Here is a 114,944-nt window from a genome sequence, read left to right as displayed (position 1 = left end):
ACAAAGTTGGACTGACATTCTCATCAAAACCTATTCCGCCAGCCTTAGCGCCTTGCCCACCCTTAAATGCACCGATTAAATTGGGGGCACAAACAGCATGTTGATCGGTTTTAGTTAAGCAAGGCGCGATGTTATGCATTGGCTCGGTTGCATTTCCACCATTTTCAGGCGCTCGCCCTATCCAATTACCAGGAATTCCATAAGTGATTAAATCGGTTGCATCTTTATAATCACGGCTTTTCATGGTGGATGCAGTTCCATCATCAACATACTCACCAAACGCAACCATTCGGTTTGTTGTGACTGGCAATAAATGTCCGCATGCAGCATCTTGGGCGCCAATACTCAATCCTGTTCGAGCTCCAATCGTACCTACGACTGGCTGGAAATGCCCGCACGCTGCGCCTTCCGGCCTTCCACCTGCGCCACCACTGTAAGCGCCTGATGTAATTGTGCCGGCAACTTCTTGCCCCGTTTCTCGGCTCGGCGCAATATCCCTGCGCACGCCATCGAACTCAAAAAGAATTTCTGTGCAATCAATGTCTTTTCGAGCGCTTGCGATAACGAACACACGGCGGCGACGTTGGGCCACTCCGAAATATTGGGCGTCGAGGATGCGCCAAGCGACTGTTCTTTGTGGTCCAAACACACAACCAGACTTTGACCATTTACCCCCCCTAGGAACTTCGAACGTCTCATCCTCTCCGGCAAGCGCTGCAAGAAAGCATCCGAATGCGTTATCTTTGGTGCTGAGGACGCCTGGGACGTTTTCCCAGACGATAATTGATTCTTGCTCACCGCGAAGAAGTCGAGTTGTGTCGATTGCATTTGCTAAATCCACGAAAGAGAGGGTTAATTGACCGCGCATATCATCAAGAGAGTTGCGCAAACCTGCGATTGAAAATGCCTGGCATGGAGTGCCGCCAACCAAAACATCTGGCGCCTCGACAAAGCCATCGCGCACTAAATGGGCGATTTGCGTCATATCACCAAGATTTTCAACGACTGGATAGTGATGTTTTAAAACAGAACATGGGAATGATTCGATTTCAGCTAGCCATGCCGCCGACCATCCTAGTGGGTGCCAAGCTACGCTTGCAGCCTCAATGCCAGAACATACAGATCCGTATCTCATGCGGCATCCTCATAAACAACAACACCGCGCTGCGCGGCAACCGCGTGAAGAAACTCAATCCATTCACTAAACACTTTTTTGCCGAACTTGCTGGTGCGCTGACCAAGCATGACAACGCCACCGTCTAGGCCCATTGCAAGTCGCGTAGTTTCCTGCTTGAATGCGGCAGTGAGCACATCTTTCCACTCTTCATCGGTCATCTTTGTCATTTGACCGTTAATGGGCCAATCAAGCTGCTTGCTAAACGCCGCGAGAATCGGCCACTGTGCGGCGTTCTGGTCTAATGTGCGTGAAGGTTCGGTATCGGTAGTTAAGCCGGAGCCGAGAGGTAAGGTGGAAACGTGCTGAATGGCGCTTTGGCGTATCTGTTCATTTAAAATAACGAATGGGCGCTTCATGCGGCGAACCCAATCAATGAAAATTGAACTGACACCGGCAGGCCGACCAGCCCCTGTGATTTTCGTGTTTTCGGGTCTTTTCGCTCACCACGATTTGCAAGACGGTTTTTGGTAATTAACGAATTGACGCGACCGCATACACCAGAGAGCTCCATGTCGCCCAAGGCGTCACGGATTTGCTTTCTAGTTAGTGCGATGCTGGTGTTGTTGAAAAGCGCGATAATGCGCTTTTCGGCAGGCTGCAAATACTCTGGGATGGATAGAGAGTGGAAAGATTCGGATTTGGTTTCAGAATGTAGGCTTTTCATGATCTATATTCCACCCATCCCATGCGAGAGACTTCCACAGCCCCCCCCCGTTTGCGTTTGACGATTTTAGTAATCGTGCCGCGCATCATGATTTTCATTTCGCAATCAAATTTGCACACCTTAGCGGCAGCGATATAGTCACGGCAAAATTGTGGTGCGCTGAGAGGCGCCGAAACCGGCTTGAATGCTTTTAATATGTAAATTGGCAGCTCTTCGTTAAGTAGAATGGAATATTCCTCTTCTGTTAATTCGCGCTTCATTGTTTTTTCTGTGCGTTTGACTAATCCGGAAATCGCCTTTTTAGCGCGAGCTACGGCTAAATTTTTCTGATCCTCGTTCATTCCAAAAACAATAAAGGCGCTCATGGCATCGCCTCGCTACAAGCTGCATCAACGCAAGCGCAGTATGTTTTGATCCAACCAGCCAGAAAGTTATCCAGCACTTGCATACCTTCTGCAGGAACATTGGGGCATTTATAAATGTGGTGACCTTGCGCATCGCGGATGCGCTCGGTAATCAGGCCGAGAAAGTCTGATGCATCAGCTAATGGAATGTTTTCGTTTAGCGTAGTCATGCAAATTCCTTCGCATAATCACTGTTGTTTATTGACGATTGACCGATGCTTATTATTTGATGCATAATTAAGTCCTCTTTGGTTCAACTGCGATTGACCAACACGGCCCCGAACGTTAGTGCGTTGCGGGGTTTTTCTTTATCTGCTTTCGTTTTTCAAAGAAGTCACAGCTACGCCGTGACCCGTTACCAGAGATCAGTGACCCGAATTATTGGATGGTGCAGCGGAAGCCGACGTTGCCGTACTCGCAGGCAGGACCGCCGTAGTAGAGAAGGAAGACGCCGGCATAGTCGCCCGAATCCCAGCAGCCGCCCCGAACGAGCGCACTGCCGGACCAATCATTGCCAGCATTCGGATACCAGCCGCAACCTTTATTCATAGAAGGCGCTGGCGCGGTCGTGATCGATGGTGAATCAGCGGCAAACTCTTTATTCACAATGCCGTTTTCGTCGCCTTGCACATCATCAAAAATCCATGAGTAGCAATTGCCAGCGAAATCGAATACGCGCTCACCGTTTGAAAGTTCATGCCAGCGGCGCTCAGTTTCATCTTCCGATACAAAAGTGCCAGGCTGCGCTTCGTCATAATCACCGTTACGGATGCCTTGGAAGATCGAGCCTTCACCGACTACACCACTAGTCCAGTTAATGGCCTGCTGAGCGATGTTGTGCGCAATCGCTAAATATTGCGTTTCGGTGATCAGCTTCAAGCCGGATTTTTCAGCCTCGGCTTTTGCATCGTGGAAGTTGATTTCTACCCATGGTGCTGCAACTGCATTGATCGCAAGTTGTTCATCTTCACAGCCAGTGATGTATTTGCCGACCTTAAACTCAGGAACGACTACACCGTTCGGCAGTGTGGTTTCCGGTACCGTTACATATTCATCGTGGTTAAGCGCTTTAGCTTTGGCGCGAAGATTAGTAGCCAGAATAGGAAATTCAGAGGCACAAGACTTGGCATAGGCTTTCAACGCCGGAAGCGCATGCTTATCTGTAGTTAAATTCAAGACAAAATATTCATCATGCTCATGCTTACCGCCAGGCTCGCTGCTGCCATCGGTGCGCGCAACGGTGAATTTCTTGTACAGGCCGACTTGAGCCTGATTGAGTTCGGTTTTTTCGATTACTGCATTCATGATTAATCCCTTACGGTTCAGTTGGTTTAACTACATCGCCCGATAGTTAGTGCTATGTGGGCTTTGCTACAAATTTAATTCAGGAAAGTCAGTGACCGGCGCGCCAGGCGGATTTAAATCGTCATCCACGCTTTTGCGATACTGGTCAGCCATTCCTTCGGCGTGACTAGTGAAAAACAAGGTGAAAATTAAAATAAGTAAAGCGATACCAGCCCATCCACTACAAAAATCAGCGATTAAAAAAAGTGCCAATAAAAGCGCAGCTAGGTTGAACGCCTTTAAAATTCGAAGTGATTTTTTCATTTTTTCTTGACCCTTAATTTTCAACAGCTAACGGAGTTTTTCTAAAACACATTCTGCGTGTCGCCACTCTCTGCGCTTTACATTCCAATCTTCAAGCAGTCCCTCGGTATTTTTTTTCTCTCTCTTATCTGCGATTACTTTGCTATCAACCTCATAAAACCTTGTTGATGCACGTGAAGCCAATTCCTCTGCTTGCTTTAATTCAGTCATCAAGGCTCCTCACCCTTTTTATTGTCATTAATCCGATTGATTCATTGGCGCATAACAGCCCTACTTCGAGCGCGGCCCGGAAAGTGCTGGCACTTTACTGGTGCTTTGCGCCTATCTTTCTGAATCACGATTGGGCTAACATTCATATCAAGCTGAGAACCGAAACGCTTAGCTAAATACTGAAAACCACCGCTATTAGATAAGCCCAAAGTTTTAAATTTTTGGCTGATAGCGACATAGTCATCAGGTGTTAAGTTGACTTGAACTGCAATGTTTCTGCTTTGCTTGTTTTTCATAGTGGTGCTCCTATAATTAATTTCAGGCTTTCGGTTAAAACTGGTGATGCGATGGAAGTTAAACGTTATTAGGGGTCTAAAATTTCTTGCAAACCATGTTCAGACAATAGTTTTCTAAGTCCGTCTACAACCTTGCTGGAAGGACGAACTTGACCATGTACGCCATTGGCTAGATCACTAATGTTTGGCGCACTGCAGCCAACAAACTTTGCAATTTGAGATTGCGTAAGTCCAGCCGACTTAATTAATGAAATGGTTTTCTGAATATTCATAAAACGAATATTAAGAATACTTAACATTAAAGTCAATAGGTATTCTTAAATAATTTTATGTAACAATCTGCCCATGTCAATAGGTACACGAATTAAAGAGTTAAGAACTCTTAAAAAAATATCTCAAGCAGCACTTGGAAAGCGGGTGGGCATTAGCGCGCCTGCAATTTCTGATTTGGAATCAGGTAAGTCGGTAAGCTCAACAAAGCTACCCATGATTGCGTCAGTGCTAGGCGTAAATGCGTTATGGCTGGAAACAGGCAGGGGAAAACCAAATCTTGAGCACGTTGAGCCTATCGAGGTTCGCACCAAGTTTCACCCTGACATTGAAGCGGTTATTCAGCTCATGGAATCAACGGATGGTAGGGGCCGAAACAAGATACTAAATGCAGCTCAAGACGCTCTAGAACTGCACCAGGCACACAATATTGCAATAAAGCGCAGTAATGAGCAGTTGACGGCATCGAAAGATAAAACGGATCAATTAAATAGAGAGGCTGAATTGCTAGCTAAATTTAGACAATCAACAGATGCTGGTAAGTCACTAATTTTGACGATTTCCGATGAAGCTCCAAAGGAAACAGAAGTTCCCATGGCGCCGTCTAAAAAATTAAACGCAGCCTAACCACACCCAATTAAGCAGTCATGAGCTCACCAAAACATAGGCGAGCTAATTTCCAGCTTTAGGCGATCAATCGCCACCCAAGAAATTAAACGTCGCTCGGCTAATTAACTCCGCACAACAATCATAGTCGATCTATAGCAATGCTATTGCATGTTTTATATAGCATTGCTGCTATGAAAATATGGAATCAACTTGAAGAAGCAGAGCGACTAAATAAGCGTTTTTATGGTATTAATCGTGCGGCTTTTGCGCGAGAACATAAGATTAAGGGTGGGCAAGCACTTATTTACCAACACATAAATGGATTGCGCCCTATCGGCTTAGAGGCCGCAATTGCTTACACAAAAGCATTTCAGGTACGACTAGAGGAAATTAGCCCCAGGCTGGCGTTAGTGGCTATGAGCGCACTGCAAGCCGACAGACACTTAATTCGCACCCATGATGAATGCGCAGAAGTAAGGAATGCTTCTGAATCAAGCGAGAAGCTGCACTTATTATGGATTAGTGATCAAGAAACCGAATTAATCACAAATTTCAGAAAAGCAACAAATAGTGGTAAATTATCGATAATGTCATTATCAAAAGACATGCTAGAAAAAAATAACGAAACAATATCTCGATCTTAGGCGGATTAATAAAAGTTTTAACTCATACAGGAGCTATACATGACCGATGAAATAAAACCTTTAACCACTGAAGTTGCACACCTTACGCCGCCTGAGATGCGATTAATTAAGCTTTTCCGAGAGGCTACCGCTGGCGGGAAAAGCCTTATTACTACAATGGCCGAAGAAGCCCCTAAAGAATCAACTGCCGCCAACGACGAGTCGTAATCTGCGCGGTGGGGTCACCACTTCCGCCGCGCGATCAGAAGACTCACCCACCTCTGTCGATGAATATATTTTCAATTGAGATGCGGCAGTCCGAAAAATCGAGCCCGCAATATCTTTTGGCAAAATCCTAAGCGCAATAATCAAATCCCTCTCCTCAGTATTAATTTCCATAATCCCTTGAATATTTTATCTGAATGCATCCGTGCGTTCGGGTTGCGCATGTCCAACAATTGCGCATAAGTAAATTCAGCAAAAATAATACTGCAACTAATTGCGGAATGCACTACCTGTGATTCCGGCTTTCCCGTCCTTTTTGGCGGATAATCCGGAATACTTAATATTGGATTATTGTAAAAAATCTTGCTCCATAGGAGGATTGAAATAAAGTAAAAATACCGACTTCGCAAAAAATATTTATGTACGACCTCGAAATAATTCTAGCAATAGCGAAATCTGACAGTTTTAAGACTGCGATGCTGAAATTATGCTTATCAAAATCTACATTTTCAGATCGTTTAAAAAAAATAGAAAATTCACTTGGCGTGAAAATTGTTACAAGATCGGGGCCATTTGGACTAACAAAGGCTGGGGAAATAGCCTTGAAGCATGCAAACCAGATGCTTGCTTCTGATGAGAATATGCGCAAAGAACTAGCCAGCCTGACGGATAGTCCAGCACTAAGAATTGTGTCATCCCCTGCTCTTCTGATCGCAGATGCAGTGCCAGCGATTGGGAGCCTGCTAAAAGAAAATGAAAATATGCGGGTGGCAACGGAACCAATGCGCCACACTGAAGTTTTTGGCGAGGTATTGAGTGGTGCAGCAGATATTGGGCTGATACCAACCAAGCCGCTGGTGGCGGGACTGGTTTTAATTGAATACAAAACTGAGCCGCTCGTAGTAGTAGCTAACCATAAGCACCCAATCAATCGGCGCGGACTTAAGCAAATTTCATTTATAGAGGCACTGGAATATGATTTTGTGACTGATATTACCCAGGGCGAAATTAACGGATTGATGCATGAGGCGGCACTGGCAAACGGAAAATCCGTCAACATTCGCGCAAGCACCGGCACTGCCGAAATGCAAAGTGAGCTTGTAAAGCACTCCATTGGAATTGCTGTGATGCCGATGTCAACGGCGAGACGCTATTTTCAAGCACGATATATACGACTGACAGATGCATGGACAAATCTCAGCTTTTCGATATGTTTGCGTGAGAGTGATTTTGAGAATGAAAATCACCAAAATTTTATAAAAATTATCAAAAAGAAATATGGTGAGGCAAAAAGTTATCCACAGGCTGACCTACTACAAAAACACACGTAAAGGACAACGAAATAACGAATTGTCTTGAAATAACAAGGATTAGGTTGTTATTTCTTGTACGAAATTCGCATTTTTGCTAACATATACGCATATTTCTTGGTCGATTCATCGCGAACGCCACTAAAGGAAATTTGCCTCTATGATTCAAAATTGCAAATGTCAGCTGCTGTCGCTTGTTATATTTGATCATCAAATAATAAAAGATTTACTTGAATAGTAAAATCTAAAAAATCGGGAGTTTGTATATGAAAAATAACACCATACATAAATTAAAAATTATTGCAGCTGGCGCATTAATCGGGTCGGTTTTGACCGGCACTTTTCTTGGTTGGGTTGCTTTGCCATTCGATTTGCACGTTATCGGCGCTGCCATCGGCGGTGTTGTAGGGGCAGTTCAATCACATTTGGCCTGATCGCAAGTGACAGGGTTCGCTATCCATTGGGATGGAAATTGGATTGATATATGCTCAGTCATTTCCGGACTTTTATATACGCTAGTTCAGCAATACCGACTCAGGAGTTCTCCAGCAAAAATATTTTTATGCAGAGAAACCGGAATTGATTTTGCCAACGGAGCCGCGCTATTTCCTTTGTTGATTTTGGCCTTCAGTGTTTTTTCAAGTGATCTTGTAAAAAGCCTCGTTGAGGCCAGCAGAATGAGTTTGTCAGTAGCAGGTGTATTTTCCGTCCTGGCAATACTCGAAGATCAAGATTAAGATTTTACCTATTAAACCAAACCCGCTACGGCGGGTTTTTTATTGCGTATACGGCGATTGTAATCATTTTTCAATATTTTATTTAACAGGTGAATGCACGTGGGAGTTTGGAAATTAAATTCAGGCGGAATCCCGCCAATTATTTCAAAGCTGGAAGTTGATTCTCTAGAGCGGGCTGAGTTTGAAATGAAAGTAAAAACAGCCACTGAGCTTGTAAAGGAAATAAATCTTTTACTTAGCATAGCAACTCATTCAAGCGATTTCCAGACGGTGTCAACTCGACTGGACGCGGCTAATGAAAAAACAATTGAACTACAAAAAATTGCGGCCGAAGAACCTCGCATTACATTGACTAATTTTGGTGCCGCTGAAAAATTAGCGGAAAAAGCTAGAGATATGCTTGTTAAATTGCAGTATGACAGAAAGAATGATGCTGCTTTATGGTGTTATCACGCGAGATTTTATCTAAAAACACCACGAGAACACTTGCTAAATCATGGGCTAATGATGCGCTGCTCAGAGAGCGATCTACCTATTATTGGCGACCTAGTGGGCGGCGCATGGCATCACGCTCTCCCAACTTTTAAAGAAATGGGGGTTGACATACTGGAATTTTCACGAGGTAGCGTAGCTTCTGATATGGGCTCTATTCCTGCAGATGGTGGTTTTTATATGGACTTCTTGCTTGAATTTAGAGCGATAGTCGAAAGCGGCATTGAAATTCCTGAAATGGTTATTATGGTCGATGCGCTTTGTGCTTCAAGGCCAGATTTTGGGTATGTGAAAGAGCGTCATGATAATGCATTAACTATACTCAAAAGAGCGCATGTTGATGTGTCTAATTTTATCAAAAAATCCCCTCCAAAAAAGCAGGAGAGGTTTTAAGAATCTGGGGTAGCACCCAGACTGCGGACTGCTAATCCGCTAAAGGTGATAACGCGACACCAAGATGGATTTCAAGGTATCGCGCTTGAGCTGCGACGATTGGAGTACGGATGTCTCCAATCAAGTACAGCTGAAACAAGGTGCACCTTACAACAGCAAGCGCCAAGCAACGGCGCTCTATAAATGCCGACCTTAATCAGTTGGCAGCGCTGCCAGCGTAAATAAGGCTTATTGCCATGTTGAAACTGTCATTTAAAGCAGTAAAGGTGAGCCTAAAAATAGATGTAGCGCATTGCATCACAGCCTTGGCTGTTTTGCTCTCAACACTTCATTCCATTGGTTGGTTGTGACCTAGAAACACAGGGCGGTTCGCGCCGCTCTGCTCTTCTAAATAAATCATAATCCAATTCAGTAAAGTTTACAACCAGCCAGCATATGCTGGTTTTTTTACGCCATTCCACTCCTACCGGCGCTACATATCTGCCGATTATGCAGATTCATAGCAATAAATCTGCACTCACAACATCAAAAAATCAGCGCATTACGCAAAATAACTGCACTTAAACTTCAAATTTGTTGCGGCGCAACATCGATTTATTGGAAATATTAAGAATTCTTATTGACTTGAATATTAAGAAATCTTAATATCACTCTATCGAACAAGCAAACAGAGGCAAGCAAATGAAAAAATTCACCGAGCAAGACGTCATTGAATTATTCAACGGTGACCAGGCGGATATTTTTAAAAAGGTTGCTGACCGGTTGAATAAAGGCTCACACACAAATTTGTTCATGTTGCTATCGGAAGAAATTGAAGCGATGAAATCACCAAGCGCCGAAGAAATGGCAGTTGAAGCGAGTCGCATTAATTATGACCGCGCTTTCTTTGGCAAGAATTTACAAGCTGCGTAATAGCCAGTAAGGAAATCTGGAGATATTGGGAGCCCAGAAAAAACACCCAAAGGTTAGTAGCTACCAAAAGCTGCCGTTGAGTCAGAAGCGTAAATCACGGATACAAATCAACCACTGGAGAGCTAAATGCAAGTCGAATTAATCCAAGAAGCAACGTTCACGCTGCGCGCTGGCACTAAAGCGGTTCACGGCCTCTTTCATGTTTCCGAATGGGAAGGCATGAACAAGTATCAGAACAGCGCTGGTCACATCCTGATTTTGAATAACGGCAAAGTAATCAAAGGCTCACCTGAATTGCTTGCTTCGCTTGCGGATGTTCCCGCCGGATTTGTTCAAGTTCCAGAAACTAATCTGCCATGTGGCTTGATTGTTCCTGCCTTTAAAGTTGCTCAGCACATCAGCACCAAGTCAACCAATGGCACCGTGTCATTTGATCCGACTTTGAAGCCTTGGACAAATATCAGCTTTTACGACGCGCAGAAGGCTTGTGAAGCCGCCGGTTACAACATGATCACTGAAACTCAGTGGCTTGCTATCGGGCACAACTTATCGCAACAGGATTGCAACTGGACCGGCGGCAAGGTCGGTGAAGGTGATTTGTATCAAGGAATTCGCAAAGGCGGCGGCGCTAAGCCTGGTGATTATGTTCCGACAGATGCAACAGAACGCCGTTGGATGACGCTTTCCAATGGTGCGCAAGTTTGCGACTTCAACGGCAATGTATTCCAGTGGGTATTCGATAACGTCCAGGGTAATGAGAAAGGCGTGGCTGCTAAGGCATTCGAAGCACACTCCCCATCCTTGACTACTGCTGGCTATCCGTCACAAACCAAGGGCGTTGGTTATCGACCTAATGCTGGCTGCGATTGGTCCGGCTATGCGCTCGTTCGGGGCGGCTACTGGCGTTCGGGCGACTATGCCGGCGTCTTCCGTCTCGGCTACGGCGGTCCTGTCTACGGGGTCGACGGCGTCGGCTTCCGCTGCACCATTAAATAATTCGGGTCACTGATCTCTGGTAACGGGTCACGGCGTAGCTGTGACAAGCAAAGTTTCAAAGCGAGCTGAACGCTATACAGCCGACTGAGGTGTTCGACAAATCCTCCCAGTTTCCGCGCTGGCTTCTAAGGCGGAACCAACACATAAAGCCCTTAAAAAACAGCATTAGCACCTGTTAATTTTTTTAAACCTGCTTGTTAGTTAACTTAGTAAACCCTGCTTTATGGGAATTAAGGGCTTTATGTGTTGGTGTACACGGAAGGCTGTTTATTGGTCGCTCGAAACAACCCGGCTTTGGAACCGGCACCAACCCGAATTTAACTGGAGAGCAGCATGAAAATGTTTAGAAAACTCATTGCAGATTACCTGTTGTTGATTGTGCTTCTCGTGATTGTTGCCGGTACTTTGAATTTTATTGATGACGGATACCAAGACGAGGTTTTGGATCAGCAAGTTTTGGATGAATCCATTTCTCAAGCTAAAGCTGACCACGCGCAGCGCCAGCACGAATTAAAAGCTTTACAGATTCAAGCGTCAAACATGACGGGTGTGAAATGAAGCAAGTCCGGTTAGTTGTCGGCATGTACGGCAAGTATCGCGAATCAGGCTGGAACGTTTTTAAATCAATTAAAAAATCATTACGGAGCGTATGAAATGAATGAAATTACCGAAGTTGTAAATCAAGAGTCGGATTTAAACATTGTTCCATCTAGTAGCGGCGCATTGATTTTAGACGCCGCCAGCATGGATTCAATGTATCGCATGGCTGAAATTATGGCTAAAGGTAAATCGACTATCCCAGATCATTTAAAGGGAAATGTTGGTGATTGCATGGCTATCGTTATGCAGTCCATTCAATGGAAGATGAACCCGTTCGCAGTAGCTCAAAAGACGCACACTGTTAATGGCATTCTTGGCTATGAAGGCCAGCTTGTAAATGCGGTCATTCAGTCCAGCGGCGTAACTGAGAGTCGTTTTGCATACGAATGGTTTGGCGACTGGGCAAAAATTATCGGCAAGACCAAGGTAATAGATATGCCTGCCAAGGATGGGAAAAAAGCATATCAATTTCGCGTCCCAAATTCTACGCTGGAAGATGAGCTCGGCCTTGGAATACGAGTTTCAGCAATTCTCAAGGGCGAGATTGAGCCGCGAGTTCTTGAATTATTGCTTGTTCAGGCTAGTGTCAGAAATTCCCCATTGTGGGCGTCAGACCCTAAACAGCAACTTGCCTACTTGGCTGTAAAGCGCTGGGCAAGATTGTTTTCGCCAGATGTAATTCTCGGCGTTTATACGCCTGATGAATTTGATACGTCTCCACAAAAGCCACAATCTAGAAATATGGGAACGGCAGATGTTGTTGAGCCTAACGTTGATATGCCAACTCTACTGGCATCTGCCCAGGCTACAAAAACAGATGATGAGGCGCTCAATTTCTGGAAGGCAAACAACCAATTGCTGATAAAGCACCCGACTCACCACGCAGAATTCAAAAAGGTAATTGCGGAGCATCGCACTGACTTAGCCGCAAAAGAAGCCAAGCGCACCATTGATAACACGGCAACTCAAGGCTCTGCATCGTTCGTGGATGCAATGAATAACGCAGAATCCAAGGAGGCAGCATGAAATTCTTAGAATGCATTCAGGGCAGCGAAGAATGGCTGCAAGCCCGGTCTGGCCTGATCACGGCCAGCCTGTTTTCTGAAATCTGCATTGAGGTCGGCGGGTTGGATGAAAAGCAGAAAGTCTATGTTGACGCCCTTCTTTCGGGAGTGGGGCAAAAAGAAGCCATGATCAAAGCTGGTTATGCAGCGCCACCTAAATCAAAGACGGTCGCCAGAGCACTGGAAGGTGAAATTACTACTGATTATTCAGATGGTGCCAAGCGCTACGCCTCTGATTTAGCGATTGAGCGCATCAGCGGACACATGTACGGCATACCGCCGAAAGCATGGGTATTGAATCGCGGCCACGAAATGGAGGTGCATGCGCGCCGATTATACGAAGGCCGTACTGGCGCCTTTGTAACCGAGGCCGGTATTTGCGTTGATGAAAACCGCTTTGGTTATAGCACTGATGGCTTAGTCGATAACGACGGCTTGATTGAAATCAAATCACCAATCGACAGTATCAAAATCGAGCAAATGCTAATCACTGGCGATGTATCTGAATATATCCATCAAATGCAAGGTGGAATGTGGCTGACTAATCGTAAGTGGTGCGATTTCATTATGTACGTTCCTGATCTTGAATCCGTTGAAATTGAATTGTACGTCAAGCGCATTTTGCGTGATGACGCTTTCATTGACGAAATGGTTGTAAAGCTAGGTCGCTTTTCAAATCTTGTTGCGCAAAAAGAAGCGTTTTTCCGCTCCGTAAAAAATACAGAAGCATTTAACTATTTGAAGGAAGCAGCATGAACACTCAAATTACTTTACCAGAGCGCGCCAAAGTTGCACTCAAATCAGCAGAGCATGAACTGGCCTTAATCGAGTTGGCCGCAAAGTCAGCAGATATTAAAGAGGTTCTTAATGCTGACGGCCGTGCCCAGGCTCATAGCGCCGGCATGGCATTACGAAATACTCGCACGTCAATTGCGGCGACCGGTAAGGCAGCACGCGAAGATGCAACCAAATTCAGCAAAGCCATTATTGAGGAGGAAAACCGGCTGATCGCATTAATCGAACCGGAAGAAAAACGGGTGCTTGGTCTGCGTGATGTATGGGACACCAAGATCGAAGCCGAAAAACAAGCCAAGATCGAAGCGAACCGTAAGCGTATCAGCGCCATTCAGGAGCGTATCGCAGCTGTGAAGGTTCTGCCGACGGTTCTGGCTGGCACCGTATCTTCAAAAATTTCCGAATCTATTATTTCGCTGACATTGAAAACCGACTTTGAATTTTTTGAGGAATTCGAACCTGAATACAAATTGGTTCGCAGCGATGTGATCAATAAATTAACTGCAATGGAAACCAACCAGCGCGAAATTGAGGTTGAAGAAGACTCACGTCGACAGGAAGAGGCCCGGCAAAAGCTGGCTCAGGAACAAGAATCCGCCCGCATTAAAGCTGAACAGGAGCGCATTGCAGAGCAGCAAGCCAAGGAGCGCGCAGAACTTGATCGTCAGCGCGCCGAGCAAGCAGCAATTCAGGCTGGAATCAATGCCAAACTTGAATTAGAGCACGCCGCGCTTGCCAAGCTACAGCAAGAAGCCCGTGCGGAAGCCGATAAGCTAGCTGCAGATAAGGCCGAATTCGAAGCTAAAGAACAAGCTGAAATTAATGCCACAGCATTAAAGCAAGCCGAAATGGTCGCAGCACAAGCCTTGGTCGAAGCGACTGCGCAGGCAGAAGCTGCCGCAACACAAGCAGCATGCGTAAGACTGACCGCCATTCCAGCATCATGCACTGAAAAACCAGATCAACCGAGTGACGCAGAATTGCTTGATGCAATCGCAAAACGCTTCCATGTTCCAGCCAAGACAGCACTAATCTGGCTTTCACGCATGGATTATTCAAGTCTATCAATCGCAGCGTAATCAATCAAACAGCCAAGGAAAATAACCATGTGGTTCAAAAATTTGCAGGTCTATCGCGTCGCTAAAAGTTTCAAAGCCCAGATTCCAGTACTGAATGCACAGCTCAGCACGCATCAATTCCAGCCTTGTGGCGCCAGTGAATCTGCAAGTCAAGGCTGGAGCGCACCACGCGAACACGGCGATTTAGTCCACCTGGTTAATCAGCAGGTTTTGCTGTGCTTTACGACGGAAAAGAAGGTTTTACCCTCTTCTGTTATCAACGCCGCAGTTAAAGCGCGTGCTCAGGAAGTCGAAGAGCAGCAGGGTTTCAAGCCGGGCCGCAAGCTCTTAAAGGAACTCAAAGAGCAAGTCACCGAGGAGCTATTGCCCCGTGCCTTTGCGTCGCGTACCAATACAAGCGTTTGGATTGATCCGGTAAACGGCTGGCTCGTAATCGATGCATCAAGCCCTGGTCGTTCTGATGAGGTTCTTAAATTGATGCTGAAATGCATTGATCAATTCCCTATCGAATCGTTGCGTGTGAATTTGTCGCCATTGGGTGCTATGACGGATTGGCTGTCAGGTAATGAAGCGCCAGACGGCTTCACGATTGATCAAGATGCTGAATTACGCTCAAGCGGACAATCTAAAGCGACCGTCAAATATACGCGACATAACCTTGATCCGGTCGAAATTGCCAACCACATCGCCGGCGGCAAACAATGTACAAAATTGGCGTTGACCTGGAACGACAAAGTTTCATTTGTGCTGACTGAAAACTTGGCAATTAAGCGCGTTAGAGCTCTCGATGTGCTTACCGAAAAATCTAATGCTCAGCATGAAGATGAACGTTTGGACGGTGATTTTGTGCTGATGTGCGGCGAGCTCAACGGCTTGCTGAATGATTTGGTTTTAGCTTTAGGTGGCGAAGCAGTAAATCAGTAATTTTCTTTTCAACCTTTTAACGTAGTTAATTTGGAGATAAACATGGATGCAGCATTAGAGCAAGAAGCAGAAGTAGTCAACGAATATGTAACGGTACCGGAAACCACTCTGCCAAACGGCACCGTTGTTCCAGCGTTCAAAGTCGGCAAATACATCACCGGTCGCGAAAATGATGCGCTGGCGATCACCGCGACTGCGGCACCATGGGTGGAAATCAACTTTGCCGACGCACAATCCGAAGCCGAAAAAGCCGGTTTGAAGCTGATCACTGAAACCCAATATTTAGCGATTGCGCACAACATCGCCCAGCAGGCAATTAACTGGACAAGTGGCATCGTTGGCGAAGGAAGCATTTTCCAAGGCATTCGCGATTACAGCGTTGACGAAGCGCAGCCTGGCACATACGAGTCAGAAGACGCAGACGAACGCCGCTGGCATGAACTGTCCACCGGTGAGCGCGTATTCGATTTCGCTGGCAACTGCTACACATGGATTTTTGACGATGTGCAAGGCGATGAAAACGGCATTGTGGCTAAAGCGTTTGCCGCTGATTCGCCATCGATCACGACGGCGCCAGCGCCATCCTACACAAAAGGCATGGGCTGGTATCCAAGCGCTGGCTGCGATCTGTCCAGCTATGCGCTCGTTCGGGGCGGCTGCTGGAGTTCGGGCGACTATGCCGGCGTCTTCCTTCTCAACCGCGACAGTCCTGACTACGGGAACGACGACGTCGGCTTCCGCTGCACCTTTAAATAGTTCGGGTCACTGATCTCTGGTAACGGGTCACGGCGTAGCTGTGACCTCTCTAAATAACGAATAAAGCAAATCGCATGAATACTCAAATGTATGAGGCAATGAAGAAATCAGGAGTTTTGCCGAAACGCACAGCCCCGATTACGCCAAGCAATCCGTCACGCAAGGCAACTGCGCGAGTACGTAACCCACTGCCAATTCCAACAATTTGCCCGCACTGCAAGAGTGCAGTTGAATTGGTTAATAACAGTGAAATTTACGGGCGAGAGTACGGGGAATGGCCGTGGGCGTATAGATGCGAAGGTGATGATTGCGATAGCTATGTAGGTCTTCACCCATTTACAAATATCCCACTCGGAACTCTAGCAAATGAAGATGTGCGAGACGCAAGAAAGAAGGCTAAAAACATTTTCAACCCGATTTGGCAAAGTCGCGGTATGACCAGAAGTGCGGCATATGCATGGCTTGCGGAAGCACTTGGGATACAAGATGTGAATGAATGCCACATAGGCTGGTTTGATGTTGAAACATGCGAGCGAGTTTTTGCACTCTGCAACGATAAATTACACGCAGTATAAATTAAAGAAAAAATAACATGAACACCGTACGCCCAACCAAAGACGAGCAACAACAATTTCGCATCAGTTCCTTTAAAGGTATTGATGTCGGTCTTGGTCAAGCGGATCCAGTCGCGAGCATTTCAGCAAAACTTGAAGCGCAATACCCGAATCATTTAATTTTGGTGCAAGCTGGCAAATTCCTTCACGGTTACGACAAATCAGCTCACGCACTAAGCGTGCTCAAGCAATACAAGGTGCAACTGGTCGGAACAACCGATGCGCCGCATATCCGCGTCGGCTTCCCTTCCAGTAATTTCAAAAAGCGTTTATGGTCCATTGTTAATGATTTTCAAATACCTTACGTCGTTGCTCTCGGAACTAAAGCAAGCGGCCATGACATTTTTGTTTCGGATAATTTTCAAGGGAAATCGTCCGTTTTATCTGCTATATCTAATGACGTGGTTAGCCAGGTAATTTACGACCTGCAGCAGCGCGGCGAAATTAACAAGGTCACGACCAAGCAAATTTTGTCGAATCCTGACTCGTCCGGCTTTAAATTGAAGTCGCAAGCGCAAGACCTTGACCTTCATTTGACGCAAGACATCATCAAAATGCCACGGGACATTCGCGTAACGTTTGGCGAAAATATCCGCGTCTGCATGGCCCGCATCATGCGCGGAATTTTTGCCTACGGTTTAGAGGTGCAAAAATCAGCTTTACTCAACAAAATATCGGCAGACATCGATCTACTCAAGCATTATCTTGCCCAGGCTGCACGGCTAAACAATCTTAAATTCGCATTTGAGCACCGAGTCGGTTTAGCTGTTGAGCTTGGTCGGTTACTTGGCGGCGTGATTCGCGCTGCAAAGGTACCATCATGATCAACAAGGGGGATTTTCTGGAAAGTCCAGCAATGCGCTCGTTCGGGGCGGCTACTGGAATTCGGACGACAATGCCGGCGTCTTCAATCTCAACAACGACAGTCCTGACTACGAGAACGACAACATCGGCTTCCGCTGACCCAATTATTTCACGCTTAGGCACTGAGCATGCTCATGTAAAGCCAACTATTATTGGTCGAAAATCTCCTGGGGATACCCCGAAAGCACGGCAATTTGCCAAACCGAAAACCGTTGCGGGGCTTACGAGCGCTGCAACGGAAGGCGGCAATGAATCAATTTTCCATCAATTAACAAGCCTCGACAGCCTATATCAATACTGGTTGAAGGCAAAGAAGAACAAATCAAAAAGCTTGCGCGTGCAGCGTTTTGGCGATGATCCATTGCGTTACCTGGTCATGATTCAAAATCGGCTGCGCGATCGTGAATACACGTTCGGTCCCTATAAGTCATTCACCGTGCGTGAAAAAAAGTTCCGCCATGTGGTTGATGCGCCGATGAAGGATCGTGTCGTACATTGGATGCTGTATGACTACTTACTCCCAATCTGGCAACCACGATTCATCCATGACACTTACGGTAATTTGCCCAGGCGCGGCACGCATGCTGCAGTTAACCGCCTGGCTCAGTTTTGCCGCGGCGCCGACAGCAAGTGGGTTCTGCAACTAGACATTTCCAAGTATTTTTATTCGGTCAATCATGAAATCCTGAAAGCGCGCGCGCTGCGCTTTATTGGTGACCATGACTTACGCGTGCTGATGATCGCTCTGATCGACTCTTTCGCAACCGATAGCCAGTATGACGACTTATTCCCGGCCGACGGAATGTACCGCACTACCGCGGCAAAGGGTATGCCGATCGGCAATCTCAGCAGCCAGTTGTTCGCGAATATCTTCCTGAATGACTTTGACCACTGGGTTAAGGAAGTCCTGCGTATCAAACTTTACATCAGGTATGTCGATGACATGGTGATTTTGGCTGACTCTAAAGAAGAGCTAGCGACTATCCGTGATTTGATCGTTCAAAAACTGGCTCTCGATGGTCTGACCATTCACCCGAAGAAAATCAGGCTTGCGCCGGCGACGGCCGGTATTCCATTTCTTGGCTATATCGTCTGGCCGAATCACATTTCAGCAGGGAGCTACGTGCGAGGCCGGTATTTGCACCGGGTGCGCCAGCATGAACGGGATGGCTACGATAAAACAGAAGCATTGGCGGCGTATTCGGCAATGTTTAAACATACAGGATCAACTATTTATAGGGAGGCAGCATGACTACCTGGTCAAAAAATCAGATCACATTAAAACTTGATCAGTTTCGCAACTGGCTATCTGCTAATGGTGCCGAGTTACTGCAACCAACCAATGAATATGAGCTTGTCCGGTTTCGCGCAGGTGACAAAACAGGAATTATTTATTGGAACACTAAGGGCGGCTCTTCGTTTGTGCAACCGGCGCTGGAAGCGTGGGAGGCTTTTAAGGGTGCGCATTCATGGCGCGCAGCACCGGCAACAACTCGACGCAAGAAAAGCTCAGTTACCCTTCAAGCGGTACGTGCGCGGGATGGCAGCCACTGCTTTTATTGCTTGAGTCCGGTACTTGTTGAGGATGAGTCGGAAGAGCATCTGGTTTCAATAACGCATGGTGGGCCAAACCATATTAGCAATATTTTCCTTGCGCACAAACTTTGTAATGCGCGCGCTGGAAATTTAAGCGCACCTGAAAAAATTGCTCTACATGTTGCTCAATATATGAATGTCAAATCATGACTTCATTATATTTAAATTTAAAGGGTGAGTATTTCGACCAAATTAAATCGGGTGAAAAAACACATGAATTTAGATTGGCAAGCACTTGGAAAAAGCGGCTAGAAGGTAAAGCATTTGACCTGATTGTTATTCGTCGCGGCTATCCCAAAGCAGGCGACAAATCAAAAGAGCTTATTCGGGTATGGCACGGTTATGAGTTGAAGCAAATAACGCACCCGCATTTTGGAAATGATCCTGTTTTAGTTTATGCAATTGACGTGACAGTGCCGTATTTTTTTAATTTATATGATTAAGTTTGGATAAGGGGTAGCAGAATGAGTAAATTAACCAATGTACCAACAACCTGGCATATGTGCCTTAATGTTCGCGGCTTTCTGAATAGTGCCAAGAAACGTGAATACAAAATGTTCGAGCATGATGATGGCACGAATATGACTTATGACGAAGCCAGAAATGCACTGTTTGATGAATTAGCGCAAGGTCATGAAGTAATCCCTATGGGAAAGTGCGACAACTTTGATTACAAGACCGGCTGTAAAGGTCATCCAAATGTAGAGGTGATAGCATGATAGCTCAGGCATACGCAGAAAAGAAAATTGCAACCAAATTTGAACCAATCCCAACATGCGCCCATTGCGGAAAAATATCTTCTGCGCATTTTGAGGATGGTCATTGCGAACCTGTCGCGCCAGAAGTTGTTTCTACGCTGACGGATATTGAAATTCGCAATGCTTACGAAACTACACCAAGTCACTTAAGTGGCTACCGAGGGGTGGCCAACGCAGCCGCGAAAGCCGAGCGCGCGAGAATCGCCGCGCTACCCATAAACACTAGCTTGACTGACGATAAATTACACGAAATCTACATATCCAATAGATCAACAAACGTTGACGACATGAACGAGGTTAGAGCCTGCGCTAACGCCGCAATCTCCCAATTTCAATGCGAGCTAGGCGGTGCAAAATGAGCGAGTTAAAAACAATCAGCTGGTTAGTGTGGCTTTTAGTTTCGATATGGCTTGTGTTTCATTTTATCGGATTTGGTGGATTGTGCGCCATGTTCCCAGAAGGAAAAAGAGCATGGCATTTACCAGCGCAGTTAGCTTCATTGGCAATATTTGCCGCCGCCATTTTGTGCAACCCATGGAGCTTGAAATGAGCGCAATTAATAGCTGGCCTGAACGAATTTATGCGTACTACGTGCGAAAAAGGCGTTATCCATGCAGACGTAGTTAACGAATCGGATGATGTCGAATACATCCGCGCTGACAAAGTAAAAGAGCTTCAACTTGCGGCTGCGAAGGCTGCGCTGGAAGCTGCAGCAAATGGCATGCCGTGGATATGCCATCAAGATCAAATAAAGGCTATCAACCCACAAGCAATACTTGATTCATTGGGGAAGTGATGATTTCAGTAGAAACCAGGACTGTTTATCACTCATCAATAAAAGGCCGAAGATACTTGCATAAACGGTCTGCAATTAAAGCTGAGGCATTGGCGATCATCAAGAAAAAATATCCCGATGAGCCATTTGAACATGATACGGGCTACTCCTTTAATTGGCAGGCTGAAATACCAAGATCAAATGTTTTATTTCGCAGAATGTGCCGATTAGTTTCTAAAAGTTTAAAGGACAACCAATGAATAACCAATACGGCTTAGATGTCGGATATTTCAAAACTAAGTTATCGCAAATCATTCGTGATGTTGAAAGCTATACGTCAGATGAAATGTTCCGCGACCTTACAAAATATGCGGAAGTGGTGCGGCCTGTTGAGACAGTCAAACATACTGGGCCAGTAGCATATGCGCCGTTTTGGATTAAAGAGTCGGGATTCAGGGCTACTGGTATAAGCGCAATTTCTGATACCACATTTACAGTACCACTTTATACTTGCCCAATATCAAATGAGGATGTTGTTGACGTGATTAAAAAATTCAATTCGTTTGCAAGTAGTTTTAACGATGGCGATTCAATTGCTCAACAGGTGCGGCAATTTAACGAAGTGCAAGCAGCAATCAACCTTATTGAATCGAGAATGGCATGAGTGACTTAGGATACCGCGCAATGATGTTTGCGCGCGATGCGCACAAGAACCAAGTACGGAAATATACGGGAAATCCTTACGCTGATCACTTGGCCGAAGTTGCGGGAATAGTTGCGACTGTTGCTGTGATCGTTACCATTACCCAGTCCGTCACAATAAATGAAATGATTGCTACGGCATGGCTGCATGATTGCGTTGAGGGCTGCGGTGTTGAACTCAGTGAAATAGAGCAACTGTTTGGCTTAAAGGTAGCGCTTGGCGTGTCTGGCCTGTCCGATATGGAAACGGGCAACCGCGCAGAACGCAAACAAAAATCGCGTGATAGGCTTGCTGCATGTTCAAGCTGGATTCAAACAATCAAGTGCGCCGATTTAATCAGCAACACATCTAGCATCGTTAAACACGATTCGGCTTTTGCTAAAGTTTACTTGGAAGAAAAGCGACTTTTATTGGATGTGATGACCAAAGCGGATCCGCGTTTGCTTGCTTTAGCTCGACAATTATCTGAGGTTACAGGATGAGTGCTATATTTGAAATGCAAATAGATAGCGAGACTCTGGCTGTTGATGAGTTGGCTAAAATTACTGGAAGCTCTCGCAAGGGCGATCAAATCGAGTGGCTATCGTGCAATGGCTGGACTTTTCACAAGAACAAGTCAGGCGAAGCAATTGTTGGTCGACTGTATGCTAGGTTGAAGTTAGCGGGAATATCGCCTGCATCCTTGACTACATCGGGCGGCTGGTCACCCGACTTCTCAAGTGTTAGATAATTGGAGTAGGCTAGTTAAATGCGACCTAAATCATCATCCCGAGACTTGCCGCCGCGCATGTTGCGCAGGACAAAAACCTTAGCCAGTGGCAAGGTCTGGGAGAGCTTTTATTATAACGGACGTGATGAGAGCGGGAAGCGCAAGGAAATTCCCCTGGGTAACGATATAAACGAGGCCAAGCGGAAATGGGCCGAATTTGAAAGTGTACCGGTCGCAGATGATGTAAAAATAATGCGCGTTATTTTCAATAGGTATGTAAAAGATATTTTTCCAATGAAGGCGGCACGCACACAAAAAGACAACGGACACGAAATTAAGCAACTAAGGGCTGTCTTTGATTCCGCACCGATTGATGCAATTACGCCGCAGCACATTGCGCAATACCGCGACAAGCGCACAGCTAAAGTTAGAGCAAACCGTGAACTTGCTCTTCTTTCCCACGTTTTTAATATGGCAAGGGAATGGGGATATACAGCAAAAGAAAATCCATGCCGTGGTATCCGTAAGAATAAGGAAGTACCGCGCGACTTTTACGCTGATGCGGAAGTGTGGGATGCGGTCTATGCGTGCGCAAAAGAAGAGTTGAAAGACGCGATGGATATTGCCTATTTAACCGGTCAGCGACCAGCTGATGTGCTTAAAATGCGTCTGGCCGATATTAATGCCAGTGCAATTTCAGTTAAGCAAAATAAAACGGGTAAATTCCTGCGTATTTTATTAAATGATGAGTTTGGCAATCGCTCTGCATTGGGGCAGACGATTGATGCTATCCGCAGGCGCGATAAGAAAGTATTGAGCCTTAGCCCGATTGCATTGCCAAATGGTCAGCCAATGAATGCCTATACTTTGCGCACTCGCTTTGAATCGTCGCGTGAGCAAGCAGCAAAAACCGCAAAAGAAACAAATCCCGAATTATCCGAACGCATTAAAAAATTCCAATTTAGAGATATTCGTCCAAAAGCAGCAAGCGAAATAAAAGACTTAGGCGATGCTAGTAAACTACTTGGACATACTGATAAACAGATAACGGAAACGGTGTATAGACGCGTTGGTGAATCTGTTAAGCCAACCAAATAGTTAGATTGGTTGCGGAGATGGTTGCGGAGATGCGGAGATTTTTGGATAAAAAAAGGAGCATAAAAGCTCCTTTTTAAATTTTTATTATCAACTACAAGTAATTGATTTTATTGGATATTCATACTACTGGTGCCCGAGGCCGGAATTGAACCGGCACGCCCGTTATTCACGAAAGCGGCGGATTTTAAGTCCGATGTGTCTACCAATTTCACCACTCGGGCACTTTCCACGCATTGCTGCATAGACTTTTAAGATGCGATACTAAACATCTTTTTGTTCTGGAGGCGGGGAGCGGAATCGAACCGCTCTAAACGGCTTTGCAGGCCGCTGCATAACCTCTTTGCTACCCCGCCATCGGTTGGCTATTCTACTCGATATCTACAACTTCGGTATAAAGCCATCCAACAAAAAAGGAAGCGAAACATGCTTCCTAATTTTTAACTTGGAGCGGGAGAAGAGGCTCGAACTCTCGACCTCAACCTTGGCAAGGTTGCGCTCTACCAACTGAGCTACTCCCGCGATGTTACTTGATACTATTACTTCACTTCTTATCTACTGCCAACAATTAACCTAAGTTAATCATTAAATTCTGGAGCGGGAGAAGAGGCTCGAACTCTCGACCTCAACCTTGGCAAGGTTGCGCTCTACCAACTGAGCTACTCCCGCTTATTACTTCACATGTACTACGTATTACACATTAACTACTGCCATCTTCAGTTAAAATCAACTAAAGAACAAGACCAAGATTCTAACTAAATTTGATTACTCTGTCTAGTCTTTTTTATGGAGCGGGAGAAGAGGCTCGAACTCTCGACCTCAACCTTGGCAAGGTTGCGCTCTACCAACTGAGCTACTCCCGCATTTAAGCCGTATTCAACAAATACGACAAATTCATTACATCCGACAGAACAGGCGCACATTATATACGGACGACTATTCATGTCAAGAAAATGTTGGCCCTATTCCATTAAAAATTTAATTAAGGGAGTTTTCCGGAATGTTCTTTAATCAGCGGCCAAGCTAACTTCAAATAATAAAACATCGACCATACCGTCAAAATTGCTGCGACCAGCAAAAACCACTGGCCCCAATAGGATGTATCAAACACCCCAAACAACGTGCCGTTGAATAACAGCATGGGGATAGCGGTCATTTGAGCGGTGGTTTTAATCTTACCCAGCGAGCTGACCGCCACGGATTTTGATGCGCCAATTTGCGCCATCCATTCACGTAGCGCAGAGATCGCGATTTCACGCCCAATAATGACGAAAGCGATTAAAGCGCCATAATTTATCCGGTCAAGTTGCACCAGCACTAATAACGCTCCAGCTACCATTAACTTATCGGCGACCGGGTCTAAAAAAGCACCGAAAGCAGAGGTTTGATTCCACCGCCGCGCCAAGAATCCATCAAACCAATCAGTCACCGCCGCAACAATAAAAATAATGGTTGAGGCAACGCCTTGATCAAATGGTGGCAACCAAGTTGCTGGCAAATAAAAAACGCCAACCACTAGTGGAATTAATGCGACCCGTATCCAGGTCAATAAAATAGGAATATTAAATGGCATAGTTTTATAATTGTCTCAATGTAATTGCTTATATATTTGCTCTGCCAGTTGTCGTGAAATACCATCGACAGAAGCTAAGTCCTCAATGCTAGCATCTGCCACACCTTTCAGGCCTCCAAATCGTACCAGTAATTTCTGACGGCGTTTAGCTCCAATGCCTTCTATTTCTTCCAAACGCGACGTCTGTCGTGCTTTTGCACGCTTAGCTCGCATTCCAGTGATGGCAAAACGGTGTGCCTCATCTCGAATTTGCGCAATTAACATCAGCGCAGCAGATTCCCGCCCCAACTCTTGCGCAGCACGTCCGTCAACAAAGACTAACGTTTCCAAACCGACTTTGCGGCCTTCGCCTTTTGATACGCCGACGATCAAACTAATATCCAAGCCCAGCTCAACAAACACTTGTCGGGCAATTTCTACTTGGCCTTTTCCACCATCAATCAACACAATATCGGGCATCACACCATTATTGCTAGCTACTTTCTCATAGCGACGTTGCAGCACTTGACGCATTGCCGCGTAGTCATCTCCTGGGGTTATATCGTTAATATTGTAGCGGCGATATTCCGCGTTTTGCATTGCATGGTGCAAAAACACGACGCATGATGCTTGAGTTGCCTCGCCCTGAGTATGGCTAATATCAAAACATTCGACACGCAAGGCATCCAAATCAGCTGCATCTAGGTTAAGCGCTTCCGCTAAAGCACGAGTGCGCGCTTGCTGTGATCCTTGCTCAGTAAGTAATCTGGCCAGCGCTAATTCTGCGCCTTTCTGTGCCATCTCCAACCATTGTCTACGCTGCTCTTGTGGCTGCGTCACCATATGAATTTTATGTCCGCACTGCTCCATTAAAGCAATCAATAATTCAGGAGCATCTAATACACAACTCACTACTAAAAGCGATGGAATGTATTGATCCAAATAATGCTGCGCCAGGAATGCCTGCAACACTTCCGCTTCCAATATACCTTCCGTTACAGCCTCATCAACATGTGAAGGGAAATAAGCCCTATCACCTAAATGCCGACCTCCGCGCACCATCGCCAAATTAACGCAGGCACGCCCACCCTTGATAAATACCGCGATAATATCCAGATCAACATCATTCGCACTTTCCATGCCTTGCTGATGTAATACTTTAGATAAAGCGGACATTTGGTTGCGTACCACCGCGGCTTTCTCAAACGCCAATTGCTCGGCATAACCCAACATGCGCTTTTCTAATACTTGCATTACTTCGCTTTGCCTGCCACGCAAAAATTGCGCAGCGTTGCTGACATCCTGCGCATAATCCTCTTCACTAATGATGCCTACACAAGGCGCGCTGCAACGGTGGATTTGATGCAACAAACATGGACGCGTACGATTAGCGTAAACGCTGTCTTCACAACTACGCAACTGAAAAACTTTTTGAAGAATTTGTATTGATTCTTTGACCGCCCAGGCACTTGGGAAGGGGCCGAAGTAGTGATTATTTTTATCAATCGCACCGCGGTAATACATCATGCGCGGCACTGCTTGCCCTGAGATTTTTAAATAGGGATACGATTTATCGTCACGAAATAAAATATTAAACCGCGGGTGCAAGGCTTTAATTAAATTATTTTCAAGTATCAACGCTTCAGCTTCGCTGCGCGTGACCGTTGTTTCCAATCGTGCGATCCGGTCTACCATCAGTGCAATTCGCGGGCTGGCTAAATTTTTTTGAAAATAGCTGCTGACACGCTTTTTTAAATCACGCGCCTTACCGACATAAAGCACTTTGTCATTATTATCAAAGTAACGATATACGCCGGGCAAATGAGGGAGTTTCGCTACAGTTTCAATAAGTAGCAAACGTTCTGGAGTCGCTTCAGACATAGCGGATAATAAGTTTTTTATGCGGCGTCATTATTTTTTTCGATTAACACAAAAGCCAAGGAGTAATCAACTTCATCACTCAAGGAAATTTTTGCTGTTAGCTGCATACTTTGCATATGCTCAGCCAAATCACCACTAGTTACAATATATGGCGCGCCATTACTGTCATTCAGAATTTGAATTGTGTGCCAACTCAACGGTGCCCGCATTCCCAAGCCTAGCGCTTTTGAGAATGCTTCTTTGGCAGCATAACGATTGCATAAATAATGCAGACCGTGCACTCCAACATTCGCATGGCGCTGCTGGTACTCCAAAAATTCTTCGGCGCCTAATATTTTTTCAGCAAAGCGCTCACCAGTCCGTGCCAGTGTTGCCACTATGCGGCTAATTTGAACAATATCAGTGCCGATACCGTAGACCACATTAAGCCCCTGAAAACCCTAAATTTAAACCCCCACTTAATCGCGCATTAACCATAATCGCCTTCATATCACGCACGGCTTTTTCCCATCCTACAAAAACAGCATGCGCCACAATCGCGTGACCAATATTTAATTCACTAATATCAGGAATTGCAGCAATCGCCTGAACATTGGTGTAGTGCAAACCATGCCCCGCATTAACGCGCAATCCGCGCTGCACGCCCATTAACACACCCTGCTTTACTCGCAATAACTCAGCTTGCTGCTCTACTTGATTTACTGCGTCAGCATAACGGCCCGTATGAATTTCAATCACGGTTGCACCAGCTTCAGCGGCTGCCTGAATTTGTGCATCATCAGCATCAATAAACAAGCTCACTCGAATTCCTTGCGTTTGCAGTTGTTTTATCGCTGCTTGTACTTGCGTGAAATTTTTCACGACATCCAAACCACCTTCAGTCGTCACTTCAGCACGATGTTCCGGCACCAAACAAACGTCTTGCGGATTGATTTCACAAGCAAAATCCAGCATTTCAGTGGTTACCGCTGCCTCCAGATTCATACGAGTGATTAACTGTGGGCGGATTGCGCGTACATCGGCATCTTTAATATGCCGGCGATCTTCACGCATATGCAACGTAATTACGTCGGCACCGGCATGTTCCGCCATTAAAGCAGCTTGAATTGGGTCTGGGTAGGTAGTGCCTCGCGCGTTACGCAACGTGGCTACATGGTCAATGTTAATACCGAGTTCCAGCATGTGAATGCGATCGTGAATAGTCATAGATTTTGTAGGTCCATTAAAATTTGTCGGGTATTAATCGGTGCTCCGTGCAAATGATGCGCTAATAGTGAGCGCATCAAAAACTTACTTTGTAGTTGCGTATTGATGTCTGTGTAATCTGCGGCCTGCATATCCAGCAGTGTTTTACCATGCACCTTGGTTCCACCATCACGCTCTTGCGCAGGCCTGGTTCCAGCCTCAGGATCAACTATATAAAGGATATCAGGCTCAACTCGACTACGCTGTTTTGTGCAAAAAGATAAATCGCTCACAACACCGGCAGTTTTAAGTAAATTCAATTCAAACTTACGCAACACAATTGGTGCGGGCTCAGCATGTGCCAACTGATTAATGGTCGTAACATATTCATCAAACAAAAGCGGCTGTGGATCGTCGCGCTGCATTAATTTAATGATGATTTCATTCAAATAAAAACCACACAAGAGCGCATTTTTTTCGAGCGGCAGCATGCCGCCTACCCATTCCGCCGCTGTCAGCGTTTGCAACTCTGATTTACCACTCCAAGACAGCGTTAATGGTTGAAATGTTTGCAGTGCGCCACGCAGTTGTGAATGCGGCCGTTTTGCGCCTTTGGCAAGCAAGGCAACGCGCCCATATTGACGGCTAAACACATCAACAATTAAGCTGGTTTCTTTGTAGGGGTAACTATGTAAAACAAAGCCCGGTTGCGTTAATACTCGCAACGGGCGTAATGGGATCGGGGTGCTGCGCAGCCGCGTACGCATCGGCGGTGGAGCAGACTCAAGAGTTTCAAATGAGTCTGGTAAATGCGTATCTACAGCATCCGTCATGGAGATATGGGGTTGATTTATTCGTAACCGTAAGCGCGCAAGCCCGCTTCATTATCGGCCCAGCCAGATTTGATTTTTACCCAGATTTCCAGATAAACCGGGCCGCCGAATAATTTTTCCATATCTTGGCGTGATTGGGTAGAAATCTCTTTTAAGCGTTCGCCTTTTTTGCCGATCAACATGGCTTTATGTCCATCACGATCAACTAAAATCGCGATGAAAACCCTTCGTAAATTGCCTTCTTGCTCAAACTTTTCAACCAATACGGTACTGGTATACGGCAATTCATCACCGACAAAGCGGAAAACTTTTTCACGCACAATTTCAGCAGCCAGGAATTTTTCACTTTTATCCGTAATATCATCTTCGGCAAACATCGGAGGATTAACAGGTAAAAGTTTTTTAACTTCGGCTTCCAAACTTTCAAGCTGAAAACCTTGTCGTGCTGAGACAGGAACAATCGCTGCAAAATTAAAGCGACTCGCGACTTGTGCCGCAAACGGCATCAAAACGGCTTTATCTTTAATGTGATCAGCCTTATTAATAACCAAAATACAAGGGATATTCTTAGGCAAAAGTTCGAGCACCAAAATATCGGCTTGTGAAAACATACCAGCTTCAATCACATATAAAACCACATCTACCGCAGTGAGCGTAGTAGTTACTGTGCGATTTAATGTGCGATTCAGCGCATTTGAATGCTTGGTTTGAAACCCTGGCGTATCGACATAAACAAACTGAGTTTGATCTTTGGTTTGAATGCCGGTAATACGATGACGAGTGGTTTGAGCTTTGCGTGACGTAATGCTCACCTTGGCGCCGATCAATGCGTTCATCAGCGTTGATTTACCAACGTTCGGGCGGCCAACTATGGCTATGTAACCGCATCGAAAATCGTCTGCAGATAAATCTATTTGAGGTGTATCAGTCATGCTATCTTTGGTAATGTTGTGTTATTCGAGCCAGTTGTAATGGCTACTGTTGGGCTTTTGGTTTTATCTGAAACTACTTCATCTGTCTGTACAGTGGCAATTCCAGCTAATTTTAATTGAGTGGTGCGTGGTTTTGATTTTCGTTTTGCAACAGGTGATTTAGACAACATAGCCAATGCGGCTTCTAGCGCCATTTTAGCTGCAGCTTGCTCACCAGCGCGACGACTACCGCCAGTCCCAAACACGTGAATCTCAAGTTTAGGAATGGAACATTCCACTTCAAATTCCTGGTTATGTGCAGCACCGTGAGTAGCCGCTACGGTGTACACAGGTAGTGCGATTTTTTTACTTTGAAGATATTCTTGCAATAAGGTTTTTGCATCCTTACCTAGCGTTGCAGGATCAACAGTTTCTAGTATAGGCAAATACAAGCCAAAAATAACATCTCTGGCGGCATTAAAACCTGCATCAAGGAAAATAGCGCCAAATAGCGCCTCAAGCGTATCGGCAAGAATCGATGGGCGACGAAATCCGCCCGATTTCAACTCGCCCTCACCCAAACGTAAAAATTGCGCCAGATCCAAGCGTAGGGCAATTTCATATAACGACTGTTGCTTAACCAAGTTGGCACGGACCCGGGACAAATCACCTTCATCGATCGTGCTATATTTTTGAAACAGGAGTGAGGCAACTACGCAGTTCAAAACTGAGTCACCTAAAAACTCCAAGCGCTCATTATGCAAAACACTATGGCTGCGATGGGTTAAAGCCTGCTGCAATAAGGTCATATCATTAAAGACATGGCCTAGTCGATTTTGCAATAACGTATCATTACTCATGCTGCTGACTTACTCATAAAAATACCTAGTGTTTATCCGTACTACCAGAAAATTCTAGCAGCAAACTTGCAGGGCCAAATAAAGGTAGCTTTTTCTCATAAGCAAAGCTCACCTGATATACACCATCTTCCTTAACAATGGTAAGGTCTTTTCCAGATACGGAAGTGATATAACCGGCAACCGCTATCTTATTATATGCAGCCTCAATTTCCGGCGCGGAAGTCCCTCTATCACGTGCATCTGTCGCTGCCTTTTTAATACTTTGAAATTCAACTACAGCTGGCACCACCTGCATACCAAGGACAGCAGCGATAGCGACAAGTATTAAGGCTAAAATAAGACCTGATAATGAGAGCCCACGCTGCTTATGTAGATTAGACAAACCAACCATATTTTTCTCCATCTTGTAATTTATTATTGAAAACTTCCGATACGCTTTAATTTACTAAAATCAAAATTGGTAATGACGTTTTGATTCATCCAAATTCCAAATGCTTTACCAACGATATTTTCATCGGGCACAAATCCCCAATAACGGCTGTCAGCACTATTGTCACGATTATCACCCATCATGAAATAATGGCCCTTCGGCACGGTGCAGGTAAACCCTTCAGTATCGTAACTACATAATTCACTTTGAGGAAAATAATGGTCCCCAGATACATAAGTTGGCGCACGCTCATCATTTAAAATTTGATGGTGAACCCCAGTTAAATTTTCTTCATAATGCTTGGCGTAAGTGAGACGCTCTTCATCAAGGAAATCTGGCAACTCTTTATAAGTAACTTCTTGCCCATTAACCGTTAAGCGCTTATTTTTATAGGTAATTTTATCACCAGGCACGCCAATCACACGCTTAATATAATCCAAGGACATATCTTTGGGATACTTAAAAACCATGACATCGCCACGCTGCGGCTGATTGATCTCAATAATTTTCTTATTCAATATTGGCAAACGAATACCATAAGTAAATTTATTGACCAAAATCAAATCACCGACCAACAAGGTTGGCAACATAGAACTGGATGGGATTTTAAATGGTTCGTATAAAAACGAACGCAAGCAAAATACCAACAAAATGACTGGGAAGAAACTTCCAGTATATTCCACCCAAGCTGGCTGTCTAAGTAATGTTGCTTTCAACTCTTCCCGATTGCTCGTTTCTAATTTCAAGCCTTCTGCGCTTAACTTGGCACGGCGCGAATCAAACTCTGCTAATGCAGCATCGGCGGCGGCCTTTCTTTGCTTTGCCAATACAAATACATCTAAAAACCAGATTGCACCGGTAAAGATTGTCAAAATAAATAAAATTAATGCGAAATTACCTAAAATTGATTGGAGGTTCATTTATCTTCCACTTGTAAAATTGCCAGGAATGCTTCTTGCGGTATTTCTACTGAGCCGACTTGCTTCATGCGTTTTTTACCGGCTTTTTGTTTTTCCAACAGTTTGCGCTTACGACTGATATCACCACCGTAACACTTTGCCAATACATTCTTACGTAATGCTTTTACATTCTCACGGGAAATGATATTAGCACCAATTGCTGCTTGAATAGCAACATCAAACATTTGACGCGGAATAAGTTCACGCATTTTAGCGGCAACCGCACGGCCACGATAATTACTATTGGCCCGATGCACAATAATGGCTAATGCATCCACTTTTTCGCCATTAATCAACATATCGACTTTAACTACGTCGGCGGCACGGTATTCTTTGAATTCATAATCCATCGACGCATAGCCGCGTGAAGTGGATTTGAGTCGATCGAAGAAATCCAGCACAATTTCTGCCATCGGGATTTCATAGGTCAATTTAACTTGACGACCGTGATAATTCATATCAAGCTGCACGCCACGTTTACCGGTACATAGGGTAATAACAGCACCTACATATTCTTGCGGCATGTATAAATTGACGGTAACTATCGGCTCACGCACTTCTTCAATGCGCGATGGATCTGGCATTTTTGACGGGTTATCGACCAACAAAATCGAGCCATCGCCCTGTACTACTTCATAAATAACGGTTGGCGCGGTCGTGATTAAGTCCATATCGAACTCACGCTCTAAGCGTTCTTGCACAATCTCCATGTGCAACAAGCCTAAAAAGCCGCAGCGAAAACCAAAGCCCAGAGCCTGAGAAACTTCCGGCTCATATTGCAAAGCAGCGTCATTTAATTTGAGCTTCTCTAAAGAGTCGCGCAATGCCTCGTATTGATTCGCTTCTACAGGGAATAAACCGGCAAAAACCTGTGGCTGCACCTCTTTAAAACCAGGCAACGGTTGTGCAGCTGGTTTCGATAACAAGGTAACGGTATCACCAACTTTAGCCGCTTTTAATTCTTTAATACCGGCAATAATGAAGCCTACCTGACCAGCTCTGAGTGAATCACGGTTAATAGACTTCGGTGTAAACACGCCGACGCTCTCAACTAAATGCTGCGAGCCGTTCGCCATTAACAAGATTTTATCTTTAGGGCGCAAAGTGCCGTTCATGACGCGCACCAACATCACCACACCGACGTAATTATCAAACCAGGAATCGACGATCAAGGCTTGCAATGGAGCATCTACATCGCCTTTTGGCGGTGGCACTTTAGCAATTAATGATTCAATGACATCAATTACACCTAAACCGGTTTTGGCCGAGCAATGCACTGCGTCGCTGGCATCAATCCCGATAACTTCTTCGATTTCATTGCAGGCATTCTCAGGATCAGCCGATGGCAGGTCGATTTTATTTAAAACCGGCACCACTTCCACGCCTAATTCAATCGCTGTATAGCAATTGGCAACCGTTTGCGCTTCAACACCTTGCGACGCATCGACCACCAATAAAGCGCCTTCGCAAGCAGACAGCGAGCGGCTTACTTCATAGCTAAAGTCAACGTGACCTGGAGTATCAATCAGATTCAGGTTATAAATTTGTCCGTCGCGGGCTTTGTAGTTCAATGCCGCAGTTTGCGCCTTGATGGTAATGCCGCGTTCGCGTTCAATGTCCATGGAATCAAGCACTTGCGCTTCCATCTCACGGTCGGACAAGCCGCCACAAAGTTGGATAATACGGTCAGCCAGAGTGGATTTTCCGTGGTCGATATGCGCAATAATCGAGAAATTACGAATGTTATTCATTAAGCCGGTTGAAAGAGTTGGTATCTATGGCGCGCTGGATGAACTGCATCCCATTTACGCCGCGATCAGTTGTAAAACCACTCAAGAATTATCTTAAGATAATGCCAAGTATGTATCTGACCAGAAATTGTGGATAAAATAATTTCAGCATTTTACCGGATTTCAACTAGGAAAGCCCGTTTTACTACCGTTTGCCCTGCCAAAACAAAAAACCGCACCTGTGAGATGCGGTTTTTTCAGTTTTAAAGACTAAATAAGGAGAAAAATTAACAACATACTTGTTAATTCCTCCTCAATCGCCTTAAGCTACTTTTTTGTTATCAAAAAATTGCTCATTTTCAGTCGAACCATGCAAAGCCGTGGTCGATGATACGCCTTGCTGAATAACTTGCGTTACAGCATCAAAATAACCGGTACCGACTTCACGTTGATGCTTCACTGCAGTAAAGCCTTTTTCTGCGGCTGCGAATTCAGCTTCTTGCAATTCAACAAACGCCGACATTTGACGACGTGCATAACCGTGCGCCAAATTAAACATGCCGTAGTTCAATGCATGGAAACCCGCCAAAGTGATGAATTGAAATTTATAACCCATCGCGCCCAATTCTTTTTGGAATTTAGCAATCGTGACATCGTCCAGATTTTTCTTCCAGTTAAATGATGGCGAGCAGTTATAAGACAACAATTTACCTGGGAATTTGGCATGAATCGCATCCGCAAATTCTTTTGCAAATTCCAGATCCGGCTTACCGGTTTCGCACCAGATCATATCGGCGTATTCGGCGTAAGCCAAACCGCGTGAAATTGCCTGCGCCAAACCTGGTTTGGTTTTGTAAAAGCCTTCTACAGTGCGCTCACCAGTCAAGAATGGCTTGTCGTTGTTGTCTACGTCAGAAGTAATCAAATCGGCTGCTTCGGCATCAGTACGCGCCAGCAATACCGTTGGAACGCCCATCACGTCGGCAGCTAAACGCGCCGCATTCAATTTCTCTACCGCTTCACGAGTTGGAACTAATACTTTGCCGCCCATGTGACCGCATTTTTTAACTGAAGCTAACTGATCTTCAAAATGCACACCAGCAGCGCCAGCATCAATCATGGACTTCATTAATTCGTATGCATTCAACACGCCGCCAAAACCAGCTTCTGCATCGGCAATAATCGGCGCGAAATAATCGATGTCGCCAGTGCCTTCCGACCATTGGATTTGATCAGCGCGAGTCAGCGTATTGTTAATCCGTTTTACGACCAAAGGCACCGAGTTGGCTGGGTACAAAGATTGATCCGGATACATTTCACCGGCAACGTTAGCGTCACCAGCGACTTGCCAGCCAGATAAATAAATCGCTTTCAAACCAGCTTTAACTTGTTGCATCGCCTGATTACCCGTCAACGCACCTAAAGCATTTACAAACGGTTCGTTATTAACCAGGTTCCACAGCTTCACTGCACCATTTTTAGCTAAAGTATGTTCAACCGCAATTGAACCACGCAGACGCACTACGTCAGCGGCGGTGTAGTTACGTTTAATACCGATCCAGCGTGGATTAGTATCCCAATCTTTTTGCAATTCGGCGATTTGCTGTTCACGAGTCAACATGGTGTTTCTCCTATCGATTAAAACAAAGTAAGTAAATAAAAATAACTTCAACAACGAATTTATAGAGCGAATTTATAGATTAATAGTAGGCTTTTTCTTGCGCAGCAACAATGTCTTATATAAGACATATAACTTATTTTTAATTGATTAAAATCAACTAGTTAAGCATCGTATTTCGCGATATGGAACCATTTCCCTTAGAATGAAATGCTGTTTTGATGCATGATCACACCCTCTTTTCATAATGCGGAACGGTATTTTCATACCGCGAAAAATGGCCCATAAAGTTCACTCGCTTACTTACACCCACTTATTTAATTCTCAATAATTATGGGCAAACAAACAATTTACTTGTTACTATCCCATGCTTATTAAATGGAATTAGCCAAAGCTCCATGCTCAATATTATTTTTTCTTGCCCTTTTTTAAGATCGGATCACTATGAAAAAGCTTTTCGCCTTAACACCACTCCTTCTTTCCCTGTTCGGTTGCGCTTCAACTGATTCCAACTCCGAATCAACCGCGGTCGCAGGTCCAACGACCACAACCGCCCAAGCGCGCATCGGCAAAGCCGTGGTTTCTCCGCTGACCGATCTCAATTTAATGCCGACCAATATTCCAGCAGTTATTACTCAGGCGCTCAATAATCCCTATCAACTTCCTGTCAACATCAACTGCGAAGCCTTGTCTGAACAAGTGCAAGCACTGAATGCGGCACTTGGCCCGGATCTGGATACTTTTTCAAGAGAAGATAAACGCACCAACATTGAAAAAGGCAGCGCAATGGCTAGCGATAGCGCAGTTGGTGCGATTGAAAGCACAATTTCCGGCGCGGTTCCATTTAGAAGCTGGCTTAGAAAATTAAGTGGTGCCGAGAAAAAATCAAAAGAATTGAACGAAGCGATTGCTGCCGGCATTGTTCGGCGCTCGTATTTGAAAGGAATGGGAGAAGCATTAAAATGCTTACCTCCAGCAGCACCGTTAAATCATGAAACAGTGACGGCACAAAAAAGTGAGTGATGTTTGTATAAGGCTTGAGTAAGGTTTGACTGATGTGCGGTAGAAAAATCGATGATTCAGTCGACAATCTACCGCCGGTACGAATGTTCCTTTCGAAGCCAATAAAATATAGCATCGAATAAATAATTTCTTATCGATACATCACCCATTGAATATGTTAACTATTTATTAAAATACCGGCGAACATATAAAGCTACCCCGATTTCATCATTAGCAATACACTCCAATGCACCATCAAGCCATTCGGCACTCAAACTAGCGCATCCCACAACAGTAACAGCAACCATTCACCCTCTATTTTTGCCAGTTCGTCGCAAAATTCCCCACATTAAATTCCATTTTTGCTATTGTTTGGTTTCTGCAAAACAATATTAACTAAAATAATGGAGCACACACGATGTCGAAAAAAATCTTTTGGCCAACCATACTCTTCGTCATTGCCATCTCGGCGGCGATTGGTCTATTAGCGCCCACCTCGCACAATGCTGCAGCACGTGCTATTGGAGAAATTGCTCCAGTCAGCGATGTCTGGCGTGCTGCCTTACCGCATGATCCCGCCGCTGCTACAGATGCATATATGGCACGCATCAGCCCCGCCGCAAAAGCGCGTTCCGACGCCTACTTTGAAGGCGGTTACTGGCTAACGTTATGGGACCTGGTAATGACGCTAGTCGCCTCGTGGTTATTGCTGACGAGCGGCGTGCTGGCACGTTTGCGAGACAAACTTGAACAGCGCAGCCGCTCCAAAGGCTTATTAGTGTTGGTCATGGGGTTGGGATATATACTGCTGTCCACGTTAATTTCACTGCCACTTACCGTGTATCAAGGGTTTTATCGTGAGCATGAATATGGATTAGCGAATCAAACTTTGCTTCCCTGGTTGGGCGAACAGGCAATTGCTACTGCCGTTGCCTGCATTATTGGGCCACTGTTTTTAGCCTTGATTTATTGGGTAATCCGTCGCGCTCCAAAAACTTGGCCTGTTTGGGGTGCCGTTGTTACGGTTGGCTTTATGAGCTTCATGATGTTGTTGGGGCCGGTTTATATCGACCCATTGTTTAACACCTATAAACCGATTACGGACGAAAAAATCAAACAACCGATTTTGAGTATGGCACGCGCCAATGGCGTACCGACCGACAACGTTTATGAGTTTGATGCATCAAAACAAAGTAACCGGATCAGTGCTAACGTCAGCGGTATTTTTGGATCGGCTGCCGTGCGCATGAATGACAATTTACTAAAGCGCACTACCTTGCCAGAAATAAAAGGGGTATTGGGCCATGAAATTGGTCACTACGTCCTTGATCACATCTACACCGGCATCATTGAGTTTGGCATTATTCTAGTCGTCGGTTTTGCTTTTTTACACTGGGCGCTAAGGTACTCCATTACCCGCTGGGGCCAGCAATTCGGCATACGTGACGCAAGCGACCCGCTCGGCTTGCCGCTGGTGGTGGGGATTTTTTCGATATACATGTTTGCCGCAACGCCGGTGTTGAATACCATGACCCGAGTGCAGGAAGCACAGGCCGATGCATTTGGTTTGAATGCCTCGCAGGAGCCGGACGGTTTTGCTGAAGTGGATTTAAAACTGACGGAATATCGCAAGTCGAATCCGGGTGATTTAGAAGAATTTTTCTTCTTTGATCATCCGAGTCCAAAGAAACGGATCTTTGCTTCGATGCGCTGGAAGGCAGAACATCTAAAGTTAGATTAAACAAGAAAGCTGCGACCAGTATTCCGCTGGTCGCAGCTTTTTACTTTGTTGCATTAATCATTAGCAAGTACGAACTTGCCAATGAATGTTCTTAAATCCCCATCCGCGCCAAAATATCGCCCAACTCACGCAATCCCAATTCCAAATGTGGATTTTGCGCTGCAAATTTTGCAGATAATGCCAACGTACGGTCACCTAAATTACTCAACGAGTCTTCTTCTGGGCGCTCCTTACTGAGCAGTTGATGAATATCCTGACTTAACACCGTCAACAATGCAGATAACTCTGCATCAACTTGATCTGTGCCATTTAAGTTTTCATGTAATTTCTTTAACGATTCTTTAAGTTGTTCGGTGCTCATTTTGCTACCTTTATAAGAAAAAAATGATCTGTTGATTGTGTTCGATTATGTACTATTTTGCCGCGTCTTATTTGGCGTATATCAAAACTATCGCTTCTGCTGCAATACCTTCTTCTCGCCCCAAATAGCCGAGTTTTTCATTGGTTTTAGCTTTAATATTAATCCGATCAACAGCCACCTGCAAATCCTGCGCAATGTGCTCCACCATGCTTGGAATATGCGGCGCCATTTTAGGTGCTTGGGCAATAATGGTTGCATCTAGATTACCGACCAAAAAACCGGCAACCTCAACCCGTTTAACGGCTTCACGCAACAACACACGTGAATCTGCACCGGAAAATTGCATATCGGTATCTGGAAAATGGCGGCCGATGTCGCCTAAACCTGCTGCGCCGAATAGTGCATCGGTAATTGCATGTAGCAGCACATCGGCGTCGGAATGGCCTAGCAAGCCGGTTTTATGCGGAATAGTCACGCCGCCGATGATGAGCTTACGGTTTTCCACCAAAGCGTGACAGTCATAACCTTGGCCGATGCGGAAGTTGGGAAGAGAATTTTTCATTTTATTTTAAATTGGTGCTTATTTATTAAACATGTTTCAACCAAAGCCAAATCATCAGGGCGAGTAATTTTTGTATTACACCAATGGCCTTCGACCAACTTGGGCATCAAGCCGCATGCTTCAATCGCGCTGGCTTCATCGGTAACTTCTTTACAGCTATTTAATGCCGCCAGCAACTGCGCATGCCGAAACATTTGCGGCGTTTGCGCCAGCCACAAACCGGCGCGTGGAATCGTGCTGACGATATTTTTTTCTGACTTATTTTCTAAATTCGGTGCTTGAAATTTAACCGTATCCACTACTGGCAACGCCAATAAACCGCCGACCTCATCCTGTCCAACCGTATCAATTAAGCGGCTGATTAAAGCGGAATTCAAACCCGGCCTGGCTGCATCGTGAACGAGTACCCAATCCTGTGCGTGCGAAGTATTTTTCATCGCCAACAAACCATTTGTCACCGACTCAGAACGCGTCGCACCGCCGCAAAATAGCACATTCAACCGCGGATCAGCTTGCAGCTCCTGCGCCACATAAGCGTCATCGCGACTCACCACCACAAACACATGATGAATCTGATCATGCTGTAAAAAAGCATTCACGCTATGCTGCAAAATACTTTGTCCTGCAATCTGCAGATATTGCTTAGGACAATCTGCCATCATTCTGGCACCGACTCCGGCTGCCGGTATCAAAGCGAAGTAACGAGAGGGGATAGAGGGATTCAAATTAGTAGCAATTTAATAAAAAATAAGATAAAAAACATAAGCGAAGCCGTAGTTTATAATATGCGCTCTATTGTAGATAGAGCTAATAGCATTAACTGCACAGCAAATCCAATTTACTCCAATACTCCCAAAATACCCAATCAATGTCATTTGATCTGCTCTCGCCTCCCAAACCAGGTTATCGCATTACCTTTCCAGCGTTGCACGGCTCGGCCGATTCCTATGCATTAAGCCAAACAGCGACTGAGCTTAAAGCGCAAAAGCGTATGCTGACGATATTTGTCGCCGACGCCACCGATGCGCAACGCCTGCAATCTGAAATCAGCTGGTTTGGCAATGAAGCAAAGCTGCGCTGCCATGTTTTGCCCGATTGGGAAACCTTACCTTATGACGCGTTTTCGCCGCATCAGGATTTAGTCTCGGAGCGGTTAGCTACGCTGTATGAAGTAGGGCATGGGCAATCTGACGTGCTGATCGTGCCGGTTTCCACCGCTTTGATCCGGATGGCACCGCCATCTTTTTTAGCCGCGTACACTTTCTTTTTCAAACAAGGCGCGACGCTCAATGAAGCGCAACTTAAATCGCAACTGACCTTAGCCGGTTACAGCCACGTCAGCCAAGTCATGTCACCCGGCGAATATGCTGTGCGCGGCGGTTTAATCGATTTATTCCCGATGGGTTCGCCCTTGCCGTATCGCCTGGATTTATTCGGCGAAACGATAGAAACCATTCGCACCTTTGATGCAGATACCCAGCGCACCATCTACCCGGTAGCCGAAGTGCGCTTGTTGCCTGGCCGTGAATTCCCGATGGATGACGTTGCGCGTACCGCATTCCGCAAGCGCTGGCGCGAAGAGTTTGAAGGCGATCCGTCACGTACCCGCATTTATAAAGACATCGGCAATGGAATTGCCTCAGCCGGTATTGAATATTATTTGCCGCTGTTTTTCGACAACACCGCCACCTTGTTTGATTACCTGCCTGAGACTACCTGTATTTGCATGGTGGGAGAAATTGACGCAGCTATCGCCAGTTTTTGGGCAGACACTCAATCACGCTATACGTTTTTAAAAGCCGACCGTGAACGCCCGGTGTTAGCGCCAGAAACCCTGTTTTTGCGCGATGAAGCTTTTTTCACTTTAGCCAAACCTTACGGTCGCTACATCATCAAGCCCAATGCCACGGTGCTTGACGGTGTTTCTAGCGCCTTACCTGACATTGCGGTGAACCGGCGCTTAGATGATCCGCTCACCAATCTGCGTTCTTATTTACTGCAAACAAAACAGAGGGTGTTGTTGTGCGCCGAATCGAATGGCCGGCGCGAAACCTTGCAGCAGTATTTTAATGAATACGATTTACATCCGGTTATCTGCGACAGCCTGACCGACTTCATCACTGGCGATGCACCCTTAATGCTGGGCGTTGCGCCGCTGTATGCCGGTTTTAACCTGGATAATGGTTTAAGTTTTATTACCGAAACCGAGCTGTACGCCAACGTCGTGCGCCGCCCTTCTTCAGGACGAAAAAAGCAGGAAGGTGCGACGCAAGTTGAATCCATGGTACGGGATTTGTCCGAACTCAAAATCGGCGACCCAGTCGTGCATGTGCATTACGGCATAGGCCGTTATCACGGTTTGGTCGCGATGGATTTGGGTGAAGGTGAAACCGAGTTTTTGCATCTGGAATATGCCAAAGAAACCAAGCTCTATGTACCGGTTGCGCAGTTACATGTCATTTCGCGCTACTCGGGTGCATCGCAAGAAGACGCGCCCTTGCATATGCTCGGTTCCGGTTCTTGGGAAAAAGCCAAGCGCAAAGCTGCCCAGCAATGCCGAGATACCGCTGCTGAACTATTAAATTTATACGCCCGTCGTGCCTTGCGCGAAGGCCATGCATTTGAATATTCAGCGCACGATTACCACGCGTTTGCCGAGAGTTTTGGCTTTGAAGAAACCGTTGACCAAGCTGCGGCGATTAACGCCGTGGTGAGCGATATGACTTCTGGCAAACCGATGGACCGCCTGATTTGCGGCGACGTGGGCTTCGGCAAAACCGAAGTCGCTTTACGCGCCGCATTTGTGGCCGTGATGGGTGGTAAACAAGTGGCGATTTTAGCCCCAACTACGCTGCTTGCTGAACAACACGCACAAACTTTTGCCGATCGCTTTGCCGATTGGCCGGTCAAAATCGCGGAGTTGTCCCGCTTTAGAAGCGGCAAAGAAATCACGGCGGCCATTAAAGGAATGAACGACGGCACCGTGGATATTGTGATCGGGACGCATAAATTATTATCAGATGATATTAAATTTAATCGGCTCGGTTTAGTCATCATCGATGAAGAACATCGCTTTGGGGTACGTCAAAAAGAAACTCTCAAAGCCCTGCGCGCTGAAGTGGATGTACTGACCTTAACCGCCACGCCAATCCCCCGCACCTTGGGTATGGCGCTGGAAGGTTTGCGCGACTTTTCCATTATTGCAACCGCGCCACAAAAACGTTTAGCAATTAAAACCTTTGTGCGCAGCGAAGATGACTCCGTGTTGCGCGAAGCCTGCTTACGCGAATTAAAACGCGGCGGCCAAGTGTACTTTTTGCACAATGAAGTCGACACGATACAAAACCGCAAGGCGATGCTGGAAAAGTTATTGCCTGAAGCACGCATCGCCGTTGCGCACGGCCAGATGCATGAGCGCGATCTTGAAAAAGTAATGCGTGATTTCGTCGCACAACGCTACAACATCCTGCTGTGTACCACCATTATCGAAACCGGGATTGACGTCCCAACCGCCAACACCATCATCATGCATCGCGCCGACAAATTCGGTCTGGCGCAGTTGCATCAGTTACGTGGCCGAGTCGGCCGCTCGCATCACCAGGCGTATGCTTATTTACTGGTGCATGACGTGAAAGGACTCACCAAGCTGGCGCAACGCCGGCTGGACGCCATCGTAGAAATGGAAGAACTCGGTAGCGGTTTTTATCTGGCGATGCATGATCTGGAAATTCGCGGAGCCGGTGAAGTGTTAGGTGACAATCAGTCGGGCGAAATGATCGAAATTGGATTTTCTTTGTACTCTGAGATGCTGAGCGAAGCAGTACGCTGTTTAAAAGAAGGCAAAGAGCCTGATTTAGCTGCGCCACTAGCCACCACCACAGAAATCAATTTACATACGCCCGCCCTGCTGCCGAATGAGTTTTGCGGCGATGTGCATGAACGCTTGTCGCTGTATAAACGGCTTTCCAATGCCAGCAGTTTTGAGGCGATAGATACACTGCAAGAAGAATTAATTGATCGCTTCGGTAAATTACCGGAACCGGTCAGCGCCCTAATCGAAACGCACCGTTTACGGGTGCTGGCAAAGACCGTTGGAATTTTTAAAATTGACGCCCATTCTGATGCTGCTATTATGCAGTTTATTGAAAAGCCGCCGATAGACCCGATGCGCATTATTGACCTGATTCAAAAGAATCGTCATATCAAATTACATGGCCCGGACAAATTACGGATTACCGTCAATATGCCCGATTTAGCTGCGCGGGTTGGGCAGATTAAAGCGGCAATTCGCGCGTTAAAGTAAACACCATACTAAGAAACCGATGATTCTGATCCTACAAAGTTTATCCGCTGACATCGCAACCTTGCATCGCATCGGCGCCTTAGCAGAACCGCAGCAAACTTTTGAGTTTGCGCCACATGCACTGCGCTGCGTCGGCTTAAGTTTTACCGAGCACGTATCCGTTATCCAGGAAAAAATAGCCACACTGGCTTTTCAGGAGCAGGTTGACGTACATTGGATAAACTCCAATCATCAATTAGCTGATTTTAAGTTGCTGGCGATGGACATGGATTCAACCTTGATCACCATCGAATGCATTGATGAAATCGCCGATATGCAAGGCTTAAAACCGCAAGTCGCTGCTATTACCGAAGCGGCGATGCGCGGTGAAATTGCCTTTGCTGAAAGCTTGACCCAACGCGTTGCGCTACTCAAAGGCTTGCCTGCCACAGCCTTGCAGCAAGTGTATGACGAGCGGCTTCAATTATCGCCGGGCGCAGAAAAAATGCTGCAGGCAGTACAAGCCGCCGGCCTTAAAACCTTGCTAGTTTCCGGTGGATTTACTTTTTTTACCGACCGCGTTAAATCCAAACTGAATCTGGATTACAGCCATTCCAATCAGCTCGAAATCCTGGACGGCAAGCTCACTGGACGAGTCATCGGCGGCATAGTCGATGCGGAAGAAAAACGCCGCACCGTGGAACGTATTTGTGCAGAATTACGTATTTTGCCGAGTCAGGCTATCGTCATGGGCGATGGTGCAAATGATTTAGCGATGATGGAAATTGCCGGTTTATCGGTCGCATTTCGCGCAAAACCCGTGGTGCGAGCCAAGGCTGATATAGCGTTAAATTTTGTCGGGCTTGACGGTATATTAAATTTTCTTTAAATTGTTTCAGGCTGTAGGGTGGGCACAACACCGTGCCCACCCAACCAAAATGTTATTTTGATTAACCTTCAGGAGTAACCAATGTCCCAAAACACGTCACAAGAATTGGTATTTGATAGCAAGCTCGAATCAATCAAAAACTTCGCCTGGTGGTTTTATATTTTCCACGCAGTCAGTATGTTATTTACGTTAGGTGCACTGTCATTTATCCCGGTTATTTTGAGCTACGTGAAACGCGGCGAAGCGGCCGGCACGTTTGTCTATAGTCACCACAACTGGCAAATTTCTTCATTCTGGATTTATCTGGCTTGCGTGTTTATTGGGTGGATGCTGTTCATCACCATCATCGGCATTCCCGTTGCCGTCATTCTATGGGGCTGCGCATGGCTGTGGAAAGCGTACCGCTTAATCGTCGGCATTATGGCGCTGAACGACAATCAAGCAATTGGTGAGTCTACAAAATGATAGAACTGTATTCATGGCCAACCCCGAATGGCCACAAAATTCACATCATGCTGGAAGAATGCGGCTTGCCGTATCACGTAACGCCAGTGGATATTGGCGCAGGCGATCAATTTAAGCCCGAGTTTTTACGTATTTCGCCCAACAATAAAATCCCCGCCATGCTCGATACGGACGGGCCGGACGGCCAACCGATTACGCTGTTTGAATCGGGTGCGATTTTGCTGTATCTGGCAGGTAAAACCGGTCTTTTTTTAGGCGATACAACGCATGAAAAATACAATGCGCTGCAGTGGCTGATGTTTCAGATGGGTGGCTTTGGACCGTTGTTAGGTCAAGCGCACCACTTCCGCATTTATGCACCGGAGCCAATTCCGTACGCCATTGACCGCTACACAAATGAAGCCCGTCGTCTGTATGGGGTGATTGATACGCAGCTGGCGCAAAGTACGTATTTAGCCGGAGATAACTACAGCATCGCCGACATCGCTACGTTTGCCTGGGCACGCTCATGGCAAAATCAAGGCATAGATTGGGCTGATTTTCCACATGCTAAACTCTGGTTTGATGCGATTAATGCACGCCACGCTGTACAGCGTGGCGTGCAAGTATTAGCCGATTTACGCAAACCGTTGGTGAGTAAAGAAGCTAAAGAAATGCTGTTTGGCACTACTCAGTATCAGAAAAAATAACCGCGCGGTAAGCTGGTATGCGATCCCAGCTTACGAATGGCTTCCACTATCTGCAATAGAAATTTAATTCCCCGCCACAGTCATACTTTCAATCAAAATCGAGCCAGTCTGTTTGGTACCACGCGTTAACGTATCCGCACCAACCGCCACAATTTGCTGGAACATTTCGGCCAGATTGCCTGCAATCGTAATCTCTTCCACCGGATATTGAATCACGCCGTTTTCGACCCAGAAGCCGGATGCACCGCGTGAATAATCACCGGTCATGTAATTCACGCCCTGCCCCATTAATTCCGTCACCAATAAACCAGTGCCCATTTTTTTTAACATGGCGCTGAAGTTGTCGCGTGGTTTAGTGAGGCTGGACTTAAAGGAAAGATTATGTGAACCGCCCGAATTACCGGTGGTTTTCATGCCTAATTTACGCGCTGAATACGTTGATAAAAAATAGCCCTGTAACACGCCGTTTTTAACAACATCGCGCTTCTGGGTTTTTACGCCCTCGCCATCAAATGGCGATGAACCGGTCGCGCCGAGAATATAAGGGTCTTCGCTTAATTGAATATGCTTCGGGAAAACGGTTTTGCCCATGCTATCCAGCATGAAGGTAGATTTACGATATAACGCACCGCCGGATACGGCCTGTACTAACGCGCCGACCAAACCAACTGCTAGCGGAGCTTCAAATAACACAGGGCATTTGCGGGTAGTTAGTTTGCGTGCATGCATGCGCGATAAAGCGCGCTCTGCTGCATAGTGGCCAATGGCTTCCGGTTGAGCTAATTTTTTAGCGTTACGCGCAGAGGAATACCAGTAATCACGCTGCATATTTGCACCGCGACCGGCAATCGGCGAGACGGAAATAGAGTGGCGTGATGAAGCGTAGCCGCCCATAAAGCCGATGGAGTTAGCCGCCACAAAATGTGATTGGTGCGCATACACGCCAGCGCCTTCGCTGTTTTTAATGCGTGGATCCACTTCAAAAGCGGCGGCTTCGCACCGCTTGGCTAAGGTAATAGCTTCTTCAGCGCTGATTTTCCACGGATAAAACAGTTTGAGTTCTTTCGGATGCATTTCCAGCATATCGGCGTCGGGCAAACCCGCGCAGTCGTCAGCAGCGGTGAAGCGGGCAATGTTGTAAGCAGCATCGACCGTCGCCTGCAGGGCAGCGGCAGAGAAATCGGAGGTGCTGGCATTACCGCGTTGTTGGCCGATAAATACCGTTACGCCGATGCCTTTATCCTTGTTTTGTTCGATAGTTTCAATTTTGCCACGACGCACGCCAACTGACAGGCCGGACCCCTCGCTGATCTCAACTGCCGCATCTGTTGCACCTTTATCACGAGAAAAACGTAACACATCTTGTGCTAATTGCTTTAATTGGTCTTGGCTGTAGGTAAATACGCTCATGGGTCTTTGGAGGCTGGATTAAAAAGAGTATGATAGCAGCCTTAAGTTTCAGTTACATACAAAAAGGCAGCTCCCTGTCTTAAAGTTAATAAAAATTATGCCAAATCCAAACCGAGGCTCTTGTGGGTTCCAATCCACTGAATTCGAGCAAGAATACGAACGCCCATCTAAATCAGCGTTAAAGCGTGAAATGACCGCGCTGCAAAAATTGGGACAAGAATTAATCGATCAACCGCGTGACCGGGTAAAACGGGTTCCCATGCCGGAAGATGTACGCGACGCTATTTTAGAATGCCAGCTGATTAAAGATCACGAAGGCCGTCGTCGCCAATTGCAGTTTGTCGGCAAAAAAATGCGTACCCTGGATGCCGAAGAATTGGCGACAATTCAACGCACCATCGATAGCTGGAAAGGCGCTTCCAAATCCGAAACCGCCACCATGCATTCGTTTGAGAAAAAACGCGATAAATTGCTGGCTGACGACAAAGCGTTGACCGAATTATTAGAGCAACATCCGCATCTGGAAGCGCAACATTTGCGCACCCTGATTCGCAACGCCCGTAAAGAGCAAGCAGAAAACAAGCCACCTAAAGCGTATCGGGAAATTTTCCAGATCTTGAAGCAGCTCCATGCAGACAGCAAAAAAGCGGCCAAAGAACTCGAAGACGATCATGGTGACGACGAGGACGAGGATGAGTCAGATCCATATTGATCCCACTCAAGATAGTCACCAGTTACGCGTCGGTCTGATTTCTATTTCAGACCGTGCGTCATCCGGCACCTATCAAGATCTCGGTATGCCAGCCTTACAAGACTGGCTGGCGAAGTGCTTACTAAGTCCGTACCAGGTAGTCACTCGGCTAATTCCCGACGAACGTGCCCAGATTGAACAGGCACTGGTTAATCTGGTCGACAATCACCATTGTCATTTGGTGCTGACTACCGGCGGCACCGGCCCCAGTCGGCGCGACGTAACACCCGAAGCTACCTTGGCGATTGCCAGCAAAGAAATGCCCGGTTTCGGTGAGCAAATGCGCCAGATTAGTTTGCGCTTTGTACCGACTGCACTCCTATCTCGGCAAGTTGCCGTGATACGCGAAACGACCGACCATGCCGCGTTAATCGTGAATTTACCCGGTCAGCCAAAATCAATTAAAGAAACCCTGGAAGGTTTGCGCGACGACGCTGGCAACAGCGTGGTGCCCGGCATTTTTGCCGCCATCCCCTATTGCATCGATTTAATCGGCGGCCCGTATATCGAAACCGATCCTGCCGTATGTATCGCCTTCCGCCCTAAATCTGCCATAAAACCTACCCGCTCAATAACATGACTTTAGCCACCATCCAGATTGAAACCGCTCCCAACCCAACTGTATCCGTCATCTGGATGCATGGACTAGGCGCAGACGGAAATGACTTTGTACCTATCGTGCATGAATTAGATTTACACGGCTGTCCGGCAATCCGCTTCGTGTTTCCCAATGCGCCGCATATTCCCGTCACAGTCAACGGCGGCTACGTTATGCCTGCCTGGTACGACATCCGCACCGCTGATATTGCCAACCGTGAAGATGAAACCGGCATCCGCGCATCACAAGCTGCGATTGAAGAATTGATCGAGATTGAACATACTCGTGGCGCGCAGAAAATTATTTTGGCCGGGTTTTCCCAAGGTTGTGCCATGACTTTGCAAACAGGCTTACGTCACAGTAACAAGCTGGCTGGCTTACTGTGTTTATCCGGCTATGTTCCGCTGTATCAAAACGTCGCCCGCGAACGCCATTCAGCAAATCAAGGCACGCCGATTTTTATGGCGCACGGAAATGCGGATCCAATTATTCCACTACAACGCGCCGAACAGTCGCGCGACTTATTAACCCAGCTTGGGTACGAAGTGGAATGGCATGAGTATCCGATGCAGCACTCGGTTTGTATTCCTGAGATTAGCGATATGGGCGCTTGGTTTAGACGGGTTTTAGCTTAAAGCAGATCTGGATTGGTCACGGATGTAATTTTTCGTGCCGCTCCAGCATTTGTACAAACTGTAAAATCCGCCTGGCACGTGTCTCGGCCTTTTTAGCAGTTTGTATTCGGAACAAAACCGCGTATCGATTTGTTTTATCGAGCGTTTCAAAAAAATCCCTGGCCCGCGCATTGCTATCTAGCGCGGACTGTAAATCATCCGGCACAGTCGCCGTGCTGGCTGGGTCATATGCAGATTCCCAGCGCCCGTCGCTCTTTGCACGCTCAATCTCGCTGAGCCCAGCGGCATGCATACTGCCCGCCTCAATCAACACAAGCACCTTTTCTTTATTGATCTTGGACCACATGCTTTTACTTGAACGTCGGGTAAATTTCTGGAACCAAAATTGCTCGCTATGCGCTTGCTTTTGCCCATCTATCCATCCGAAACAAAGAGCAATTTCAAGAGCTTCACCATAGGAAACTGATTTGACATCGCTTCCCTTTTTTGCCAGTTTCAACCACAAACCAGGTGAGGTACTGTGATTTTCCAGTAGCCAGGCAGCCCAGTCTTGCTGTTGCTCGAAATAATGAACCGGTAAAGTTAAAGAAGATTTGGCTTGTGATTTCACGCTCGGTTTATCCCCGTATTAAAACAGACTCGCCACTATCACTGCTTGCGGTTTACCGCCAAATTACCACCAAATACTGAGGTGGCTTTGATCGTGCAAGCAAAGAAAATTACCGCGATAACAGCTGTTAATTTGACCGATTGTGACCAGCCAGAATATTTCTGTCAATCACTACTTAGCATCACAACTTATAGTCTCAGTTTAGAGTCGTCGCTTAGATTTTTAGCCAATAAATCATTTGCCACCGCATAAATTACAGGTCGTGAAACGGCCAGACAGGCGAGTAGCACCCTATCATAGTGACGCCTCGTTAACTAATTAAGAGGATGAACAATGAACGTATTAAAAAACAAGGTTGCTATCGTTACCGGGGCGAGTTCAGGGATAGGCTATGCGACCGCAAAAATGTTTGCTAGTGAAGGAGCCAATGTCGTTGTAACAGGCCGGCGTAAAACAGAACTCGACCGCTTGGTCGCACAGATAGTAGAAGCTGGCGGAGCGGCAGTTGCCATTGTAGGTGATGTGAAGGAAGAGTCCTTGGCAAAGCGTGTGGTTGATGCGGCACTGCACCACTTTGATGGACTGGATATTGCATTCAATAATGCCGGAATAATCGGCGAAATGGGGCCGGTTCATGACTTGTCGCTGGCCGCCTGGCGCGATACGCTAGACACTAATTTGACCAGCGCTTTTTTAGGTGCAAAATATCAAATTCCCGCAATGATCAAACGTGGCGGCGGTTCACTGATTTTCACCAGCTCGTTCGTCGGTTACACCGTTGGATTGCCAGGCATGACAGCTTATGCAGCCAGCAAGGCCGGCTTGATCGGCCTGACCCAAGTCATTGCCGCCGAGTTTGGTGCACAAGGGATACGTGCCAATGCCGTTCTGCCAGGCGGTACCGATACGCCAATGAGCGTAACTAACGCGCCCGGAGCTGGACCGGAAGTGCTCGCGTCTATCGAAGCCTTGTTTGCGTTAAAGCGCATAGCGCAACCTGAAGAGATTGCAAGATCAGTGCTGCATCTAGCGTCCGACGCGTCGAGTTTTATCACCGGCACGGCATTTCTGGTTGACGGCGGGGCATCGATCACACGAACCTGATTGAAATCCGCCATTACCGACCTCAACATTACTATTGAGGTCGGTAGGTTCAAACGCCTTATCACTTCCAATCACTTCCAATCACTTCCACATTGCAAATAAAACTACGTACGTACGGCATCAAACCAAATAGAAATTACCGTTCCGGAAGGTTGATCAGCACTGTTATTTGACTCAATTTGAATCTGCCCGCCCAACGCAAATACGCGTTCGCGTATGCCTACCAAGCCTATGCCCTCAGTAATATCATTCTGCACAAAGCCTTTACCGTCATCCGTAATCCGCACATGCACGGTATTTTTATCCGCGTCCAATTGCAGCAAAACCTGCGCTTGATGCGCGTCGGCGTGCTTGATGATATTCGACAATGCTTCCTGAATGATGCGGTAAGCCGACATGGCCGAGACATTATCCAAACCAGAAAAATCCCCGTCGACTTCGCAACTAAAATGGCAGGAAGGATGCGTGCTGCTATAGCTCGCTACCATTTCCGCCACGGCTCCTTGCAGCCCCAGCATATCCAACACTTCTGGGCGCAAGCGACGTACTAATGCACGGCCGTTGTCATACAGATTGCGGGTGATTTGTTTAATAGAAAGCGCGTGTTGGGTAATTTCTTCACTCTCTGGCGTCTCCGGTATTTTAGCGGCCAGATCGGCAATTCGCTGCGCTTGCAAACGTGCAGCAATCAAGGCGGCATTCAATTCATCATGCACTTCCAAGGCGATGCTCTTGCGCTCTTCTTCCACAATATTTTGAACTTTTTGTATCAATTTACGCTTCTCATCGTTTGCTTTGAGCGCTTCATTGCGCGAATTTTCTAGTTCAATAGTACGTTGCACAACCTTGTTTTCCAGCTCATGGGTGGATTGCTGCAGGCTGAGCGCCATTTCTTTGATAGAGGCTTGCAGCTCGCCAATTTCGCCGCCGCTACTGACTTCCAGTTGCACTGGGTAATTCCCCTTGCGAATAGCTCGGCAGGCTTCTATAAATGTTTTGAACGATGCGGAAAGAGTGCGCGATAAATGAATCGCCAAACCGCCGCTAATAAGCAGACCCAAGGCGGCTACCATTAATTCCAGCGAAAAACGGTGTTTCTGCTTACGCTGTAAATCACTGGGCGACATAACGACGTGCACATAACCGGCGATTTGGGCGCTGTTCCCGGAACGCATCGTCTCATGAGGCAAACTCGGATCTACTTGCGCTGGAATTACGTTAATCCAAATCAAGCGTTTGATGATCGGCATATCAAATGCACGCAATTCAAACTGCTCTTTATCGGCGGATTGGCTATGCAGGATAATTTTTTTATCTACATTAAGAATATCAATGCTGGCAATGCTGTGTTCGGATTGCACCAAACTATCCAGCGACAAGCTAAGTTCAGATAAGCGACCAGTCGCCAGTTCGTATTCACTGCTCCTGGCTAATACCTTGGTAATGATTTTGCCGCGCTCTTCTATCTCGCTGTCCACCTCATGGGAATGCAGCCAGTACGAATGCCACACCAGCATGCAGAACAAATACGTCACCGGCAGCAAGGTAATGAGCAATAAGCGCTGACGTATGCTCCAGTTGCGCCAAAGGCTGAGTTTATATTTAACGCGACGTTTACCTATAGATTCAGGCCTCATATTAAGCTTCGCATTCAAGCTTGAATCAAGCCGTGTTTGAGCGCCAATTTGGTGAGGTCAGCCTGGCGTTGAATACCTAATTTTTCTTTAATAACCTGGCTGACATTGCTCACGGTTTTAATCGAAATATCCAATTGCTCTGCAATCTCGGCATTGGTCAACCCTTCGGCCAGCAGCGTGAAGATAGTCAACGCGCGGCTATCCAACAAGGTCTGCGGTGAAGAGTCTTTTTGCACTGATAAATTAGCCAGTCGCTCCGCAATAACCGGCAAAAAAACCAAATCGCCAGCATGTGCTTTACGCACAGCTTGCGCCAGTTCAGCCGGATCACAATCTTTGGTGACAAAGGCACGGCCACCAAGCCGATATGCTTCCTTGATAAAACTGTCCTGATCAAACTGACTGAGAAAAATGATGCGTGCCGACGGATGATTTTGCAAAATAGTTTTTGCCACATCAAAGCCGGAAAGTTGTTCGCCGAAGCGGATATCCAATATCACCACATCAGGCTGCAATGCTGTGTATTGCTGGATTGCTTCTAACGGTGTTTTTGCCTGACCAATAACTTCGATGCCTTGTCCTTGCAAGGACATGGCAAATCCGGTCATCACAATAGGGTGATCATCTGCCAGCAAAACACGGATGGCGGCGGCTTGTTCTTTCATGTTGATTCCAATGAGTGCTAGATAAGAGCGTTAATTATGCTGCGTCTGAGCATGTTAGCACGATCATCTATGGGTGCTGTTTTTTAAAATGCTGATTGAATCAAGTAAAAACTGAAAAATACCACTACTTTATTAATATAAAGAAAATAAATTACCCATACAAAGTAAATAAATTACCTTTAAACAGCATAAAATATCTCAATAAGAGTTGTATTTTATTTTTTTTGGATATATATTTACTGCGCAAGAGCAAAAATATTACTCTTGAATAGTAAATTTAATTAAATACACAAAGGGGATAATATGAACTTCACACTTGATATTCAAAAACAAGGCACTTCGATGACAGGCTTTATCCTTGTTGTAGCACTGCATCTGGCCCTACTCAGCGCTCTGATTTTCGGCTTAAAACTGGCGAACATGCCGCCGACCCATGTTGATGATGTGATCTACGTATCCCCAAAAACAGAGCCGCCAAAGCCGATAGAACCGTTAGAAAAAGTAAAATTGAGAGACCCGGTAATGCCCGTCATTACTCCGCCCAATTACCCGGTGCCTACCGATACATTCATCCCTGTTACCACCACCCCGGAACAACCAACCGGAAGTAAAGGTGGCATCGATTCAGGCTCAACGGAGCATTCAGTAGCCGACGTGAAACCGGCAGCACTATTTGTAGGTGCCGTGGTAGATGCAAAGTCTTGCGATAAGCCGGAATATCCTCGCAATGCATTACGCAATGAGTACACAGGCGTCGTTACGCTGGCATTATTGATCGGTTTGGATGGCAAGGTTATCGACGCCAAAGTTGAGCAAACCAGCGGCCATAAAGAGCTAGATCAGGCAGCGTTGGCAGGCTTAAGTTTATGCAAATTCAAACCTGCGACGCTGAATGGGCAAGCGCAAAAAAGCTGGGCTAAGTTGCAATATGCTTGGAATGTGGCTGAATAATTTTGATATGAATTGAAAAATAGCAGAGAAAACCCTCTGCTATTTTTGTTATGGCTATTTCAAAATAAATACTCGTCTAAAATTAACGCTGAAGATCGCTAAACATTCTCTTCTCCAAGTCGCTAAACGACGCAATACTATTGATCCGCGAAACATATTTTCCATCGTCAAAAACAAGGAAGGTCGGCAAGCCATTGAAACTCCCATCAGGTAGATGGAATTCATGCTCTAGCTTGGCACGCCCCGGTTGATCAAACGCCTTAAGCCACGGATACCATGCCACCAACGCGAACCGCCCGTCTTTGCTGTGCTTGTTGGCGAACTCCGCAAACAGCGGATTGATCCGCAAGCAAAAAATACAGTTGGGATCTTGCGACGACAACATCACATACAACCGGCCTTTGCTCTGCGAAACCACATTGGACAACTGTTCCGGTGCAATGTGTTCAATCGCGTCACTTTGCACGGCTTTAGGTGGCAGCGGAGCTTGAATCAATTTTTGCTCTAAGTCCTTCAACGCGGCATTTCCATCAATACTCCCGATAAACTGACCGTCTGCAAAAGCCAGATACTTCGGCAAGCCAGTGATGCTTCCATCGATCTTAAGAAGATCACGCTCAAACTGCACATGTCCGGGTTGTGCAAACGCCTGTAGCCAGGGTTCCCACGTTGTCATGATGAAACGGCCTTCTTTGCTATGTTTACCGGCAAATTGGGCAAAAGTTGGATTAGCGGATGCGCAATAGCCACATTTGGCATCTTTGGATGACAGCAGAACATACGTCCGTCCTTTGCTTTGTGCAACAACGCTGGACAGTTTTTCCGGTGAAATATTTTCAACCGCGCCACTTTGCGCCGACGAAGTTGCTGGAGCTGCTGGAGTTGCTGGAGCTGCTGGAGTTGCTGGAGCTGCTGGAGTTGCTGGAGCTGCTGGAGTTGCCGGAGCTATTGGAGCTGCTTGCCCGTCATTACCTGGTGCCGTATTCGCTCTTAATATGATCAGTCCCTTGGCATTAGCCCAAGTCCTGTTGCGTTCAGGGATGTCCATACGAATATCGAAACGGACTGCCAAATATTCCGAGTTTGCGCCGTAGAAAATAGCATAGGCATTGTAGGATTCATGCGCATTTCTAGCCACGTCATACATATCGTAATCGCAGTCCTCACTCGGCGCATTTTTGGCATGAACGCAGTCAACAATTCTGTCTCCGACCTTATGCATTGAGCCCGCTTTTAAAGCGTAAACCATCATCGCCGAGCTTGCACCAGCACCGCCTATGTCATCCTTAACATTGCGTTTCAAGGGAATTTGATAGGATCGGTTTTTGCCTTCGACCAGAAGATTAAACTGTAATGTCCCTTCAAGAATGGGCGTGGTCGAAAGTTCGAGCGTCGCCCCACTTACAATGGCTGGCGTAATGGGCGCGTTAGTTCCACCAAGCCCACCCGTGATCAAGGTCTGAACTGCCCCGTACTGGCCGTAAGATACCTTTGCTGCGGCAAAGGGAGCCATTGTTCCATGGAGAAAATTCATGAACATTTGCGGAGTCGTGTAGTAAGTTTGCGAAATATAACCGCCCAGCAAACCATACGACTCATACCCCAATGCCCACAACTGTCCGTCACTACCCCTTCCCCACCAAAGCTGGGCCGGGTCACCTACACTGCCCGTTTCCTGCCACCAACCCGGTGTGCCAAAACCAGGCCGGGTCTCGCTCGCCAGCAATCCCTTGACTCCTGCCAGTTCCCCTTTTCGGAATACCGCTTCAAAACGCCCATAATAACTACCGGGACTCGTATAGCGCAGCACAGAAAGGCCGCAACGCTGCGTGTCTGAACCATTTTGCGACCAGCTTGGCCCCGCGTTGCAAGCAGCCGCTGGTTGGATTGGAGGAATTGGTGTCAGTTTTGGTTCAGCAGTTGTCGCCGCACTGACGACAGTGGAAAACACGCAGCAGGATGCAAACAAGAATGATGTCAATGCATGTTTCATCAGAAGCTTACTTGGTTGTTCGTAAAAATTCATTTATTGTCCGTTGGTAGTCACATTAAAGGGAGTTGCAAAGGTTCATTCAACTCTAAAATTCTTAAGATAAATAATCTTACGCTTCCCACCATCACAACGCCCCACATTCATTGCCGTGCTTGAGTGCGATTTCTCAACGATATTCAGTTTGAAGTTCTTAATCCCTTTAGCCAAGAGCTTTTCTTCAATCGTGTGCTGCAGAGCTGCGCAGCTCAGTATGCTAGCTGACGCGTTTAATTCTTCAGGTATTGCTGATTTTATTACTAGGTTGGACATTAATGCTGGCGTCGCTTTTATAGACGCATCTGCTTCAGAATTAACTGCGGTCTGTAATGGATTCTGATCGTAGTCGCAATCGGGCGCTGTCCGTCCGATATCTGGGATATTACTCACACAATGCCAGTGCATCTGCCCAGTCTCTGTTACAGCCGGTACAAGATGAATCCAGGCATGGGGTATTGTCGGAAAATCCAAAAAGTTAATGGCAATAACACCTTCGCTTTCTATATTTACCGAATCAATCATATCCGACCGAAACTTCTCTGCCGCCGGCATGCCGATCTGCTTATTGGATGACGGGAATTTCGCGTTAACAAGAAAAAATTCGGTCACTGCAACCTTGTAACGCGAAAATTCCATGAGCCCATAAGAGATGCGTTTAAATTTACTTAATTGCTCTTCCATGTTAGTCGTAGGCTCAGCGTAGGCGACTGCCGACATGCCAAGCAAGGCTGCGATCCACAGCGTAAAAAACCGCGCATTCATCCAATTTGATGAAAAGCGCGGTATTGAATACGTCATGTCGCTATCGAAAAAATTTTTAGGCTTACGATTATGTGGAGTCATAGTGTGAGTAGTAGTAAATGAAATTTACCGGGTGCTGAGACAGGGAGTACATCGCTAAAAAATGTTCAGAAATGGCACGCCGGAATCCAGAAAGCGCCCCTCAATTAATTTTATTTTTGCAAGTTTATCGAATCGCTGTATTTTTAGCTATACCTTATTTAGGACATTTTGCGTTTGACTTGATGGCACTGAATAGTCACTGCACTTTGCTGGTCGCCTCCGGCAATACCATCGGCAGGCGGATATCAAAACGAGTGCCGACTCCCACGTTCGACTGGACTGCAATATCACCCCCTAATGTTTTGGTCACCAGATTTTGTACAATCGCCATACCAAGACCTGTTCCGCCATTTCCAATTTTGGTGCTGTAAAAAATCTGGAACAGCTTTTTTAAATTTTCATCCGGAATGCCAACGCCGTTGTCGGCAAAGCGCAACGTTACCCAGTCATCGACAATGTCTGCGTCTATCGTCAGCACGCAATCAGTACGGTTTTCAAATGCGTGCAGGTAGGCGTTATTAATGATGTTGATGACAATCTGCCCAAGTGGGCCCGGTTCACTGTCCATCATGATGCCGTCGGGAATATTCATCTCAATACGATGTTTTTGCCGCTTAAGGCTGGGGCTGAGCGTGTCGATGATTTCTTTAATGGTGTGCGCCAGATCAAATTTACGGCGCTGTTCGCTGGCCTGATCTGCTGCAACCTGGCGCAAACTATTTAACAGGTCTTCGGCCCGTTTCAGATTTCTTTCGATTAGTGATGTACCGGTCTCTATGTCGACCAGCATCGTGTTGAGATCAGAACGTTTAATGTTGCCATTCTCAATTGACTCTCGCATTTTTTGCGTCAGCGTACTCAACATCGTCGCTGCCAGCACACTATTACCAATGGGGCTATTGAGTTCATGCGACACGCTGGCTACCAGCATGCTTAACATCGCTTTGGTTTCGCTACGCGCCAGCTCTTGTTGCGATAGTCGCAGTGATTCTAATGTTGCCTCCAGTTCCGCCGTACGCTCTGCAACGCGCCGCTCCAGAGTGGCGTTAAGGGTATGGATGGCCATTTCGGCCTGCTTGCGTTCGGTAATGTCTTGCACAATGCCAGCCATGCGGCGCATTACCCCATCGGGGGCGCATTGATGTCCGCCTGCCGCAAAGATCCAGCGTACTACGCCGTCGGCGCGGCGTATCCTGCACTCAAAACGCCACACGGTTTGTTCTTCGATTGCCTTTTGGAACAGGCAATTAACGTCAGCGCGATCTTCAGGAAGTACATGCTCGATGAACATGTCGTAAGTCCACTCCGGCAAAAGCGCATCGTAGCCAAAGATCAGGTCATGTTCGCGTGTTCGATTTGCAGTTTTATCGACGAGGTCAATATCCCACGCGCCGGTGTGGCTCCATTCCAGAGCGCTTGCCAGCAGCTGCGTGCTCCGGCTCAAATCAGGCTCGGCATCTTTATGCACCTTCTTCATGATTCGCCCTCCTTATAAATGTTGCCTAACATCAATAAATACAAGGTATTGGTGTTTCTAACGATACTCCACTAAAAGAATTATTTGGAAAATTATCAGCCCATAGATGATCGAAATACATTGTTGCGTGCGTATCAGTTCCCTGCATCGTTTTCCTTGCCGCCAACAAACAATTCCAGTAGATTGTGTTTCTCTTACGGAAATGAATGCGGGTACGAATGCAAGTATTTAAGGCATTGTTTCATCATGATGTTGAAGATGCTTACCGCAGAAGGAGGAGCTAATCTAGCTTCTTGGTTTCCGATTAGCCACCACAATCTGGAGGAATAAAATGCGGTCATGCTTTGCTTCTCATCCTGTAATCATTTTCAGTTCAATCTTACTCAGTTCACTCCTCAGCACATCTGCAACAGCTGCCGCACTCCCGCCCGGCTTCACGCTAGGCTCGGCAAATGTAGCCATTGCCGACCCGGCCGTGCCACGTCCGTCTAGCCAACCTTGCACAGTTGTACTGTTCAGCAATCAGCAATTTGCCGACTTCAATAACCATAGCTTTAACTACGCACCGCCCGCAGCCTGCCCTGGCCCTTGGTCCAAAGTAGTGCTGGAAGTGGATTTGTCGATTAATGCCGGTAACCAGTACGACCGCACCGCCCATATCTGGCTTGGCGGCGTCAATATTTATACCGGCACGACCGAAGAACCTTCAGCCACAGTCGCCCGTAACTGGCACGTGGAACGTGACATTACCGATTACTCGGCCTTGCTCAATGCAGCGCAACAAGGCAGCGTTGATCTCGGCAATATAGTTAATTCGACCTATACCGGCATCTTGCAAGGCACCGCCACATTGCAACTTTATCCGGCGGTCCCGGGTTTTAAACCGGCACGCACACCGGATGTGGTTTATCCGATGTCGGCCTCGGCAACCGGCGGCGCGGTAGCATTAAATACGACAACCGATCAGCTAACACAAACCATCACATTCCCGCGCAATGTTGAACGGGCGTTTATTGATGTGTTGGCACAGGGCCAGTCAGGTGATGAGTTCTGGTACACCTGCGTGCCGAATGCGCTTTCCAGCCAGCTCCAGAGTTGCGGTAGCACAGCGTTCCGCGAAGCCGAAATCAGCATCGACGGACAAGCTGCCGGTGTAGCACCGGTCTACCCTTGGATATTCACCGGAGGAATCGACCCCTTGTTATGGCGGCCGACACCGGGCGTGCAAACCTTGAACCTGCTGCCGTACCGCGTTGATATTTCGCCGTTCGCTGCTCAGTTGAGCAATGGACAGTCGCATACTGTCGCGATCAGCGTCTACAACGCCAATAATTATTTCCTCGCTTCCGGCGCAGTGCTGGTTTATCGCGATCCAAAAACAGTGCAAGTCACCGGCGCACTTACCTCCAACACACTGGCGGCAATCGTTGCGCCGACCATCAACAATCAGCTCGTTACCGATAGTCAGGGCAATGTAACCGGAACACTGACCACCAGTAGTAAGCGCAATTTTAAAATTGCCGGTTACATTCAAACTTCGCATGGCCGCATCGACACAATGGTAACGCAAAATATGCATTACCAGAACAAACAGGCATTCACGATTAATAGCAGCGACTATGTGCAAAACATTAGCCAGCAAACCGAGGTTGAAACCGACACGGGTGTGTTCAGTAACGGCAGCGAGGCACATGAACACCATCATGCAAACTTCCCACTGACTATGAATATCAACTACGCCACCCCACCCGGCCAGCCGGTAACGCAAGCAACGACCGTTGTGCAAGCATTCGACAACAGCAACTGGCTGGCGCTAAACGGATGGATGATTTACCAAAGCGAAGTACACAATAAAGTAAGCCCTTCCGACACGCTGAATTTTGATGCTAGCGGCAATTTCACCGGCAACAGCGGACAGCAAAGCGTGCAGAAATACACCTTTACCGATAGCACGGGAAGTTGCTACAAACGCACAGTAACATCCAGTGCCGGTCTGCTCACCGCCGTAACTGATGGAAAAGATTGTAGAGGTAACCAAAATGCGCCGCGCTGGTTCGTTGACCCGTATGGCATTGCATTACCGGATCTGTCGACATTGAATATGTACCGATAATCAGACGATTCGTACTTCATTAGCAGGGTGAAAATCATTTTTGATTTTCACCCTGTTTTCATTTTAGAAGACTGACATTGCAAGGCAAAAAAAATAATAAATTAACTACACCACGCAGCTATCACTCAGTCCAAATTTATATTAACTCTAAGAAATACGCCCTATGTAGAACGCGTCATTCTTGGTTACAACTCTAATTTCCGTATCGCAACATATTTCGATACAATACGATACAATCACTCAGCAAAGAGAAGAGAAGAGATCTGGCAAGTTTTATTGGAGTGGAACATCGAATGAACAAATCACAAGGGAACATTATGTTATTACGAAGCAGATCAGTTTCAACATCAAAAACGAGCCAGGTCATGCTTAAAGCATGGGCGGGTTTAATGATCGCCGCCGTGTCTCTATCAGCGCACGCCACACTTGGTGAAAATGCCAGCACGGTATCAACGGATCAGGCGGCGCTACATGCAACATTGACTACACAAGTCAGCGCAAACTACACCGACTACATGCTTACCCTGCCGGACGGTATCGTTGTGCATGAATTTGTTAATTCGGCCAGCAAAGTGTTTGAAATAACCTGGAGCGGCAAGCGTCATCGCCCGGATATGCAACAACTGCTCGGTCAATATTTCACTCGTTTTACTGATACCAGTCATAAAACTCGCCCGACCACCCGTCAAGCGCATCAAGTGACGACGGAATTAGTAATTCACTCCTCAGCAATTCACGGCTACTTTAGCGGCACGGCGCATGTACCAGCACTATTACCGGAAACGATGACCGGCCCAGTCAATCCAGTCAGCACCTCGCAGGATGTGGCTAAATGAAAGTAAGTCAATTAGCCCGTATTCATGCCCTGATTACCATCTCGATGTTTTCAGCAACAATGCTGCTTTCTGCATGCGGTGGCGGCGGAAGTAGCAATAATGGAAATAGCTCTCCTACCGCGACAACTCCACCGCCCGTAGTAACTCCTACGCCGACTCCACCAACTCCGCCTACACCTCCAACGGCGGGCACACCGGCAATGGGTTGCGGCAATGTCACCTCCACAGGAACCGGCAATACCACTCAAATCGTAGTGGACGGCTTCCCTTGCGCAGCAGGCGGCGGCGTTGGTCAGATCAATCAAGTTGATCAACCTTACGTCAGTGTAAAAATCTGCGCACCCGGCAGCACAACCAATTGCCAGATCATCGACCACATTATTCTAGATACCGGCTCCACTGGGTTGCATATCATGGCTTCGGCGTTATCGCCCTCGCTACAACCCGGCGCGACAGGTCTGCCGCTAATGGCAGGCAGCGCGGGAACGACGCTGACTGAGTGTGAAGTGTACGTAACCTCTTATGTCTATGGCCCTCTCGCCACGGCGGACGTCTACATTGCCGGTGAAGCAGTTAAGAACTTGCCTATGCAAGTAATTGCCCAACCCGGTTACACAACACCCACAGCGTGCAGCAAAGGTGGCGGCACTGCCACTCAGTCCACAGCCAGCTTTGGCGGCAATGGCATCATCGGAGTGAGTTTCGCCAGCGTCGATAGCGGCCTATTCTTTGATTGCAATAACAGCGCATCAGGCACATGCGTCAATGACAATAGCTTTGTCGGACTTCCTCATCCAGTGCAAAAATTTGCTACTGACAACAATGGTATTTCCATCACCATGCCAGCCATTAGCACATCTGGTGTTGCTTCTGCAGTCGGCACATTAACCTTCGGCATCAGCACACAAACCAACAACGTGCCATCTACTTCAACCATCCCGCTCGTACTTGGTTTCAACACGACCAATGGAACCGATGGAGACTTCCAGACTTTAATCAACGGCTACTGGCAGTTGACGTATATGGATAGCGGCACTACTGAAGATACCTTGCTGGATGCAGCATTGCCAGCATGTACCAGCGCAAGCGGTGCCTCAGGCCTGTACTGCCCAACCAGCGTGACCAACGTGTCGATAGGATTGGCAGATTTCAACACATCAACAGTTAAAGGAACCTTGACGACTCCGGTAGGCAACGCTAGCACCCTCGGAGCCAGTACTAATTTGGCCGCATTTAATGACCTGATCTATACCAACGGAACAGCGGCCAGCGCCCAACCCCAGGTAATCGGTTTTTCAAACTTCTTTGGTCACACCATGTGGGTTCTGTTTGAAAATAGCAGCGCGCAAGGCACTGGTTTGGGTGGCACCGCAAATACAAAAGTCACTGGCCCGATGTATGGCGTTAACTAAATAACTAATCGCAGTTAAGTTAGGTTTAGTTTAGTTTAGTTAAGTTAAATTAAGTTAAGTCAGATTTGAGTGATCCGCCGCTGTACCGGGCGGATCGTTTTTATATACAGTTCGGTCCAAGGTTTATAGTTAGCATGTCCAGCAGACGAACCGAAAAGAACCACATTACCCGCATCAGAATAAACACGGCGTATGCCGTTTAAACCTAAGCAACGCACATAGCGGTGTTTGGAATAAAATCAACTCGTAAGCCCAGGTCCTTAGCGACCGTCACCGCGAACACCTTGACGACTTCCCCTCCCTTCCCTAGCAATTACCAGCCATAAAATCGCCATTTAAACTCTGCTAGCGCCGCTTGGCATCTTTTTGTCATCGCACGTAATACTTCATGGAAAATCCGTCACTTCATTGGCAACAAATTCCGTTTACCTATTGTAGAAAGTAACGATATGACAAAATTCAACATCGCTGGTTTTGCTCTTTTTTTCCAATTGGCTACCTGCATGGCAGACACACCGCACTCTGCTCTGGAGATACTGGGTTTTGACCCTGCGGTACGTGCTCAGGATGATTTATTTGTGGCGGCGAACGGCGGCTGGCTCAAGGCAACCGAAATCCCGGCCGACAAGTCGGCGGCTTACGGTTTTGATCTGCCTGACATTACTGCCGGACGCGTGCGTAGCATTGTCGAAGACCTAGCCAGCAAACCGCAACAAGCAGCTAGTGCAGAGCAAAAAGTCGGCGAATTTTATGCAAGCTACTTGAATACCGCAGCCATCGACCAAGCAGGACTCACGCCGGTTCAAGCCATGCTTACCGAGATAGACGCTATTAAAAATCGAAAAGAATTGGCGTATTGGCAGGGACGTATGCAAGGCCGGATTGAAACCCCGCTTTGGCTGCGCGTATTTCCCGACTTTAAAAACCCCGGCATCAATGAAGTGATGACATGGCAAGGCGGCCTTGGTTTGCCTGACCGCGACTATTATCTAAACCAGAAAGATCCGCGTCTGGTCAAAGCACATGCCGCTTACCAAACCTACTTAGCCAAGCTGGCGTCCTTAGCAGGAATACCGCACGCTGACGCCGTAGCGCAGCGTGTTATACGCCTTGAACAACGGATTGCGCAATCACACTGGGCGCAGGCTGACACCAATGATCCGAGCAAAATATCCCATCCAATGACACTACAAAAGCTGATTACCAGTGCACCCGGCTTCGACTGGCAGGCGTTCTTTCAAGGTGCCAATTTAGCAGATGTGAAACAAATAAATGTCACACAGCTCAATACCGCAACAACCATCGCGGCACTGTTTGCCGAAATACCGCTCGACGACTGGAAACTCTACTTCAAGCTGCGCAGCCTGGACGAAGCAGCTCCCGTCTTGCCAACGGCCTTCCGCGCTGCTCACTTTGTCTACCGAGGCACAGCGCTGCAAGGCATTACGATTGAGCCCGCACGTTGGCAGCAAAGTATTGATGCGCTCAACACCGCTTTAGGCGAAGAAGTCGGCCAGCTATATGTAGCACGATATTTTCCCGAGGAACAAAAGAACCGCATGCTAACAATGGTCAATAACTTATTGGCGGCTTACCGTGAATCCATCAAAAACCTGAGCTGGATGACACCTGCCACTAAAGTATTGGCGCTGGATAAGCTAGCAAAAATTAAAAGCAAGATCGGCTACCCAGATCATTGGCGTGATTACAGTAATTTACAGATAGATGCCAGTGATGCGGTGGGCAACCGGCACCGCTCCGCCCGGTTTGAGTGGGAATACCAAGCCGCTAAAGTTGATCACAAAGTCGATCATGACGAATGGATGATGACTGCACAAACCGTCGATGCCTATTACGATCCGATGGGCAATGAGATTATCTTCCCGGCAGGTCATCTGCAAGCACCCTATTTTGATATGAATGCAGATGACGCAGTTAATTATGGTGCCATCGGCAGTATGATCGGCCACGAAATTAGTCATGGTTTTGATAGTCAAGGCAGTCAATTCGATGGCGATGGCGTCATGCGCGACTGGTGGAGTGCAGCGGATCATCAGGCATTTGAGGAACTGACTGCCAAATTGGTGGCGCAATACGACGCAGAAGAAGCGCTTCCCGGCAAGCACGTAGACGGCAAGCTGACCTTGAATGAAAATATCGCCGATCTATCAGGTTTGCAGGTTGCCTACTTGGCTTACCAAAACAGCTTGGGCGGCAAACCCGCAGCGCTGATTGATGGTTACACGGGCGAACAACGTTTTTTTCTTAGTTATGCGCAAAGCTGGCGTTCCAAAGTGCGCGAGCAGATGCAGTTGCAATGGCTGACGACCGATCCGCATGCGCCACATAAATTCCGCGCCAATGATCCAGCCCGCAATACGGATAGTTTCCATGCGGCGTTTGCGACAAAGCCCGGAGATCGCATGTACAAACCGGAAAATGAACGTATTCATATTTGGTGAAATTGATTTAATCGGTTTCAAATGAATTGCGAGGCAGAGCCGCGCAATTCATTTCGCCAGCAACATATAATGTTCAATCTTTGAAAAATACGGCGTCAGACAAAAATATATGTCCACTCATTTTTTCCCGTGCAACCAACGCTTCTGGCTGTATCACTGCAGCTCTATCCTGCTCACATTAAGCATCACACTCATCACATTATTTTTATGGCGCGACTCCGTTGCCTATGATGTCGCCGCCACTTTTGCGTGGATTGTTCCCTACACCTTTTCCGTATTAAGTTTTAGATGGTTATACATTCAGCGACAATGGAATACGCTCTTTTGATTTCAATACGGTTGATTACCTGTTAAAGCCAATTAGCAGAGAAAGACTGGCTCAAGCCATTAAAAAACTAACGGGCAACGAACTTTCGGAACAGGCTGAGGTAAAACCGGTATTAGATATTCATAGCAAAATGTTGGTAAAAGATGGCGATAACTGCCATTTACTGAGTCTGGATTCGATACGTTATATTGAGAGTTGTAAAAATTATGTGCAAATTTTCTTTGATAACAAACGCGCTTATGTCAAAAAATCGCTGAACGGCATTGAACAGCGCCTGCCAAAAAAACACTTCTTTCGGGCTAATCGCCAGCACATCGTTAATTTAGACGCCATCCGCGCGATTGAAGAATCCATTAGCGAAGGTTATACAATCACGCTGAACGACGGGAAAATACTTGACGTTTCGCGGCGCAACGCCGTGGAATTAAAAGAGTTGCTGAGTTTCTGAAGGCTTTAAATTCTGCGTAAAGAAGAAATATGCTAGAGCAGACTGATGTTCGACACATCAAAAAACCTTACAGATTATTTCCCGCCCAACAGTCGAGCCGGCAGGAACAACATCGCTCGAAGCAGAGCGAACACGGCATCGAACGTAATGCCGATGAGTCTGAATGGAAGTGTCAGCAGCCAGATCAACGGCATGAAAATCAACGCCAGAATGGCGACCGGCCAACACAGAATAAACAAAATGCACCAGGCAATGAATAACAACATGTTATCTCCCACAATGTGTACGTTAACTACTAAGTTTATAGAATCACGCCACGCTTGGCTATGCCCTATTTAAGGCATTTTGCATGTCGGAATAATACGATTGTGCATTTTTATTTTTTAGGTTCAGCATGCACCAGTACTAAAATTTTACGCCTAAAAAATACTGGATATCGCTGTAACCGTTATAGCACTTTGCGTACCATCTTCTGCACATCAACCTGCCTGACAAAACCCTCAGCATAATTAATAAAAAGCAACTAAATCAATTATTTACACTTTTCCACAGCCCTACGTGCGCGAACGCACCGACTGACCTACTTATTCCACGCAAACTTCGCTGCACTTATCGCCGCTAGTGCGATGAAGGAGCGCATCCATTTGGATGCGCCCATCAGTCCGTATATGCGGGCTCACAACACAAGGAATCTCCAATGAACCATTGCAAAAGCTTATTCAAACCACTTGCGTGGACAACGACGTTAATGCTGGCAGCGTTACTAACCGGATGTGGCAGTGGTGCCGGAACGAACGACAGCATCAGCAGCAGCGACAAATCGGTAACTCAGAATGCGATTCTGCCGGGCACCCCCATCAGCCCAGGTGCTAACAGTATTAACGCCCCTTACGTTAGCTCGTCCAACCCAAGTAACGGTTCCACCAATGTACCGACCAGCACCAATACCAGTAATAATATTGTGACAGGCACCATCGTGATGGCTACCTTCAGCCAACCGATGAATCCGGCCACGCTCAATTCGTCGCCTGCCGGACACCTGCACACATTCACGCTTAAAACCACGTCCGGCAACAACGTTCCTGGTACCGTCGCCATGGACGCCACCAATACGATCGCCACCTTTACACCCAGCGCATCTGCCCTTATGACGAAGACCAGCTATACCGCCACCATCACGACTGCGGCCAGTAGCATCGGCGGCACGGCTATCACTAATCCCGTTGTATGGAGCTTTACAACAAACCCCATCGCCTCTACTTCTCAAGCACCAGTCAACCTTGGCACCGCTGGCACTTTCGTCATTCTGAGTAAAACCGGAATCACCGATGTGCATGCATCAGCAGTTGTTGGAAATGTTGGAACCAGCCCCATCACTGGTGCAGCTCTCCTGCTTAGCTGTGGCGAAGTGACAGGAACCATTTATGTCGTCGATGCGTCGGGCCCTCTTCCATGCTCGGTAAAAGCTCCCAGCTTGCTAACCGTTGCAGTGGGCGATATGGGAAGTGCGTATCTCGACGCACAAGGACGCAAATCACCTAATTTCACTGAACTGGGCGCCGGTGAAATTGGTGGCCTCACACTTGCACCTGGCCTCTATAAATGGAGTAGTAATGTGTCGATTAGCACCGACGTTACCCTCTCGGGCGGCCCGAACGATGTCTGGATTTTCCAGATAGCGGGACAGTTAAAGCAAGCTAACGCCCAGCGCGTCAACTTGGCTGGCGGTGCGCTCGCTAAAAACATTTTTTGGCAGGTGGCGGGCAATGTGTCAATTGGAACCACTGCGCACTTTGAAGGTGTTGCAATGGGCAAAGCACTAATTGCTGCCGAGACTGATGCGTCAGTCAACGGCCGACTGTTAGCACAAACTGCAGTGACTTTGCAAATGAATGCAATTACGCAGCCTGCGCCTTAAAACGCCTACAGTACGCGTCCGTCTTGCCTGGCGTTATTCTCGACAGCAGCGCAGATAATAATAAAGGGTTACCAATTTCGATCGGTAACCCTTTTTTGATTTTTAATTTAGCCGTCGCTATAAAATGTAATTTCGTCAAACGCCTTATTAATTTAAGTGTGGGTAAGTGAATCCAATAAAGTGAACTGCGTTAAGTACAAAATGCACGATGATTGGCGCTTCGATTCGTCGAGTAACGTAATAGGCATACGCATAACCAAAGCCAGCAATACTCGCAAGTAGCACGATGGTTATTCCACCTCCAGCATGCACTGCCCCGAATAGCAGAGCAGAACATATAATCGCAATCAATTGTCCGTAGCGAAACCGAGTTAATACAGACGAGAGACGATTTTGCAAAAATCCGCGGAAAAAAGCTTCTTCTGCGATGACAGTAAAAAATAGATTTGCTCCCAAGAACAATGCGGTAGTTTGGGTAATTTTAAAATCAGGTTTAACGTAATCTAGACCAATTGCCACACCCAACACTGCCACGGTGGTTATAAGCGCGATGGGGAAAGTTTGTTTTAGTAATTTCGCCCATTCTGGCAATGTGTTTGCACGACTGCACAGGAATGCCAAAAGGATTAAGCCAACCACGCCTTTGTCAAAATTAGCATATTGCGTAAAAGTGGCGGCACCAGCTGACAGCGTCATAGAAGAAATAATCACGGGATTGTTAAACCCTGGCAGCTTATGCATTGCTAAGGCCAAAGCAATAATTGCTGTGACGCTGCCAAAAATAAAGCGCTGTGCGAATTTCTGATTCGGAATCTGAGCGAGATAAGCAGCACCACAAAATATACCAAGCTCAACAATAGCTAGCGGACTAAGGACTCCAACAACAAGTCCGCTGACCATTGATGCGATAAAGAACAGTACCCACGGCGGTAAGATGAAACGTTCGTTGATATGAATTGGTTTCAACCAGGCACTACAGATAGCCAACGCGAGTAGGACGAAAGTGATGAATATCGATGTTTGACTAGCCATTTTTTGAACTATCTCTATTTTAGATTCTGTCGTGTTAGCGACCTGAAGTTAAGAAAGTACTGATTAAGTATGCGAACAATTACTAATTTAAATAAAATCCAATCACGCAGTCGCAACTATTTATTTCTTTGCAGTTAAGTTGACGGCAAGGTGATTCACCCAGTTACTCAGGTTCTTATCTGCGCCATCAAAATCAACAACAGAAGCAATTCCAACCACTACACCACGTGGATCAATCAGCACAAACGCAGGGAAAGTATTAACTCCAACTTTATCAATAAATTTTGTTGAGTCTGGCACGATTTTCCATTTGAAATTTGTATCCACTACAAATTGTTGCGCGTCCGAATTTGAATCAAAGGTCATTGCGACAAAATTCATACTTTGATTTTTTAATGCCAAGCTGTTCAAATCCGGAATTTCTTTAATGCACGGGGCACATTCTGAGAAGAAAAAATTAAATAATGTATAACGCCCCATTAAATGCTGGTTATCTACAAAACTTCCATCCAGTTGTTTTAAGTGGAAGCTAGGAAATTTATCTCCAATCTTGATGTTGTATTTGGTCTTAAAAGGCTTTGGGGCCAGATCTTTATCGACAAGTGACAGTACTGCGCTGCTCGGCCCATCCGTCATAAACTTTTTAACTGCTTGGTACGACTCACCTGCGTCGATGCGCTTCAAAAATTCGTCCGCCGTTAAAGCATTACCTTTTTTATCTTGATAGGTAATAGTTTGGATTTTTTTCAGCATCAGCTTTTCTCGGATTTTATTCTCTGCATTCGCGGGCGTAGTTGTCGTATCGATTGAATCCTTAGAAGCAGCTGGAGGGATTGGATTTGCAGGCGGCGTATCTGACATCGCATGTGTGTTGACACTTGCTAATACAAAAAATAACGCAGCTGCTACATTGAGTAATTTTAAAAGTGTGAATGTGAAGTGGTGTCTCATGAATGTCCCTATGGTGGATAGATGTTAGTCATTGCAATAATTGCCAATTTGTTTTTTGAAGAGCGTATCGATTTATTGATAACTTGTCTATGCCCTAGATGGGGTATTTTTCAGACAATTGTGATGAAGTAATTAGCAATCAATAGTTTTACTTAATAAAACATTGAATGTTACTAAGTGATAACGCGGTTTTCGATATAGAGGGGACGTAATTCCTGAAGTATTAAATGCCACGGCTCATCCTGTTTTCATTTCAGTACACATCAGAGCGTGTTAACAATTAAAAAAATGTGTCTACATTCGGTAGAAGTGCCAGCCTTGCAATAAGAGGCGACGAAAAAAGAATTAAAGAGCTGCGGAACACGCAGCCGAGAGATTGATCATTGCGAAGGATTACTTTACGCCATCAGCGAGAAGCTGATGCAACCAAATTTCAGCATCGGCGACGGCATTAAATACTTTAAAGACAATGCCATTTGCCTCAAACACATTCTTCTGAATATAAGGAACCATGACACTTTGACCTTCTACCTCTAAGCCACTGACGTAAGCCACAGCAATCATCACATTGTCATTTCTGACTAATCTGGCAACGGATTCGGCGAGTAATTGAACTGCTTCACAATTCATCAACATACTGCGATGAAATTCAACCAGCACCGCGTAGGCACCATGAGAATGTGCTTCGACATACATAGGCAAAGTTGCTTCGTAATAAGCGGACAGCAGCTCGAAATTGAATGGCCCGGTCGCCTCCATATGGATTAGCTGTCCGTCAAGCGATGCCGAAAATTTTCCATGAGGAGGAAATTTTTCATTTGAAAAAATTTCTCTTGAAATTTGAATAGTTGGCTTGTTCATTTTTGACCGGGGCATTCAATAATGAAATGGTATTAAACAATGTTAGTCTTTGAATGTCAAAAGGTCTAGTCGGAGATCAACACCAATGCAATAGCTGGCAATTTGCATTTTTAAAGAACATATCGACTTACCAATAACTTATCAATACACAGCGACATCCAGATATCCTTTCCGTTTTACCGCAGCCAACTCAACCCAACGTCCTTTCAAGTGCAATTGGTTCGGCCTTAAGCTGATGCAAATCAAAAATGAGAATTTCGTTCTCTCCCTTTTTTAACCAGGGTGCCGGGCAATATAAGCGATGCTGTGGGCCTATTTTCCAATAGCGGCCAAGATTGTGCCCGTTGACCCAGACCACACCTTTCGTCCAGCGCTGCATATCAATAAACGTGTCGCCAAGTTGATCAAGCTTTAGGTTCAATTTAAAAAATAGCCCGGCTTTTTTTGAACTAGGATTACCTCCTTTTAAACCGGCGATAAACTTGCTATCCATCGGCAACAGGAATGTCTGCCAATCTACAATTTCGTAAATACCCTGCTCAGGATGTTGCAGCGAAACTGCTTGCAATATGCCTTTACGGTCGCCCAATTCGGAGCCGTAATTAATGTGCCCCATCGCTTCCACCAATACATCCAATGTGGGGCTCTCATGAGCGGAATTCATTACTAAAGTCTGATTACGCCCCGCCATGTTCAATTTTCCAGCAACAGCAGCCGGTAACAACGTACGGGAAAACCCGCCCAGATAGCGATCATTCAAAAACACCGTTCCGTAGTCATTCAACTTTGGCACATGCAGATGCCCGGAAACATGCCCGATAAGCTGTTTCCGATAGATGACAAAGCCGTTATTTTGCCCAAGAGCTTCAAATGATTGCGGCTGCTCTGTATGAATAGCTGCCGGTAAGTTATCCCAAATTGACGCAAATAGTTTCGGTGTTAATTGGTGCGCAGCGTTTTTCTTCAACGTTTGAATCGGCGCTGGCAGTATAGGAAGAGTCACTGATAATTTTTCAGCAATCAGTTTGCGATATTTAAAATATGCTGACGTCGGCATTCCCTGTTCGGTAATCGGTGCTCCATAGTCGTAACTGGTAATGTCCGGTTGATATTGCCCTTTTTCGGTATTTGCACCAGCAGTAAAACCAAAGTTTGTGCCGCCATGAATAACGTACATATTGAACGATATGTTATGCGTCATAAAGTCGTTTAAGGTCGCGGACACATCAACGTTGGTGCCCTGAAATTCCGGTTCACCCCAATGCGTCAACCAACCGGGATACAACTCGCCGCACATGGCTGGTACGCTGGGGTATTCTTTACGCACGATGTTTATATCAGCCAACTCACCGCCGCTTAAGCCCAGCGCCCCACCCTTTACCAACGTTTTATTTTTCTGTAGCTGCTCCAATCCATCCTGGGTATAAAAAGGCCCACTAATTCCCTGTTGAATCCAGAGTTGACGTAACTCTTCAAGATAGGCGACATCGTTACCGTAAGAGCCGAATTCATTCTCGATTTGCAGCATCAGAATTGGCCCGCCATTGTTGATCATCAATGGTTTTATTTGCTCTGCCAATTTGGCAATGTAGCGCGTAGCAGCTGCCATGTACTGCGGCGCACGTGTTGAATTTGCACGTAATTTAATATCCGGCTCACGTAGTAAATACGATGGTATTCCACCCAGATCCCACTCACCGCAAACATACGGGCCGGGGCGCAGCAATACCCACACTCCCTCGTCTTGGCACAGACAAATAAAGGCAGCAATGTCATGGCTTGCGCTAGCAAAATCAAACACGCCTTCACTTGTTTCGTGGAAATTCCAGATCAAATACACCGCGATCGTATTCATGCCCATGGCCTTGGCCATTTTTATCCGGTGCAACCAGTATTGATACGGGATCCGCGCCGGATGCATTTCTCCGCTACGTATCTGGAATGGGGCTTTATTCAACAGGAATTGACTACCGTCTTCACTGAAAGAAAATTCACCTTTTACAGTCGTGTCCTCGGCATATGACACGATAGGAAATAGGGGGCTGAGAGTGCTGAGCAAGCTCAAGCCACTCATATTTAAAAATAGGCGCCGATCCATGTGAACTCCTTCTATGCGAACTCATTTTATGTTTACTATCATTCCCACACCGTCACTCGCGCCTACGCGGGAGTCTAGTGGCACGTAAGTGCCTGCAACGATAATTAAGACTTTAGACATTTACTCAATCACCAAATCATCAAAAAACGCCTTGTTTATTTAACGATTCTCCGTATCAATTCCTAGATTCCCGCCTGCGCGGGAGTGACGACATTAAGGGATACGGATAATTAATAAAGAGTATCTGAAACTTTAGCGCGCAGGCGGGAATGACGTTGTTGAGTGTTTTAATTGATTTTAAAACTTATAGCTTGCAGTCAGTTTATAAATCCGACCACTCATATACGGGAATTCAAACTGATTAATCCCCATCCAAGCTTGCGGATCATATTGCGGCGCATGAGCAAACAGGTTTTGTATATTAAAATTCAACGTGACTTGTTTCGTCGGATGCCAATTGACATTACCGGTCCAATACAAACTGGATGCCAAACCATTTTCACATAACGCCGTTGTGGTGTTGAAGTTACTTTCACATGCGGCGACATTGCTAAACGCACCGTTCGGAAACGCTGACAATATGGATTGAGGCCCAATGTAGTTTGCCATTAACGACAAATCGACTTGCTGGTAATGCCAGACCGTAGAAAACACGCCAGTAATACGTGGGCTCAAGTAGGTGCCAACTTGATTCCCTACCCAGGCCGGGTTGTTCCCCAAAGAATCCATCCGATGTTTAATGGTTCCCTTCCAGCCAAAATCAAGCTTTCCGTAGCCGCTTAAATCAAGATGGGCATTAGCATTGATATCAAAGCCGTCAAACAAACTCTGCGTTTGATTAATGTAGCTATTGATGACTCCGGCTACATTGCCATATTGGTAGCTAGGCACACCACCAGTACAAAGACTAGGATTAGCGGCGCATTCCGTTGCCACCATATTATTCGTCGCCAGATCGCCCGGAGTTAATGCCCCGCGTACAAATACGCCAGGAATTCCTCCCGGGCTGGTTGCCGAACCGTTGGCAACTAATGTGTTCGGATTGTTCTGAACGATTTCATTTTTGCGATCAATAATCCAGTAATCGGCAGAAAAATCAAACTGTTTTACCGGATTAAAAATCAAACCGAAATTGGCAATATTGGCCGTCTCCGGTTTTAATTGCGGGTTCGGCGTAGTAATGCCGCCTGCAACAGTGCCAGTGCACTGGGATGAGCTTTGCAAAGTTTGCGCCTGCTGCACATCTTGCGGGTTGGGCGACTTGGATAAGGTGGTAATAATCGCATTAGTTTCTGCACAACGAACCGGATCATTCACCACGGTTTGCTGGTAAATTCCTCCAGTGCCAGATTCAGCCAAACTAGGTGCGCGAAAACCTTGTGAGAAGGTTGCACGTAATGCCAATGAATCTGCTGCCTTGTAAAGTACGCCCAGTTTCGGCACGATGTGATTGGCAAAGTCGGGATACTTATCGTCACGAATTGCTGCATCAATTTCCAGCCTTTTGGTGATCGGTGCCACAATTTCTGCATAGGCGGCTTCAGTCGTACGGCTACCTTCATACCAAGAGCCACCTTGCCATGCAATTTGTCCATTAGCCGCATTGGTTGCGCCCGGGCTATTCAAATATTCGTGGTTTAAATTTGCACCGGCAGCAAACATCAAATCACCGCCGCCTAATTGGCCAATTTTCCCAGAAACTTTGCCATCCCAATTGAAAATTTCATCCCAGGATTCATAGCTAAAATACGGAAACATTTGCTGCATTAACGCCAAATTACTGGCATTCGTTACACCAAGCTGATAAGCCGGATGGTCGCTAATCACCTGATAAGATCCGCTCGGTGTATTGACTGTTGAGTAAGGACCGAAAGCCGCCGTAATCCCGGCCGGGCTTGGGTTATAACCCTGGCTTTCCAAATCACCATGTGTGCCGGCCAGCGTCACTGCCGACTCCCATTCCCATTTGTTTTCCAACGTGCCGCGCAAACCCGCCACAATGCGGTACTCATCATCGGTATCGGTATGACGTGAAAATTTAGGGTCATCCAGCAGGGTGTAGTTTAGGCCTGCAACGCCGCCCATATTTCCCTGTAAGGCCGGGTTGTTAGCTACGACATTAAACGGATTAGTTGGAGACAAATAAGGGAACGCGAAGGTATTTAAATTAAACCCGGTATTACGTGCGTACCAGGACCAAACACCTCCGCTATACAAATTAGGTGGGCTTAACTGCGTTTCCAGTTTCACCATCGTGCCGGATAACTCAATAAAACCTTCCAACGAATTATTAAATTCATAGTGACCATTGACGAATAAATTTAAACGTCGTGAAGAAGGAATCCAGTTATTTCCTAAATCCAGGGAATTCAGTGCGCACACCGTATTTAAGGGTGTTTGTTGCGCCGGTGTTCCGGGCATGACAGGGGTTGGGCAACCAGGACTTGGTTGCCTGATGGTTGCGCCAGCAGCGGTATAAGTAAATTGCGTTCCTGGATTGATTACACCCGGGCCGCTACCGTTATTGCCATGAAAACCTTCGATAAATGTTGGATTATAAGAAAGCCAAGTCGGGTTTAACACGTTCAGAATTTGATTCTGATAAACCGCCTCACGATCAAATACATTTAAGGTGCCATAAATATTAAATTTATCTTGATCTATATCGCCAAAGCCATAGCTGATACCGGCATTGTATTCATGGTTGTTGCTTGTCTTGGGCACAGCGGTAGCACTGGCATGCATCTCGGTGCCAACATAACTTTTTTTGGTAATGACGTTAATAACCCCGGCCACGGCATCGGAACCATAAATCGCAGAAGCACCATCGGTCAAAATCTCCACCCGCTCAATTGCATCGGCAGGTATCGTGTCGATATTCACGAATTGATACTGTCCTCCGTAGGCGGTTCCATAATTAGATAAGCGCCGTCCGTTAAGCAAAACTAACGTTGCTTCGGGCCCTAGTCCGCGCAAGTTGGCATCCGAGGCACCTTCAGTGGCGGAAAACATGCTTTGCGAATCAGTTAAATCAGGCACAGCCTGGCTGACATGAGCCAAAATTTCTTGCAGGGTGTTAGCCCCCATTTGCTGAATTTCCTGTTTCGTCACGATGGTGACGGGTGAAGCCTGCTCTGCGTCCATGCGTTTAATATTACTTCCGGTCACTTCAACACGGTGAACTGGCTGCGAATTATCTAAAGTGGAATCTGCATTTTTGCTATCTGTAGTTTGTGCGAGTGCTTGCGCCTGCGCAGTATTCACCAACGCGACTGCACCAAATGCCATAAACAGCGCCTGAGCAATGATTCTCTTTTTAAACGTGATTTTTTGGTTCAACATAAGCTATTCCATAAATGTGTAAGATCCTTGTGATAAATAACAATCCGCATCTAGCTTATTTTTCAGCGCAGTCACGCAAAAAAAAAGCAAACAATCTCCCGCTAAGGGGCAAAGAAAAGAATTTTTTCTATGCCTGCCTAAGTACGAAATCAATAATTGGATTGTCATTACTGGCTGGCAGAACAAGCCCGCTCCGAACGGAGTCGCCAGCATTTATTCCCGTGATTACGGGTTAACTGGGCACTTCTCTCATAGCATCTCCCTTATATTTATAGTGTTTTTTATAGACTGCCATTTCCTGTACTCATCCAACGCAAAGGATGAGTACAGCAACTTAAAACATCGAGCTAATTTACTGACTTATTCACTTGCCGAATTTTGCAACCGAATCACCTTTAAAACCCAACACCGATGCATTAGCCCAGTTTGCACAAACCTTGCCTGCAGTTTTAGTTGCGACGATGGTTTTTAAACTGAGTTTGCTAATGCCGCGGATATCCAGCTCCGGTTTCACCACCGCCGGTGCAACAATTAAACCGCTGTTGAATAACAATTTATCGTCACCCCAGACCTGGAATTGCAAACCACCAGCGTTGCGACAAGCGTCATCAATACCCACGTCGGCACGGAAAGTTTGCCAGTCACCGGACAGGCTATATTCAATATCGCTTTGTCCTGTAACGCCGAGACCTTTATGGAAGCGCAATCCATTCATTTGCATTAAGTTATCGGCATTGCTAGGCCTATTGGTATCGGCCTTATCGCTACTAACTCCAACCTGCTTGCTAGCCACATCCGACAAGTACAGCTGTAATTTGGCGCGATCTGGAACTGGGTATTCCAATACGCTGAATTCAGAGATCGTAATCGGCGCTACCGCCACCGTATTAAACGCGTTATAAGCAGCATTTACCGTTGTCGCGACGACCATTGGATCGGCTGCGTTGCCCTCATCATCCTGATCCCAGGTACTCAGAATTCGGAAGCGGAATAGGCGACCGGCTTTGGCTGGAAACTCTACTTTTTGGCGCGTTTCAAGCTTCTTCAATTCGCCTTTAAATACCGGTGCACCCCATTCGCCGTTGTTGTCACCTAAATAGACTTCAACTTCACGGGCTTGACCATACATCCAGTTTTTATCATTACGCGGCGCAATTTCAAACCCGTTAATCATGCGACGTTCACCCAATGCCAGAGTAAATTCATGCGGCCCGGTTTTTTGTGATTGATCGCGCAGCGTACGGAACCAGGTATCCGGCTTGCCATCAAACGCATTCTCTAAAGGGTGACCTGGTTCTTCTGCCGGGCGATTCAATACGATGATGTTATCTGCCGGAATCGCATTGCCTAATTCTGGCGCGGCTGGGTAGCCAGTTGTAATGGCCTGTGGCGCGGTGATGACGACATTAAATTGATAGGCTTGGTTAACGCTGACCTTTGCCGTTTTTACGTACAACAAACCGTATTTTTCATGCTCATCGAAAAACCAGCCTGACTCCGCCTGATCAAATTCAGCGCGTGTTTTAAATTCGCTCAGAGCTTGATCTTGCAACCTAACCGCGTCGGGTTTAACACGAGTATGTACTTGCAATTGATAAACGCGCTGTGCTTCCATTCCTTGGTAACTACCCTGCACCGCTGCCACGTTAACTTGGATATTCCCCGCTTTAGCATCTACGTTAATTTTTTGCTGACTGAAACTACCCTGTTGGTATGTGCGGGTGATCCCATCATCTTCATACAAGGTAAATTCAGATTGCTCATGCGGATAAATATCCAAGGTCAATACGTCTTTAGGCACTTGTCCATCATAAAGAGCACTCGGATACATCGGCAATATCGCACCGGCGCGCACCAACACCGGTAATTTATCCAGGCTGACTTGGTAATCAATCACTTTGCCCTCAGCACCGGCGTCGACCACCCGACCATCCCAGTAATCTATCCATTCGCCTTGCGGTAAATAAATCCCCTTGCGCCAGCCTTTGCTAGCCGCCTGACTACGAAACACCGGTGCGACTAAAAAATCCTTACCTAGAAAAAATTGGTATTTATACGCTTCCGAATTCGCGTTAGGGTCATTCGGATGATCCCACATCAAACCACGCACTATCGGCGCACCGCTGTCTTCGGCGATTTTGGCGTAGGTGTACATGTATGGCATTAAACGCATTTTTAGCTTGAGGTAAGTACGGTTAATACTGCGATACGGCTCATCAAACCACCACGGATGTTTGCGCTCGTTTTTAGACCAGCCCGACATACCCATTAACACCGGCGTGAACGTTTTCCATTGCAAATCACGCGTATACGTCTCTGGGCTACCGCCAAAAATCCCGTCCACATCGCCCGTTGCATAGGCTTGACCGGACAAGCCGGAACCGATCAAGGTTGGAATATGCCAGCGAATATAATCCCAGCTGCCGGACTGATCGCCGGTCCAGGTAACGGCATAACGCTGCGTACCAGCCCAACCCATTACGGTCCAGACAAACGGGCGGGCATCGGAATTATCCAGAATCCCTTGTGCCGCAGCCATATTTGCGTCGAGCGAAAATTGATAACCTTGCCCGGTCCAGGCCACGTCCAATTTTTGAGCACGGGTTCCGGCCTTACCAACTTCATTGGCGATTTTATCGACACCGCTTTCAGTCCATAAGCCGGTATGAAATCCGAGCGGAGCCAAACCAGCCACCACTTCGGGTAATTTCGTATAGCCGCAACCGTAACCGTCGTTAGGTAAAATCCAGCCGCCGGGCATGTCGTATTGGCGATATTTAGCCGCCACCGATTGAATTACATCGGGTGTGGTTCCCGTTGGGCCATCACTCCAGCCGTTAGGCACGGTGCCCGGTTTTTTTACATTGTCGCCATCGTTATAACAATCGGCGTCACCATATTCATAAGCCCAGCGCGGCAAGATGCGCGCACGACCGGTTAGGTCGGTATAGGCGGCCAACACTTCTTTAATGCTGTCGCCAACAAAATAGTAGGCATCAAACCGATTTTCTAAATGGCTGGCCGTAATGTAGTCATTCGAGCGAAAATCATAACTGCCGTTGCTCCAAGTATTGCGCAGCACGCCATAACCTTTATTACTCATATAAAAAGGCGCCGGGCTTGGTCGGTCGCCCTCTTCCCAACCGCCGGAATAAGAAACTTCCAGCATTTTTCCTTTAAATGCGTATGCGCCATTTTGCTGCCCACCGCCAAAAAAAACTTCATCGGGCGAACTGCTTAACGATTGATAACTACCCTTTTCACTCAGCTCCAAGGATTGAGTTTCTTGCCATAACTGAGTTTTGTTATCGGCTTTATACAAAGCCAGGCGCAATGGTTTTTTATAGATACGCAGCGCCATACCGCTCGTTTGTAGTAACTGGTAGTCAGCATGGTCACTCAATTGATAGTCAACTTGCGGGTAATCGTGCGGCAGAACAATCGGCGCTGCTTTGTCACCGGAATCGGTTAAATGCCCACCAAGACCAGCCCAGACGCGGAACATATCTGGGCGCAGCAAACTGATTTGGACCAGATTGCCGCTGTCGGTTGTTAGTTGAATTTGGCTTGCTGTGGAATGGCTTATTTTTTTAAGGTTACCGATAGGCGTAGCTTGTGCAGAAAATGCAGCAAGCAGCAACGTGGCGACTAAGGTTTTGCGGATGGAAGAATGCATTTAGTGTCTCAACTAAGTTTTAATTGTGGAATTGAACTTGCAAATATTTTTCTGCACTTCAATCATTTTTTCAAAATGTAACTTTCCTAATTTTTTTTCGACAGCGATTTTTATTAACATGCCTCATTAAAAAAAATTCAATGTAGCAATTAATGGGTCAACTTAGCTTCATCCATCAACCATTGATGAAACACCTGAAAAGCCGGATTCTCAGCCATATCTGCCGCATAAATCAGGAAGTAATTTAAGCGCAACGGTGTATCCATCTGGAATGGGCGCATCAAACGACCGGCCGCAATATCGTATTCCACCAATAATGACTGCCCCAAAGCGACACCATGTCCATCCATGGCGGCCTGCATCGCCATCAGCGCCAAAGTGAATAACGGACCCTGCCGAGCGTTGTTATTTGGCACGCCAAGCGCGGCAAACCACGCTTCCCAACTTGGATAATCCGGGTCATTCATCGCTCTGATTTCATGCAACAAAGTGTGTCGACTGAGATCGGCCGGGTCTTTTAAATTCATGCCGAGTTGCGGACTGCAAACCGGAAACACTTCGGTTGAAATGAACGACTCAATCTTAAAGTCAGCAAATTGATTACGGCGGAAGTCGATAGATATGTCGCAATTGGGATAACTCCGATCCAATTCCGAAACAATTTCTATACGTATGTTTGGATGTTTATTGATGAATCGGTACAAGCGTGGCACCAGCCATTTGGAACCGAAAGATGGTGGCACACCAACCCTGAGCAGGACATTTGTGCCATTCAACAGCATGTCAGTTGCCTGTTGGAAAATTTTAAAACCTTCTTTAATACGCGGAAAATACATTTCCCCGGCTTCCGTCAGCGACAACACGTTGTTTTTACGTTGAAACAATGCCAAACCCAGCTCATCTTCCAGCAATTTAATTTGATGACTGACTGCCGCATTAGTGACATGCAACTCTTCGGCGGCACGCGTAAAGTTCAGCCGCCTGGCGGCAACTTCAAATACCCGTAGCGAATTAAGCGGAGGAAGGCGTTTGGACATAGGAAATCATCAAAAAATTATACGGTATCAGATTCTCATTAAATAAAACTTAATGAGAAGCAAAATTTTACTAAGCGTCAACTTTTACAAAATCAGGCATCATGTGCCACAAGCATCTAGTCATTGACGGACTGGCAAGCAAAACGGTTCAAATTAGCAATAACTCTTAATTTTCATTGAATTTTTTTTAATGACACCTAAAAATATAATCGATGGCATTAGTCGGTTTGCTCCATTAAGCTTCTGCAAGCTAACTAGCAAACAATGTAAAACTGACTACGATCCTCAGACAATTACTTTCACCCAATCACTATGACTTACATCCTGACCATAGACACCGGCACCACCAATACACGAGTGAGTTTGTGGCACGAAGCTACCGTCATCGCGCATTCAGCGACCGAGGTAGGTGTACGCGACACCGCCATGAGTGGCAATAAAACCAAACTGGAAGAAGGAGTCAGGAAAACAATTCTGAACACCTTGGCAAAAGCCAATGTGACGGAAGAAGAGGTAGATCTGGTGATCGGCTCCGGCATGATCAGCTCGAATGTCGGCCTATTTGAATTACCCCACCTTCCAGCGCCGGCAGGTTTGCAGCAGTTGGCAAGAGGCATGGTTGCTGTAACTATTCCCTCCGTTTTTTCCAAACCCATTTATTTAGTACCAGGTGTACGCAATGTCGTGGAAAACATCGGCCTGCATAACTGCGAAGCGATGGACATGATGCGCGGTGAGGAAGTCGAAGTAATGGGGATTATTGATCAACTCGGCATTACCGGCCCAGCCATGCTGATCATGCCCGGCTCGCATTCCAAATTTGTTTGCATCGATGAAAAAAATAACATCATCGGTTGCGTTACGACCTTAGCAGGTGAATTGCTGTACGTAATTACCCACAACACGATATTAGCCAAGTCGCTGGACTCCAACTTTGCCGAGTTTATCAATCCGGAAATGCTGTTGGCTGGTGCCCATTCCGCGCAAACCATCGGCTTAGGGCGCACTTGTTTTAATGTCCGCACACTCGATCAATTCACTATTTACCAACGCAATGACCGGGCTAATTTTTTATTAGGCGCGATATTGGGCGCCGATTTGCTGACCTTAAAAAACAGCACAGCGATCAAAATGATGCCGGGTACGCCAATCATTATTTGTGGCAAACCGATTATGAAAGAAGCGTTAGCCTTGCTCATCCAAAATGATGATTATTTCTCTGGAAAAGTGACTATTGTTTCTAACGAAATGCAAGAGCATCTGGCCGGATATGGTGCAATCAAGGTTGCCACAGCACGTGGCTTGGTTAAATAAAACGGTAGGAGTTATGATGAAATTCATTTCAAGTACAGCCCAAATACAGAGCGCCTTAGCCTGCCTTTGTATCGCCGCCAGCTTATTTGGAGTTACCCAAGCCCAGGCCGAAACAGTACAAACAGTACGTATTGCAGTGGCCCATTACAGCGATCAAACCTTGCCGTATTTTCAAAAGATGGCTAAGGAGTTCAACAAAACCAATCCCGGTATCACCATCAAGATTGAGGAAGTGAACTGGGATAATTTGCAGCAGAAATTACAAACCGATATCAGCAGCGGAACCAACCCCGACTTATCTATCGTCGGAACGCGCTGGTTGCTGGACTTAGTTAAAGATGATGTGCTAGAACCGCTGGCCGGGCACATGACAGCGCCCTTCAAAGACCGCTTCATCGGTGAGTTTTTAAATTCCGGAAACATCAACGGGCAAGTCTATGGCTTACCGATTGCCGCCTCGGCGCGTGGCCTGTATTACAACAAAATCATGCTAAAAAATGCCGGTTTCCCGAACGGGCCAAAAACCTGGGACGATGTTTTTGCTGCATCTAAAAAAATTAAAGCTAACGGCGCGTACGGGTTTGGTTTGCAAGGCAAAGAAATTGAGACGGAAGTGTATTGGTTTTATGCACTCTGGTCACAAGGCGGCACAATCATTGATGCGAATGGCAAAGCCGTATTTGATTCTGCTGCAGGTATTAAAGCGGCCAGCATGTATAAAGAATTGATAAATCAAGGTTTAACCCAGCCCGGTGTGACAAGTTATAGCCGTGAAGATGTACAAAACCTGTTCAAACAAGGGCGGGTTGCCATGGTAATTACTGCCCCGTTTCTGGCTAAGCAAATTCAAAAAGAAAACCCTGCTTTACAGTACGGCGTCACTGCCGTGCCTGGCGATGTGGCTAGCGCCACCTACGCAACTACCGATTCATTGGTGATGTTTAAAAATTCCAAGGTAAAAGCCGCCGCGTGGAAATTTGCTGATTTCTTATTCAGCAAAGCACCGCGAGTCACCTTTACCAGCAGCGAAGGTTTCCTGCCGACGACCAAGGAAGAAGCTAGCGACCCCGTATTTGCAGACGATGTGACGAAAGAATTTATCGGCTTTTTACCAACCGCTAAATTTCCTCCGGTGATAGCCGGTTGGGAAGATTTATCTAAAATTCTGAGCAACGCGTTGCAATCGATTTATCTGGGTAAAACCAAACCCGATGTCGCGTTAAAAGCGGCCGCCGCACAAACTAACCATGTGTTAAAAAAATAAATATGGCTTCACGTTCAGCGTCTACCTTTTCACCTTGGTTGTTAATACTTCCCAGCTTTGCCTTAGCACTGTTTATTGTCAGCTATCCGTTTTTCAATATCGTGTATCAATCGCTGCATGAGGTTTCACGGTTTGGCGTGGTGCGCGACTTTACCGGCTTAACTAACTTTGTCACCATTTTTTCTGATCCGGTATTCATAGAAACGCTATATCGCACTTTAATCTGGACGCTATGTGTAGTCGGCGGCACGATTTTAGTTGCGGTGCCGACTGCGCTCATTTTGTCGCAAGACTTTTATGGGCGCGGCATAGCGCGTGCCATTAGCATGTTGCCGTGGTCAATATCACTGACCATGACGGCCATTATCTGGCGTTGGGCCTTTAATACCGAATTCGGCATGGTTAATTTGGGCTTATTGCAATTAGGCTTAATTCATGAGCCGGTGCAGTGGCTGGCTGACCCTAGCTTAGCGTTTCCGGTTGAAATTTTGGTCGGCATACTCGTCTCAGTACCATTTACCGTCACCATTTTTTTGGGCGGTTTGTCTTCAGTGCCACAAGACATTTACGAAGCGGCGCGCATTGAAGGTGCCAGTAGCTGGCAGCAATTCCGTAAAATCACCATGCCGCTACTACGTCCTTTCATCAATATTGCGCTGGTTTTAAACGTAATTTATGTCTTCAATTCCTTCCCGATAATTTGGGTTATGACGCAAGGCGGGCCGGACAACAGCACCCATATTTTGGTCACCTATTTATATGAATTAGCCTTCCGCCTTGGCCGTCCCGGTGAAGCCGCTGCGGTGTCCTTGGTGATGTTAATCATCCTGTTTGCATTTACCGGACTTTATATGCATATTCAAGGACGTGAGGAAGATCAACATGAATAGCAAGCTCAAACGCAGCATTCTTTGTTGGCTGGCATTATCACCCTTGGTAATTGTGGTGCTGTTCCCTTTTGTCGTGATGTTGCTCACTGCCGTCAAACCGCAAATTGAAGTACTCAGCTATCCAACCCGCTGGTTTCCCAGTCATTTTGCGTGGCAAAATTTTTCTGAAATGTGGGAAGCCACCCAATTCGGCACAGCCTTAACCAACAGCCTGATTTTAAGTTCTCTTTCAACCCTGTTTGGCGTTGCCATCAGCATTCCTGCAGCCTATGCCTTAGCACGCTTTCCTTTCCGCGGCAAAGGACTTTATCGCCGGTTTTTACTGTTCACTCAAATGCTGTCGCCGATTTTGCTGGTGATTGGCTTGTTCAGACTAGCCGCCGCCATTCCTTACGGCGACGGCAATCTGGTTGACTCTCACATTGGGGTAATTGCTACCTATACCGCATTGAATACTGCGTTTTCGGTTTGGATGTTGCAGTCCTATTTCAGCACCATCCCGCGTGACATGGAAGAAGCCGCGTGGCTGGAAGGTTGCGGCCGCGCCAAAGCGGTATTCAAGGTTTTTTTGCCGATGGCGATACCAGCAATTGTCGTTACGGCGATTTTCGCGTTCATCAATGCGTGGAATGAATTTGCGGTTGTATATACTTTAATCCGCTCGCCAGAAAATAAACCGTTGACGGTACAAATTGTTGATTTAGTCGCTGGTCGTTATTCTGTCGAATGGCAGCAAGTGATGGCGGCCGCCCTACTCGCCACATTACCAGTTGCCATCCTGTTTTCATGGCTGCAAAAGTATTTTGTTAAGGGCTTATCCATGGGTAGCGTTAAATAAATTGATAACTTGTTTCACTCTCACTAAAGAATCTCATCATGTCTAAAGAAATTATCCGTTTTGGCAATGTCCCTTCCGGCGCTGGCGGACAGCGCCTGCCTTTTTCTCCAGCAGTACGTGCCGGTGATTTCGTCTTTTGCTCTGGCCAGGTAGCAATGAAAGAAAATGGCGAAGTCGAAGATGGAGGTATTGAAGCGCAAACCCGCCGCACGTTTGCAAATGTAGAAAAAGTATTGGCACTCGCTGATTGCAGTTTGCAAGACGTAGTGAAAGTAACGGTCTGGCTCGACGATACGCGCGACTTTTGGACTTTTAACCGTATCTATATGGAGTACTTTGGCGAACATCCACCTGCCCGCTCCTGCGTGCAATCCGCAATGATGGTCGATTGCAAAATTGAAATTGAAGTTACTGCCTACAAACCACTCTAACGCTCTTATGACCAGCCAGCCTCGCCCCTACCGCTCGCTCTACACCTATGCATGGGATGTCATAGACCAAGGCATTGCAACCTTTGTTGAAGACGCGCTCAGCTTAGGTATTACCGATGTGTCGCTTGCCACGAGTTACCACGCTGGGAAATTTATCCGCCCACACGCACAGCGCGGCCCCAGAGTAATTTTTCCTGAAGATGGCGTGGTGTATTTTGATCCCCAGTTAAGTCACTACGGCGAGATCAAACCGCAAGCACATAGCGATCCGGCAATGCGGCGTGTTTTGCCAGACTTGCTTGCAGATGCACGCTTGCGTGTACATGGCTGGACTGTGTTGCTGCATAACAGTCGCATAGGTAGCGCGTTCCCACATTACTGCACACAGAATGTATTCGGAGACGCCTATGTTTATAGCTTGTGCCCGATGCAGCCGGCAGTATTTGACTATGCGGTCGCGTTAAGCGCCGATTTGGCTGGGCAACACGCCGTTCAAAGTCTAATTTTAGAAACACCGGGCTGGCTACCGTATGCTCACGGTTACCACCATGAATTTGCCCAGATTGAAATGACGCCGAATTTGGATCAGGCATTAGGTTTGTGCTTCTGTTCCGCTTGCAAACTCGCCGCAAAGAAGCAAGAAATAAATGTTGAGGACTTGCAGTTGCGCCTACAAAATTACATATCCAATTATTTTAATAGTGATGTGAATGGCGGTTCAGAGCAAATACAGACGACGGACGATTTACTCAGCTATGTAAAAATGCGCCAAAACAGGGTGACAGAACTCGTTAGCAAAATCCGAGAAGTCATCCCTGCAACGACGCAACTTGCCGTCATTCCCACAGTACAAAGACCTACCGCTAATTGCTGGACAGAAGGCAGTGATTTAGCGGCCTTGGCTAGTGTCGCCGATTATCTTGAAATCCCGTTTTACGAACCCTCCGCCAAACAAGTACTGGCTGATGCATGGGACAGTTTGCAACGTATTGGTGCAGATAATAAAGTGCGCGGAATTTTACGCCCGGGTCATCCCGATCTAAAACCGGCGTCAGAGATTACAGCAGCATTAGAAGGACTACAGCAGCTGGGAATACGCGATATCGGGTTTTATAACTATGGCTTACTCCCCCGCCATCAGCTAAATAAGCTGATGCAATGTCTAACCAATTTGAAAGCATTATCATGAAACGAAATGTTTTAATAACCGGCGCATGTGGCGGCATTGGCCGTGTGCTATGTCAACGTTTTATTGCAGCGGGCGATTTCGTCTATGCACAAGATAAAAATGCAGCACAATTGAGCGACTTAATTGCTGAATTGGGTGCACAACAAAGTGCCGCAGTGTTGGCCGATTTAACCAACGCACAAAACTTGCAAGCCGAATTAGCCAACGCGGTAGCACAACATGGCGACGTCGATGTCGTAGTAGCAAACGCCGGAGCAGCCGAGGCCTTGACACTCGCCACAACGACAGAAGCCAGCTGGAAGTCAGACATAGATTTAAACCTGAATGGCACTTTCCATACGGTGGAAGCAGTACGCAGTGCAATGCAAAAAAATCGCAAAGGAAACATCGTCATTATTGGTTCTGTGAATGGCATAACCTCCTTCGGACACCCCGCCTACAGCGTCGCCAAGGCTGGATTAATCAGCTACACCAAAGCATTAGCGATGGAATTTGGCAAATTCGGCATTCGCGCCAACATCGTTTGCCCGGGAACGGTAAAAACTCAGGCATGGCAGGCACGTGCTGAAAAAAATCCGCAAATCTTTGATGAGTTAAAAAAATGGTATCCGCTCGGTGACTTTGCTACGCCCGACGACATTGCAGATGCGGTGCTGTTTCTAGCGTCCGATGCGGCACGGGTTATTACCGGAGTGATGTTGCCGGTTGATGGCGGTTTAATGGCTGGCAATCGCGTCTTTGCCGCGGAATTAACCCAAGAAGATATTTAATTAGGAGTTGGCATGGCGGCTGTGCAATTAAAGCAGATTTATAAAAAATACGATGACACGCAAGTTTTACACGGCATTGATCTCGACATTGCCGATGGTGAGTTTGTAGTACTGGTTGGGCCTTCCGGCTGCGGCAAAAGCACCTTAATGCGCATGGTCGCCGGTTTGGAAAGTATTAGCGATGGCGATTTTTATATCGATGGAAAAAGAGCCAATGATTTACCGCCGCAGCAAAGAAATATCGCCATGGTGTTTCAAAGCTATGCGCTGTATCCGCATTTAACGGTGTATGAAAATATCGCTTTCGGGCCACGCTTGCGCAAGGAGCCAGAATCGAGTTTTGGCCCGCGCATTAAAGCAGCAGCGGCGATGTTAAACCTGTCGCCCTATTTACAGCGTTTGCCTAAGGCGCTTTCCGGCGGTCAGCGTCAACGGGTTGCGATGGGGCGCGCTGTGGTGCGGGAACCGGCTTTATTTCTGTTCGACGAACCGCTATCCAATCTGGATGCCAAGTTACGCGTACAAATGCGCGCTGAAATTAAAGCCTTGCACCAGCGTTTAAAAAATACCGTCATCTACGTTACGCATGACCAGATTGAAGCGATTACCATGGGCGACCGGATTGTGGTGATGAACGCAGGGAAAATAGAACAGGTTGGTAAGCCGCTCGATATTTATGACAGACCTGCCAATTTATTTGTTGCTGGTTTTATCGGTTCACCGAGCATGAATTTTATCGCTGGCACGGTGCAAATTGACGCCAATCAACCGAGTCTGATCACAGCTAACGACATCAAAATTAAATTGCCGCAACTTGACTTAAAAGCAGGCCAGAAAATTACCATTGGAATTCGCCCGGAGCACATCCGCATTGAGCGCACCAATAACAGCAGCAACATAAAACTCCGGCTTGATATTATCGAACCCACTGGATCAGAAACTTATCTTTACGGAAAAATTGACCATGCGCCTTGCTGTATCGCCTTGCGTGAACGACTCAACTTTGCCGCCGATGATGAAATTCAAGCGAACTTACCAATCGAACATTTACATGTCTTTGATACCGAAACGACATGCAGAATTAACTAAAGGCGATGCCATGCTAAATTTAACTTCACTCTCCGAACAAATTTTACTGCCGGGTACTAAAGGGTTAGCACTCAGTGCGCCACTTAAACAAGCTGACATCGCTCAACAAAATTGGAATGTATTAGATGGCGATACCAGCTTTCCGGTTGCGGTGCTCAAACGCAGTGCCTTGCGCTTCAATTTGGTGTGGATGAAACAATTTTGTGCGAGCCACAATATTTTATTAGCGCCGCACGGCAAAACGACCATGAGCCCGCAAATCTTTGATATGCAGCTAGCCAACGGTGCTTGGGGTATGACCCTGGCCACCGTTAACCAACTCCATATTGCATACCGTTATGGCGTTAAACGTGTTCTGTTGGCGAACCAGTTAATTAGCGCCAGCGATATCCGCTCAGCACTGAGCTTGCTAAAAAATGATCCTGAGTTTATTTTTTATGCATTAGTTGACTCATTAGAAAACGTACAGGCACTGTCCAACGCCGTGCAACAAGCCGGTTTAGATCGCCCCTTACCGCTATTAGTGGAATTAGGTTTTTCCGGTGGCCGGACTGGCTGCCGCAGCAACGCCGATGCCTTAACGTTGGCGCGCGCAATTCATGCCAGCCCACATCTGGAATTGGCTGGCATTGAAGGTTATGAAGGCTTGTTAGTCACTAAAAAACGTGAAGAAGATTTAGTCAAGGTGCGTCAATTTGTGAGTGATTTAATTGAACTGACGAAGAGTGTCGATGCAGAAAATCTATTCGGCGGAGAGTCCATTTTATTATCCGCTGGCGGCAGCGCTTATTTTGATCTGGTCGCGCACGGCTTTAAGCAAGTGCAAAGCTGGTCGCGCCCTTTAATTTCCATTTTGCGCAGCGGCTGCTATATAACGCATGACCACGGTTTTTATCACGGCTTAATCGATGAAATGCAAGAACGCGAAGCGACCAGTGTCGGCTCTAAATTAGTTCCCGCGTTAGAAGTGTGGAGCATGGTGCAGTCGCGCCCCGAACCAGACTTAGCGATACTCACCATGGGTAAGCGCGATGCCTCTTATGACATTGACCTGCCCTTCCCGCTTTACACCCACAAAATCGGTCAAGCGCACAGTCCGCAGACATTACCTACCGATTGTAAAATCGAAAAAATGAATGATCAGCATGCCTATTTACGTCTGCCTAAAGACAGCCCGCTTTGTACCAGCTTACAAGTCGGTGATTTAGTCGCTTGCGGCATTTCCCATCCATGTACCACCTTTGATAAATGGCCGCTGTTATTGATCGTTAATGATAACTATCAAGTCGCTTCCGCCATTAACACCTTTTTTTAAACTCACTATGAGCGCACTCGAATTCGACATCGTCATCCGCAATGCAGAGGTAATTGATGGTACGGGCAGCACCCCGTATCGTGCAGATATCGGTATTGCTAATCAAAAAATTGCCGCCATTGCCAAGCCGAATTCGCTAATTGCGCCACAAATACTGAATGCAAACGGCTTGGTGGTAGCTCCCGGTTTTATCGACGTGCATACCCACGATGATCGCGAAGTACTAGATCATCCAGCCATGCATCCCAAACTGACTCAGGGCGTGACCACCGTTATTACCGGCAATTGCGGTATCAGCCTTGCCCCGTGGCTGGCGGATAGAGATATCCCAGCGCCATTAAACCTGATCGGTCAACGCGCAGACTATCGCTACGCTAGCGTTGCCGACTATGTTGCTGCGGTGCGTGCTGCGGCGCCAGCGGTTAATGTCGGCATATTGGTTGGGCATTCAACCTTGCGACTCAATGCCATGAGCGAGCTCAACTGTGTCGCGAATCAAGAAGAAATCGCACACATGCAAGCATTACTGGCAGAAGGCATGCAAGCCGGTGCGCTGGGTTTTAGTTCCGGCTTGTTTTATCAAACCAGTCAAGCGGCAGATAACGGCGAAGTGATTACCCTAGCCAAGGTTGCAGCAGCCGCTGGCGGCGTATACACCTCGCATATTCGCGATGAATACAATGGCGTGCTAGATGCATTAAAAGAAGCTTGTGATGCGGGATTGGCTGCGCAAGCGCCCGTAATCTTATCGCACCACAAATGCGCTGGCCCTGCCAATTGGGGGCGCACCGTAGAAACGCTGGCTTACATTACCGAGCGCCGCGCGCAGCAACCATTAGGCTTAGATGCCTATCCGTACACTGCCGGTTCTACCGTGCTTGATCCCGATTATGTCGACGGCGTAATACGCATCATGCTCAGTTTTTCCATGCCTTACCCAGAAATGGCCGGGCGCGATTTAGCCGATATCGCTGCGGATTGGGGGGTAGATCAAAAAGAAGCGGCGCGCCGCCTGCACCCAGCAGGAGCCGTTTATTTTCAAATGCGTGAAGACGATGTGCAGCGGGTATTAAGCTATCCACACACTATGATAGGTTCTGATGGCCTGCCTCATGACAGCCATCCACATCCACGTTTATGGGGTGCTTTTCCGCGTGTGCTGGGCCATTATTGTCGCGAACAGAAATTGTTTACGTTGGCTGAAGCGGTACACAAAATGACCGGACTGTCTGCGCAGCATTTTGGCCTACAACAACGCGGCAAGATTGCGCTTAATTACTGGGCTGATCTGGTTATATTCGACCCGGCCACTATTTCAGATTTGGCGACGTTTTCCCAACCAAAACAAGCCGCACAGGGCATATATTGGGTATTGGTAAATGGGGAGGTAGCACTCAATGCAGATGGGCCAACTGGACATCGTAATGGGCAGGTTTTGAATAGAAATAGCGAGCAATTATCTGCAGATGTCTCAACTTAACTCCTTTGCACCAAGCACCTTCAATATACGAATTCGGTACGAACTTGAAGAATTTCAACAGGCTTAAACCATGACAAACCCAACATTAATTAGTCAGCATTTTTTACATTATTTAACGCCAATTCCTTTGGTTGCGATTTTACGCGGCATACAAACCCATGAGTGCGAAGCCGTAATTGATGTTTTGTATGAAAGCGGTTTTCGTTGTATCGAGATTCCCTTAAACTCACCCAATGCGCTACAAAGTATTGAGCTACTGGCAAAAAATTTGCCGAATGACTGCCTGCTCGGTGCCGGAACAGTATTGTCCGTCGAATCCGTACAACACGTTGCAGACGCAGGTGGCCACTTAATCGTGATGCCTCATTGCGATATTGAACTCATTACGGAAAGCCATCGGCGCAAACTGCTTTCCGTGCCGGGTGTTGCCACCATCAGCGAAGCATTCGCCGCACTAAAGCATGGTGCCAGCGCACTCAAATTATTTCCATCGGAAAGCGTCGCGCCATCTGTATTAAAAAATTGGCGCACCGTATTGCCAAAAGAAACCATCTGCCTGCCGGTTGGCGGCATCAGCCCGGATCATATGAAGGCGTATTTTGAAGCAGGTGCGAGTGGTTTTGGGCTGGGCGCAGCCTTGTATCAAGCGGGGATGACAGTGGATCAAGTCAGGAATAATGCGAAGAATTTTGTGGCAGCGTTGAAGTAGTAAATAAATTGATAATTCTTTTTCAGAATACTGTAGGAGTAAATGGGAAGTAGTTGAATTCACGCCAAATTCCAGCATCCCCCCATTTTATTGACTCGGAATTGCGCTAAGCGTGAATTATTCTCCCGCCAGCAAAAGCCCAATTTTCCCATGCGGTTTCTTTAAAACACACCAACACATTTTCAGGATCAAACTGCGCCGCTTTTAGTTCGCTCATTATGGTCGCCAAAATACTTTTTTTGACTTTAACGCTGCGCCCGACGGATAAGAGAATTTCAATCACTACAAAATCATCGTTACGCACGCCTTGCACATCGGGGTAACTTGGGTCATAGCGAAAATCATCCGCATCCAATTCCAGCACCCGTTGAAACCGGTCAGCGACTGGCACGCCAGAAGTAACCAGTGCAGTGTGAACCGCATTCAGCACGGTGCTCTTGAATTCAGTAGTTTTCGGTTTTTTAACGGTAATAGTTACTAGAGGCATGGTGATACTCCTGTCATTATTAATGTAAGTGAAAAGTTACCCTAACTTGCTAAACGCGCATTGATGTTACCAATTCAACGATACAGATTAATCTCATCCCGAGTCTGCTGCGCCACTCGACGTGCTGCCTGTTTAAAGTCTTCCCCATCCAGCGTTTTAGCAAACAAAATCGCGCGTGAAGAATTAATCATCATGCCGCCAGTGGCGGTTTTACCCGCCGCGACAGTCGCAGCAATATCACCACCTTGTGCGCCGATGCCGGGAACTAACAAGGGCATTTCACCAACGATATGGCGCACTTGTTTGATTTCTTCCGGGAAGGTAGCACCGACGACCAAGCTGCATTGGCCGTTGCGATTCCATTTATTTGCGACCAAGTCAGCAACGTGCTGATATAACGGACGACCATTAACTTGCAAAAACTGTAAATCAGAACCGCCAGCATTAGAAGTACGGCACAAGACGATGCAGCCTTTATCTTGCCATTCCAGATACGGGGCAACCGAATCAAAGCCCATGTAAGGATTAACCGTGACCGCATCGGCGCCATAACGCTCAAATGCTTCACGGGCATATTGTTCGGCAGTTGCACCGATATCACCGCGCTTGGCATCGAGAATAATTGGCAAATGCGGGTAATTTTCACGCAAATAAGCGCAAATGGCTTCTAACTGCGGTTCGGCGCGCAAGGCAGAGAAATAGGCGATTTGTGGCTTGAAGGAACAGGCCAGGTCGGCAGTTGCATCAATAATGGCGCCGCAGAATTCAAAAATGCCGTCAGGTTGTGTTTGAAACTGGGCAGGCAACTTAGCCAGATCAGGATCTAAGCCTACGCACAATAAAGAATTATTCGTTTGCCATGCTTGAGTGAGTTTGGAGATATAAGAAGTAGTCACGATAGAGTCTTGCCAGTGAGAAGAACGTTATTGTAAAACGAAATAGGGATGAAGCTTTTGATTCAGTTGATCAGACTTAGTTAATCAAATACAAACCTTGTTTGCCACCGTGTACCGCATCGGCTACTAAACGCCGGTCAAATGTAGCCAATTGCCCGCCATGAGCGCATGCCAGCGCCAAAAGATAACTGTCAGTAACTTGATCGGAACTAAGCAAACGTTTTACATCGACTTTTTTCACGTCAAGCAAGCTAATACTATCTGACCAAAATTCGTGGCCTGGCAATGAACACAACCCCATCAAAGATGTAACTACTGCAGACGGAGTACCAGGGGAATTAGGATAACGGGCGTGCCCAACAATACGCAGCACATCATTTTCAGTTAGCGGGCAAGTTGCCCATGCTTGATGACCTTGATTTGAAAACCAATTATGTGCTGCGTCATGATAAATATGAGCGGGGTCAATTAGTGCAATAAGTACATTTACATCGAGCAAGTAGCGCATTAATTTAACTCATCACGTAATTGATTAACCAATTCTGGCGTTACTACACCTGCATCAGAACGCAACGGTAATAACGGGACTCCATTGCGCGTCACTCCGGCTGATGCGACGGGTTGTAGCGCTTGTCGCACCAACTCCGAAATTACTTCACCAACACTTTTATGTTGCCGAACAGCTAGACCTTTAGCCGCAGCCAGCACATCGTCATCAATTGCCAGGGTTGTTCTCATAACCACCTCATTCCATCAAACATCAAACATCAAACATCAAACATCAAACATCAAACATCAAACATCAAACATCATTTTAATCCAAAACCAACGACAAATCCACTTTTCCAGCTAGCATAGGCGGACACCAAAAATAGCCACCCGTTTGCGGCTGGCTGAAGCGGAATAAACCGTCGACTATGCCGTCTTCCGCGCCGGACATGCGTTTTAGCTGGGCTTCGAAGGCATCTAAAGTACGGCCAAATGCGACAAAGTAAAAACCGGATTGTGTACCTAATGACCAAGGCATGGAACGGCGCAACACAAAAGCTTCAGGATCAAAACTTTCTTGCGCAGTGCGTTTTACGTGAGCGGACTCAGGTGCGTCGTCCAGTTCTTCATTGTCGCTAATGCGGCGGCCGATGATGTTGTCTTGCTCATCGGTGCTCATCGCATCAAACTTATTCCAGTGGTGCAGCCATTGCTGTACTGCCACAAAACTAGCGCCATCTTGACCTGCGCCGCGTTGCTGAACAATTGCAGCATCAATCGCAGCTTGTGCTTGCGGGTTTTCAGTGCCGTCTTCATAACCGGTTAAGTCCTGCACTGCGCCAAATTTAAACGCATCAACACAAGAAACCAGTTCAAAAGCGCCAGACAATGCGGCAACCACGCGCTGGCTTTGTTTAACTAATGCACCACGTTCAGATTCACGCAACCAGCACCACACAGCGGCTTTATTTACCGGCAGCGCTACTTTTGCGTCAGGGAATACCGGAAAGTCACGCAAATCGCTGACTTGTTTTTTCAAAGCAGTGACTAAACTCAAACCAATTCCCAACACGACTTTATCACCATCGACTAAGGGAGCTAGTTTTTGCAAGGCAGCGACATAGTCAACTTGAGATTTACCGTCCGTTTTTAAATTAAAAATGAGGAAATTAGCATGCGCCGGAATTGTTTGCATAATTCCGGCTTGCGTTGTTGGTAGGTTCGTTGACATATTTTTCCTTAAAAATTAGAAGTGCGCAAAATCACAGCAATTGGTTAATTTCATGGCTTAACTCTTCAACCGATTCAACCACCCGATAAGCGCCTTCAAACGGATAATCCAGCATCATCTTATTGCGTAGAACGATGCATTTTATTCCCGCCGCACGCGCAGCATGCAAACCACGCGGTGAATCTTCAATAACCAAACATTTCTCTGCCGGCAAATCTAATTTTGTCAGGCCTAATAAATAAGGTTCCGGCGACGGTTTGGACTCACTGTACATTTCTTCAGTCACCACAAAACGGAAATGACGTATTAAATCTAAGCGAGAATGAATTAACTCAAAATGATCACTGCGCGCAGAAGTCACAATTCCCATGGGAACGCGCGGTGCTAAACCAAGCAGTAATTCATTAATTCCACTAATTTCGAGCCGCTCATTATTGTGCAAATGCTGCATATAAATTTGATCGCGGCGCGTTCGTAGTTGCTTGATTTGATCTGGCGTATGATCAGTCAACAAATGCCATGCGCCGCGATTTTCCAACAAAAACCAGTCAAAAAAATGTTGCTCAGTCAGTGCAATATCAACTTGCGCAAACAAATCTTTATTGGCTTGAAAAAACAATTTTTCCGTGTCAACCAACACACCATCGTTATCCCACAAAATACCTTCAACCATGTGCAACCTCGACCTTTTCAACGTTAGCCGTTCGCATAAATCCACTGCAATAATTCATCTTGCGCGGCACTGCTTTGAACCGCATTTTTATGATTAACAAAACACACCACCACATAGCGTTTTCCTGACGCGGCTAACACATAGCCCGCAATGGCGCGCACACCTTCCAAGCTCCCGCTTTTAATATGAGCATGTCCGGCCACTGCCTGATTAAGCGCACGTTTTTTCATCGTCCCGTCCACTCCAAGCACCGGCAAAGAGGACATAAGTTCCGGCATTACAGGTGACGCAAAAGCGTGGTTTAACATGCGCCCCATTTGATAGGCGCTAATCCGTTCGGTGCGCGACAAGCCGCTACCATTTTCCATCTGCAAACCCTGTGCATCAATACCAATGTGCGCAAACCACTGTTGAATTAATTGCGCAGCACGCGCCGGGTTCGCGGCTTGCTGACTGGCTTCTTTATCCAACGTCAGCATGACTAAACGTGTCATGACATTGTTGCTGTATTTATTCATGTCGCGCAGAATTTCCGGCAATGACTCTGAGCGCATCTCAGTGACCAGGCCAGCCATAGCAGGTAATACCGGTAAAACGCCTTGCTGAACTTCACCGTTAAACTGGCCGCCCGTTTCTTGCCATAGTTCACGGAATAAAGCGCCAACATAGTCTCCGTGGGTCAGTGGATAGGGCTGCAACAACCAGGTTTTGTCACCACAACTGCTTGGATACGTGCCACTTAATGCCACGTTAATTTTATGCTGAGCCATGCTAAATGTAGGCGTTAGTTTGTCGCGCCATTCACCACACGCACCGTTCACAAGACGCACGTTAACGCTGCTTTGCAATGCCAATGGCGTTAAGGTCGTTACCCGCAGACCACCGGCATCATTGTGCAGTTGCAAATTCATTACATTGAAATTCACCAGCAAGGCATCTGGTCCGACGTTATAGGGGCGGGTTGGGTCGCCATCAAAGTCAGCCGCATCAAAATTTTGCGGTTCCATCCAGGATGAATCAAGAATTAGATTTCCCTGAATTTCGCGGATTCCAGCAGCGCGAATTTGACGCAGCAACGTCCAAAAATTTTCGACTACCAACCGCGGATCGCCACCGCCTTGCAAAATCAAATCGCCCTGCAACACATCACCGGCCATCTGCCCTGTCATATACACCGAGGTTTTCCAGCTATAAGCCGGCCCCAATAAATCTAGGGCCGCGTAACTGGTGACTAATTTCATAGTAGAAGCGGGCTGCAAGGGCTGATCTGCCTGCCAGCTGATTAGTGGCGTGCTTGCTTGGGAAGGCTGGGTAACTTCTTGCACATAAACCCCAAGTGCATCTAAAGGCACTCGCGCTTTTTGCAAGGCTTGCGTGACGGTTGGTGGTAGTGATTGTGCGTGGAGAGAGGTACTAGATAATGCGGTGCATGTGAAGAATAACGTTGCGAAGAATAGTCGCATTCAAAGGGCTCCTGATTTTAAGTCGCGTAGAGTGAGCGCTCGTTTTCTCTCACTCTACTCTGATTGGATGCTACGCCTTAGGCAGCGTCACGCCAACCTGACCTTGGTATTTACCATTACGGTCTTTATAAGACATTTCACAGACTTCATCGCTCTCAAAGAACAGAACCTGTGCGCAACCTTCACCAGCGTAAATTTTAGCTGGAAGCGGTGTCGTGTTAGAGAATTCCAACGTAACGTAACCTTCCCATTCTGGCTCGAACGGTGTCACGTTCACGATAATTCCGCAACGTGCATATGTCGATTTACCGAGGCAGATCGTTAATACATTGCGCGGAATACGGAAATATTCCATGGTACGCGCCAAAGCGAATGAGTTAGGCGGGATGATGCAAACATCGCCTTGAAAATCGACAAACGATTTTTCATCGAAATTTTTAGGGTCAACAATGGTGCTGTTGATGTTGGTGAAAATTTTAAACTCATTGGCGCAGCGAATATCGTAGCCATAAGAAGAAGTGCCGTAGCTGACAATTTTCTGACCATTTTCAACCCGAACCTGACCTGGTTCGAACGGTTCGATCATCTTTGTTTCTTGCGCCATGCGGCGTATCCATGCGTCTGATTTAATGCTCATTATTACTCACCGTTAGGGTTTAATTTTCGCTATTTTACGCGAATTAGTTGTTTTTTGTGAACTGGAATAGCGTCAGTTTACTCGCGGCCTGAATCAGTAAAGATAGTATCGCGACCTTGCTCTCCGACTTCGGTATCGGTCACTTTGCCCTGCCCTAACAACACCGGCGGCACATAATTGGCCAGCAAAATTTCACGGCTTTGCGGCGTTTCCAAACTGACCCGACCTAATGCACCACTGCGATAATCGAGCAACAAAGTGTGCGCAGCTTTTTCAAAATCCCACTCGCCACCTTTTAAACGATAACCACGTTTTTTAGCCACGCCTTCAATCACACTCACCGCATCAATGCCGTCCGTGTTCATGCCGTAGCGAGCTACCAAAAATTGCGGGTAACGCTGCAACACCAGTTCAGCCAAAAACGTAGCAACTTCCTCTTCGATCAAGGCATTCACGCCCACCGCATGGCTGGCGGCTAACATTAAACCGTCGGTTGGATGTGCAATTTTTGGCCACAACATACCCGGAGTATCGGTCAAAATCATGTTTTTACCGAGGTATAAACGTTGCTGCACCTTAGTCACCGCTGGTTCATCACCCACTGGCGCTACGCGTTTTTTGAGCAGCGCATTCATCATGGTGGATTTGCCGACATTGGGAATTCCCATAATCATCATGCGCAACGGCTTGGTTGGCACTGCGCGATGCGGTGCCAAAGCCAGGCAGTAGCCAGTAATTTTTGCGACATCCGCCGGCTTTTTGCAGCTCAACGCGACGGCTTTAACGCCTTTTTGGGCGTTGTAAAAAGCCAGCCAAGCGGCTGTTGAGTCTGGATCGGCCAGATCGCTTTTATTTAGAATTTTGAGGCAAGGACGTTGCCGAAAATTGCGCAACTGCTCCACCATCGGATTGCAGCTCGCTTGCGGGATCCGCGCATCGAGTACTTCGATGACGAGGTCGGTGTTTTCCATGGTTTCCGCCGCTTTTTTGCGGGCGGCATTCATGTGACCGGGGAACCATTGTATGGACATGCGTTTCTTCTATAGCAAAATCAAACCGCTATTGTACGGATTTATGTGGAAATCGAGTTCTTTGTTTGGTTTTATGGCGCTAAATAGTGCGATATTGCCGTGTTTTTAAGAGATTATTGGCATCAATATTAACGATATTGCACGTTTTAATACGTAATTGGCTATCTCAAAGCCGTAAAAAGCAATCTTTTACCCACCTATATTTCGTGCATTTTACGGCTTTATGCCAGCCGTTTATATACTCCCCCTGTATGTTTAAAAATTTCTATCGCCATCAATATGACATTTGTCACTTTAAATTGCTGACAAGTGACTCTGTTTAAACCGATCCAATTCCAGCAAACTTCATTCCGTTGTCCCCTCTAACCTTTACCACTAAAAAACGGAGCGATTCACATGAGCCAACTACTGCAAATGATACCAACCTGGGTATTTTTCTTATTCTTCACATTGCTATACCTCGGTTATGCGCAGAGCAAAACCAGAGAAGTTTCCATGGCACGCCTCACGATCCTGCCTTTCGCAATGGTAATACTGTCGCTGTATAGCGTCTGGACCGCTTTCGGTAGCTCGCTGGCATTTGGTGCATGGATAATTGGTGCTGGTGCTGCACTGGCAGTAAATTCTAAACTCCAGCATGGTCGAGGTGTAACACGACATACCATCAGCGGCCATGTAGTGGTGCCGGGCAGCTGGCTACCGCTTGGATTAATGATGTCTATTTTTGTGACCAAATTCATTGTTGCATTCATGATCGCCAGCCACGCAATGCTAGCGAATACTCCCGCATTCCCGGTCATTGCCAGCTTCTGCTTCGGCGTATTCAGCGGTACATTCTTTGCCAGATCACTCTACATCGGCCATGCTGCCCGTTCACAAACAGGGACGCTGATAGCAAGCTAAGAGTAACGGGCGCGCCTCCCATTAATAATGCTGCGGCATTGCAAGAGTATCGCTAAAATGAGGGCTAACTTCCCATCTAAACGCTCACGAGCACAAAACAACATGCATGAATTAAAACGAATATTAACCGGACCGTGGGTGCCTAAATATCATGGCAAAGCACCTTATTTTTGGTTGCTCATGCTAGTTTTTTTTGCTTGGAAATACTTGTTTACTACTCCAAGTATCAGCGAAAACGTTTTGTTCTGGCTAACTATAGTCGTGTTCGTACCATTGTATTTTGGCAGCCTGTGGGTGAAAAATTTACGCTCGGTTTTTTTCATTTTGAGTGTGTGCATGCTGGGCGTGTTATGGGCCCCGACCAATTTCGGCGCTTCGGTTTTCTTCATTTTTTCTGCAGCACTATGTTCCCGGATTGAGCAGTCCCGCTTGGCATTTGGCATGCTCGCCATTGTGTTAGCTATACTTGGCGTGGTAGTACTGACGTTTCATTTGCCGTCAAATTTTTGGTTCCCGTCACTCATCGTCTCAATTTCAGTCGGCGCTACCAATATCCTGCAGTCCAACTTAAAGCGTTCACGCGAACAATTACTGCGAACCCAGGAAGAAGTAGCGCACATGGCGACGATTGCAGAACGCGAACGTATTTCACGCGATTTACATGATTTACTTGGTCATACCTTATCCCTCATCACGCTCAAAGCGGAATTAGCCGGGAAATTACTAGCACGTGATGTGCAAGCATGTCAGCAAGAAATCAAGGATATTGAAAACAGTGCGCGCCACGCCCTGAGCGAGGTGCGCTCAGCAGTGAGTGGTTATCGACAGGTTGGTTTTTCACATGAACTGAATAACGCCCGTAACTGCTTAAGCGCCGCTAATATTCAGCTCTCCACACAAATCCAGACGCTACCGTTAACAGCCGCAACGGAGAATGTACTAGCTCTAACTTTGCGCGAAGCCGTCACCAATATAGTGCGGCATGCCAATGCAACCCACTGCGAAATTAAGCTTGAATTAGAAATGGATTTTATTGTGCTGCAAATACAAGACAATGGCGTAGGAGTGAAAAATGTGGCGGCGATTCAACAAGGAAATGGACTGATCGGCATGCATGAGCGCGTCAACGCAACTGGCGGCAGGCTAGCCTTAAAGGTCAATAATGGCTTGGCGTTACAGCTATTCATTCCAATGGGAGTTGCCCTATGAGTTCTCCTACAATACGCGTCCTCATTGCAGAAGATCAGGCACTGGTATTAGGCGCGCTAAGTGCGCTTCTCAAGCTCGAACCGGATCTGGATATTGTTGGTATGGCGCGCAATGGGAAAGAAGCACTCGCGATGGCGCAAACCTTATTACCGGACATCATCATGACCGACATCGAAATGCCGCTCATGACAGGACTTGAATTAGCAAGCAAGCTGCAAGAACTAGCTCTGCCAAGCAAAGTGTTAATCGTCACTACCTTTGCCCGCACCGGCTTTTTACGCCGGGCTTTAAGCGCCGGGGTACGCGGTTATTTACTCAAAGATGCACCCTCCGAAACCCTAGCCGCCGCAATACGCACGGTGCATGCAGGAGGCCGAGCGATTGCGCCAGAGCTTGCTATAGAGAGTTGGAGTGGCGCACAAGATCCGCTCAACGAGCGCGAACGACAGGTATTGCGATTAGCTGGCGAAGGAAAACGCAGTGCTGAAATCGCCAAACTGATCCATTTATCGGAAGGTACGGTACGCAATTATTTATCCGAAGCGATAAGTAAACTCAACGCGAACACCCGCGTGGAAGCGTTTCGATTAGCTCGTGATGCGGGATGGCTGTAGGAATGGCGACATTTTGTAACTAACGCATATCGCATTGATCAACGCTTACTGAAGTTGATGTTGATGTTGGTGTTGAAGTTGTTTTTGAAGTGGGTGTTGATTTTGACCTACCTCCACTTCTGGTTCGGCCGGTTATTTAACTGAAAAATGGATAAGAAAGGTTCGTTGTTTGAGCGCAGCGAGTTTCGAACTTTTCCCATTTTTCCGTTAAATAATCGGGGTTTCCGAAACAGCGTGGTCGCCTTTTTTTGCTTACTTTTTTTTGGCGAAGCAAAAAAAGTGAGTAGTTGCCGGTCTACCACCGGCCCCAAGCCTTAAGTTTGTCATTTTGGTTGATTAATATAAGTCAGAGCAATATCATCTTTGAATTTGAGAATATGACAAAGCTGGTTGATAAACGGCTTGTTTTTGAATTACTTTCGGAGTTAATTTATGGCTTGTAGGTCGGTGGTAGACTGGCGGCTACCCACGATCTACCAGTCCCCAATTATCAAAAGTAGTTCGTAAAATAAATCCCGTACCTTTGAATAAATCTAATCAAACCCTACCCCCGCTTAGGCAACATCCGCACCAATGTATTATCCCGCTGCACATAATGATGAAACAAAGCCGCCAACGCATGCGCACCAATCAAAAAATAACCAAGGTTACCTATCGTCTCATGCCAATCAAATATAGTTTCCGCTAATTCTTTATTTGGGCCGATTAACGACGGCAACGCTATACCAAAAAAATAGGTAACTTTACCTGCCGCAGCGCGCCCTAAACAACCTGCAATCGGCATACCAATCATTAACAAATACAAAGCCCAATGCATCAATTTGGCAGACCATTTTTGCCATACTGTGATAGCAGGTTTAATCACAGGTTCCGGCGCAATAACGCGCAACACCAAGCGCACGCAAACCAACAAAAATATTGTAACGCCCAGCGAAAAATGCCATGTCATTAAACCGCTGCGCATTTCACTTCCTTTCGGGAAGAAGTCATGTAACTCAACACAGGTATACACACCCGCCAACACCAACAACATCAACCAATGCAACCCAATAGAAAGGGAACCGTAGCGTTCTTTGGTATTTAAATATGCCATCTTTTTCTTCTCCAGTTAAATAAATAGTAGTTTTTCAGTCCAACCCAGCCAACACTTTAATATGTGCAACCACACTACGCCCCAGTGCCGATGTGTTGTAGCCACCCTCCAGGCAACTGACCACCCGACTAAAGGAATATTGTTTAGCAATCTGCATAATTTGCATTGTTATCCACGCATAATCTGCCTCAACCAAACCTAATTGACCTATCAAATCCTCACGGTGCGCATCAAATCCGGCCGAGATAAAAATCATTTGCGGTTGATGCGCATGCAAGGCTGGCAGCCAATGCTGCTCAACCAACGAGCGAATTAATGCGCCGTCAGTATACGCAGGCACCGGCAAATTGAGCATATTTTTTGAAATAAATTCCGTCCCCGAGTAGGGATAACACGGATGCTGGAAGAAACTCACCATTAACACTCTTGGGTCATTTTCAAACACTGCTTGAGTGCCATTACCGTGATGCACATCAAAATCAACAATCGCAATACGCTCCAAACCATGAACGTCTAACGCATGTTTAGCCGCTAAAGCGAGGTTATTAAACAGACAAAAGCCCATCGCCTCGTCTGGCGTAGCATGATGCCCGGGAGGCCGAATACTGCAAAAGGCGTTTTCAACTTCCCCGTCCAATACCGCCTTGGTCGCCGCGATTGCGGCACCTGCTGCTGCGCGTGCCGCAGTCCAACTGGATGGATTTAATAACGTGTCGCCATCGAGAGGATAATAACCAAACTCTGGCGTATGCTCTTTAATGCGCGCAATCGTGCCGCGCGTATGCACAAGGGCCAACTCATCTTCCGTCGCTAACGGCGCCTCACAATGCAGGACTAAATCATCGATCCGGCTGGTGATTAAATAATCATCAATCGTGCTTAATCTAAGAGGAGACTCGGGATGATCTGCACCCATTTCATGCAGCTTGCAAGCAGGATGAGTGTAAAACGCGGTTGTCATGATAAAGGCTCGTCAAGTTATGGAGTGAAGTATTACGGGCGAAGCGTTGCAGGTGTTGTATTAGGATGTTCACAATGAATCTAACAGCAATTTTCGCATAAAATGCAGCAAATATAATTAAAAGGTGTTTCCATGTTTTCTAAATTGCATGCGGCTGCCGAGCAGCTTAATCAAATCATCGTTGGCAAACCGATTCAAATCAGGCAAGCACTGGTATGCCTGTTAGCTGGCGGCCATTTGCTGATTGAAGACATTCCCGGCGTTGGCAAAACTACGCTGGCACATGCATTGGCAATTACGCTAGGTTTACAAATGAATCGGCTACAATTTACCAGTGATTTAATGCCCGCTGACGTAATCGGAATATCTATTTTTGAGCGCGAAAAAAACAGCTTCATGTTTCACCCCGGCCCTATATTTACCCAAGTACTGCTCGCTGATGAGATTAATCGTGCCACACCAAAAACGCAATCAGCCTTGCTTGAAGCGATGGAAGAACGGCAGGTAACCGCTGAAGGCACAACCCACGCTTTACCTCAGCCCTTTTTTGTACTCGCAACGCAAAACCCACTGCATCAGGTCGGCACGTTTCCGCTTCCGGAATCGCAACTCGACCGCTTTTTAATGTGTATTTCATTGGGCTACCCGGACGCCGCCGCGGAACGTGCATTATTAATGGGTGATGATCGGCGCTCCATGCTGCAAAAATTACCAAAAATAATGCAGGCGCACGAATTAATGGCGGCGCAACAAGCAATCAAACACATTCATTGCTCTGCCTCGCTACTTGATTATTTACAAAAGCTCATATTAGAGACACGTCGTAACGGACTGTTTACCGCTGGCTTAAGCCCCCGGGCAGGATTAGCTCTATTACAGGCCGCACGCGCCTGGGCCGCATTAGAGGGGCGTGACCATGTTATTCCTGAAGATGTGCAGGCAGTATTTATTGCGGTTGCGGCGCATCGCCTGCATCCCTTGGCATCAACCTCAGGTAACACCATGTCGAGCCAGGCTTTATTATCCAAATTACTCAAACAAGTTGCGCTCTGATGCTGGACAACATACAACGTAAAATCATTTTTTGGCAGCATCCGGCTGCAAGCAGCAAAGAATTGATTTTGGACCGACAGCGGGTTTATATTTTACCCAGCAAAGCCGGTTTAATTTACGGATTAATGTTGCTGTCGATATTTATTACCGCGATCAATTACGGCCTGAATTTGGGCTATGCCTTAGATTTCATCTTAATCAGTTGTGCATGGCTGGGCATACTGCTTACATTCCGGAATTTAGCCGGATTAGGGCTGGATGCATCAGGCAGTCCCGCCGTATTTTCAGGCGAACTAGCCCATTTCAGCGTCCACTTAAACAATCATTCAAAACGCGCGCGTTACGCTATTGCCATTGGGTTTGATAAATCATCCATGCAAATGGTGGATATTCCTGAACACAGCAGCCATAGTATGACGCTCGCTACACAAACAACGCAGCGCGGCTGGATGCCATGCCCTCGCATTCGCCTGCAAACATCGTTTCCCTTTGGCCTGTTAAATGCATGGTCTTATTGGAAAACCACACAGAAAATCCTCGTATATCCCGCACCAGAACTAAATCCCCCACCGCTGCCTTATGCTGCAATGAGCGCAAGTGGCCACGAATTGACGGCAGGACAAGATGAGTTTAGTGGCGTCCGTAATTATCAAGTGGGGGATTCGCTAAAACAATTGGCCTGGAGGCAAATGGCGCGCCAAAGTGCAGGGGGCAACGAGGTATTACTCAGTAAGCATTTTGAAGGCGGGTTAAAAAAAATTTGCGTACTGGACTTTGACGACCTTCCTCTCCAGTTCGGAGCTGAGCAAAAACTCTCTCGTTTATGTGCCTGGTTACTGAAGGCAGAACAAGAGCAGGTAAGTTACGCGTTTAAACTTGGAGCTGAACAATTTGCACTCAATTCGGGTGAGGATCATCAACGCTGCTGCTTAACAGCCCTTGCCCTATTCGGCATAGGGGAAAACCGATGACCTCGCTCATACAACGCATCGCCGCGTTACCGCGAGATAAAACCGACGCCTTGCTACTGATTTTTGCTTGTGCCATGGTGTTATTACCTTTTACTGAACATAGTCCAACATGGATCAACGCTATAGCTGGCTTGCTCATCGCATGGCGAGTATGGATCACGTTACGTGGGCAAGTCATGCCGAAAAAATGGCTGCTTACACTTATTTCTGCGCTTCTATTAACTGCTGTGTACCTGCATTTTCATACGTGGTTAGGTAAAGATGCGGGGATCGCATTTTTGATTGTTCTAGCCTGTTTAAAAATGCTGGAAATGCATGCGCGCCGCGATGCAGTCGCTGTTATTTTTGCCAGTTATTTTTTATTAGTGGGGCAACTACTCTATTCCCAAAGCCTATTAACGGCTATGTATTTATTACTGTGCATTTGCTTGCTGATCAGTGCGCAACTCACTTTCCAATATTACCAATTAACGCCGTCATTCCCGAAACGGCTAGCTAGCGGCTTTAAAATTGTAGGTTTGGCGATTCCGCTGGCCTTGATTTTCTTCCTGCTTTTCCCACGTATTCAAGGGCCACTATGGGGAAAACAACAAGGTAATTCCGGCGGCATCACCGGATTATCGGACAGCATGGAGCCCGGCAATGTAGCAGAACTTGCTCTGTCTGATCAGATTGCATTTCGGGTTAAATTTTTGGGCACAACACCAGCCCCATCACAGCTGTATTGGCGCGCAATTGTGCTTGATACATTTAACGGAAAACGCTGGAGCGCCAGTTCTGTTTCTGCCCCTGCGCAGCAAGAATCCACGCCCCCAGCACATGGCCGGCAGGTTACGCAAGAAATAATCATGGAGCCGCATAATCAGCGCTGGCTATTTGGGCTTGACCGTCCGACCAGCATCACTGGCTCAACAGAACTAAACAGCACACTTACCCGCTATTGGGAAATGCGCAGTAGCAGCCCAATTCAAGAGCGCATCCGCTACACGATTACCAGTAACCTAAGCAATACTGCCAACATGAATACCGCTCCTCCTGCCTCACTTTCTGAGCGCATGGCAGCAGAACGCCAATCATTACTACTTCCCAATGGCTACAACCCATTAACCCTTCAATGGGCCCAACAATTTCGCCAGAAAAGCACCGATCCTGCACAGCTAGCTAACTTAGTACTGCGTTTTTTCCGCGAACAGCCATTCAGATACACACTAGCGCCACCGCCATTAGGCGTTAATCAAGTCGATGATTTTATGTTTGGCACACAGGCTGGCTTTTGTGAACATTATGCGAGTGCTTTTGTGGTGGTGATGAGAGCTATGGGCATTCCAGCCCGAGTCGTTACCGGATACCAAGGCGGGGAAGTTAATCCGATTGATGGATTAATGACAGTAAGACAATCTGACGCGCACGCCTGGGCAGAAATTTGGCTAGAAGCACATGGCTGGGTTCGCTTTGACCCGACCGCTGCAGTTGCACCTAATCGTGTCGAACATGGCCTTAATGGCAGTTTCCCAAATCGCAACTTCTCTAATCTGCTTAACTTTAATCAGCAGACATGGCTATCCAATTTAGCCAAGGAAGCACGGTTAAGATGGGATGCAACAAACAGTGCCTGGAATTTATGGGCACTAAATTACAATTTAGACAAACAAAAAAACTTACTTTCCACATTGAGTGGCATCGAACACCCTCAAGCAACGCAATTAGGCGTTGCAATGATGATTGCAGCCAGTTTAGTGGTTGCTGCCTTATCACTATTACTGTTAGGCAAAAAAACCGTCCATAGCCCCTTAGATAAGTTGTATATTACATTTTGCCAATATATGAGCAGGCAAGGTTATCCGCGTATGCAGCACGAAGGAGCTCGTGATTATGGACAACGTTTGCAATTGGTTTTTCATAATAAAAAAGAATTAGCGGATTTTTTAACGCTATATACCAAGTGCAAATACGGAAAGAGTTACAATTCAAGCCATATACTCACTTTAAAAATGCTTTTAAAACTATGCCTTCAACTCAAGCCCTCCCCCGTTTAGCTGCGCTGCTTATTACTTTAGCGTCATTACTCTGCTCTATGCCCGTGTTTGCAGATGATCCAAAAACGATAAGCGTTAATGTTGTAGATGCTGCATCCATTGATTTTAACAACTCAAAAGAAGTAAATGAGTTTATTGATTACATGGTAACCAGGCACGCCTTCACCCGCGCTGAACTCGAACTTGTTTTTAGTAAAGTACAATTTAATGCACAAAGTATCCAGCTAATTAAACCTGCGCCCATCACCAAACCGAAAAACTGGCAGGCATATCGCGCACGTTTCGTCGAACCGATCCGCATCAAAGCAGGCGTAGAATTTTGGAATAAGTATGCAGAAGCATTGAACCGGGCTGAAAAACAATATGGAATACCGGCACAAATCATCGTCGGCATTATTGGCGTTGAAACTGTTTTCGGTAAAAACGTCGGTAAATTCCGCGTTGTCGATGTACTTAGCACATTAGGTTTTGCCTACCCAGATATCGCCAACAAAGAAGCCCGCATGGCGTATTTCCGAGGTGAACTAGAACAAAGTCTGTTGTACGCCAGAGAGTCTGGCATTGATCCCTTCAGCTTACTCGGCTCCTACGCCGGCGCTATTGGCTGGCCGCAATTCATGCCATCCAGTATTCGGCAATATGGCGTCGATTTTGATGGCGCTGGAAAAATAGATTTACGCAATAGCCCAGAAGATGCCATCGGCAGCGTCGCTAATTTTTTGGTTCAGCACGGATGGGAAACAGGGTTACCTATGGCGTTCCCGGCAACAATTACTAACGATCGTCCAGAACTGATGATTGCCAAAGAATTAAATGCAACGTATACACTTCAACAACTTGCTGATGTCGCCGTACCAACTCAAAAAAATACTCCGACGCAACCTCTGTACGGCTTAATAGATTTACAAAATGGTGAAAATTCTACTGAATATTGGTTGGCTACTCATAATTTCTTTGCTATAACGAAATATAACCGAAGTTATTTTTACGCTATGTCAGTAATTGAGCTTGGGAAAGCAGTTTGCACGGCACGGAATGCAAACAACCCATGCCAATGACTATAAATGTTGCTTAAATACATCAATTTAACAAAAATTAGACGTTAAGTTCTACTTCAAAATCAAATGATTTCCGAAAAGAAACCAAGTTTGTGGAAATTGAATTAAATTTAGTTATAATGCCAAATAGCAAAATTTACCGACAGGAAACACTAAAAGTAAGTTTCTTCAACAATAATGATTTTTTAGTTTGCATTTATAAATAAAATCTTCTACATTATTATTGAAATCACATTTAATTGCCATTTGAAAATATAAGAGCAACATGTTTTAGCAATTGTTTACGTTTAATTTAATAGAAACAATGTAAAACACGATATAATCTTACACAATTACTAACTAATAATTGTGTAATAAGATTACATCGACAAACTTAACAAACAACAGAATAGGATAAATATGACTAACCTCTTAGAACTTGAGTCCGATGAGATTGATTACGACCCAAACAATCTTCTAGATACTCTCATTAAACAATTGCATTTAAAAAATGACGCAGCGCTTTCCAGAGCTTTGGAAGTTGCTCCTCCAGTGATTAGTAAAATTCGTCACCGTCGTTTGCCAGTTGGCGCATCATTACTCATTCGCATGCATGAAATCAGCGATTTGAGTATTAAAGATTTGCGCGCTTTGATGGGTGATCGTCGTGCGAAGTTTCGTATCAGCGACAAACAGTTCAAGCCAAAAGCAGACGGCACAGAATAATTTGTTGCAATACAAAAAAAACACAAGCAGGCTTTAGGCCTGCTTGTGTCGTATACGATGTCTAAGTATGAAATTAAAATGCTGAGCCTAAATTCTGGCTCCGAATTTAATTTTGTAATTCTGCATTAAGCAGGAAAAATTCCTGTCGACAAATAGCGATCACCGCGGTCACACACGATAAATACAATCGTCGCATTCTCCACTGTTTCTGCTAGTCGCAATGCTACATCACATGCACCGCCAGAAGAAACCCCAGCAAAAATTCCCTCTTCAATCGCTAATTTTCGCGCCATATGTTCGGCATTTGCCTGACTAACCGAGATGACCTGATCTACTCGTGCTGCATCAAAAATTTTAGGCAAATAAGCTTCCGGCCACTTTCTAATGCCAGGAATTTGCGAGCCTTCCTCAGGTTGCGCGCCAATAATTTGAATTTGAGAATTTTGCTCTTTTAAATAACTGGAAACACCCATGATGGTGCCAGTAGTACCCATTGCACTAACAAAATGCGTCACAGCGCCGTTAGTATCGCGCCAGATTTCTGGACCAGTTCCGGTGTAATGCGCCAAAGGATTATCAGGATTAGCGAATTGATCAAGGATAACGCCCTGCCCTTCAGCTTGCATTTTTTCAGCTAAATCACGCGCATATTCCATGCCGCCGGTTTTAGGCGTCAAAATAATTTGCGCTCCATAAGCCGCCATGCTTTGACGGCGTTCAACGCTTAAATTTTCAGGCATCAGCAATGTCATTTTGTAGCCACGCATCGCAGCGACCAGAGCTAACGCAATGCCGGTATTGCCGCTTGTGGCTTCAATTAATGTATCACCAGGTTTAATTTGGCCGCGCTTTTCGGCAGCTAATATCATTGACAATGCAGGACGATCTTTAACAGAACCGGCAGGGTTATTACCTTCCAGCTTAGCCAAAATAATATTATTCCGCTGCGTTGCCAAATTACTCGGAATACGTTTTAACTGCACTAATGGCGTGTTCCCGATCGTATCTTCAATTGTCATGTATGACATGATATTCCCTATAGCACTAATCGCTGACTTAAACAAAAACCCCAAGGTTGCCCTTGGGGTTTTACTTTACACTAATTTGAAAAACTATTTCTTAACTGCGCTATTGCTTCCTGCTGCAGTAGCATTTTTTGCAGGAGCATCAGCTTTTGACTGACCATTCACAACTAAACCTGCTTTAGACAATTTAATTGATTTCTTACCACCAATACCTTTAACACGCTTTTCAAAATCAGCCCAATCTTTAAATTCACCCTTACTACGCTCTGCAAGAATAGCTTTAGAGGTCGAAGGGCCAATTCCTTTAATACCATCCAGACCAGCTTGATCGGCTTTATTCACATCGACTGCAGCAATAGCAATGCTCATTGAAATCACTAAAGCAAAAACGGCAAACAGAAACTTTTTAAACATGACAATCTCCTGAAATTACATTAATAACGAACCTTCTCTCGTGGACCAACAACTACGCCAACAAACTTAGCATATTTACACGGAAAAAGTTAGCTATATTAGTAATTATTTTGGAAACAGTTCATCATGTGTGACAGTTGCGGTACCTAATTTGCCGACGACAATACCGGCCGCCCGATTGGCAATCTCTACTGCTTCAAGTAAATCTTTACCTGAGGCTAACATTGCGCCCAAGGTAGCGATAACCGTATCGCCTGCACCGGAGACATCAAACACTTCACGCGCCATCGTCGGCACATGGTGCGTCAAACCTTCGGTATATAAACTCATTCCCTCTTCAGAACGAGTCACCAGTAACGCTTGAATATTTAAATGGCGGCGTAAATTTTGCGCTTTCTCAGTCAACTCAGCTTCGCTTTTCCAATCGCCGATTACTTGACGCAATTCAGACTTGTTCGGCGTAAGTATTGAAGCACCTGTGTATGGAGCAAAATCAGAGCCTTTAGGATCAACCAAAATGGTTTTTTTCAGCGCAATGCCGGAAGCGATCATGTCACGCACGTTCACCAAAGAACCTTTGGCATAATCAGACAAAATCACCACATTATGTTCAGGTAACAAGGTGTTGTATTGGCTTAATTTGTCACGCAACACGCCTTCCGTTGGCGCCTCTTCAAAATCCACCCGTATTAGCTGCTGCTGACGCCCAATAACGCGCAATTTAATAATGGTGGAAATATGTTTATCGCGGTTCAAATAACTATTAATTTGCGAATCGCGCAACAGGCCTTCTACAATATTTCCAGCCTCGTCTTCGCCAACGACACCAAGCAGGGAAGTAGTAATACCAAGCGCCGCCGCATTTCTTGCCACGTTCGCAGCACCACCTAAGCGCTCTTCGCGACGATCTATGCGCACAATGGGAACTGGAGCTTCAGGTGAAATACGATTCACTTCACCAAACCAATACCGGTCCAGCATCACATCGCCAACCACTAACATACTGCTGCTTTTTAATTTAAGTTTGTTCATATTTAAATCTATTTGGCTTGGGTTAACACCGAACGACCTATGCCATGGTATTCAATGCCTAGATCAGTCATATCCTGAGGATCAAACAAATTACGTCCATCAAAAATAATCGGATTTTTCAATTGCGATTTTAATTGGGAAAAATCAGGGCTGCGATATGCTTTCCATTCTGTGACGATCAGTAGAGCATCGGCTTTATTAGTTGCATCCATCGGATTGCTCACATAAGTAATGCGTGCCAATTGCTCAGGTTGATCTGCAAAGTCAAGCGCCAGAACGCGACGTGCTTCATCCATCGCAACCGGATCATGTACGGAAATAGTTGCACCACGACTCAACAGTTCACGCAACAAGACGCGTGAAGAAGCTGCGCGCATATCATCGGTATTCGGTTTAAATGCCAAGCCCCACAACGCAAAATGATGTCCTGCTAAATTCTCACCAAAACGAGCGATTATTTTTTTACCTAGTACCTGTTTTTGATTATCGTTGACTGATTCAACCGCACGCAAAATCAATAAATCTTGATCGTATTCACGTGCAGTTCTTTCTAATGCCTGCACATCTTTTGGAAAACATGAACCGCCATATCCACAACCGGCATATAAAAAACTATGGCCTATCCGTGGATCTGAACCAATACCATGCCGCACCGCTTCGATATCCACCCCGACGCAATCAGCCAAATTGGCTAATTCATTCATAAATGAGATACGTGTCGCCAACATGGCATTAGCAGCGTACTTAGTGAACTCAGCCGAACGCACATCCATCCAGTAAGTACGTTCACGATTACGGTTAAATGGCGTGTATAACTGCTTCACCAGCGCTTTGGCATGTAAACCAACTGCATCATTATCGCTGCCAATCACAATACGATCTGGGCGCATAAAGTCTTCGACTGCAGCGCCTTCTTTAAGAAATTCGGGATTAGATACTACCGAAAAACTACATTCTTTAGCGTTACGCTGACTTAGTTCAGCGGCAATCACTTTACTTACTTTTTCAGCAGTCCCTACGGGCACCGTTGACTTATCGATGACAACCTTGAAGCCCTGCATATACTTGCCAATATTTTTTGCTGCAGCCAACACGTATTGCAAATCAGCTGAGCCATCTTCATCCGGTGGAGTTCCTACAGCGATAAATTGAATATCGCCATGCGCCACGCTGGCTGCGACATCAGTTGTAAACTTCAATCGGCCATTAGCCCGATTAGCTGCAACGATGACATCTAAACCTGGTTCATGAATTGGGATACCGCCATTATTTAAAATAGCTACTTTATTTGCATCGAGATCAAGGCAAAGCACATCATTACCTAGCTCGGCTAAACAGGCGCCAGTCACCAAGCCAACATAGCCTGTGCCAATAATTGTAATTTTCATTTTTTCCCTAACTAATATTCTTATTCGACTAGTTCATTACATTTAATTCTTCAGTACGGCGCGGAGGATAGGTCTCCCAGCGATTGCACCCTGGGCATTGCCAATAGAATTGACGCGCCTTAAATCCACAATGTGAGCATTGATAACGCGCTAATTTTTTTGCATAGCCATGCACCAAATTTTTGACCATCGCTAATTCTTGCAACCGATCTGGCGCCACATATAACATGCGCGCATCCAGCAACTTATCCAAGCCTAACAAAGTTGGAGTGCGCCGTACTTCTTCCAGCACAATTTGCGTAGCAGCTTCACGCCCTTCTACTTCCAAACTTGCCTGATACAGCACTTCTAGCAAATCGATAGATGGTGCTTGTTCCAAATAATTTTTTAGTACATTGATGCCCTCTTGCGCACGCGATAAAGAGCTATAAACATCCATGATCCGTTGCGCCACCAAGGAAACATGAGGTGCACTTTGTTGCTCGACCCGACGCCAGGTTTGCAGTGCATTTTCAGGTTGATTTTCAGCCAGATAGATATCACCGCGAAGTATCGTGGCCCGCACATTACTACGATCAGTTGCATGCGCTTTTTCTAACCATTCAACGGCAACGTTGGTATGTGCATTCAAGATTTCATCTTGTGCCAATTCGCAATAAAATTGAGCGATCTCTTTTTGTCTGGTTCCCGCACCAGACTCTTGCAATGCAATCGCTGCATCAATAGCGCGCATCCACTCTTTTTCACGCTGGTAAATTTCCAGCAAGGCACGCCTAGCTTGAACGCTGTACGTTGAATTGATTAGCAGGCCAAAAGTTTCTTCGGCGCGATCCAGTAAACCAGCTTTAAGATAGTCTTGCCCCAACTCATAATTAGCCTGTCCTTGCTGTTCCAGCGGCAAATCAGGTCTGACCAATAAGTTCTGATGCACCCGAATTGCACGCTCAGTCTCGCCGCGACGACGGAATAAATTACCTAGAGCAAAATGCAAATCGACCGTTTCCGGGTCGAGTTTTAACACTTCAATAAAAGCATCAATCGCTTTATCGTGCTGTTCATTAAGTAAAAAATTAAGTCCTTTAAAATAACCACGCGGCAAACTGCGTGACTCAGATAACAATTGCTTAATATCAACGCGCGCAGCTACCCAGCCCAATATAAAAAATACCGGGATGAACAGCAACCACCAAATTTCAAATTCCATTTGAGTTTATTTTTTTAAATATTTTTATAAATCAGAAAGCAACCAAGCTTTTAAACGCTATCCGGTTGCGGAGGGCGACTGTTTTCGGTTTGTAATTTTGTGACTTCTTGTTCCATTGCTGTCAGATTTTTTTTATGCTTAGATAAATCACGACGATGTCTAAACAACGTTGGCAACATCGCAAACACGCCCAATACAATGCCAGCAATGAAAAAAATCAACAACATCAACACCAGCGGGCCAGGGAATTCATAGCCCATAAAAAAACGTAATGTTACGCTTTCAGTGTTATTTAAAGCAAATCCAAAAAAAATAACGAACAACAATACCGTGATAATTTTAGAAATAATTTTCATAGCACACCTTTTTTACGAATACATTTATTAACAAACGGCATTGTACGTGAATAAGCCGAATAACTGTTTTGTTGTCTGGTGCGCCGATCAGTTTTTACAGCTATTTTAAGCAAAAATCTTCCAATTCCAAACTTACTTCATTTCTTTTCAAACGTTTTTAATGTTGCGCGTATTTAACACAAATAAATGCGCTAATTCCCCATAGAAAAATAGGCTTAATTAAATCATCATTCATAGTTAAATAACGCCAAATAGTTTCCATAAAATCATATTAATTAAGCATATTAACAACAC

At 46.3% G+C, this 114,944-nt stretch carries 119 protein-coding genes, 5 tRNA genes and 1 pseudogene; 65 read left to right on the top strand and 60 right to left on the bottom strand.

Features of this window, described 5'->3' with window-relative positions:
* Nucleotides 1-556: 556 nt before the first annotated feature.
* The 10 genes and pseudogenes from S2091_RS24800 to S2091_RS13425 form a co-directional block, all read right to left on the bottom strand.
* Nucleotides 557-1,135: pseudogene (locus tag S2091_RS24800) on the bottom strand (DNA cytosine methyltransferase); the annotation flags it as partial.
* Nucleotides 1,132-1,533 carry a recombination protein NinB gene (locus S2091_RS13465; protein ID WP_105532462.1) on the bottom strand — a complete coding sequence of 134 codons (402 nt, stop codon included), beginning with the start codon at nt 1,531-1,533 and terminating at the stop codon, nt 1,132-1,134. The pseudogene S2091_RS24800 and the gene S2091_RS13465, both read right to left, overlap by 4 nt.
* On the bottom strand, nt 1,530-1,841 hold the full coding sequence (locus S2091_RS13460; protein WP_105532461.1) for a hypothetical protein: 312 nt from the start codon (nt 1,839-1,841) through the stop codon (nt 1,530-1,532). The genes S2091_RS13465 and S2091_RS13460 overlap by 4 nt, the downstream gene beginning before the upstream one ends.
* Nucleotides 1,838-2,206, bottom strand: coding sequence for a hypothetical protein (locus tag S2091_RS13455; RefSeq protein WP_105532460.1), 369 nt, complete (start codon nt 2,204-2,206; stop codon nt 1,838-1,840). The genes S2091_RS13460 and S2091_RS13455 overlap by 4 nt, the downstream gene beginning before the upstream one ends.
* Entirely contained in the window at nt 2,203-2,415 is a 213-nt protein-coding gene (locus S2091_RS13450) for a hypothetical protein (protein ID WP_105532459.1), read from the bottom strand. Before S2091_RS13450 ends, S2091_RS13455 begins: the two co-directional genes overlap by 4 nt.
* Before the next feature lie 208 nt (nt 2,416-2,623).
* The gene (locus tag S2091_RS13445) at nt 2,624-3,550 is read right to left on the bottom strand and encodes a hypothetical protein (RefSeq protein WP_105532458.1); all 927 of its coding nucleotides are present in this window, start codon (nt 3,548-3,550) and stop codon (nt 2,624-2,626) included.
* 66 nt (nt 3,551-3,616) lie between these two features.
* Nucleotides 3,617-3,853 (bottom strand): hypothetical protein, encoded by a 237-nt coding sequence (locus S2091_RS13440; protein ID WP_133166913.1) that lies wholly within the window; start codon nt 3,851-3,853, stop codon nt 3,617-3,619.
* 27 nt (nt 3,854-3,880) lie between these two features.
* Nucleotides 3,881-4,063 (bottom strand): hypothetical protein, encoded by a 183-nt coding sequence (locus S2091_RS13435; RefSeq protein WP_105532456.1) that lies wholly within the window; start codon nt 4,061-4,063, stop codon nt 3,881-3,883.
* A gap of 41 nt (nt 4,064-4,104) precedes the next feature.
* Nucleotides 4,105-4,359 carry a hypothetical protein gene (locus S2091_RS13430; RefSeq protein ID WP_105532455.1) on the bottom strand — a complete coding sequence of 85 codons (255 nt, stop codon included), beginning with the start codon at nt 4,357-4,359 and terminating at the stop codon, nt 4,105-4,107.
* A gap of 68 nt (nt 4,360-4,427) precedes the next feature.
* Nucleotides 4,428-4,667, bottom strand: a complete 240-nt coding sequence (locus S2091_RS13425; protein ID WP_133166912.1) for a helix-turn-helix domain-containing protein — start codon at nt 4,665-4,667, stop codon at nt 4,428-4,430.
* A gap of 37 nt (nt 4,668-4,704) precedes the next feature.
* Between S2091_RS13425 and S2091_RS13420 the strand changes: the two genes are divergently transcribed.
* The 28 genes from S2091_RS13420 (at nt 4,705) to S2091_RS13295 (ending at nt 23,261) form a co-directional block, all read left to right on the top strand.
* Nucleotides 4,705-5,256 carry a helix-turn-helix domain-containing protein gene (locus tag S2091_RS13420; protein ID WP_105532453.1) on the top strand — a complete coding sequence of 184 codons (552 nt, stop codon included), beginning with the start codon at nt 4,705-4,707 and terminating at the stop codon, nt 5,254-5,256.
* A gap of 173 nt (nt 5,257-5,429) precedes the next feature.
* Nucleotides 5,430-5,882: a hypothetical protein gene (locus tag S2091_RS13415; protein ID WP_133166911.1), complete on the top strand. Its 453-nt coding sequence runs from the start codon at nt 5,430-5,432 to the stop codon at nt 5,880-5,882.
* 39 nt (nt 5,883-5,921) lie between these two features.
* The gene (locus tag S2091_RS24045) at nt 5,922-6,089 is read left to right on the top strand and encodes a hypothetical protein (RefSeq protein ID WP_165794985.1); all 168 of its coding nucleotides are present in this window, start codon (nt 5,922-5,924) and stop codon (nt 6,087-6,089) included.
* 416 nt (nt 6,090-6,505) lie between these two features.
* Nucleotides 6,506-7,417, top strand: a complete 912-nt coding sequence (locus S2091_RS13410) for a LysR family transcriptional regulator (protein ID WP_105532451.1) — start codon at nt 6,506-6,508, stop codon at nt 7,415-7,417.
* Between the two features lie 245 nt (nt 7,418-7,662).
* Nucleotides 7,663-7,830 (top strand): hypothetical protein, encoded by a 168-nt coding sequence (locus tag S2091_RS24040; protein WP_165794984.1) that lies wholly within the window; start codon nt 7,663-7,665, stop codon nt 7,828-7,830.
* Nucleotides 7,831-8,232: 402 nt separating this feature from the next.
* Nucleotides 8,233-9,018, top strand: coding sequence for a hypothetical protein (locus S2091_RS13405; protein WP_105532450.1), 786 nt, complete (start codon nt 8,233-8,235; stop codon nt 9,016-9,018).
* A 681-nt stretch (nt 9,019-9,699) separates the two neighbouring features.
* Complete coding sequence (locus S2091_RS13400; protein ID WP_105532449.1) at nt 9,700-9,930, top strand: hypothetical protein; 231 nt, start codon at nt 9,700-9,702, stop codon at nt 9,928-9,930.
* Nucleotides 9,931-10,149: 219 nt separating this feature from the next.
* Nucleotides 10,150-10,926, top strand: a complete 777-nt coding sequence (locus S2091_RS13395; RefSeq protein ID WP_112886606.1) for an SUMF1/EgtB/PvdO family nonheme iron enzyme — start codon at nt 10,150-10,152, stop codon at nt 10,924-10,926.
* Nucleotides 10,927-11,259: 333 nt separating this feature from the next.
* Entirely contained in the window at nt 11,260-11,484 is a 225-nt protein-coding gene (locus tag S2091_RS13390) for a hypothetical protein (RefSeq protein ID WP_105532448.1), read from the top strand.
* Nucleotides 11,485-11,580: 96 nt separating this feature from the next.
* Nucleotides 11,581-12,552, top strand: a complete 972-nt coding sequence (locus S2091_RS13385) for a RecT family recombinase (protein WP_105532447.1) — start codon at nt 11,581-11,583, stop codon at nt 12,550-12,552.
* Nucleotides 12,549-13,346: a lambda exonuclease family protein gene (locus S2091_RS13380; RefSeq protein ID WP_105532446.1), complete on the top strand. Its 798-nt coding sequence runs from the start codon at nt 12,549-12,551 to the stop codon at nt 13,344-13,346. Before S2091_RS13385 ends, S2091_RS13380 begins: the two co-directional genes overlap by 4 nt.
* Nucleotides 13,343-14,464 (top strand): hypothetical protein, encoded by a 1,122-nt coding sequence (locus tag S2091_RS13375; protein ID WP_105532445.1) that lies wholly within the window; start codon nt 13,343-13,345, stop codon nt 14,462-14,464. The genes S2091_RS13380 and S2091_RS13375 overlap by 4 nt, the downstream gene beginning before the upstream one ends.
* A 27-nt stretch (nt 14,465-14,491) precedes the next feature.
* On the top strand, nt 14,492-15,388 hold the full coding sequence (locus tag S2091_RS13370; RefSeq protein WP_105532444.1) for a recombination-associated protein RdgC: 897 nt from the start codon (nt 14,492-14,494) through the stop codon (nt 15,386-15,388).
* Nucleotides 15,389-15,430: 42 nt separating this feature from the next.
* Nucleotides 15,431-16,144: an SUMF1/EgtB/PvdO family nonheme iron enzyme gene (locus S2091_RS13365; protein WP_105532443.1), complete on the top strand. Its 714-nt coding sequence runs from the start codon at nt 15,431-15,433 to the stop codon at nt 16,142-16,144.
* A gap of 74 nt (nt 16,145-16,218) precedes the next feature.
* Nucleotides 16,219-16,719, top strand: coding sequence for a zinc-finger-containing protein (locus tag S2091_RS13360; protein WP_105532442.1), 501 nt, complete (start codon nt 16,219-16,221; stop codon nt 16,717-16,719).
* A 17-nt stretch (nt 16,720-16,736) separates the two neighbouring features.
* Nucleotides 16,737-17,582: a four helix bundle protein gene (locus tag S2091_RS13355; RefSeq protein WP_105532441.1), complete on the top strand. Its 846-nt coding sequence runs from the start codon at nt 16,737-16,739 to the stop codon at nt 17,580-17,582.
* A complete protein-coding gene (locus tag S2091_RS13350; RefSeq protein ID WP_207769703.1) occupies nt 17,579-18,874 on the top strand; it encodes an RNA-directed DNA polymerase in 1,296 nt (431 codons plus the stop codon). Before S2091_RS13355 ends, S2091_RS13350 begins: the two co-directional genes overlap by 4 nt.
* The gene (locus tag S2091_RS13345) at nt 18,871-19,368 is read left to right on the top strand and encodes an HNH endonuclease (protein WP_105532440.1); all 498 of its coding nucleotides are present in this window, start codon (nt 18,871-18,873) and stop codon (nt 19,366-19,368) included. The genes S2091_RS13350 and S2091_RS13345 overlap by 4 nt, the downstream gene beginning before the upstream one ends.
* A complete protein-coding gene (locus S2091_RS13340; RefSeq protein ID WP_105532439.1) occupies nt 19,365-19,661 on the top strand; it encodes an ASCH domain-containing protein in 297 nt (98 codons plus the stop codon). The genes S2091_RS13345 and S2091_RS13340 overlap by 4 nt, the downstream gene beginning before the upstream one ends.
* A gap of 21 nt (nt 19,662-19,682) precedes the next feature.
* Entirely contained in the window at nt 19,683-19,937 is a 255-nt protein-coding gene (locus S2091_RS13335) for a hypothetical protein (RefSeq protein ID WP_105532438.1), read from the top strand.
* Nucleotides 19,934-20,335 (top strand): hypothetical protein, encoded by a 402-nt coding sequence (locus S2091_RS13330; RefSeq protein ID WP_105532437.1) that lies wholly within the window; start codon nt 19,934-19,936, stop codon nt 20,333-20,335. Before S2091_RS13335 ends, S2091_RS13330 begins: the two co-directional genes overlap by 4 nt.
* Nucleotides 20,332-20,526: a hypothetical protein gene (locus S2091_RS13325; protein WP_105532436.1), complete on the top strand. Its 195-nt coding sequence runs from the start codon at nt 20,332-20,334 to the stop codon at nt 20,524-20,526. Before S2091_RS13330 ends, S2091_RS13325 begins: the two co-directional genes overlap by 4 nt.
* 30 nt (nt 20,527-20,556) lie before the next feature.
* The gene (locus tag S2091_RS13320; protein WP_105532435.1) at nt 20,557-20,772 is read left to right on the top strand and encodes a hypothetical protein; all 216 of its coding nucleotides are present in this window, start codon (nt 20,557-20,559) and stop codon (nt 20,770-20,772) included.
* Nucleotides 20,772-21,011 (top strand): hypothetical protein, encoded by a 240-nt coding sequence (locus S2091_RS13315; RefSeq protein WP_105532434.1) that lies wholly within the window; start codon nt 20,772-20,774, stop codon nt 21,009-21,011. Before S2091_RS13320 ends, S2091_RS13315 begins: the two co-directional genes overlap by 1 nt.
* Nucleotides 21,008-21,415 (top strand): hypothetical protein, encoded by a 408-nt coding sequence (locus tag S2091_RS13310; RefSeq protein WP_105532433.1) that lies wholly within the window; start codon nt 21,008-21,010, stop codon nt 21,413-21,415. Before S2091_RS13315 ends, S2091_RS13310 begins: the two co-directional genes overlap by 4 nt.
* Nucleotides 21,412-21,936 carry an HD domain-containing protein gene (locus tag S2091_RS13305; protein ID WP_105532432.1) on the top strand — a complete coding sequence of 175 codons (525 nt, stop codon included), beginning with the start codon at nt 21,412-21,414 and terminating at the stop codon, nt 21,934-21,936. Before S2091_RS13310 ends, S2091_RS13305 begins: the two co-directional genes overlap by 4 nt.
* Nucleotides 21,933-22,184 carry a DUF4224 domain-containing protein gene (locus S2091_RS24795; RefSeq protein ID WP_207769702.1) on the top strand — a complete coding sequence of 84 codons (252 nt, stop codon included), beginning with the start codon at nt 21,933-21,935 and terminating at the stop codon, nt 22,182-22,184. Before S2091_RS13305 ends, S2091_RS24795 begins: the two co-directional genes overlap by 4 nt.
* 57 nt (nt 22,185-22,241) lie before the next feature.
* Entirely contained in the window at nt 22,242-23,261 is a 1,020-nt protein-coding gene (locus S2091_RS13295; RefSeq protein WP_207769701.1) for a phage integrase, read from the top strand.
* 127 nt (nt 23,262-23,388) lie between these two features.
* Here the strand turns inward: S2091_RS13295 and S2091_RS13290 are convergent.
* From S2091_RS13290 to aceA, 16 genes are all read right to left on the bottom strand, one after another.
* Nucleotides 23,389-23,482, bottom strand: a tRNA-Leu gene (locus tag S2091_RS13290).
* A 58-nt stretch (nt 23,483-23,540) separates the two neighbouring features.
* Nucleotides 23,541-23,614: transfer RNA gene (locus tag S2091_RS13285), tRNA-Cys, on the bottom strand.
* A 90-nt stretch (nt 23,615-23,704) separates the two neighbouring features.
* Nucleotides 23,705-23,780: transfer RNA gene (locus S2091_RS13280), tRNA-Gly, on the bottom strand.
* A 71-nt stretch (nt 23,781-23,851) separates the two neighbouring features.
* Nucleotides 23,852-23,927: transfer RNA gene (locus tag S2091_RS13275), tRNA-Gly, on the bottom strand.
* A gap of 118 nt (nt 23,928-24,045) precedes the next feature.
* Nucleotides 24,046-24,121: transfer RNA gene (locus S2091_RS13270), tRNA-Gly, on the bottom strand.
* 119 nt (nt 24,122-24,240) lie between these two features.
* Nucleotides 24,241-24,831 (bottom strand): CDP-diacylglycerol--glycerol-3-phosphate 3-phosphatidyltransferase, encoded by a 591-nt coding sequence (pgsA, locus tag S2091_RS13265; protein WP_105532430.1) that lies wholly within the window; start codon nt 24,829-24,831, stop codon nt 24,241-24,243.
* 15 nt (nt 24,832-24,846) lie between these two features.
* Entirely contained in the window at nt 24,847-26,691 is a 1,845-nt protein-coding gene (gene uvrC / locus S2091_RS13260; RefSeq protein ID WP_105532429.1) for an excinuclease ABC subunit UvrC, read from the bottom strand.
* Between the two features lie 17 nt (nt 26,692-26,708).
* Nucleotides 26,709-27,113 (bottom strand): holo-ACP synthase, encoded by a 405-nt coding sequence (gene acpS / locus S2091_RS13255; protein ID WP_105532428.1) that lies wholly within the window; start codon nt 27,111-27,113, stop codon nt 26,709-26,711.
* 1 nt (nt 27,114) lies between these two features.
* Nucleotides 27,115-27,897: a pyridoxine 5'-phosphate synthase gene (gene pdxJ, locus S2091_RS13250; RefSeq protein ID WP_105532427.1), complete on the bottom strand. Its 783-nt coding sequence runs from the start codon at nt 27,895-27,897 to the stop codon at nt 27,115-27,117.
* A complete protein-coding gene (gene recO, locus S2091_RS13245; RefSeq protein ID WP_105532426.1) occupies nt 27,894-28,709 on the bottom strand; it encodes a DNA repair protein RecO in 816 nt (271 codons plus the stop codon). Before recO ends, pdxJ begins: the two co-directional genes overlap by 4 nt.
* A gap of 17 nt (nt 28,710-28,726) precedes the next feature.
* Nucleotides 28,727-29,641, bottom strand: a complete 915-nt coding sequence (gene era / locus S2091_RS13240) for a GTPase Era (protein WP_105532425.1) — start codon at nt 29,639-29,641, stop codon at nt 28,727-28,729.
* Complete coding sequence (gene rnc / locus S2091_RS13235; protein WP_105532424.1) at nt 29,638-30,480, bottom strand: ribonuclease III; 843 nt, start codon at nt 30,478-30,480, stop codon at nt 29,638-29,640. Before rnc ends, era begins: the two co-directional genes overlap by 4 nt.
* 25 nt (nt 30,481-30,505) lie before the next feature.
* On the bottom strand, nt 30,506-30,871 hold the full coding sequence (locus tag S2091_RS13230; RefSeq protein ID WP_165794983.1) for a DUF4845 domain-containing protein: 366 nt from the start codon (nt 30,869-30,871) through the stop codon (nt 30,506-30,508).
* A gap of 23 nt (nt 30,872-30,894) precedes the next feature.
* Entirely contained in the window at nt 30,895-31,830 is a 936-nt protein-coding gene (gene lepB, locus S2091_RS13225) for a signal peptidase I (RefSeq protein WP_105532422.1), read from the bottom strand.
* Nucleotides 31,827-33,620, bottom strand: coding sequence for a translation elongation factor 4 (lepA, locus tag S2091_RS13220; RefSeq protein ID WP_105532421.1), 1,794 nt, complete (start codon nt 33,618-33,620; stop codon nt 31,827-31,829). Before lepA ends, lepB begins: the two co-directional genes overlap by 4 nt.
* Before the next feature lie 301 nt (nt 33,621-33,921).
* The gene (gene aceA, locus S2091_RS13215; RefSeq protein WP_105532420.1) at nt 33,922-35,220 is read right to left on the bottom strand and encodes an isocitrate lyase; all 1,299 of its coding nucleotides are present in this window, start codon (nt 35,218-35,220) and stop codon (nt 33,922-33,924) included.
* A gap of 441 nt (nt 35,221-35,661) precedes the next feature.
* Between aceA and S2091_RS13210 the strand changes: the two genes are divergently transcribed.
* Nucleotides 35,662-36,240 (top strand): hypothetical protein, encoded by a 579-nt coding sequence (locus S2091_RS13210; protein ID WP_105532419.1) that lies wholly within the window; start codon nt 35,662-35,664, stop codon nt 36,238-36,240.
* 397 nt (nt 36,241-36,637) lie between these two features.
* Nucleotides 36,638-37,960, top strand: coding sequence for a M48 family metallopeptidase (locus tag S2091_RS13205; protein ID WP_105532418.1), 1,323 nt, complete (start codon nt 36,638-36,640; stop codon nt 37,958-37,960).
* Nucleotides 37,961-38,051: 91 nt separating this feature from the next.
* On the opposite strand, the gene S2091_RS13200 is transcribed toward S2091_RS13205, so the two are convergent.
* From S2091_RS13200 to ispD, 3 genes are all read right to left on the bottom strand, one after another.
* Entirely contained in the window at nt 38,052-38,321 is a 270-nt protein-coding gene (locus tag S2091_RS13200; RefSeq protein ID WP_105532417.1) for a DUF4404 family protein, read from the bottom strand.
* A 67-nt stretch (nt 38,322-38,388) separates the two neighbouring features.
* Nucleotides 38,389-38,883 (bottom strand): 2-C-methyl-D-erythritol 2,4-cyclodiphosphate synthase, encoded by a 495-nt coding sequence (ispF, locus tag S2091_RS13195; protein ID WP_105532416.1) that lies wholly within the window; start codon nt 38,881-38,883, stop codon nt 38,389-38,391.
* Nucleotides 38,880-39,545 carry a 2-C-methyl-D-erythritol 4-phosphate cytidylyltransferase gene (gene ispD, locus S2091_RS13190; protein ID WP_243405418.1) on the bottom strand — a complete coding sequence of 222 codons (666 nt, stop codon included), beginning with the start codon at nt 39,543-39,545 and terminating at the stop codon, nt 38,880-38,882. The genes ispF and ispD overlap by 4 nt, the downstream gene beginning before the upstream one ends.
* A 206-nt stretch (nt 39,546-39,751) precedes the next feature.
* Here ispD and mfd point away from each other — a divergent pair, with 206 nt between their 5' ends.
* From mfd to S2091_RS13170, 4 genes are all read left to right on the top strand, one after another.
* Nucleotides 39,752-43,186 (top strand): transcription-repair coupling factor, encoded by a 3,435-nt coding sequence (gene mfd, locus S2091_RS13185; protein WP_105532414.1) that lies wholly within the window; start codon nt 39,752-39,754, stop codon nt 43,184-43,186.
* Between the two features lie 19 nt (nt 43,187-43,205).
* Nucleotides 43,206-44,054 carry a phosphoserine phosphatase SerB gene (serB, locus tag S2091_RS13180; RefSeq protein ID WP_105532413.1) on the top strand — a complete coding sequence of 283 codons (849 nt, stop codon included), beginning with the start codon at nt 43,206-43,208 and terminating at the stop codon, nt 44,052-44,054.
* A gap of 81 nt (nt 44,055-44,135) precedes the next feature.
* Nucleotides 44,136-44,519 carry a DUF4870 family protein gene (locus tag S2091_RS13175; RefSeq protein WP_105532412.1) on the top strand — a complete coding sequence of 128 codons (384 nt, stop codon included), beginning with the start codon at nt 44,136-44,138 and terminating at the stop codon, nt 44,517-44,519.
* Nucleotides 44,516-45,208 carry a glutathione binding-like protein gene (locus S2091_RS13170; RefSeq protein ID WP_105532411.1) on the top strand — a complete coding sequence of 231 codons (693 nt, stop codon included), beginning with the start codon at nt 44,516-44,518 and terminating at the stop codon, nt 45,206-45,208. Before S2091_RS13175 ends, S2091_RS13170 begins: the two co-directional genes overlap by 4 nt.
* A 63-nt stretch (nt 45,209-45,271) precedes the next feature.
* Here S2091_RS13170 and pmbA read toward each other — a convergent pair whose 3' ends face one another.
* Entirely contained in the window at nt 45,272-46,618 is a 1,347-nt protein-coding gene (gene pmbA, locus S2091_RS13165; protein WP_105532410.1) for a metalloprotease PmbA, read from the bottom strand.
* Nucleotides 46,619-46,715: 97 nt separating this feature from the next.
* Here pmbA and yjgA point away from each other — a divergent pair, with 97 nt between their 5' ends.
* Genes yjgA through S2091_RS13150 form a run of 3 tightly spaced genes read left to right on the top strand, consistent with a single transcriptional unit; the run spans nt 46,716 to nt 48,602 of the window.
* On the top strand, nt 46,716-47,330 hold the full coding sequence (gene yjgA / locus S2091_RS13160) for a ribosome biogenesis factor YjgA (protein ID WP_105532409.1): 615 nt from the start codon (nt 46,716-46,718) through the stop codon (nt 47,328-47,330).
* Nucleotides 47,311-47,949, top strand: coding sequence for a molybdopterin adenylyltransferase (mog, locus tag S2091_RS13155; RefSeq protein WP_105532408.1), 639 nt, complete (start codon nt 47,311-47,313; stop codon nt 47,947-47,949). The genes yjgA and mog overlap by 20 nt, the downstream gene beginning before the upstream one ends.
* Nucleotides 47,946-48,602: an alpha/beta hydrolase gene (locus S2091_RS13150; protein WP_105532407.1), complete on the top strand. Its 657-nt coding sequence runs from the start codon at nt 47,946-47,948 to the stop codon at nt 48,600-48,602. Before mog ends, S2091_RS13150 begins: the two co-directional genes overlap by 4 nt.
* Before the next feature lie 16 nt (nt 48,603-48,618).
* On the opposite strand, the gene S2091_RS13145 is transcribed toward S2091_RS13150, so the two are convergent.
* Nucleotides 48,619-49,212: a YdeI/OmpD-associated family protein gene (locus S2091_RS13145; RefSeq protein WP_105532406.1), complete on the bottom strand. Its 594-nt coding sequence runs from the start codon at nt 49,210-49,212 to the stop codon at nt 48,619-48,621.
* A 333-nt stretch (nt 49,213-49,545) separates the two neighbouring features.
* Between S2091_RS13145 and S2091_RS13140 the strand changes: the two genes are divergently transcribed.
* Nucleotides 49,546-50,316: an SDR family oxidoreductase gene (locus S2091_RS13140; RefSeq protein ID WP_105532405.1), complete on the top strand. Its 771-nt coding sequence runs from the start codon at nt 49,546-49,548 to the stop codon at nt 50,314-50,316.
* 104 nt (nt 50,317-50,420) lie between these two features.
* Here the strand turns inward: S2091_RS13140 and S2091_RS13135 are convergent, their stop codons facing one another.
* Nucleotides 50,421-51,953 carry an ATP-binding protein gene (locus S2091_RS13135; RefSeq protein WP_105532404.1) on the bottom strand — a complete coding sequence of 511 codons (1,533 nt, stop codon included), beginning with the start codon at nt 51,951-51,953 and terminating at the stop codon, nt 50,421-50,423.
* Between the two features lie 14 nt (nt 51,954-51,967).
* Entirely contained in the window at nt 51,968-52,618 is a 651-nt protein-coding gene (locus S2091_RS13130; RefSeq protein WP_105532403.1) for a response regulator transcription factor, read from the bottom strand.
* A 303-nt stretch (nt 52,619-52,921) separates the two neighbouring features.
* On the opposite strand from S2091_RS13130, the gene S2091_RS24485 reads away from it, so the two are divergent.
* Complete coding sequence (locus S2091_RS24485; protein ID WP_105532402.1) at nt 52,922-53,569, top strand: energy transducer TonB; 648 nt, start codon at nt 52,922-52,924, stop codon at nt 53,567-53,569.
* Between the two features lie 82 nt (nt 53,570-53,651).
* Here the strand turns inward: S2091_RS24485 and S2091_RS24035 are convergent, their stop codons facing one another.
* The 3 genes from S2091_RS24035 to S2091_RS13110 all read right to left on the bottom strand — a co-directional run bounded on the left by S2091_RS24035 (nt 53,652) and on the right by S2091_RS13110 (nt 57,918).
* On the bottom strand, nt 53,652-55,595 hold the full coding sequence (locus S2091_RS24035; RefSeq protein WP_105532401.1) for a TlpA family protein disulfide reductase: 1,944 nt from the start codon (nt 55,593-55,595) through the stop codon (nt 53,652-53,654).
* A gap of 42 nt (nt 55,596-55,637) precedes the next feature.
* Nucleotides 55,638-56,396: a DUF1161 domain-containing protein gene (locus S2091_RS13115; protein ID WP_165794982.1), complete on the bottom strand. Its 759-nt coding sequence runs from the start codon at nt 56,394-56,396 to the stop codon at nt 55,638-55,640.
* A gap of 241 nt (nt 56,397-56,637) precedes the next feature.
* Nucleotides 56,638-57,918 carry a sensor histidine kinase gene (locus S2091_RS13110; protein ID WP_105532399.1) on the bottom strand — a complete coding sequence of 427 codons (1,281 nt, stop codon included), beginning with the start codon at nt 57,916-57,918 and terminating at the stop codon, nt 56,638-56,640.
* Nucleotides 57,919-58,249: 331 nt separating this feature from the next.
* Between S2091_RS13110 and S2091_RS13105 the strand changes: the two genes are divergently transcribed.
* The 7 genes from S2091_RS13105 to S2091_RS13075 all read left to right on the top strand — a co-directional run bounded on the left by S2091_RS13105 (nt 58,250) and on the right by S2091_RS13075 (nt 67,435).
* A complete protein-coding gene (locus S2091_RS13105) occupies nt 58,250-60,031 on the top strand; it encodes a peptide-N4-asparagine amidase (RefSeq protein WP_105532398.1) in 1,782 nt (593 codons plus the stop codon).
* Between the two features lie 293 nt (nt 60,032-60,324).
* Nucleotides 60,325-60,867 (top strand): DUF2844 domain-containing protein, encoded by a 543-nt coding sequence (locus S2091_RS13100; RefSeq protein ID WP_105532397.1) that lies wholly within the window; start codon nt 60,325-60,327, stop codon nt 60,865-60,867.
* Nucleotides 60,864-62,279 (top strand): DUF3443 family protein, encoded by a 1,416-nt coding sequence (locus S2091_RS13095; RefSeq protein WP_105532396.1) that lies wholly within the window; start codon nt 60,864-60,866, stop codon nt 62,277-62,279. The genes S2091_RS13100 and S2091_RS13095 overlap by 4 nt, the downstream gene beginning before the upstream one ends.
* 449 nt (nt 62,280-62,728) lie before the next feature.
* The gene (locus S2091_RS13090) at nt 62,729-64,741 is read left to right on the top strand and encodes a M13 family metallopeptidase (RefSeq protein WP_105532395.1); all 2,013 of its coding nucleotides are present in this window, start codon (nt 62,729-62,731) and stop codon (nt 64,739-64,741) included.
* 458 nt (nt 64,742-65,199) lie between these two features.
* Nucleotides 65,200-65,517 carry a LytR/AlgR family response regulator transcription factor gene (locus tag S2091_RS13085; protein WP_243405417.1) on the top strand — a complete coding sequence of 106 codons (318 nt, stop codon included), beginning with the start codon at nt 65,200-65,202 and terminating at the stop codon, nt 65,515-65,517.
* 29 nt (nt 65,518-65,546) lie between these two features.
* Complete coding sequence (locus S2091_RS24290) at nt 65,547-65,777, top strand: hypothetical protein (protein WP_207769700.1); 231 nt, start codon at nt 65,547-65,549, stop codon at nt 65,775-65,777.
* Nucleotides 65,778-66,214: 437 nt separating this feature from the next.
* Nucleotides 66,215-67,435 (top strand): ice-binding family protein, encoded by a 1,221-nt coding sequence (locus tag S2091_RS13075; RefSeq protein ID WP_207769699.1) that lies wholly within the window; start codon nt 66,215-66,217, stop codon nt 67,433-67,435.
* A 147-nt stretch (nt 67,436-67,582) separates the two neighbouring features.
* Here the strand turns inward: S2091_RS13075 and S2091_RS13070 are convergent, their stop codons facing one another.
* The 7 genes from S2091_RS13070 to gcvA form a co-directional block, all read right to left on the bottom strand.
* Nucleotides 67,583-68,467 carry a CPBP family intramembrane glutamic endopeptidase gene (locus S2091_RS13070; protein WP_243405416.1) on the bottom strand — a complete coding sequence of 295 codons (885 nt, stop codon included), beginning with the start codon at nt 68,465-68,467 and terminating at the stop codon, nt 67,583-67,585.
* A 120-nt stretch (nt 68,468-68,587) separates the two neighbouring features.
* Nucleotides 68,588-69,418, bottom strand: a complete 831-nt coding sequence (locus tag S2091_RS13065; RefSeq protein WP_105532392.1) for a TlpA family protein disulfide reductase — start codon at nt 69,416-69,418, stop codon at nt 68,588-68,590.
* A 393-nt stretch (nt 69,419-69,811) separates the two neighbouring features.
* Complete coding sequence (locus tag S2091_RS13060; RefSeq protein ID WP_105532391.1) at nt 69,812-70,279, bottom strand: hypothetical protein; 468 nt, start codon at nt 70,277-70,279, stop codon at nt 69,812-69,814.
* 190 nt (nt 70,280-70,469) lie between these two features.
* The gene (locus tag S2091_RS13055) at nt 70,470-72,377 is read right to left on the bottom strand and encodes a beta-galactosidase (protein WP_105532390.1); all 1,908 of its coding nucleotides are present in this window, start codon (nt 72,375-72,377) and stop codon (nt 70,470-70,472) included.
* Nucleotides 72,378-72,674: 297 nt separating this feature from the next.
* Nucleotides 72,675-75,719, bottom strand: a complete 3,045-nt coding sequence (locus S2091_RS13050; RefSeq protein ID WP_105532389.1) for a TonB-dependent receptor domain-containing protein — start codon at nt 75,717-75,719, stop codon at nt 72,675-72,677.
* Nucleotides 75,720-76,083: 364 nt separating this feature from the next.
* A complete protein-coding gene (locus S2091_RS13045; RefSeq protein WP_105532388.1) occupies nt 76,084-79,395 on the bottom strand; it encodes a TIM-barrel domain-containing protein in 3,312 nt (1,103 codons plus the stop codon).
* A gap of 149 nt (nt 79,396-79,544) precedes the next feature.
* Nucleotides 79,545-80,432: a transcriptional regulator GcvA gene (gene gcvA, locus S2091_RS13040; RefSeq protein WP_105532387.1), complete on the bottom strand. Its 888-nt coding sequence runs from the start codon at nt 80,430-80,432 to the stop codon at nt 79,545-79,547.
* A 312-nt stretch (nt 80,433-80,744) separates the two neighbouring features.
* Between gcvA and S2091_RS13035 the strand changes: the two genes are divergently transcribed.
* The 11 genes from S2091_RS13035 to S2091_RS12985 all read left to right on the top strand — a co-directional run bounded on the left by S2091_RS13035 (nt 80,745) and on the right by S2091_RS12985 (nt 91,721).
* A complete protein-coding gene (locus S2091_RS13035) occupies nt 80,745-81,746 on the top strand; it encodes a 2-dehydro-3-deoxygalactonokinase (protein ID WP_105532386.1) in 1,002 nt (333 codons plus the stop codon).
* 13 nt (nt 81,747-81,759) lie between these two features.
* On the top strand, nt 81,760-83,010 hold the full coding sequence (locus S2091_RS13030) for an ABC transporter substrate-binding protein (RefSeq protein ID WP_243405415.1): 1,251 nt from the start codon (nt 81,760-81,762) through the stop codon (nt 83,008-83,010).
* A gap of 2 nt (nt 83,011-83,012) precedes the next feature.
* Nucleotides 83,013-83,900, top strand: coding sequence for a carbohydrate ABC transporter permease (locus tag S2091_RS13025; protein ID WP_105532384.1), 888 nt, complete (start codon nt 83,013-83,015; stop codon nt 83,898-83,900).
* Nucleotides 83,893-84,738 (top strand): carbohydrate ABC transporter permease, encoded by an 846-nt coding sequence (locus tag S2091_RS13020; RefSeq protein ID WP_105532383.1) that lies wholly within the window; start codon nt 83,893-83,895, stop codon nt 84,736-84,738. Before S2091_RS13025 ends, S2091_RS13020 begins: the two co-directional genes overlap by 8 nt.
* Nucleotides 84,739-84,776: 38 nt before the next feature.
* Nucleotides 84,777-85,169, top strand: a complete 393-nt coding sequence (locus tag S2091_RS13015; RefSeq protein ID WP_105532382.1) for a RidA family protein — start codon at nt 84,777-84,779, stop codon at nt 85,167-85,169.
* 7 nt (nt 85,170-85,176) lie between these two features.
* Nucleotides 85,177-86,358 carry an SGNH/GDSL hydrolase family protein gene (locus S2091_RS13010; RefSeq protein ID WP_105532381.1) on the top strand — a complete coding sequence of 394 codons (1,182 nt, stop codon included), beginning with the start codon at nt 85,177-85,179 and terminating at the stop codon, nt 86,356-86,358.
* Nucleotides 86,355-87,128, top strand: a complete 774-nt coding sequence (locus S2091_RS13005; protein WP_105532380.1) for an SDR family oxidoreductase — start codon at nt 86,355-86,357, stop codon at nt 87,126-87,128. The genes S2091_RS13010 and S2091_RS13005 overlap by 4 nt, the downstream gene beginning before the upstream one ends.
* A 12-nt stretch (nt 87,129-87,140) precedes the next feature.
* The gene (locus S2091_RS13000) at nt 87,141-88,217 is read left to right on the top strand and encodes an ABC transporter ATP-binding protein (RefSeq protein WP_105532379.1); all 1,077 of its coding nucleotides are present in this window, start codon (nt 87,141-87,143) and stop codon (nt 88,215-88,217) included.
* Nucleotides 88,218-88,227: 10 nt separating this feature from the next.
* Nucleotides 88,228-89,532 (top strand): amino acid deaminase, encoded by a 1,305-nt coding sequence (locus tag S2091_RS12995; protein WP_105532513.1) that lies wholly within the window; start codon nt 88,228-88,230, stop codon nt 89,530-89,532.
* 7 nt (nt 89,533-89,539) lie between these two features.
* Entirely contained in the window at nt 89,540-91,012 is a 1,473-nt protein-coding gene (locus S2091_RS12990; RefSeq protein WP_105532378.1) for an N-acyl-D-amino-acid deacylase family protein, read from the top strand.
* A gap of 70 nt (nt 91,013-91,082) precedes the next feature.
* On the top strand, nt 91,083-91,721 hold the full coding sequence (locus S2091_RS12985) for a 2-dehydro-3-deoxy-6-phosphogalactonate aldolase (protein ID WP_105532377.1): 639 nt from the start codon (nt 91,083-91,085) through the stop codon (nt 91,719-91,721).
* A 106-nt stretch (nt 91,722-91,827) separates the two neighbouring features.
* Here the strand turns inward: S2091_RS12985 and S2091_RS12980 are convergent, their stop codons facing one another.
* The 9 genes from S2091_RS12980 to ylqF form a co-directional block, all read right to left on the bottom strand.
* A complete protein-coding gene (locus tag S2091_RS12980) occupies nt 91,828-92,208 on the bottom strand; it encodes a tautomerase family protein (RefSeq protein WP_105532376.1) in 381 nt (126 codons plus the stop codon).
* A gap of 74 nt (nt 92,209-92,282) precedes the next feature.
* Nucleotides 92,283-93,104, bottom strand: coding sequence for an orotidine-5'-phosphate decarboxylase (pyrF, locus tag S2091_RS12975; protein ID WP_105532375.1), 822 nt, complete (start codon nt 93,102-93,104; stop codon nt 92,283-92,285).
* A 76-nt stretch (nt 93,105-93,180) separates the two neighbouring features.
* On the bottom strand, nt 93,181-93,612 hold the full coding sequence (locus S2091_RS12970; protein ID WP_105532374.1) for a TA system VapC family ribonuclease toxin: 432 nt from the start codon (nt 93,610-93,612) through the stop codon (nt 93,181-93,183).
* Complete coding sequence (locus S2091_RS12965) at nt 93,612-93,842, bottom strand: ribbon-helix-helix domain-containing protein (protein WP_105532373.1); 231 nt, start codon at nt 93,840-93,842, stop codon at nt 93,612-93,614. The genes S2091_RS12970 and S2091_RS12965 overlap by 1 nt, the downstream gene beginning before the upstream one ends.
* A gap of 76 nt (nt 93,843-93,918) precedes the next feature.
* Nucleotides 93,919-94,824 (bottom strand): Dyp-type peroxidase, encoded by a 906-nt coding sequence (locus tag S2091_RS12960; RefSeq protein ID WP_105532372.1) that lies wholly within the window; start codon nt 94,822-94,824, stop codon nt 93,919-93,921.
* A gap of 31 nt (nt 94,825-94,855) precedes the next feature.
* Nucleotides 94,856-95,497: an HAD family hydrolase gene (locus S2091_RS12955; protein WP_105532371.1), complete on the bottom strand. Its 642-nt coding sequence runs from the start codon at nt 95,495-95,497 to the stop codon at nt 94,856-94,858.
* Nucleotides 95,498-95,520: 23 nt separating this feature from the next.
* Nucleotides 95,521-96,960 (bottom strand): D-alanyl-D-alanine carboxypeptidase/D-alanyl-D-alanine endopeptidase, encoded by a 1,440-nt coding sequence (gene dacB, locus S2091_RS12950; RefSeq protein WP_105532370.1) that lies wholly within the window; start codon nt 96,958-96,960, stop codon nt 95,521-95,523.
* Between the two features lie 70 nt (nt 96,961-97,030).
* The gene (gene dcd / locus S2091_RS12945) at nt 97,031-97,597 is read right to left on the bottom strand and encodes a dCTP deaminase (RefSeq protein ID WP_105532369.1); all 567 of its coding nucleotides are present in this window, start codon (nt 97,595-97,597) and stop codon (nt 97,031-97,033) included.
* A gap of 77 nt (nt 97,598-97,674) precedes the next feature.
* On the bottom strand, nt 97,675-98,628 hold the full coding sequence (gene ylqF / locus S2091_RS12940) for a ribosome biogenesis GTPase YlqF (RefSeq protein WP_105532368.1): 954 nt from the start codon (nt 98,626-98,628) through the stop codon (nt 97,675-97,677).
* A gap of 396 nt (nt 98,629-99,024) precedes the next feature.
* Here ylqF and S2091_RS12935 point away from each other — a divergent pair, with 396 nt between their 5' ends.
* From S2091_RS12935 to S2091_RS12925, 3 genes are all read left to right on the top strand, one after another.
* Entirely contained in the window at nt 99,025-99,531 is a 507-nt protein-coding gene (locus S2091_RS12935; protein ID WP_105532367.1) for a DUF6622 family protein, read from the top strand.
* Between the two features lie 207 nt (nt 99,532-99,738).
* On the top strand, nt 99,739-100,740 hold the full coding sequence (locus S2091_RS12930) for a sensor histidine kinase (protein WP_243405414.1): 1,002 nt from the start codon (nt 99,739-99,741) through the stop codon (nt 100,738-100,740).
* A complete protein-coding gene (locus S2091_RS12925; protein ID WP_105532365.1) occupies nt 100,737-101,354 on the top strand; it encodes a response regulator transcription factor in 618 nt (205 codons plus the stop codon). Before S2091_RS12930 ends, S2091_RS12925 begins: the two co-directional genes overlap by 4 nt.
* A gap of 544 nt (nt 101,355-101,898) precedes the next feature.
* Here the strand turns inward: S2091_RS12925 and S2091_RS12920 are convergent.
* A complete protein-coding gene (locus tag S2091_RS12920; RefSeq protein ID WP_105532364.1) occupies nt 101,899-102,447 on the bottom strand; it encodes a cytochrome b in 549 nt (182 codons plus the stop codon).
* A 34-nt stretch (nt 102,448-102,481) separates the two neighbouring features.
* Complete coding sequence (locus S2091_RS12915) at nt 102,482-103,408, bottom strand: histone deacetylase family protein (protein WP_105532363.1); 927 nt, start codon at nt 103,406-103,408, stop codon at nt 102,482-102,484.
* A 132-nt stretch (nt 103,409-103,540) separates the two neighbouring features.
* On the opposite strand from S2091_RS12915, the gene S2091_RS12910 reads away from it, so the two are divergent.
* From S2091_RS12910 to S2091_RS12890, 5 genes are all read left to right on the top strand, one after another.
* A complete protein-coding gene (locus S2091_RS12910; RefSeq protein WP_105532362.1) occupies nt 103,541-104,461 on the top strand; it encodes an AAA family ATPase in 921 nt (306 codons plus the stop codon).
* Nucleotides 104,461-105,432: a DUF58 domain-containing protein gene (locus S2091_RS12905; RefSeq protein WP_105532361.1), complete on the top strand. Its 972-nt coding sequence runs from the start codon at nt 104,461-104,463 to the stop codon at nt 105,430-105,432. The genes S2091_RS12910 and S2091_RS12905 overlap by 1 nt, the downstream gene beginning before the upstream one ends.
* Complete coding sequence (locus S2091_RS12900) at nt 105,429-107,468, top strand: transglutaminase TgpA family protein (protein ID WP_105532360.1); 2,040 nt, start codon at nt 105,429-105,431, stop codon at nt 107,466-107,468. Before S2091_RS12905 ends, S2091_RS12900 begins: the two co-directional genes overlap by 4 nt.
* Complete coding sequence (gene mltB, locus S2091_RS12895) at nt 107,438-108,526, top strand: lytic murein transglycosylase B (protein WP_105532359.1); 1,089 nt, start codon at nt 107,438-107,440, stop codon at nt 108,524-108,526. The genes S2091_RS12900 and mltB overlap by 31 nt, the downstream gene beginning before the upstream one ends.
* Nucleotides 108,527-108,925: 399 nt before the next feature.
* Nucleotides 108,926-109,231, top strand: a complete 306-nt coding sequence (locus S2091_RS12890; RefSeq protein ID WP_105532358.1) for a hypothetical protein — start codon at nt 108,926-108,928, stop codon at nt 109,229-109,231.
* A gap of 125 nt (nt 109,232-109,356) precedes the next feature.
* Here S2091_RS12890 and cysM read toward each other — a convergent pair whose 3' ends face one another.
* From cysM to S2091_RS12860, 6 genes are all read right to left on the bottom strand, one after another.
* Nucleotides 109,357-110,259: a cysteine synthase CysM gene (cysM, locus tag S2091_RS12885; protein WP_105532357.1), complete on the bottom strand. Its 903-nt coding sequence runs from the start codon at nt 110,257-110,259 to the stop codon at nt 109,357-109,359.
* 84 nt (nt 110,260-110,343) lie between these two features.
* Entirely contained in the window at nt 110,344-110,670 is a 327-nt protein-coding gene (locus S2091_RS12880; protein ID WP_105532356.1) for a ComEA family DNA-binding protein, read from the bottom strand.
* Between the two features lie 105 nt (nt 110,671-110,775).
* Nucleotides 110,776-111,702, bottom strand: a complete 927-nt coding sequence (gene rfaE1 / locus S2091_RS12875; protein WP_105532355.1) for a D-glycero-beta-D-manno-heptose-7-phosphate kinase — start codon at nt 111,700-111,702, stop codon at nt 110,776-110,778.
* Between the two features lie 8 nt (nt 111,703-111,710).
* Nucleotides 111,711-113,090 carry a UDP-glucose dehydrogenase family protein gene (locus tag S2091_RS12870; RefSeq protein ID WP_105532354.1) on the bottom strand — a complete coding sequence of 460 codons (1,380 nt, stop codon included), beginning with the start codon at nt 113,088-113,090 and terminating at the stop codon, nt 111,711-111,713.
* A 28-nt stretch (nt 113,091-113,118) separates the two neighbouring features.
* Nucleotides 113,119-114,294, bottom strand: coding sequence for a lipopolysaccharide assembly protein LapB (gene lapB / locus S2091_RS12865; protein WP_105532353.1), 1,176 nt, complete (start codon nt 114,292-114,294; stop codon nt 113,119-113,121).
* Nucleotides 114,295-114,344: 50 nt separating this feature from the next.
* Nucleotides 114,345-114,650, bottom strand: a complete 306-nt coding sequence (locus tag S2091_RS12860; protein ID WP_105532352.1) for a LapA family protein — start codon at nt 114,648-114,650, stop codon at nt 114,345-114,347.
* Between the last annotated feature and the right edge of the window lie 294 nt (nt 114,651-114,944).

The sequence above is a fragment of the Solimicrobium silvestre genome, assembly GCF_002976435.1.
GTDB lineage: Bacteria > Pseudomonadota > Gammaproteobacteria > Burkholderiales > Burkholderiaceae_D > Solimicrobium > Solimicrobium silvestre.
This window is presented reverse-complemented; position numbering and strand designations above follow the sequence as displayed.

What these genes read in the sequence shown, in the direction of transcription:
- S2091_RS13295 (WP_207769701.1), top strand. Translation starts at nt 22,242, where the DNA reads ATGTTGCGCAGGACAAAAACCTTAGCCAGTGGCAAGGTCTGGGAGAGC.
- S2091_RS13010 (WP_105532381.1), top strand. Translation starts at nt 85,177, where the DNA reads ATGACCAGCCAGCCTCGCCCCTACCGCTCGCTCTACACCTATGCATGG.
- S2091_RS13100 (WP_105532397.1), top strand. Translation starts at nt 60,325, where the DNA reads ATGAACAAATCACAAGGGAACATTATGTTATTACGAAGCAGATCAGTT.
- S2091_RS13205 (WP_105532418.1), top strand. Translation starts at nt 36,638, where the DNA reads ATGTCGAAAAAAATCTTTTGGCCAACCATACTCTTCGTCATTGCCATC.
- rfaE1 (WP_105532355.1), bottom strand. Translation starts at nt 111,702, where the DNA reads ATGAACAAACTTAAATTAAAAAGCAGCAGTATGTTAGTGGTTGGCGAT.
- S2091_RS13095 (WP_105532396.1), top strand. Translation starts at nt 60,864, where the DNA reads ATGAAAGTAAGTCAATTAGCCCGTATTCATGCCCTGATTACCATCTCG.
- S2091_RS13005 (WP_105532380.1), top strand. Translation starts at nt 86,355, where the DNA reads ATGAAACGAAATGTTTTAATAACCGGCGCATGTGGCGGCATTGGCCGT.
- S2091_RS13415 (WP_133166911.1), top strand. Translation starts at nt 5,430, where the DNA reads ATGAAAATATGGAATCAACTTGAAGAAGCAGAGCGACTAAATAAGCGT.
- S2091_RS13390 (WP_105532448.1), top strand. Translation starts at nt 11,260, where the DNA reads ATGAAAATGTTTAGAAAACTCATTGCAGATTACCTGTTGTTGATTGTG.
- S2091_RS13465 (WP_105532462.1), bottom strand. Translation starts at nt 1,533, where the DNA reads ATGAAGCGCCCATTCGTTATTTTAAATGAACAGATACGCCAAAGCGCC.
- gcvA (WP_105532387.1), bottom strand. Translation starts at nt 80,432, where the DNA reads ATGTCCAAACGCCTTCCTCCGCTTAATTCGCTACGGGTATTTGAAGTT.
- S2091_RS13210 (WP_105532419.1), top strand. Translation starts at nt 35,662, where the DNA reads ATGAAAAAGCTTTTCGCCTTAACACCACTCCTTCTTTCCCTGTTCGGT.
- S2091_RS13350 (WP_207769703.1), top strand. Translation starts at nt 17,579, where the DNA reads ATGATCAACAAGGGGGATTTTCTGGAAAGTCCAGCAATGCGCTCGTTC.
- S2091_RS13420 (WP_105532453.1), top strand. Translation starts at nt 4,705, where the DNA reads ATGTCAATAGGTACACGAATTAAAGAGTTAAGAACTCTTAAAAAAATA.
- lapB (WP_105532353.1), bottom strand. Translation starts at nt 114,294, where the DNA reads ATGGAATTTGAAATTTGGTGGTTGCTGTTCATCCCGGTATTTTTTATA.
- S2091_RS13400 (WP_105532449.1), top strand. Translation starts at nt 9,700, where the DNA reads ATGAAAAAATTCACCGAGCAAGACGTCATTGAATTATTCAACGGTGAC.
- S2091_RS13445 (WP_105532458.1), bottom strand. Translation starts at nt 3,550, where the DNA reads ATGAATGCAGTAATCGAAAAAACCGAACTCAATCAGGCTCAAGTCGGC.
- S2091_RS13385 (WP_105532447.1), top strand. Translation starts at nt 11,581, where the DNA reads ATGAATGAAATTACCGAAGTTGTAAATCAAGAGTCGGATTTAAACATT.
- S2091_RS13335 (WP_105532438.1), top strand. Translation starts at nt 19,683, where the DNA reads ATGAGTAAATTAACCAATGTACCAACAACCTGGCATATGTGCCTTAAT.
- S2091_RS13170 (WP_105532411.1), top strand. Translation starts at nt 44,516, where the DNA reads ATGATAGAACTGTATTCATGGCCAACCCCGAATGGCCACAAAATTCAC.
- S2091_RS13460 (WP_105532461.1), bottom strand. Translation starts at nt 1,841, where the DNA reads ATGAAAAGCCTACATTCTGAAACCAAATCCGAATCTTTCCACTCTCTA.
- mog (WP_105532408.1), top strand. Translation starts at nt 47,311, where the DNA reads ATGAGTCAGATCCATATTGATCCCACTCAAGATAGTCACCAGTTACGC.
- S2091_RS13360 (WP_105532442.1), top strand. Translation starts at nt 16,219, where the DNA reads ATGAATACTCAAATGTATGAGGCAATGAAGAAATCAGGAGTTTTGCCG.
- S2091_RS12990 (WP_105532378.1), top strand. Translation starts at nt 89,540, where the DNA reads ATGAGCGCACTCGAATTCGACATCGTCATCCGCAATGCAGAGGTAATT.
- S2091_RS13085 (WP_243405417.1), top strand. Translation starts at nt 65,200, where the DNA reads ATGTTGGTAAAAGATGGCGATAACTGCCATTTACTGAGTCTGGATTCG.
- S2091_RS13370 (WP_105532444.1), top strand. Translation starts at nt 14,492, where the DNA reads ATGTGGTTCAAAAATTTGCAGGTCTATCGCGTCGCTAAAAGTTTCAAA.
- S2091_RS13130 (WP_105532403.1), bottom strand. Translation starts at nt 52,618, where the DNA reads ATGAAAGAACAAGCCGCCGCCATCCGTGTTTTGCTGGCAGATGATCAC.
- S2091_RS24040 (WP_165794984.1), top strand. Translation starts at nt 7,663, where the DNA reads ATGAAAAATAACACCATACATAAATTAAAAATTATTGCAGCTGGCGCA.
- S2091_RS13450 (WP_105532459.1), bottom strand. Translation starts at nt 2,415, where the DNA reads ATGACTACGCTAAACGAAAACATTCCATTAGCTGATGCATCAGACTTT.
- S2091_RS12910 (WP_105532362.1), top strand. Translation starts at nt 103,541, where the DNA reads ATGTTTTCTAAATTGCATGCGGCTGCCGAGCAGCTTAATCAAATCATC.
- pdxJ (WP_105532427.1), bottom strand. Translation starts at nt 27,897, where the DNA reads ATGACTATTCACGATCGCATTCACATGCTGGAACTCGGTATTAACATT.
- S2091_RS13315 (WP_105532434.1), top strand. Translation starts at nt 20,772, where the DNA reads ATGATTTCAGTAGAAACCAGGACTGTTTATCACTCATCAATAAAAGGC.
- S2091_RS13340 (WP_105532439.1), top strand. Translation starts at nt 19,365, where the DNA reads ATGACTTCATTATATTTAAATTTAAAGGGTGAGTATTTCGACCAAATT.
- S2091_RS12915 (WP_105532363.1), bottom strand. Translation starts at nt 103,408, where the DNA reads ATGACAACCGCGTTTTACACTCATCCTGCTTGCAAGCTGCATGAAATG.
- mfd (WP_105532414.1), top strand. Translation starts at nt 39,752, where the DNA reads ATGTCATTTGATCTGCTCTCGCCTCCCAAACCAGGTTATCGCATTACC.
- S2091_RS12925 (WP_105532365.1), top strand. Translation starts at nt 100,737, where the DNA reads ATGAGTTCTCCTACAATACGCGTCCTCATTGCAGAAGATCAGGCACTG.
- aceA (WP_105532420.1), bottom strand. Translation starts at nt 35,220, where the DNA reads ATGTTGACTCGTGAACAGCAAATCGCCGAATTGCAAAAAGATTGGGAT.
- ispD (WP_243405418.1), bottom strand. Translation starts at nt 39,545, where the DNA reads ATGATGGCAGATTGTCCTAAGCAATATCTGCAGATTGCAGGACAAAGT.
- S2091_RS13200 (WP_105532417.1), bottom strand. Translation starts at nt 38,321, where the DNA reads ATGAGCACCGAACAACTTAAAGAATCGTTAAAGAAATTACATGAAAAC.
- lepA (WP_105532421.1), bottom strand. Translation starts at nt 33,620, where the DNA reads ATGAATAACATTCGTAATTTCTCGATTATTGCGCATATCGACCACGGA.
- S2091_RS12870 (WP_105532354.1), bottom strand. Translation starts at nt 113,090, where the DNA reads ATGAAAATTACAATTATTGGCACAGGCTATGTTGGCTTGGTGACTGGC.
- S2091_RS24795 (WP_207769702.1), top strand. Translation starts at nt 21,933, where the DNA reads ATGAGTGCTATATTTGAAATGCAAATAGATAGCGAGACTCTGGCTGTT.
- S2091_RS13045 (WP_105532388.1), bottom strand. Translation starts at nt 79,395, where the DNA reads ATGCATTCTTCCATCCGCAAAACCTTAGTCGCCACGTTGCTGCTTGCT.
- cysM (WP_105532357.1), bottom strand. Translation starts at nt 110,259, where the DNA reads ATGTCATACATGACAATTGAAGATACGATCGGGAACACGCCATTAGTG.
- S2091_RS13020 (WP_105532383.1), top strand. Translation starts at nt 83,893, where the DNA reads ATGAATAGCAAGCTCAAACGCAGCATTCTTTGTTGGCTGGCATTATCA.
- S2091_RS13065 (WP_105532392.1), bottom strand. Translation starts at nt 69,418, where the DNA reads ATGAGACACCACTTCACATTCACACTTTTAAAATTACTCAATGTAGCA.
- S2091_RS12880 (WP_105532356.1), bottom strand. Translation starts at nt 110,670, where the DNA reads ATGTTTAAAAAGTTTCTGTTTGCCGTTTTTGCTTTAGTGATTTCAATG.
- S2091_RS12905 (WP_105532361.1), top strand. Translation starts at nt 104,461, where the DNA reads ATGCTGGACAACATACAACGTAAAATCATTTTTTGGCAGCATCCGGCT.
- uvrC (WP_105532429.1), bottom strand. Translation starts at nt 26,691, where the DNA reads ATGTCTGAAGCGACTCCAGAACGTTTGCTACTTATTGAAACTGTAGCG.
- S2091_RS13035 (WP_105532386.1), top strand. Translation starts at nt 80,745, where the DNA reads ATGACTTACATCCTGACCATAGACACCGGCACCACCAATACACGAGTG.
- S2091_RS13015 (WP_105532382.1), top strand. Translation starts at nt 84,777, where the DNA reads ATGTCTAAAGAAATTATCCGTTTTGGCAATGTCCCTTCCGGCGCTGGC.
- S2091_RS13230 (WP_165794983.1), bottom strand. Translation starts at nt 30,871, where the DNA reads ATGGTTGGTTTGTCTAATCTACATAAGCAGCGTGGGCTCTCATTATCA.
- S2091_RS13070 (WP_243405416.1), bottom strand. Translation starts at nt 68,467, where the DNA reads ATGGCTAGTCAAACATCGATATTCATCACTTTCGTCCTACTCGCGTTG.
- S2091_RS13345 (WP_105532440.1), top strand. Translation starts at nt 18,871, where the DNA reads ATGACTACCTGGTCAAAAAATCAGATCACATTAAAACTTGATCAGTTT.
- S2091_RS13055 (WP_105532390.1), bottom strand. Translation starts at nt 72,377, where the DNA reads ATGGATCGGCGCCTATTTTTAAATATGAGTGGCTTGAGCTTGCTCAGC.
- S2091_RS12995 (WP_105532513.1), top strand. Translation starts at nt 88,228, where the DNA reads ATGCTAAATTTAACTTCACTCTCCGAACAAATTTTACTGCCGGGTACT.
- S2091_RS13050 (WP_105532389.1), bottom strand. Translation starts at nt 75,719, where the DNA reads ATGTTGAACCAAAAAATCACGTTTAAAAAGAGAATCATTGCTCAGGCG.
- S2091_RS13000 (WP_105532379.1), top strand. Translation starts at nt 87,141, where the DNA reads ATGGCGGCTGTGCAATTAAAGCAGATTTATAAAAAATACGATGACACG.
- S2091_RS13435 (WP_105532456.1), bottom strand. Translation starts at nt 4,063, where the DNA reads ATGACTGAATTAAAGCAAGCAGAGGAATTGGCTTCACGTGCATCAACA.
- dacB (WP_105532370.1), bottom strand. Translation starts at nt 96,960, where the DNA reads ATGCGACTATTCTTCGCAACGTTATTCTTCACATGCACCGCATTATCT.
- ispF (WP_105532416.1), bottom strand. Translation starts at nt 38,883, where the DNA reads ATGAAAAATTCTCTTCCCAACTTCCGCATCGGCCAAGGTTATGACTGT.
- S2091_RS13355 (WP_105532441.1), top strand. Translation starts at nt 16,737, where the DNA reads ATGAACACCGTACGCCCAACCAAAGACGAGCAACAACAATTTCGCATC.
- S2091_RS12920 (WP_105532364.1), bottom strand. Translation starts at nt 102,447, where the DNA reads ATGGCATATTTAAATACCAAAGAACGCTACGGTTCCCTTTCTATTGGG.
- S2091_RS13075 (WP_207769699.1), top strand. Translation starts at nt 66,215, where the DNA reads ATGAACCATTGCAAAAGCTTATTCAAACCACTTGCGTGGACAACGACG.
- mltB (WP_105532359.1), top strand. Translation starts at nt 107,438, where the DNA reads ATGCCTTCAACTCAAGCCCTCCCCCGTTTAGCTGCGCTGCTTATTACT.
- S2091_RS13110 (WP_105532399.1), bottom strand. Translation starts at nt 57,918, where the DNA reads ATGAAGAAGGTGCATAAAGATGCCGAGCCTGATTTGAGCCGGAGCACG.
- S2091_RS13325 (WP_105532436.1), top strand. Translation starts at nt 20,332, where the DNA reads ATGAGCGAGTTAAAAACAATCAGCTGGTTAGTGTGGCTTTTAGTTTCG.
- pgsA (WP_105532430.1), bottom strand. Translation starts at nt 24,831, where the DNA reads ATGCCATTTAATATTCCTATTTTATTGACCTGGATACGGGTCGCATTA.
- S2091_RS13060 (WP_105532391.1), bottom strand. Translation starts at nt 70,279, where the DNA reads ATGAACAAGCCAACTATTCAAATTTCAAGAGAAATTTTTTCAAATGAA.
- S2091_RS13455 (WP_105532460.1), bottom strand. Translation starts at nt 2,206, where the DNA reads ATGAGCGCCTTTATTGTTTTTGGAATGAACGAGGATCAGAAAAATTTA.
- S2091_RS12890 (WP_105532358.1), top strand. Translation starts at nt 108,926, where the DNA reads ATGACTAACCTCTTAGAACTTGAGTCCGATGAGATTGATTACGACCCA.
- serB (WP_105532413.1), top strand. Translation starts at nt 43,206, where the DNA reads ATGATTCTGATCCTACAAAGTTTATCCGCTGACATCGCAACCTTGCAT.
- S2091_RS13440 (WP_133166913.1), bottom strand. Translation starts at nt 3,853, where the DNA reads ATGAAAAAATCACTTCGAATTTTAAAGGCGTTCAACCTAGCTGCGCTT.
- S2091_RS13150 (WP_105532407.1), top strand. Translation starts at nt 47,946, where the DNA reads ATGACTTTAGCCACCATCCAGATTGAAACCGCTCCCAACCCAACTGTA.
- S2091_RS13030 (WP_243405415.1), top strand. Translation starts at nt 81,760, where the DNA reads ATGATGAAATTCATTTCAAGTACAGCCCAAATACAGAGCGCCTTAGCC.
- S2091_RS13410 (WP_105532451.1), top strand. Translation starts at nt 6,506, where the DNA reads ATGTACGACCTCGAAATAATTCTAGCAATAGCGAAATCTGACAGTTTT.
- S2091_RS13135 (WP_105532404.1), bottom strand. Translation starts at nt 51,953, where the DNA reads ATGAGGCCTGAATCTATAGGTAAACGTCGCGTTAAATATAAACTCAGC.
- dcd (WP_105532369.1), bottom strand. Translation starts at nt 97,597, where the DNA reads ATGAGCATTAAATCAGACGCATGGATACGCCGCATGGCGCAAGAAACA.
- yjgA (WP_105532409.1), top strand. Translation starts at nt 46,716, where the DNA reads ATGCCAAATCCAAACCGAGGCTCTTGTGGGTTCCAATCCACTGAATTC.
- S2091_RS13025 (WP_105532384.1), top strand. Translation starts at nt 83,013, where the DNA reads ATGGCTTCACGTTCAGCGTCTACCTTTTCACCTTGGTTGTTAATACTT.
- S2091_RS24035 (WP_105532401.1), bottom strand. Translation starts at nt 55,595, where the DNA reads ATGAATTTTTACGAACAACCAAGTAAGCTTCTGATGAAACATGCATTG.
- S2091_RS13115 (WP_165794982.1), bottom strand. Translation starts at nt 56,396, where the DNA reads ATGACGTATTCAATACCGCGCTTTTCATCAAATTGGATGAATGCGCGG.
- S2091_RS24045 (WP_165794985.1), top strand. Translation starts at nt 5,922, where the DNA reads ATGACCGATGAAATAAAACCTTTAACCACTGAAGTTGCACACCTTACG.
- S2091_RS12965 (WP_105532373.1), bottom strand. Translation starts at nt 93,842, where the DNA reads ATGAGAACAACCCTGGCAATTGATGACGATGTGCTGGCTGCGGCTAAA.
- S2091_RS13380 (WP_105532446.1), top strand. Translation starts at nt 12,549, where the DNA reads ATGAAATTCTTAGAATGCATTCAGGGCAGCGAAGAATGGCTGCAAGCC.
- S2091_RS12900 (WP_105532360.1), top strand. Translation starts at nt 105,429, where the DNA reads ATGACCTCGCTCATACAACGCATCGCCGCGTTACCGCGAGATAAAACC.
- lepB (WP_105532422.1), bottom strand. Translation starts at nt 31,830, where the DNA reads ATGAACCTCCAATCAATTTTAGGTAATTTCGCATTAATTTTATTTATT.
- S2091_RS24485 (WP_105532402.1), top strand. Translation starts at nt 52,922, where the DNA reads ATGAACTTCACACTTGATATTCAAAAACAAGGCACTTCGATGACAGGC.
- S2091_RS13395 (WP_112886606.1), top strand. Translation starts at nt 10,150, where the DNA reads ATGAACAAGTATCAGAACAGCGCTGGTCACATCCTGATTTTGAATAAC.
- pmbA (WP_105532410.1), bottom strand. Translation starts at nt 46,618, where the DNA reads ATGAGCGTATTTACCTACAGCCAAGACCAATTAAAGCAATTAGCACAA.
- ylqF (WP_105532368.1), bottom strand. Translation starts at nt 98,628, where the DNA reads ATGTCCATACAATGGTTCCCCGGTCACATGAATGCCGCCCGCAAAAAA.
- S2091_RS13365 (WP_105532443.1), top strand. Translation starts at nt 15,431, where the DNA reads ATGGATGCAGCATTAGAGCAAGAAGCAGAAGTAGTCAACGAATATGTA.
- S2091_RS24290 (WP_207769700.1), top strand. Translation starts at nt 65,547, where the DNA reads ATGCTAGAGCAGACTGATGTTCGACACATCAAAAAACCTTACAGATTA.
- S2091_RS12860 (WP_105532352.1), bottom strand. Translation starts at nt 114,650, where the DNA reads ATGAAAATTATTTCTAAAATTATCACGGTATTGTTGTTCGTTATTTTT.
- S2091_RS12960 (WP_105532372.1), bottom strand. Translation starts at nt 94,824, where the DNA reads ATGTCAACGAACCTACCAACAACGCAAGCCGGAATTATGCAAACAATT.
- era (WP_105532425.1), bottom strand. Translation starts at nt 29,641, where the DNA reads ATGACTGATACACCTCAAATAGATTTATCTGCAGACGATTTTCGATGC.
- S2091_RS13175 (WP_105532412.1), top strand. Translation starts at nt 44,136, where the DNA reads ATGTCCCAAAACACGTCACAAGAATTGGTATTTGATAGCAAGCTCGAA.
- S2091_RS13105 (WP_105532398.1), top strand. Translation starts at nt 58,250, where the DNA reads ATGCGGTCATGCTTTGCTTCTCATCCTGTAATCATTTTCAGTTCAATC.
- S2091_RS12985 (WP_105532377.1), top strand. Translation starts at nt 91,083, where the DNA reads ATGACAAACCCAACATTAATTAGTCAGCATTTTTTACATTATTTAACG.
- S2091_RS13430 (WP_105532455.1), bottom strand. Translation starts at nt 4,359, where the DNA reads ATGAAAAACAAGCAAAGCAGAAACATTGCAGTTCAAGTCAACTTAACA.
- S2091_RS13305 (WP_105532432.1), top strand. Translation starts at nt 21,412, where the DNA reads ATGAGTGACTTAGGATACCGCGCAATGATGTTTGCGCGCGATGCGCAC.
- S2091_RS13320 (WP_105532435.1), top strand. Translation starts at nt 20,557, where the DNA reads ATGCGTACTACGTGCGAAAAAGGCGTTATCCATGCAGACGTAGTTAAC.
- S2091_RS12935 (WP_105532367.1), top strand. Translation starts at nt 99,025, where the DNA reads ATGAGCCAACTACTGCAAATGATACCAACCTGGGTATTTTTCTTATTC.
- S2091_RS13330 (WP_105532437.1), top strand. Translation starts at nt 19,934, where the DNA reads ATGATAGCTCAGGCATACGCAGAAAAGAAAATTGCAACCAAATTTGAA.
- S2091_RS13140 (WP_105532405.1), top strand. Translation starts at nt 49,546, where the DNA reads ATGAACGTATTAAAAAACAAGGTTGCTATCGTTACCGGGGCGAGTTCA.
- S2091_RS13375 (WP_105532445.1), top strand. Translation starts at nt 13,343, where the DNA reads ATGAACACTCAAATTACTTTACCAGAGCGCGCCAAAGTTGCACTCAAA.
- rnc (WP_105532424.1), bottom strand. Translation starts at nt 30,480, where the DNA reads ATGAGTAATGATACGTTATTGCAAAATCGACTAGGCCATGTCTTTAAT.
- S2091_RS12980 (WP_105532376.1), bottom strand. Translation starts at nt 92,208, where the DNA reads ATGCCTCTAGTAACTATTACCGTTAAAAAACCGAAAACTACTGAATTC.
- S2091_RS13090 (WP_105532395.1), top strand. Translation starts at nt 62,729, where the DNA reads ATGACAAAATTCAACATCGCTGGTTTTGCTCTTTTTTTCCAATTGGCT.
- S2091_RS13310 (WP_105532433.1), top strand. Translation starts at nt 21,008, where the DNA reads ATGAATAACCAATACGGCTTAGATGTCGGATATTTCAAAACTAAGTTA.
- recO (WP_105532426.1), bottom strand. Translation starts at nt 28,709, where the DNA reads ATGACGGATGCTGTAGATACGCATTTACCAGACTCATTTGAAACTCTT.
- S2091_RS12955 (WP_105532371.1), bottom strand. Translation starts at nt 95,497, where the DNA reads ATGGTTGAAGGTATTTTGTGGGATAACGATGGTGTGTTGGTTGACACG.
- S2091_RS12970 (WP_105532374.1), bottom strand. Translation starts at nt 93,612, where the DNA reads ATGCGCTACTTGCTCGATGTAAATGTACTTATTGCACTAATTGACCCC.